Source organism: Brucella sp. NBRC 12950 (assembly GCF_030268145.1).
Taxonomy (GTDB): domain Bacteria; phylum Pseudomonadota; class Alphaproteobacteria; order Rhizobiales; family Rhizobiaceae; genus Brucella.
Map to the genome: position 1 here is coordinate 114,269 of NZ_BSQC01000002.1, position 115,343 is coordinate 229,611.

Here is a 115,343-nt window from a genome sequence, read left to right on the forward strand (position 1 = left end):
CGAATTAATGTTTTGCGTCGCCGTCTCAGCGAAAACAACATTGCAGCCTTGCTGCTTGGGTCGACGGAAAGCCTGCTTTACTATACCGGCCTTGCCTGGCATTCGAGCGAGCGCCTGCTTGGCGCAATCATTACGCAAAGCGAGCTTGTCTATATTGTGCCCGGTTTTGAGCAGAGTCGTGTGGAAAGCCTTCCGCATCTGGCGGGCGAAATGCGCATCTGGCAGGAAGAACAAAACAGTGCGGCCCTTGTCGCTTCTGTGCTGAAAGCCGGGGAAACGCTCGCCATTGACGATGCTGTCCCGCTTTTTGTCTATAATGCATTGCGCGCACAACTTGGGGCAGATCGTCTTGTTGACGCTGGCCCGATCATTCGCCAACAGCGAATTGTCAAATCTCAAACCGAAATAGACATCATCAAATATGCCATGGAGCTGACGCTGGAAGTACAACGCCGCGCGCATCAGTTCATTCGTCCGGGCATTGCGGCCTCCGATGTGGTACGCTTTATCGACGAGCAGCATCGTGAACTGACCGGTGCTGGAGGCTCAACCTTCTGCATCGTCTCTTTTGGTGTAGCAACCTCTTTGCCACACGGTGCGGATGGCGAGCAGTTCTATGAGAATGGTGATGTCATTCTCGTGGATACGGGTTGTCGCATCGACGGCTATCATTCCGATCTGACCCGCACCTATGCGCTGGATGAGCCGTCTGCTGATTTTGAGCGTGTCTGGTCGATTGAACGGCAGGCGCAGCAGGCCGTTTTTGATGCTGCAAAGATTGGTGCAGTATGTTCCAGCCTTGATGATGCTGCCCGCGCGGTGCTGGTAGAGCATGGGTTAGGTCCAGATTATCAGCTCCCTGGCCTTCCGCATCGCGCGGGGCACGGTCTGGGACTGGAAATTCATGAAGCGCCATATATTGTCCGCGACAATCGGTTGCTGCTTCAACCGGGCATGTGCTTCTCAAATGAGCCGATGATTGTCGTGCCGGGACAGTTTGGCGTTCGTTTGGAAGATCATATTTACATGAGTGCTGACGGCGCGCAGTGGTTTACAAAGCCCGCCAAGGGACCGACCGAGCCATTTGCCTGATATATACACTAGGAGTTTTTGATGAAGGAAAGCGATGATAACGCCATTCCTGAACGCAAGCGTGGTTCAGGCGGGAAAATGGTCTATGACTTGCTGCGAGATGAAATCCTCGACTTGGTGCTGCCTCCCGGCAGCCCGATCGATGAGGTCCAGCTTGCAGAGCGGTTCAAAATGTCACGTACGCCAATTCGTGAGGCTTTGCTGAGACTGGCAGGCGAGGGGCTCATCGACACGCTGCCAAATCGCTCGACTATGGTGTCGAATATCGATTTTCTTAACATGCATACCTATTTCGACGCTCTGACTTTGATGTATCGTGTCACGACCCAGCTTGCGGCCAAGAACCACCGGCAGGAAGACATGGACATCATCGCATTGCATCAGGCCGAGTTCACCAAGGCCGTGAATGCTCAGGATGCGCTATTGATGATTGCAACTAACGCAGCGCTTCATCTTGCCATCTCAGAAGCGGGGCGTAATCCATATTTTACAAGCCTCTTTAAGCGCTTGCTGGATGAAGGGCGACGCATTCTGAGGCTCTACTATCAATCCTATGATGATCAATTGCCTCGCCGTTTTGTGGAGGAGCATGAAGAAATGATTGCGGCAATTGCTGCACGGGACATGAAGTTGGCCGAACAGCTGGCCCATGAACATGCCGAGCAGATCGTGCGACAGGTGCAAAAACTGGTGATGCGCGATGACCGGCTGGAAATAAATCTGTAACGCAACATAATTTATGTCGACAAATAAAATACAGACTGATATATCAGTTGCGGAAGCCGGTAGACGGCATTGCGTCGCCGCGCTTCGATCGGCCTGGTTTTGTTTGCTGCATTTCCTGCTCCATGTCGCTTCGCGAAGGACGGAAATGCTCTGAGAGGAGTTTTAGATGGCTGCCAATATCTTTTCCGGCGTGATTCCGGCTCTGATGACGCCTTGCAAGGATGATCGCTCACCAGATTATGATGCGCTGGTGCGCAAGGGTAAGGAACTGATTGCAGCTGGTATGTCGGCTGTTGTTTATTGTGGTTCAATGGGCGACTGGCCCCTCCTTACCGACGAACAGCGCATGGAAGGCGTCGCTCGCCTGACTGCTGCTGGTATTCCTGTTATTGTTGGAACGGGGGCTGTGAACACGTCAGTTGCTGCAGCTCATGCTGCGCATGCACAGAAGGTTGGCGCCAAGGGTCTTATGGTCATCCCGCGCGTTCTGTCGCGTGGCTCGGTGATTGCAGCGCAGAAGGCACATTTCAAAGCCATTTTGTCGGCTGCACCTGATCTGCCAGCAGTTATCTATAACAGCCCTTATTACGGGTTTGCTACTCGTGCGGATCTGTTCTTCGCACTGCGTGCAGAGCATCCAAATCTCGTTGGCTTCAAGGAATTCGGTGGCCTTGCCGACATGCGTTATGCAGCCGAAAACATCACCAGCCGCGATGATGACGTCACGCTCATGATCGGTGTTGATACGGCCGTGTTCCACGGTTTCGTCAATTGCGGGGCAACCGGCGCAATCACCGGCATCGGCAATGTTCTGCCGAAGGAAGTGATCCAGCTTTGCAAGCTGTCGCAGGCTGCAGCTTTGGGTGATGCGGATGCACGCCAGCGTGCGCTTGAACTTGAACAGGCGCTTGCTGTGCTTTCATCCTTCGATGAAGGCCCGGATCTGGTGCTTTATTTCAAGCATATGATGGTGTTGAAGGGCGACAAGGAATACACGCTGCACTTCAACGAAACAGATGCTCTTTCCGATAGCCAGCGCGGTTATGTGGAAGCACAGTTCAAGCTGTTTAACAGCTGGTATGCGGAGTGGAGTAAGCTTCCTGGAGCGGTTCAGAAATACGCGGCTTGAATCTTGCTGTCGACAAAAAAGGCCCTCCGTCTGGAGGGCCTTTTGTTTAGTTTTTAACTAGCCTGGTTGCTGTTCCTGCTGCTCCGGGAACAGAAATCAGTTTGATCAACTGATTTCTGTTAGAAGTCGACCTTCAGGATTAAGAAATAGCTTCCAACCCCTTCTCCAACAACAGATCGAGCTGATCGATCTCTGATTTGGTGAGCTTTACGCCTTCGGCGTCTGATTCCGCGCGTGCCTTAAAGCGGCGTTGCGAAGGCAGGCGTGCGCCTTGTCCTACAATGGCTTCGAAGAACGCCTCCGCACGGATAAATGGATCTCCGGGACGACCCTTGGCAAAGGCTTCCGGTGAGAATGCAATGATGAGTTCGCCATGCACCGGCGACAATGTGGTGGTGCCAAGGAAATCGAGAACTTCGGGGCTGGTCAGATCGCCGATCATGATGGCCGCAAGCAGTTCAACCATCGTGCTGATAGCGGAGCCCTTATGGCCGCCAAACGGTAGCATGGCACCGGCAAGTGCAGTTTCAGGATCGGTGGTTGGGTTACCCTCTGCATCCAGCGCCCAACCTTCGGGCAATAGTTTGCCGGCGCGACGGTGGAGTTCGATTTCGCCACGCGCCGCAACAGATGTCGCAAAATCAAAGACATAAGGCGATGTTTCCTTCCGTGGCCAGCCGAATGCGAAAGGATTGGTGCCGAGCAACGGCTTGTTACCGCCGGTGGGGGCAACGGTTGCATAACTGGGGCACATGACAAGTGCAGCAAGACCTTCGTTTGTCAGCGCTTCGACTTCCGGCCAGAGTGCGGAAAAATGCGTGCAATCGTTGATGACAAGTGCTGCAATACCGTTTTTGCGTGCGCGCTCAGCAAGCAGTGGCAGGCCCAATTCGAAAGCAGGATTTGCAAAGCCGTAGTTCGCATTGACGCGCACGATGCTCGATGCTTCGTCCTTCACTATTTCAGGAATTGCGTCTGGTTTTACCTTCCCGGCCTTGACTGTGCGCAGCGCACCCTCGATACGGTATATGCCGTGAGATTTGCAGTGATCGCGTTCACCCGCAACAATCACACGAGCGACGGCCTGAGCCTGTATAGCGTTCAATCCTGCTTTACGAAAAATCGCTTCTACGCGTTCGTGAAGTGTGGGAATGCTCAGGATGGTGGTCTCGCTCATCATGCGTCTTTCATGGCTGCGCCTGGCGGGAGGCCCCTACAGGCAATTGATATTTGCGCACACACTGTATACAAACATTCGGGGTATACAATCGTTAGGCAAGTGCAATTTAGATGGAGCCGGATACTGGCTTAATTGTACTTCGATTTCTACAGGAGGATGAACGAATGGCATTTACGCCCAAAGGAAAACACCTTGTTGCTGGCGAATGGCTCGATGGAGCCGGCACTTTTCAATCTTCACCAGCAAGTGGGCCTGCGCATTCGTTTGCAGTCGGTACAGTCGATCTGGTGAACAGGGCGTGCGAAGCAGCCGAAGACGCTTTCTGGTCCTATGGCTATTCGACTCGCGCTGAGCGCGCCGCGTTCCTGCGTGCAATTGCCGATGAAATTGAAGCACGCATTGCTGATATCGTCATTATCGGCTCGCAGGAGACCGGCTTGCCGGAAGCGCGTCTACAGGGTGAAACCGGCCGCACCACAGGCCAACTGCGTCTGTTTGCTGACCACATCGAAAAGGGCGACTATCTTGATCGCCGTTTTGATGCAGCGCTGCCTGATCGCCAGCCTGCACCGCGCCCAGAGATCCGCCTGGTTCAGCGTCCGATTGGACCTGTTGCGGTTTTTGGTGCATCGAACTTCCCGATGGCGTTTTCGACTGCCGGTGGCGACACCGCAGCAGCCCTCGCAGCCGGTTGTCCTGTAGTTGTTAAGGGCCATTCTGCACATCCTGGAACGGGTGAAATTGTGGCTGAGGCTGTTGCAGCCGCTATTGACAAGACGGGCATTCACCCCGGTGTCTTCTCGCTCATTCAAGGCGGTCGCCGCGATGTAGGTCATGCGTTGGTTCAAAATCCAAACATCAAGGCTGTTGGCTTTACCGGCTCGCTGGCCGGCGGACGCGCACTGTTCGACCTTTGCGCAGCGCGCCCTGAGCCAATTCCATTCTTCGGTGAGCTTGGTTCGGTCAACCCGATGTTCCTGCTGCCAGAAGCCATGAAAGCGCGTGCAGAAACGCTTGGACAGGGCTGGGCCGGTTCGCTGACCATGGGCGCAGGCCAGTTCTGCACCAATCCCGGCATCGCCGTGGTTCTGGATGGTGCTGACGCTGATCGCTTTACATCAGCAGCCGTTGAAGGTCTCAAGAAGGTCGCTCCTCAGACTATGCTAACTGATGGTATTGCGCAGGCATATCATGAGGGTAAAGAGCGCTTTGATACGCGCAACGCGGTCAAGCCGCTTTATGAAACTGAGTCGTCCGGCCGTCAGGTTTCGCCGAACCTGTTTGAAACGACGGGTGAACGCTTCTTGTCGGATCATTCTCTGGGCGAAGAAGTATTTGGCCCTCTGGGGCTGGTCATCCGGGTCGGTTCGGTTGCTGAAATGGAAACGCTCGCACGCGGCTTCGAAGGTCAATTGACGACGACCATTCACATGGATGATGGCGATATTTCATCTGCCCAGCGGCTCCTGCCAGTTCTGGAGCGCAAGGCAGGCCGGGTTCTCGTTAACGGCTTTCCGACCGGTGTTGAAGTGGTCGATTCCATGGTACACGGTGGACCATACCCGGCCTCGACCAACTTTGGCGCAACTAGCGTTGGTACAATGTCGATCCGTCGCTTCCTGCGTCCAGTTTCCTATCAGAATTTTCCGAAGGAACTACTGCCAGACGATTTTGAGTAGTCACTTTCATCAATAAAAAAGGCCCCTCCAAAGGAGGGGCCTTTTTTGCTTCCGAACGTGCTTCCGATTTCTGGAGAGCGCACGATAAACCATTTTTTAGCGATGCCTAGTCGTAGAGTGCGGCGGCCAGTTTTCGGATTGCCTCTGCAGTGCGCGGTCCAAATCCGAGCATATATGGCCCTTCCAACACCACAAGAGACTGGTTTTTCGCGGCCGGGGTTTGCTGCAACGCTTTATGGGAGAAAACGTCTTGGCGGGATGGACCGCCGTTTCCGTCGGAAAGCATCAACACGACGTCCGGCTCGGCCTTGACGAGCCATTCTTCCGAGACTGGTTTATAACCGGAATAGACCGACAGCGGATTGATCCCGCCTGCATATCGAATGAAAGCGTCGGCGGCCGTGTCGCTACCCGCACCGCTCAGTCGCGCCAGGCCATGAAAGAAGACGACTTTCTTTTGTTTCTCCTGCGATAGCTCGCTTGCGTAAGCTGTGGCGGCGTCGAAGTCGTCGATGACTTTCTGGGTCAGAGTCTCACACTGCTTCTCAAGGTTGAGGCGTTTCGCAATAAGCTCGATTTTCTTAATCAAGCCTGAACGACTGTTATCGACTGGAATATAGAGGATCTCGACAGCTGATTGGTTAAGCACATCTGTCGTTTCCGGCGGACCAATGTCTTCGGATGCAATGATGAGATCGGTGTTGAGGGTCAAGATGCCTTCTGGCGACAAGCTGCGACGATAGCCAACATTTGTTTTATCAGCTGCTTCGCTCGGATATTTGCTGCTCCGATCAACGGCTATAATTTTGTCTCCTGCACCCAGCGCAAAAATGATCTCGGTTACGTCGGGGCCGAGTGAAACGATCCGTGTGGCTTCTTTGACTTGTGCAACAGCAGTTGGTTGTTGAAAAGCGCTAAAGGCTATTAAGGTGAGTAGAAATTTTATGGTGCCGGAGGGCACACGAATGGAAAAACACACGATGATTTCACCCGATTGATACAAAGATTTTGTTCAATCAAACCTATTTAAGATGAGTAAAAGTCCACTGAGTTGGTCAAATGAACGGCTCTGAGAAACGCGCAACACAACAGCGTTTGGATTGCTATAATAATCAAGTTAAATGAGGGGTCATGACGCGCTGCTAGAGTGCTTTACGTTTCACCCAATCGATGCTTTAGATTTGCGCCGAGAATACTTTTTCACCAGACGGAAGCTTTGCTTATGCGATCTTCTTCCAGAAGAGTCGACCAAGGCCGATAACGCTCGCGCGTAATCAAGCACGAGACCGGGCGTCCAGGCCATCGATTCCGCACGTTTGCGCATCAACCCTGCCGCCCACAATTCAGGGAATACAATTGCCTGCAAAGCTCTGAAAACGGGCCATCTATATTCGCGATAAACACCCTCAAGAGCTGCATCAAGCGCGTCTGCAACTGCGCTGGAGCAATTTCTGTTCGTGAGGTTATATGTGTCGTTGGCGCGATAGTGTTTCCAAAAAGTGCGAAGTCGAGCTGCATCAATGTTTTTAATTTCAACCTGGACCGTCGAGGGGCACCATTCGCCCGACTCAACCGCATAGCTGGGGAGAAAGCGACCGGGTACGTTATTGTCTGCAGTGGCCCGTAAAGTACGGGTGAATTCGTCGGGGTTGCGGTCAATCTCGGCGGCTGGATAGTGGCTGATATATAGATCAGGCGACATTTCCAAGGCAGCATGGCCGGTAGAAATTACACCGCTGCTATCGACAGCGGCGATATATCGGTTGATTGCTCGCTGTCGTAAAGACGTCATTGCGGTGCCGGTTGGCGTCCAGACGTGAACGGTAAGTTGCTTACGATTTCGCGCATTGCGCTTGCGATAGAGCTGAGCTGCACGCTGATTAAACGGATTTCTGCTCAATATGCTGGTAAGAGACGCGCCATCCTCTAGACGCTTGATCCGGAATGCAATGTTCAACAGCCCAATTCCGGTTAAGACCAGCACTGCTCCGACATTGGTGCCAACCGTGCCTTCATACCATGTCGGCCAGGGTTGAAGCGTGGCGATTGCCAGTAATACTTCGACGATACCGCCGATAAGGCCAACTTTCCAGCGTGGATAACGAACGACCCAAGCACTGCCAATTCGCACAATTCCGTCTATGAGAAAGCAAAGCCCGAACAACACGGCGAGCGCGAAATTACTCGCAGGAGTGGAGCTGATGATCAATACGCTAACACCGAGCAGGGCTACGCCCTGCACAATACGCATTCGGCGCGCAGTGCCGTAACTGGCGAAGGCTGCAAACAGGCACAGTGCGGCTTCGGGCAACAGAAAATAGCCAAAAAGCCGTGCAGAAATAACTGTTTTGCCGTCGAGTGCATCGATGATGATCAGTGCTCCGCCGATGATCCAAAGGATCGAGATCGCAAGCAATGTCCTCCAATGCCGTTGTATAATCTCCCGACCAAGCAGAAGAAACAGTATCCGTATCACCCCAGCACTCCGCAAACGGTATAAGCCATCTTTAATAGACGGAATGACTAACGCGTTTCAACGTAAAAGGCGTTTGAATTGTACTTATTCATCAAAGCGGAAAGGCGGATTGCGAAGGATGCCAAGTTAAATAAAAAAGCCCCATGCGGCGGGGCTTCCGAATTGCCTTCAAATCGTCAACTGACCGCCCGTCCCACCCATATAAGGATACAGGCCCCGACAAATCCTGCAACGAGATAACCGAGCCACCCGCCAAAAGAAACACCAAGAAAGCCGAAAATGAAGCTCGCAATAGCGGCGCCGACAATACCAAGAATGATATTCATCAAGATTCCGGTATCGCTGTTCATGAAATTAGATGCGATCCACCCGGCAAGGCCGCCAATAATAATTGCAGCAATCCAGCCTACCCCTGCGTCACCCATGTCTGTACTCCGTGTCTGATACGATGATGACTGATATGTATCAGACCCTTGTTTCGACAAGGGGTGTTTGAAACGCCAACCCCGTTTTCCGAATTGGCGTTAAAATTATTAATCAGGCTTGTTCAGACGACTGTTGAGCGCCTGCTGCAGCTGTTCGATCTCAACTGAAGAAAGCTCAAGACGCGCAAATTGATCGTCCAAGAGGATGGGCAAAGTGTCATAGGGGTGAGCCGCCACAAGACCATATGTTTCGTCGTTTTTCGCGTCATAATATAGATAAGGTGTCTCGGCTTTGCCAAAGCTTGAGAGTATCGTCCGCTTTTTGTGGGCTGCGAGTTGCGGGATGTAGCCAACTTTAGTGCGACCCCTGCTGTCTTTGCGCGACACGATCTTCGCCCAGTCAAGCGTTAGCTCTGATGCCTTCTTACTTGCAGATATGGCCCTCGAAATCTGCAGAAAACGATTTATGAACAGTATCGAACAGCCCAACATGATGCCAACAAGGGCGATGCCGACGCCGAGGCGGTTCCAGAATTCGTCGAGTGCCAATGTGAGTGTGGCATTGTTGGGGTTCGATTTCTCAACAACCACCTCGGTCTCATAATCACCGCTAGATAGGCTCACGAAGGAAAAGTCGACGGATTTAAGCTTGGTTTCGCCCTCGTAGCGATAGGAAAGCGTTGCCTTGCAGTCAGTGATCATTTTCTTGGAACGGCAGCTTCCATCAAAAATGGTGGAATCTTCAATTATAAGCGGGTCTTTTTTGATCAGGTAATCCGAGTAAAGTCCTGGTCCCCAGAGGACTGTTACGACAAGGGAGATGATTGCGAAGGTAATGGCAAGGAATAACAACTTCCATCTATCCGCAAAGCCATGCCTTTTCACCTGAACCGGTCGGATAGGGAGAACGCCGCTCAGATCCGGCAATGTGTATTTATCATTCATAGAATTAACATCATTGGTTATTGGAGGGGGGAGGAACATCTAGCGGAGTGCTGGTGGGTCGTTGAAGGGAATTATCGTTATTTCCAGTAACGTAAAGTTACCGCCTGTGTCTTTACGGGAGGTGTCATCCGATCCTGAACTGCTGGCTCTTGAGGGGGGCGTGGCGCAGATAAGTTTATGGCGAGAGCGTCCTTCATCTCATGGAACAAATGTCCCTTCGATTGCATTCTGACAGTAACAACAACACCATAATACTGTTCTGGAGAATGTTGATGCGTCGTATTATCCTGTCTGCTACTGCCGCTCTTGCAATGGTTGCATTTGCAAACGCGCAGACTGCCACAATGACAGAGGAAACTGATACCGAAGTGTTTGTCACGGCAAAGCCAACAGATGTTTTGAGCTATAATCTGATTGGTCTCAACATCTTGAATGGAGACAATACGAACATTGGCCAAATCAAGGATCTCATCCTCTCTGATGGTCAACTTTCAGGATATATAGTGTCGGTAGGAGGGTTTTTGGGAGTTGGTGAGAAATTTGTCGTCGTCCGTCCTGATGCAGTAGACATAACCTATTTTGATGACGAAAAAAAATGGTCAGCGGTAATGAATTCTACCAAAGAGGAAATCGAAAAAGCACCGGCTTTTATTTATGAAGGTCGATGGGCTAAGTAGCAGCTCTTGCTCAAAAAGCACTTTCATCCGAGTGTGGGGGCGTCGAGCGGGAGGGTGCGATTTTAGTTTCTTGCTATGTTTGGCGAAATGACCATCGATTTCAATCTCCGACCGACCGACGATCTCATACATCTCCAATACAGGGAAGGTTGTATAGTTGAGCTCTAAATGCTGACTAGCTAGTTTTCAGATCAATGATTGAGGTTTATTGGATACCACTTTGCTCGCCTGATTTACAGTGACTGCGATCATATGAAATATATCATCGGCGCTACATCCCCGGGAGAGATCGTTTGCGGGTCTGGCAAGGCCTTGAAGCACCGGACCAATGGCTTGTGCACCGCCAATGCGCTGGGCAATCTTATATCCAATGTTGGCAGACTCTAAGTTGGGAAACACGAAAACACTCGCATTGCCTTTTAGCGGCGAAGCCGGTGACTTGGTGTGGCTTATTGCTTCGACAAATGCAGTGTCAAATTGTATTTCCCCATCGATGCAAAGATCTGGTCTGCTGGCACGCACCCGATCTGTGGCCTGAACAACTTTCGAAACCCGTTCATGCGCAGCGCTCCCGCTTGTTGAGAAGGAGAGCATTGCAACTGCGGAGTCCTTTCCAGTCAACTGCTTATAAGAGTCTGCGGATTGTATTGCGATTTCGGCCAATTCTGTACAATCGGGTTCGATGACAAGACCACAATCAGCAAAAATGAAGGCACCTTTTTTCTGATGATGTGATTGGCAGAGCAGCATTAGAAAAAAACTCGATACCAGGCTCGCTCCCTCTGCCTTGCCGATAATCTGCAAAGCATGGCGGACGACTTCGGCTGTCGTCGCGACTGCACCGGCAAGTGTTCCATCCGCATCACCTGTACGTACCATCATAGCGGCGAAACCCAGCGGCGTCCTGACGATCGCCTCTGCTTGATGTTCTGTCATCCCTCTGGGTTGCCGCAACTGATAGAGTTGCTGTGCATAGGTGGCACTTTTATTCGAGGTGACCGGGTCAAGGACATTTATGCGTCCGCCACCGAGCTTTTCGATGATAATATCTTTAGAACCCAGCAGGGTAATACGCGCAATCCTCTCGTGTTCAGCACGCAATGCGGCTTCGATGATACGCGGGTCTTCGCCTTCCGCCAGCACAATGTGACCAGGCTTTAATCGGGCTTTTTCGAGAATATTTTCCAAAGGAAGCATGGCAAAATCTCATTGAAAAGCCGGGAGGAAGACCTCCCGGCAAGATCGCTAAACAGGCATTTGTGCTCGCATATCAGACTTATCAATCCCGGCGACGATAACGGGCTTTTTCATAGCGTCACGCCGGAAAGGCTCGCCCAATTCCTGATTTAGAATAACCTCGATAAAGGTCGTTATGCCGTTGGCCTGTGCGTCGATTGCTTTTTCCAATGCCTCGGTCAATGAATGTTGGGTATCGACCATGACACCTTTAAGACCGCAACCATCTGCAACTTTCGCGTAGCTTAGGTTTGGATTGAGCTCAGTCCCCACGAAGTTATTGTCGTACCAAAGCGTTGTATTGCGCTTTTCCGCACCCCATTGATAGTTGCGGAAGATGACCATTGTAATTGCCGGCCACCCAATGCGGCCGATGGACGTCATTTCGTTCATAGAGATTCCGAAAGCACCATCGCCCGCGAAACCCACAACAGGCGTATCGGGCTGTCCTATTTTGGCACCAACGATTGATGGAAAGCCATATCCACATGGCCCGAACATTCCCGGTGCCAGATATCTGCGTCCTTCTTCAAAAGTTGGGTAGGCATTGCCAATTGCGCAGTTGTTCCCGATATCTGTAGACATAATTGCATTCTTAGGCATTCCGGCCTGAATTGCGCGCCATGCCTGTCGCGGCGACATTCGTTGTTTCTCGCGCTCACGGGCATCCGAATTCCATTGCGTGCCTGGATCATCATCTTCATGATCCATCGACGATAGCTGTTGCAGCCACGCCGATTTGCGCTGGTGAATCATTTGCCTGCGTTCGTCGCGGCCGGCATTTCCAGCATTCGCTCCAAGCTGTTCAAAGATCTGTTGGGCGACCTGCTTTGCATCGCCGCAAATGCCGATCGTGATTTTTTTGGTGAGGCCAATACGGTCTGGATTAATATCGACCTGAATGATCTTGGCGTCCTTGGGCCAATAATCAATTCCGTATCCAGGTAGCGTTGAAAATGGATTGAGCCGGGTCCCAAGTGCCAGAACCACATCAGCCTTGGCAATCAGTTCCATAGCCGCTTTGGAACCATTATAGCCAAGTGGTCCAACCGAAAGCGGATGGCTACCGGGAAAAGCATCGTTATGCTGGTAACCACAACAAACCGGCGCATCGAGCTTTTCGGCCAGTGCTATGGATTCAGCGATCGCGTTGCCGATAACGACACCAGCACCGTTGAGAATAACTGGGAATTTTGCGCCTGTGAGAAGGTTTGCGGCTTCAGCGATGGCGTCGCGTCCACCACTTGGCCGCTCAAGCCGCACGATCTGGGGCAAATCAACGTCAATGACCTGGGTCCAGAAATCACGTGGAACGTTGATTTGTGCGGGCGCACAGCCGCGCCATGCCTTCTCGATAACACGATTAAGAACTTCCGGGATGCGTGATGGATCGCGGACCTCCTCCTGATAGCAAACCATATCTTCAAACAGCGCCATCTGTTCAACTTCTTGAAAGCCCCCCTGACCTATGGTCTTGTTGGCTGCCTGTGGTGTCACGAGCAGCATTGGAGTGTGGTTCCAGTAGGCAGTCTTGATGGCTGTGACGAAGCCGGTCACGCCCGGGCCGTTCTGGGCGATCGCCATGCCCATTTTACCGGTCACCCTTGTATAGCCGTCGCAGATCAGTGCGGCATTGGTCTCATGTGCACAATCCCAGAATGCAATGCCGGCCTTGGGAAATAGGTCAGAAACAGGCATCATTGCAGAGCCGATGATCCCGAATGCATGTTCAATCCCATGCATCTGCAAGACTTTTACGAACGCTTCTTCCGTCGTCATTTTCATGGCGCATACCTTTCGTTATAATTCAAAGGATCTCGTCTTTCAGCGCATACCAGCGGTACATGGCACGCTGACCTATGCGCCGAAATGGCGTCAACATGCCGTAGCTTGGCAGTTCTGATGTGAATATTGGCAGGTCCAGTTCTTGCCCGCGACCGACCATCAATTGGGCAACCCGGCGTCCCGCCTGTGCGGAATACATAACGCCATTCCCGCCATAGCCCATGGCATAGTAGATTTCCTGCTTCGGATCTGGGCGAACGATGCGGGGCATCATGTCATGACTGACGTCCACCCAGCCCCACCAGGAATAGTCGATCTTAATATCGGTCAAAGCCGGGAATTTTCGGTAAAGACCTGCAAGCAACAAGTCGTAGTGTTTGGAGTTGGGTGCGTCCGCCCCGGTTATGGCACTGCGACTGCCGATCTGCATTCGTCCATCTGGCAGAAAACGATAGTAGTGGCGAAGCGTTCGGGTGTCGGTTAGTGGGATTCCAGTCCTTAAACCACATGCTTCTCTCTCATCTGCGGTCAGTGGTCGGGTTACTACGGAATTAGACAGTATCGGCATCAATCGATGGCGTGTGAGCGAGTGAAGAGCAGGTGAAGTATAGCCCGCTGTCGCGAAGCAAACCTGCCGGGCTTTTACTGTGCCGTTTGGCGTTAGGAGGTGATAGAAATCTCCATCCTTTCGGCAGCTGAGAACAGGGCTTGCAGTATGGACCTTTGCGCCGAGCTTACGGGCCAGTCGGAGATAGCCGAAGGCAAGCTTGGCGGCATGAACTCCGATGCCATCGGGTTCGTACATCGCCCCACAGGCTTCCTGATCCCGGATAAAGCGGTCGTGGATTTCATCACGGCTCATCATCTGAGTTCGATAGCCGAACACTTCATTGAGTAAGCGGGATTCCTTGACCAGCGAAGGGACCACCTTCTCGCGGTGAGCAATATAAAGATGACCGCCATCCTGCGGTTCACATTCAATTTCTGGTTCGGCTATAAGCGCGCGAAATAGATCGAACCCTTCTGAAATTTCCCTATGCAGTTTCTTTGCGATATCCACGCCCCAACGCTCAATCCATTGCGACCGTTTAAGCCGGCCGGCAGAAATCTGGGCTTGACCGCCATTGCGTGTGCTGCATCCCCATGCAACTGCATTGGCCTCCAGTATCATTGCTTTAATGCCATGATCACGAGCAAGGTGGATAGCGGCTGACAGTCCTGTATATCCGGAACCGACAATCACAACATCGGCATCGATGTCTGAAGTAACAGGACCATCATCTTCGGGTGCCGTGCCAGCTGTCCCGATCCAGTATGTTGGCGCGTAATCACGTCCTTGTCCGGGCGTCTTCGCAACCACTGGATCATAAGCAGGATCGAAGGGTTGTCTGGCGGAATATGTGTTAGTCGTGTGAGTGTTCATCGGTCGGTCCTCCAAATCACCGACGGGCGCAAGCGAGGCTTATGCCGTCAGCAAAGGCCGGTTCTTGCGAAATGCCTGTTTACGGGTGATCTTGCCGCCTCTCTGAGTAAAGAGATCGCAACCTTCTGCTTCGACACGTGCACCGGTTGCATCCGTTCCGAAAAACGTCCACTCCGATACTGCGCGATTTCCACACACAAAATGCCTGTGTCCGTCCCAGCGGGCATCGGGCATGGCGCCCCATACCGCTGAGAATGCACTGGCGATTGCTTTTTTGCCTTGTAGGCGTGTGCCGTAAACCTCCTCGCCGGCCACGGTGTAGAACACGCAATCCTCGTCAAAAAATTCCATGATCGCTTCAATGTCATGGCGATTGAAAGCATCAAACAGGTTGGAAAATTGCTTCTCCGTAAGGTTTCCGGCAGACATTTCAGTGCTCCTTGATAAATTCCAACCTGCCCAGAAACAGGGCAAAGCTTTCCTGTGACGCGGTAATTCTGCCGCGTCGTTCCTTCAAAAACTTGGACCTTGTTGGTGGGGCTACCCGATATTCGCTGCCCTCAGATTTTACCCTTCCAGGGGATCAGCACTTTTTCCAGATGACGAATTAAAAGGTCAAAGGCGAAAGCAAATACTCCGATGACGATAATGCCCATGATGACCGTGTCACTGGCCAAGAACTGCGCGGCGTTCAGCACCATGAAGCCCAGACCGCGATGTGCCGCCACCATCTCTGCAGCAACCAGTGTCGTCCAGCCGACACCAATACCGATCCGCATGCCTGTGAAAATTTCCGGAAGGGCCGCTTTCATTATGACCTGGGTTATAACCTGTGTTCGCGAAGCACCCATCGCGTATGCAGCATGGACTTGTTCAGTCGAAACCGAGCGAACGCCTGCTCTGGCTGCTATGGCTAATGGAGCGAAGATCGCAAGGTAAATAAGGAACACTTTCGGAAATTCGCCGATTCCGAGCCAGATGATGATCAGGGGCAGGTAAGCAAGCGGAGGCAGCGGACGGTAGAATTCGATAATTGGGTCGAGCACGCCACGACAGAATCTGCTCATACCCATCATGATACCAATGGGGACTGCCGTAACACAGGCGATTGCGAAGGCACCAAGGACGCGACCAAGACTGGCGAGCGTGTGTTCAACCAATGTTGAGTTGGCGACGCCATCGGTCATGGCAAGTATAAATTTATCATAGACCGCGAAGGGAGAAGGTAGAAACAGGGGTTTCACCCAGCCCATGCCAGTCACCAAGAACCAAATTCCAAGCAATAGCAGTGCTGTGACCAGACTGATAAAGCCGCTATTTCCGTCACCGGGAGCGCCGTATACCTTCCCGGGTTTAACCGGCCGTGCCCGAGTAAGTAACTCAAGCATGGGCCAGTTCCGGGTTTCCTGATGCACGTTCATCGCCATAAATAATCCCCAGAATTGTCTCACGCATCTTGATGAAGTCGGGACTGGATTTAACGGCGCGCGCGTCACCGCTTTCCAGAAAACGCCGATTGAAGTCCAGATCGTACGTATGGGTGATCCGTCCTGGGCGCGGCGACATAACAATGAGCCGTGAGCCAAGAAACAGAGCTTCTTCGACGCTGTGAGTGATAAAGAAGAACATTTTATTCGTGACTTGCCACACGCGCAGAAGCAGTTCCTGAATAGTCTCACGCGTGAGGGCATCGAGCGCTGCCATAGGCTCATCCATAAGCAACATTGCAGGATCGCAGGTGAGAGCGCGGGCAATGCCCACACGTTGCTGCATGCCACCTGAAAGCTGATAAATCTTATGGTTGTGAAAATCTTGCAAGCCGACCAGTGCCAGATTTTGAGTAGCACGTTCTCGGCGTTGTGCTTTGGCGACACCCTGAAGTTTAAGTCCAAACTCAGTGTTTTCGACCACATTTAGCCATGGGAGTAGCGCGTGCTTTTGAAAAACGACGCCTCTGTCCGCGCCTGGTCCTCGCACAAGCCGCCCGCCAAGAGTAATTTCTCCCGCTGAGGGGATCATGAAACCTGCCATCAGATTGAGGAGGGTCGTCTTTCCGCAACCAGACGCACCAAGTGCTACAACGAAGTCGCCGCTGTCGATCCGCAGATTGACACCTTTGAGTGCAATGACTGCTTCTTCCACGTAAAGACCTGGATAGGTCAAACTGACATTTGATATGTTCAAGGTTTCCATAGCGTCGCCTTTCGGGAACGAAGGAGTGGTTCCGGCCATTTCGCTCGCTTGCAAAGTTGCATTCACAAGGAATGCGCGGAACCATCTCAGTACAACTGGGCTCAACGAGCCTACGTTGGCAGAGTCGCTTGATTTACTTCGCGTAATTACTTTGCTGCGGCTTCGGCAAAGCTGCCATTTACATAGCCGCTGTAATCATCCAGAGCCTTGTCGAGCTGTTTTTGGTCGACGAGAAATTTTGCGCTCTGAGTGATGGACTTTAGCGCGCCGCTTTCTTTGCCTCCACCGAGCCATGTTGGAGACGCTTGCTCCTCAGCGGATGGGAAAGACAGCAGTTTTAGCGCGTCCGGTATATCAGTCGCATTGCCACCGATTAGTTTCACCATTGCCTTAACTTGGTCGGAATCTGCTGTCCATTGGCCGCCATTTGCCTTGTAGTCGGCATAGGCATTCTTAAGCACTGTCGTGAAAGCGGCCATGAATTTCGGGTTGTCAGCCGCAAAGCTCTTGTCCACAACAAGTCCGTCAAACGTTGGTACGCTTTTTTTGCCGATCTCTTCGGAATTAGCGATTTCCGTGCCGGTTTTAAGAATTTCAGAGAGCGCCGGTGGCCAGACATAGGCGGCATCGATATCACCGCGCTGCCACGCAGCAACGACCTGCGGCGGGGTCATGTTCAGAATTTCTGCGTCGCGTGGATTGATCTTCCAGATGTCACTCATCCCTACAAGAAGATGAAAGTGCGCTGTGGAGACGAATGGTACACCGATCTTCTTACCCTTCAAATCCTCAGGTTTTTCGATGCCGGAGCCTTCGCGTGCGATGAGTGCTTCTGATTTGCCGATATTGTCCAGTATCCAGAACAGCTCGAGTTCGACACCACGTGTGGATGCTGCCGCGATACCTGTCGATCCGATCACGCCGATTGGCACATTGCCGGATGCGAGTGCGGTCGAAATATCGCCGCCCGATGCAAATTGTCGCCAGTCAATCTTATATCCGGCTTCTTTGGCTGCCGCATCGAATCTTCCGTCCGCGATAGCCGTGAGAAATGGACCAACGATTTGCTGGTAACCGACGACGACGGTCGTCTCCGCGTTAGCCGCTGATGTTGAAACAGCTGCGAGCGCTGAAAATAAAATCACCCGTTTCGTGCTTGTAAAATAGTTCATGGAGTTCCCCTTCCATTTATGAACCATGGCTGACTTCGGCATGCCCGTTGACGTTTTCCGCCAATCTTCAGTTCCGATCACGAACGATAGCCATCTCCATAGATTTGGCTTATAGCCAGTTAGAACAGACAATAAGTCCAGTTCTTCGGAGAAGGTGGTTTTGCCGGGAGGGCCAGTCTAAAAAATTCCCTTAGCGGCAAAATTTTGGATTTGGAGAATCTGAAAGAAAAACGCGACCATCAATTGTAAGCAACTGCAATGGAACAGGAGGTTCTGTATCGTTGCTGACTCATTAGGAGCAAGATTTGAGGGCAGTCTCACCAACTATTTTCTTCATAGACTGCAATCGAAATACAGGATTGCAGGCGCAAATTCGTGAGACAACCGTATCTGCTATTCTTTCCGGGGCGATTTTACCGGGAGCGCGCATGCCATCGACGCGAGGACTGGCAGATTATTTGAAAATATCTCGACTAACCGTGACATTGGCATATCAGGAGCTTGTCTCGCAGGGTTATCTCGAAGTTCACTCGCGTAGTGCATATCATGTTTCCGTAGCGCCTCCGATCAGTCGGCCGGACGAGAACTTCTTACAGTTATCCGCCAACGCGGTGGACTGGTCTTCCAAGCTGCGGCCCGGCTTCAATATCGCTAAAACCATTCGGAAGCCTCTCGATTGGCGCCGGTATCGCTACCCATTTCTTTACGGGCAAATGGATCATACGTTATTTGATCTTTCTGCGTGGCGCGATTGCGCCAGGCGTGCTCTGGCACGTGAAGACTTCGTTCTCATGGCGGGTGATTTCGCCGCGGCCGACGATATAGAACTCGTGAACTACATCCGGTCACGGACCCTGCCGAGCCGAGGTATTCGCGCAGAACCCGATGAGATACTGGTAACGGTTGGGGCGCAGAATGCGCTCTGGATTGTAAGTCATTTGCTTTTGACAAATCATTCGCATGTCGTCTGCGAAAATCCCGGACATCCCGATATTAGTGCCACACTTCATCTTACCGGTGCTCGAGTGACGGCACTTGACGTTGATGAAGGTGGTTTGCCACCTGAATTGCTTCCCCACGGGATAGATGCGGTGTTTGTTACACCAAGCCATCAGTCGCCCACAGCTGCAACGATGCCACGCGCAAGACGCATTGCACTTCTGGAAGCAGCAGCAGAGCGTGATTTTGTCATTGTGGAAGACGACTACGAGTTCGAGATGAGTTTTCTTCAGCCTCCAACCCCGGCACTGAAATCCCTCGATCAATATGGTCGTGTTCTTTATGTAGGGAGCTTTTCGAAGTCACTTTTCCCGGGTTTGAGGCTTGGTTACCTCGTAGCACCGGCAACTGTCATTCGGGAGGCGAGAGCGCTACGCGCGTTGATGTTGCGCCATCCCCCCGGCCATCTGCAACGAACCGCTGCCTATTTTCTTGCGCTCGGCCACTACGATGCAGTCATTCATCGCATGCGCCTTGAATACCACAAACGCCACATCGTTATGATTGACGCGTTAAAACAGGAAGGATTGAAGATTGCTGGCAAGTCAGGTTTTGGCGGGACTGCCTTCTGGATCGAGGGTCCTGAAGGCATGGATGCCGACAAACTTTCCCGTGATCTTCGTGATGATGGTGTGCTTATCGAATCTGGTGCGCCATTTTTCTGGAGCGATGACAGGCCCTGTCGTTACTTTCGTATTGCCTATTCATCCATTCCCATCACTCGCATTGCCGACGGTATCAGGCTTCTGGCAATTCGAATGCGCCAAAACTCCTAGAGGCGAATAGTATCACATTGAAGGCTTGACGAGCAACAACTGCGTCGCGTGTTGTGATCTCGGACCATAACACGAACTGTTAATTTCGTGACTTGCGCTTTAACACCTGAGGGCCGATGATCATGATCAAAGTGTTCACCAAACGAGGCTAGCAGATTATGACCATTTTCAAAGCATTGACATCTATCAGCACGGTCATAGTTCTATCAATCACATTGGCTGGCTGCGTCAGTGAGTCATATTCTTATGATGGCTACAGAGATTACGGCCCGGGATATGGCGGATACTATTCGGGCTCTGCCATCACTTATCGAAATAGCCCGAGATACGATTCACGCTATTATCGCGATCGCCGCGATTATCGTTCAGACCGATGGCGGAATGATTCACGCCGGACCGGGCGCGAGCGTAACGATGGTTATGCACGACCTCCTGTTCAACGACCAGTGCAGCGACCCGAGCAGGTCAGCAGGCCAAACCAGCGCCTTATCGTTGTTCCGAGAGTGAACCAAGACGGAAGCACTGAAAATTCTAACGGAATGCGTTTTATTAAAAGAGAGCCACATAATTGAATCGGGCCTGCTGATTACATAACAACAAGCAATGGGTTTCACGCCTTAGATTGCTCTGACAACAAGCCATCCGCCATAGCTGGAAATACGGATGGCTCTTTGTTTCCTCGTGCCTTGCGAGATGATGGCCAAGGCTGTTCTTTTCTCCGTGTTGGAACTGTTGGCAAATTCCCTACACTGGCGCTGGCAAGCGTCTGTCAGTAATCGTCGTTTTTCACCTCTGTCATTATATTGAGTTCAGGTGAAGTTATGCAATTTACGATGGGGTGCTGTGACAGATGATAGAAATGAGTTTGGATTTCCGCCCTAATTGTGAAAGCCGGGCGCATTTCGGTTAAAGGTCCCATGGGAAAGAGCTATTTCATTCCTTTTGGGCGTGTCGTTAACGAAAACTGGTCTGCAGTATTCCGCGAGGGGTTTGGAGCGTAACTGTTTGTTAGAGTGGGCGATCAGGAGAGAAGACAATTCCTGTAAGCGACCAGATTTACTTCGACTCGAAGCACATCATACGCTCATTTAAGCGCAGTGAGAATGCTAGTCTTGGCGAGTGTGCTCATTCTTTCGATTAGAAACTCGCGCGAGCGATGTCTACTAGCCATTATGACTGCGATTTATATAAGAATATGCAACTGTAAGATGTTTAATTTCGGGCGAGACAGGTATTAGTAGTGGCCTTGATCGAGATGGTCGTGATTGAAGCACTTTTCTTGCTGCTCTGGAGATCTGGTACGGCAAATCCTTGGCGATAGACTCGTGATACCCTCCGAAAATCTCATTATGCATACCAGAAACAGAATTTCTGAATAATAGAAATTCATCTTTTATATTTTCAGTATATAATTAAATTATCGAGTTTTTACTCCAAATCGCGCGTGATTAATCTCAATAAAAATATTTTAGAATATCGATATATTTGAATAAATACATTATATTTCATTTTGTTTATTTTTAAAAAAATATCAAATATTATCAATTAGATGATGTATATTTATTCTATATATAAAGAATCTGACAAACAAAAATCTATTATCATCATTTATGTCAAATAATTGAAGGTGATAATTACATCGCTATTACTTGCTAACAACTTACGATCTTGTTACATTAAAATTGCGGGTGATATCTGCGTTTCTCTCTTGAGTAGAAAATGCGGGGCGCTCGAGGGGAATTACATACAACTGATTCACGTCCATCGAGTGTAAATGCATCCTGTGCACATGACCTTCGTGTCTGAACTCGCGTGGATATTTGGGGACAGGACGGGGCGGCGTCATGACGGATCGCAAGCGCGAGCAAGTATCGAAAAAGCCTGTGCGCAAATCGGCGCGAATGGCCGCGTTATTAAGCATTCAGGTTGCAATTGGTATTCCCGCCGCGTTCGCCGAAGATCCGCCGCCACCTCAACCTTCGAAGACGTCATCCCTTGGGCAGACGGTTACAAATCCCATAACGGGTGCAACAACAACCGTTAGTGCGCTGCGGGTTGACCCGGCAGGGACTGCAACTGCTGGTACGACGGCATTCGTACAAACGGCCGATGGCTATACATTTCTCGTCAAGACGGTAGGGGAGCAATTTTATAACGCGGATACGCCTCCGATCGCTTTCGCGATCACTTCGTTAAATGGAAACTCCGCTGTTGTGACTAGTGCCGAGGCTAGTGGTAGTGCTTCATTCGATGTCGGCCAGACAACCACGTCCTTCAACACGAATTTTAATAGCTCTGGTTCTGAAGGAACGTTGACCCCACCCGTCGATGTGAGCGGGCCCAACGGTGTTAAACAGGTTTTCTACGGCAAGAACGGGAGCAACGGTCGCGCTGGCGCGTTGTTTGTGCCGCCATCTTCTGGCGGAAACGGAGCGGCTGGCCCGACGAACGTCCAGACGCTCAGTGGCAATGTTAATGCAACCTCTAATATTGGTTGGGAGATTGGCAGTGTCGGCGGAAATGGTGGAAAAGGGGGTAACTCTTACGCCAGCTTCTGGAGCGGACGTGACGGTGGTGACGGTGGTGCTGGCGGGCAAGTTAACGCAACACAGGCCTCCTCCAGTACAATCAAGACAACTGGTTCGGGCAACCACGGAATTTTTGCTTACAGCCGTAGCGGTGAGGCCGGTGATGGGGGTGGCGGTTTTGCTGCGCCTGGCGGCGGTACAGGCGGGCATTCATCAAATGGCGGTTACGTCACAGTCAATCAATATGGCGTGATTGCAACGAATGGGGAAGGTGCGCACGGCATCTATGCTTTGAGTGTCAGCAATAATGGGGGGAATGGCGGCGATCAATGGGGCCTTGTGGGCGAAGCGGGTAGCGGTGGTTACGGTGGCAGCGGTGGACGCGTCGACGTTAATACATTTGCCGGCGCGCAAATTCTGACCGAGCAAAATTATTCTCACGGCATATTTGCACAGTCGATCGGCGGATCTGGCGGATCTGCGGGGACGAGCGGCAATTTGCTGGTCTCACTTATTGGTAGCGCTGATAATGGTGGTGATGGCGGTGAGGTCCATGTTGATAATCGCGGTCAGATACAGACTAATGGCTTCGCATCACGCGGCATCATGGCCCAATCAATCGGCGGCGGCGGTGGAGCAGGTGGGACAGCTGCAGGTCTAGTCGCGCTGGCTTTGGGCGGCGTCGGATCGAACGGCGGCGATGGAAGCGCAGTTACTGTGATGAACGGTGAAAGTGGGTCAATCCTGACGAAGGGTGATCTTTCAGATGGTATTATGGCGCAATCCATTGGTGGTTCTGGCGGCCAAGGGGCGGATGCCTTTGGCCTGGTAAGCATCGGTGGCAATGGTTCCAAAGGTGGTCATGGTTCAGCAGTTACAGTTACCAATTACGGCCGTATAGCGACTGAAGGTGAAGGCGCGCGCGGGATTATTGCGCAGTCGATTGGCGGCGGTGGTGGTGATGGGGGCTCTAGCGGCGGCATGGTCGCGGTCGGTGGCAGCGGTTCCGGTGGTGGCGCTGGCGCCACGGTCAGTGTGACAAATGATGGTGTGATTACTACCAAGGGTAATGACGCCATGGGCATTCTTGCCCAATCGATTGGCGGCGGCGGCGGTAACGGTGGATCTTCGGGCGCTGTTGGGCTTTTTGCTGGCGTCGGGATCGGTGGTAAAGGTGGTGCGGGCGGTGCGGGCGGTGATGTCGATGTGACCCTGTCCAACACGGACTCGAACCAGCCTTCACAGATATTCACTACAGGCAATCGTTCGACTGGTGTTTTCGTCCAGTCGATTGGCGGCGGTGGCGGTAACGGCGGCGGTGCGGTCAACGTTGCAGTCGGTGCGTTCGGCGCAGCCTCCGTGTCTGTCGGCGGTTCTGGCGGTAGCGGCGGTGCAGGTGGCACGGCAATTTTGACCGGCAGTGGTGAGGCAAGCGTCCAAACTGAAGGCGCGGACGCAACCGGTGTGTTGCTCCAGTCGGTTGGCGGCGGTGGCGGCAACGGCGGTTATGCGATTTCGGCAGCAGCCTCTGCGGGTCCGGTTTCTGGCTCATTGGCTGTTGGAGTTGGCGGGTCGGCCGGATCGGGCGGCGCAGGCGGAGAAGTGCGTGTCGGCGTTGTTGATGGGAGCGGTAACCTTACAGCGCCTGGTTTTTCGGGTAGCGTTGTCACCACGGGTGAGCGTTCTGCCGGTATGATTTTTCAGTCAATTGGCGGCGGCGGCGGTAACGGGGGTCTCGCCGTTGCTGCAGCTGGAAGTGGCTCACTGATATTCTCGGGTAGTGTATCTGTTGGTGTCGGCGGTTCGGGTGGGGATGGCGGCCAGGGCGGTCTGGTTCGCGTTTATACGAATGCGGACATTACCACGCGTGGCAACAGCTCATCCGCCTTGTTGGCACAATCTGTCGGCGGTGGCGGCGGCAATGGTGGCGGCAGTATTGCTGCTGGCGTAGCCGCAAGCGGTGGAGGCTCCGGGACGATCAGTGCGGGCGTTGGTGGCAGTGGCTCGGGCGGCGGTGCCGGTGGCGATGTTAATCTTATCGCTGGCGGTGATGTCATTCGGACAACGGGTCAGTTTTCGACGGCAATTGTCGCCCAATCCGTTGGCGGTGGCGGTGGCAACGGCGGTTATACTGTTGCTGCGGGTGCTGCTGGCGCCGGTGCCGGCGCGGGTTCTATTAATGTGGGCGTGGGTGGTTCTGCTTCAAAGGGTGGATCTGGCGGTTCAGTCAGCGCTCAGGTCGATGCTGTCGTTGTCACGGAAAATGACGATGCGGGTGCTATCCTCATTCAGTCAATTGGCGGTGGTGGTGGTAACGGTGGCTTCGCGATCGCAGCTGGCGCTGCGGGTGGGGGCGCCGGCGCTGGTGCTGTTTCGGTCGGGCTGGGTGGATCCGCAGGCGAAGGTGGTGCCGGTGGCTCTGTCGTTGCGAAAGTGAATAATAACGTCGGAACGCAGGGCGATCGCGCGGCAGGTGTTGTCGCTCAATCGATAGGCGGCGGCGGCGGGAATGGCGGCTTTTCTGTTTCAGGCACTGTTTCGGGTGCGGGTGTAGGAAGCGGGTCGGTTTCAGTTGGACTTGGCGGGTCCGGGGGCAGTGGTGGTAACGGTTCTACGGTTACTGCAACTGTCACTGGTAACGTCACGACAGAAGGCACGGACTCTACGGCTGTCCTTGCTCAGTCGATTGGCGGCGGTGGCGGCAATGGCGGCTTCAATGTTTCAGGTGCGATTAGCGGATCTGGTGTTGGCAGTGGTGCTGTGAGTGTCGGCCTTGGTGGCGGAGGCGGTGCTGGAGCAACGGGTGGTGCGGTAACTCTCACCACCAATGGATATATCCAGACCCAAAGCGATCGTTCTTCGGGCTTCGTTGCTCAATCGATTGGCGGTGGCGGTGGCAATGGCGGCTTCAACGTGTCCGGTTCGATCGCAGGGTCCGGTACCGGCGCAGGAACCGTTAGTGTTGGACTTGGCGGATCAGGTGCTGGGGGTGGCAATGCCGGCTCGGTGAATGCAACCTCGAACGGAACAATTTTGACGAAAGGCTTTGCTTCAACAGGTTTTGTCGCCCAATCGATTGGCGGCGGCGGTGGTAATGGCGGCTTTAATGTCAGTGCGGGCGTGTCGGCGGCGGGTGTCGGGGCGGGCTCAGTAACTGTCGGGCTAGGAGGCAGCGGCGCAGGCGGTGGCGATGGTGCGGCGGTTATTGCGCAGACCAACGCCAATATCGAGACGCGCGGCGATGCTTCAAGCGGTATAGTTGCGCAGTCGATCGGCGGCGGCGGTGGCAATGGTGGCTTCAATATCGCGCCATCGCTATCGGGGGCTGGAACTGGATCAGGTGCGATATCAGTTGGCCTTGGCGGTAGCGGCTCTGGTGGTGGTAATGGCGGTCAAGTCGACTTAACGGTTAAAAATGACGTCCTGACGCAAGGCTCACAGTCCTCCGCAATCGTTGCCCAGTCCATTGGCGGCGGCGGTGGCAACGGCGGATTCAATGTGTCGGCTGCTGGAAGCGGTGCTGGCACTGGTTCCGGCGCGGTCAGCGTCGGACTTGGCGGGAGCAGTGGCGCAGGTGGTTCGGGTGGTGTGGTCAATAGCCAAGTTACTGGTAACCTTGGCACCAATAGTGATCAATCTACAGGCCTGCTTGTGCAGTCGCTTGGCGGCGGCGGCGGCAATGGAGGCATGAATATCTCTGCGACCGTTGCGGTTGCGGGTACGGGATCAGGTGGTGCGGCCGTAGGTCTCGGTGGTTCAGGCGGATCGGGTGGCGCTTCTGGTGCTGCAACCTCGATATTGACCGGTGATGTGACCACTAAAGGAGATAGTTCCTCTGCGGTTGTGGTCCAGTCTCTGGGTGGAGGTGGTGGTAATGGTGGCCTCAATGTATCGGGCACCGTGACAGTCGCCGGATCAGGATCGGGAGGCGTATCGGTCGGTATTGGTGGTAGTGGCGGCGATGGTGGCAATGCTGGAGTTGCCGATAGCACGATCGATGGAGACATTCAGACTGCGGGCAACGACGCGGCTGGCGTCGTTGTTCAATCTGCTGGTGGCGGTGGTGGCAATGGAGCGATCAATGTTTCAGGAGCCATCAGCATATCTGGAAACGGTTCTGGTTCAGCAAGCGTCGGTATCGGTGGTTCCGGAGGGTCCGGTGGTACAGGTGCTGGTGCTTCAAACATAATGAACGGTAATGTATTTACTCAGGGCGATCGTTCAGGCGGCGTTGTGGTGCAGTCGCTCGGCGGCGGCGGTGGCAATGGTGGCATAAATGTTTCAGGCGCCGTCAGCCTTGCTGCACAAAACAGTGGTGCTGTTGGCGTCGGTATCGGTGGCTTTGGCGGTTCAGGAGGCAGCGCCTCTACTGCGAACAACGATCTGACTGGCAATGTCTCCACGCAGGGCAATGACGCAACCGGGGTATTGGTGCAGTCGATTGGCGGCGGCGGCGGTAATGGTGGCATCAACGTTTCTGGAGCTCTTAGCCTTTCTGGAAATGGCTCCGGTAGTGCCGCGGTTGGCGTGGGTGGTTTTGGTGGTTCTGGTGGCTTCGCCGGTGACGTGACCGGTAAGTATGAAGGCATTGTTTTAACTGCTGGTGATCGCTCTGCCGGCCTCGTTGCGCAGAGCCTTGGCGGCGGCGGTGGCAATGGTGGGATTAATATTTCCGGTGCTTTGTCGGTCGCCCCACAATTTTCTGGTTCTGTTGGACTTGGTATTGGTGGTTTTGGTGGTGATGGCGGTGTAGCTGGTTCCGTCGATCAGACGGTAATTGGATATGTTGAAACCCAAGGTTTGGATGCCATCGGCATTCTGAGCCAGAGTCTAGGCGGCGGTGGTGGTAATGGAGGCCTGAATGTCAGCGGCGGTGTGTCGTTGTCTCGGCAGACAAGTGCTGCCGTCGCATTGGGTGTCGGTGGTTTTGGTGGTGGTGGTGCGAATGCTGGTGCGTTGACCGCATCCGATGTAACCGGTGGCGTATTGACGTTTGGCGACAGAAGTTCAGCCATCGTGACGCAGAGCCTGGGCGGCGGCGGTGGTAACGGCGGTATGAGTGTCTCGGGTGGCCTCAACCTCAGCCAGCAGAACGGTGGCTCCGCGTCACTCGGCCTGGGTGGTTTTGGCGGCGGCGGTGGTGATGGCGGGAACGTGACCAGCAAAGTGCGCGTCACAGATGCTTATGACAACATAACCACTATCGGAGATGATAGCATTGCGGTGATGGCACAGTCTGTTGGCGGCGGTGGTGGTACCGGCGGCCTCAATGTGTCCGGCGCAGTTAATTTGACAGGGCAATCTGGAGCTGCTGTAGCCCTTGGTCTGGGCGGCTTTGGCGGCGCTGGTGGAAATGCCGGGACGGTCGGGCTAGATGTCATTGGAACAGTAAATACTTTTGGTGATCGCTCGACAGGTCTTATGGCGCAGAGCCTCGGCGGCGGCGGTGGTGTCGGTGGCACCAATATCTCAGGATCGCTCGCTCTAACCAAACCATCGGGCTCAAGCACGATTTTTTCCGTTTCAGCAGGTGTGGGTGGTTTTGGCGGTGGGGGCGGAGATGCCAGCGCGGTCGAACTTTCCTATAGTGGTTTGCTCAGTGCACTACCACGAACCATCAACAGTGACGGAAGTGTGAGCTTTAATGAAACGCAGGGTGCTGACGGTGTGGTTGCGCAGTCGATCGGCGGCGGCGGCGGTCAAGGTGGATTGAACGTCAGCGGCGGCGTCGCCATTAGCGGCAAGCCAGGCCAAGGCCAGGCCGATGCAAGCAAATCCTATGGCGTGCTCATCGGTGTGGGTGGTTTCGGCGGCACCGGTGGCAATGCTGGCACGGTTGATGTTAATATTGGCTCTGGCAGCACCATTTTGTCACATGGCAGTGGCCGATCCGGCATTCTCGCGCAATCGGTCGGTGGCGGTGGCGGCAATGGCGGCGTGAATGTTAGTGGCGGCATTGTTTCTGATACCTCGTTGATCGTTGGAATTGGCGGCATGGGCGGCAATGCCGGCTCGGCTGATGATGTAAATGTTACCGCTCGGGCAGATATCCGAGTTACGACGGATCCTTCAGACTTTGATGAGCCGAGTGATCAGAGTTTTGAAACCAAACTCCGAGATGTCCTCGGAAACTCGATCGTGGATACCACGGAGGGATTAGTCGGCGACTTTGGGCTGAAGTCTCTGTTTGTTGATTTGGGCCTCTTCAAAAGCGATGAGACTTTGCCCGATACTAAGGGATCGGCTGGTATCATGGCTCAATCTATCGGCGGCGGTGGGGGCAATGGTGGTCTCAATGTATCTGGCGGCGTCGCCATCAGCAAGGATGGCAAGATTCCTTCCGTCACATTCGGAGTGGGCGGTTCTGGTGGCGTCGGCAATGTCTCAGGTGACGTTACTGTGGATCATGCTGGAACCATTGAAGTCGAAGGCAATTGGAAACACGGTATCCTGGCGCAGTCTATAGCAGGTGGCGGTGGTAATGGTGCGCTTAACGTTAGCGGTCAGCTAAACTGGGGCAGCTCCGACAGTTCGGGCGGCGCAACTGACCTCAGTATCGTTGCCGGTCTGGGTGGAAATGGCGGCACTGGTGCTGATGCAGGCAATGTTGAAGTAACATCAAACGGCGACATCGCAACGCGAGGCTATCACTCGCGCGGCATCTTTGCACAATCGATCGGCGGCGGTGGCGGTACGGGTGGTATCAATGTTACCGCGGTCGCAACCAAGGACAGCTCGCCTGTCGGTATCGGAATTGGTGGCAGTGGCAGTAATGGTGGTCATGCTGGGAGTGTGACAATCAATCGTGGAACGTTGCTGCAATCGGCTGGACTTATCATAACAGATGGATCTGGCGCACACGGCATTGAAGCAAGCAGCATTGGCGGCGGCGGCGGTGACGCAGGTATCAATGCGGTCCTCGGGATCAGCAAAACCACTGGGTCTGGTAGCAATAGTGGTTCAGGTGAGGATCGTAAGGAAACTGTGAATGATGGTGTGCAATCGTCTTCTGTTTCAGGCATCACCGACAAGATTGATACGGCTGATGCCGCCACCGGGAGCGGAGGTAGCGGTAGTAGCAAGACCGTCAATTCGGCCATTATTGCCATCGGTGGATCGGCGGGGAATGCTGGTAACGGCGGCGAAGTCGACGTCAAGCATTTTGGTGACATAGTAACCTTGCAAAAAGATAGCCATGGCGTGTTCGCGCAATCGCTAGGCGGCGGGGGAGGTAACGCGGCCTTCAACGCTGGTATGGTCTTCGAAACAGGCGATGCCTCAAAGAACAAAGGCTTTGGCATTGCGATTGGTGGTGGTACGGGGATTGGTGGCACTGGCGGTGACGTATCGGTGGACAACTCCGGCGTTATCTACACGCAAGGAGAAGGGTCCCACGGCATCTTTGCCCAGTCAGTGGGCGGCGGTGGTGGTAATGCTGGCTACAACATGCTCACGACAGGTGGCGAGGATGGCAATATTGGTATTACAATCGGCCGTACAGGTGGAACGGGCGGATCCGCAGGTGACGTCAGGATAAACAGCGACAGCGTGGTACTGACACAAGGCGCGCGTTCTCATGGCCTTTTTGCGCAGTCGATCGGTAATGGTGGGGGTAACTCGTCGTCGACGTCTGTTTCGCTCACAACACCCAAGGACGGCGATAAGGCTGGCAACAGTTTCTCTGCAAAAATTGGTCTCGAAGGCGGCCAGGGCGGTGCATCTGGGAATGTCGAGGTTGCGGCGGCGGGGCTAATCTATACGCTTGGCGAAGAGTCACACGGTATTTTCGCACAGTCTGTTGGCGGTGGCGGTGGCAATGGTGGAGGAACGACTGGGTCCGCAGGCAAAGCGACTTCCTATTCGATCAATGTTGGTGGCAATGGCGGCACAGGCGGCACATCAGGCAATGTCGATGTGACAAGCACAGCTCTTATTGCAACCGAGGGTGAAAACTCGGTTGGTATCCTCGCTCAATCCATCGGTGGAGCGGGTGGTACTGCGGGTTATGCCAAAGCAGGCACATCGATCCTGGATATTGTGAAGAATACCGTCAAGGGCACAGAAATCGGCACGACCACGTCAATCAATATTGGCGGAACAGGTGGCGATGGCATGACCTCGGGCGATGTGACTGTCGCCAATGCGCAAGTGGTGACAACGGTTGGCAATAATGCCCATGGTATCATGGCGCAGTCGGTCGGCGGTGGCGGTGGCAAGGGCGGACTGGTCGAAAATACCATTGTCAATCTGCGCTCGACAATTGCCAGCACATCGACACTTTCAATCGGTGGTTCCGGTGGTACAGGCGCGGTTTCAGGGAACGTCAGCGTGACCAACACCACCGATATTGGTACCCAGGGCAAGAAAGCGGCCGGCATATTTGCGCAGGCAGTCGGCGGCGGTGGCGGTGACGCGCAACATGTGCGCAATATCGTTGCAGGCAGTGATGCCGATAACAGCACGCGCAATGCGCTGTTGATAGGTGGCTCAGGCGGCAGCGGTGGTGCTGGCGGAAACGTTGTTATTGGCAATTCGACTGCAGCACGGATCATCACTGACGGTGAGGAGGGTCACGGTATCTTTGCACAATCCATCGGTGGTGGTGGCGGTAATGGTGCCGAGGTGCTCTCACTCACCGTGACAAAGCCCGCAAGTGTGTCCAATAGCGAACACGGTTTGCAATTGGGTATCGGGGGCTCTGGCGGCGACGGCGGTCGCGGTGGTACGGTCGATGTTGTCAATGACGGACTGATTATCACGCGCGGAGACAAGGCCCACGGCATTCTTGCGCAGTCTATCGGCGGCGGCGGCGGAAATGGTGGCTACTCCGTCACCGGTACACTCTCGCTGCAGAAAGGAACCGAGTCCAATCCATCAGTGGCACTGAACATCGGCGGTTCAGGTGGCAGCGGAAATGCGGCCGGCGCTGTAACTGTTACCAACACAGGCGAAATTAGTGTCGCTGGCAAGCAGTCTTATGGCGTGCTGGCACAGTCTGTTGGCGGCGGTGGTGGCAATGGCGGAATGGCCGTAGCGCTTTCTCTCAACGATCTTGTCAACCAGGCTCGCGGACAATCCTATTCAAAGATAGCGATCGGCGGAGCGGGCGGTGATGGAGCGGATGGCGGCGACGTTACTGTTAATCACAGCGGTACAATTCGAGTAAGCGGTGAGAATAGTTTTGGCATCTTTGCGCAGTCGGTCGGCGGAGGTGGCGGTAATGCAGCGCTTTCAATTTCAACGCCGGCCGTCATGGCGGCTGATTATCTCATCTCCACAACACTTGGTGCCCGTACTGGGACCAAGGGAAGCGCCGGTGTCGTCACAGTCAACAGCACAGGCGATATTATCGTCACGGGAGAAGGCAGTCAGGCGATCTTCAGTCAGTCGGTGAACGGCGGCGGTGGCAATGTCGACACATTCCTCGACTTTGCGTCGACCGTTGAAGATGGATCAGATAGTGGCGCTGCGGTCTCGCTAACGAGTAGTCTTTCCCTTGGCGGCAATGATGTCGATGGCAATAATGGCGCTGCCATACGTCAGTCGCATCAGGGAGATATTGCAACCACGGCCGATCGATCCGCCGGTATGCTCATCCAGAGCATTGGTGGTGGTGGTGGGCTATCGACTACCACAATGGCATCCAGCATCGCTGGTGATGTCACACTGAGTGCGCTACTGGGCGCGATCAACACTGACGATTCTTCTGGTGGCGAGGTGTTTGCAACGCGCCAGGGCGATGTATCGACGCGTGGTAACTTCTCCGCTGGTGGACTGGCACAGTCGATTGGCGGCGGCGGTGGTCGATTGATTGTTTCCGCTGAAGAACGCTCGCTGAATAATGGCCAGCGTACTGCGAATGTTACACTTGGTGCAGACCCTTCGCTGCGCAATGATGGCGGTGCAATCGCGCTGACTTTGAATGGCGCAGTCTCGACGCAGGGTGACAATTCCAGCGGTCAGATCGTGCAATCCATAGGTGCGGGTGGCGGTGAGGCTTATCTTGCAGGGATCGATCAGGCCAAGCTGACCCTTGGAGCCAGCGATGGATCAACCGGAGATGGCGGAAGCATCTCGGTTACCAATGTTGGTGATCTCAGCACGGCCGGCGTCCGTTCACACGGCTTCCTCATCCAAAGCATCGGGGGAGGCGGAGGCCTCATAGGAACTGACTTGGCGCCTGCGAATATTGATCTGCTTTTGTCGGCGGACAATGCTGGCAATGGTGGTGCAATCGAATTTAGAAGCGAGGGGAATCTTGTTGTCACAGGTGCCGATTCAATCGGCATCCTTGCACAGAGCCTTGGCGGCGGTGGCGGGAGTGTCGACGGACTGTTCCACGGTAGCGCAGGTGGCAGTGGGCATGGTGGCACTGTCGCACTCGATCTGTCGGGCAACGTCTTGGCGCTTGGCGAGCGGGGTATTGCCGTATTCGCTCAGTCTGAGGGAAAAGATGGAGCTGGCAATATTAATGTCGCGCTTGACGGTGTGATTATCGGTGGCAGCAACGGCGTGCCTGCATCTGTCGCAGCGGTGGAAACCGCCGCAGTGACCATCGATGGTGGTGCGTCCAACACGCTTTCTCTGTCTTCAGACAGCTTCCTAATGGCACTTAACAATCGCATTGTTGGTGGCAGCAGCGGTTCAGATCAAGTCACGCTCAACGGCCGTGCCGTGGGCAATATTGATCTTGGCGGAGGCATCAACTCGATGTCGGTCACTCAAGGGGCTTCGTTCTACGCGCAGGATGAGGTCAATCTTGGTGCAGCAGGCGAGATGCGCATCGATGGAGATCTCTACCTCGGTGGTGTGGCGTATTATACGCCAGCTACCGCTCTGAGTGCGCGTATGGGTAGTTCTGAATTTGCGGTGACGCAAAACGTTAGCCAGACAACTCTTCTCACTGGATCGTTAAATTTTGGGAGTACGGCACGCTACACCGCAGATGTCTATTTCCGTCAAGATCGAGCTTCGGGTGGCCAGAGTGATCTGATCAATGTCACTGGCGACGCCACGATTGCAGGTACAGTAATTCCAGTACTGCATCAGCTCGATCGGCTCCAGCCTCTGGTGCTGATCAATGCTGACGGCGTGACCGCGAATGATGGAACGACTGTAATAGGTTCGCCAGTTATGCGTTACGAGATCGGACTAAATGGTCCAACCGGTGATGGATCAACTATTGATCTTATTCCATATGCCGATTTCAGGATGGCAGGTATGAACCGCAATCAAACGCTGACCGCTGAGCACGCAGCACGTGTCCTGCAGGGGCAAGGATCAGTCAACATGGGGCCGATGTTTGCGTTGATCGCGAATATGCAGACAAGCGCTGAAGTTTTGAGTGCCATCGATAATCTGAGTTCACAAGACTACGCGACGACACAAATCGACGCTCTGCAATCGGGTTACCGTTTTGCCCGCACGATGGCCGATTGTGGTTACGACAATTTTGCCGCCCGCATGGGTGACAGCAAGAACTGTTACTGGATGAGCGCAAGCACTGGCAGACTGGATCGTGATGCGTCTTACCAGTATCGCAGCTTTGAAACGCAGAACTCCGGCATTTATGCCGGCGTGCGGATGCCACTGTCAGAAGATCTTTATCTCGGTTTTGGTACAGGTTTTGAAGATTTCAGTCTGACAAGCGGTGATCGCTTCTCATCTGAAGGCCAACGGGCACTGCTAGGCGTTTCGTTGTCAAAATTCAAAGGCCCGTGGGAGCTGTACGGCATCCTGAATGGCGGAACCGCTCAATATGATAGTACTCGTCTGATTGACATCTACGGCACATTGCCAGGTGGTGATCCTGTCATTGGCGGGACTGCCACAGTTAAACAACGTATCAGTCAGGCAAATTTCCGCGTCGGGTCGGCGTATCGTTACCAGCCAAGCGGTGGCGCCGCCTACTTGCGTCCAGCTCTCGACTTTGATGCGAGCTATCTCTATTCGGGGGGCGCTACGGAAGGCGGAACCGCCTACGGCCTTGAACTGGATAGTACTGGTCAATGGGTACTTTCCGCGACACCATCACTTGAGGTGGGTGTTGAAGCGTCAATCACCAGTTCGCTTATGATGCAGGCCTATCTGCGTGGGGAAGTGAGTTTCGCCAACAAGGATGATGTCTACATTAATGCAACATTTGCTGGTGCAAGCGGCGCGGACGGAACGTTCAGAAACTACAGCCAATTCGGTGATGTTACCGGGCGTTTGGATACGGGCTTAACTTTCTACGATACGGCCAATACCACTCGCTTGACGTTCGGCTATCAAGGACAATGGAGTGAAAAGACAGTTGGCCATACAGCGACTGTCAATCTTGGGCTACGGTTTTAAAGTGTGAATGAGAGAAGAGAAATTATGATCCGACAGATCACGACTATGATCATTCTCGCTGCAACCCTTGGGCTGGGCTTTAACGCCTATGCGCAAGATCAGGCAGCGAGCGCAAGCCCTGACCAACCAGCAGAGCAGAACGCCGCTCCTGCGGCACCGCTCTGGCTCACAAGTTGCTCGAACCAAGTGCAGACGGAAGAGCTGTTGTGTGAAGTATCTCAAAGTATTGTGCTGCGACAAGGCAACCAAACCCAGCGCGTAGCGACCGCTTCAATCAACCGAGTTGCCGGTAAATCAGAAACAAATGCCTTTTTTACGCTGCCATATGGTGTGAGCTTGCCCGATGCAGTCAAAATTCTGATCGATGATAAGCAGGTTGGAACGCTAGCGTGGCAAAGCTGTGATACTGGTGGCTGCTATGCAAGTGCCAAGGTTGATGCAGCATGGCTGAAGGCAATGCGGGATGGCAAGACGATGACGGCGAATTTGAAAAGCCGCGATAGCCGTGATCTCACGTTCTCTTTCCAGCTCGCAGGCATTTCAAAGGCTGAGTCTCTGTTACCAGCTGCCCACTGAAGTGAATTGACACCTTCCATGAAGCCGCGAATGCCTTGCGTTCGCGGCCTTTTTCGTCAGATAGAAAGCACGTAATACACAGCCAAATTGTTCTCCGATCTAAATCTCACCGCACAAAATCCGAAACTGGCTTATAAGTGTGCGTAGTTTGGCCTTCGCAGCCGCTCATCTAACAGGAGATTTGGATGATCAAACTCATTACGTTTACCTCTTTGGTCGCCGCCATGCTTTCGTCAACAGCTTTGGCTTCCGGGGCAGGATCGATTGATGAGATAACTCTGTCTTCTGGGGGCGTTGCGGAAATCTCCAGAAAACCTTTGGTCTCCAGTGACGGCTTGGTCGAGATCGAAGTTCCGCTTGGTCAGGTTGATGACGTACTCAAAAGCTTGGTGCTTAAAGGCGGTAGGGGCGTTATCAATAATATTTCTCTTGCGGGCCCAAGTCCGCTTGATGAGGTTTTCAGGCAACTTCCTTTTACGCCGTCAGACTTGTCTTCAATTTCAAGCTTGCTGTCGTCGATTCCGGGCACCTCAGTCACGGTTTCAAGCGGTGGGAAGACAGTCAAAGGCAAGATTTTGGGCATTGAGAATGCTGCCGGCACAGAAGACAACAAACTCTATCTACTTACCGTTCTTGATCAGGATGAGAAGATTCAGACGATAAAGCTTTCTGAGGATACGTCACTGGGTATTGACGATCCTGATATTAAAACCAAACTTGCAAATGCCACCCAGGCGATGGGGAAAGGCAGCAACGACAGCTCTCGATTAATTCGAATAGCGGCCAGCGACCTAGGGGACGAAGATGCCCGATTAGCTTATGTCGTTGCCGCCCCCATTTGGAAGGCAGCCTACCGCGTTCTGACACAACCCGAAGGCAAGGCACGCCTACAGGCATGGGCAGTGGTTGAGAATGCCAGCGGGGAAGATTGGAAGGATGTGAAGCTCACGCTCACCTCGGCTGACCCCGTGACCCTCAAACAGCGTTTGCACCAGATCTATTGGAAGGACAGGGTTGAGATTCCGGTAAACGTCGCCACTGCTAATTCCGTCGAAGCGGACACTGGTAACTTGAACAATAGAATTCGATCAAGTTCTTTGAGTAAAAAAGACACCGCATTTGAAAGCGATGAACCGGTGATGGAGGCAGCGCGTGCGCCGGCACCTGCCACCAGCGGTTACGGCGGAAGTTCCGCGAACGAGCCTCTGGATGGCGCAACTGCCACAGCCACTGAAAATGATATCAGCGCAAGCTTTGCACTGCCGGGCACTTTCAATCTGGCTAACGGGGACAGTTTGTCGGTGCCCATTGCGGATGCGCAAATTGATGCTGAGATGATATCTATTTATCGCAGCGCCAGCAGCAGCGCTCATCCTGTTGCCGCCCTTATGCTCAAAAACGTGACCGATACCAGCATGCCGGGTGGTATTCTGACAGTTTATGACAGCCGCACCGGTTATGTTGGGGACGCAGAACTTATAGGTTTGCCAAAGGGTGACACTAGAATTGCGGCGTTTGCCACCGATCGCAAGGTGACAATAACGCAAGAGCAGCAGCCCACCCGGCAGATCATCGACATCAAGGTGGTTGATGGGGTCGTGCGCATTTCCGAGAAGCTGCGTGAAACCACGACGTATCGAATTTCCGGTGCTCTCGACGCGGACAGGACGATTGTCATTGAACATCCTACTCGTGACGGCTGGTCGTTCTCGTCGGATGCCGAGGATGGTAGAACTCTCTCCTATCGACGATTAAAGACTTCGGTAAAGGCAGGCCAGGAAAAAGCTGTCGTCGCGGTCGACGAGCGCATTCAAGATGAACGCTATGGGCTCATTGATATTGATCCTGCGACGCTTGTGAGCTGGTCTTCAACGGCGTCCGATAAAGCTGTTGCAGACAAATTCGCTAAGCTCGCCGACGCGCAGCGCGTGAAAGCTGAAAAGGAGCGGGAACTGCAAAATTCGGAGGAAAAACTGCAGTTTCTTCAAGATGAACAAGAGCGCATTCGCCAAAACATCGCTGCCGTCCCAGAGAATAGTGACCTGAAATCCAAGTACCTCGCGATGCTGGACAAAAGCGAGACAACGATTGCAGATGTGTCAAAAAAGAGAGAAGCAGATAAGGCCGAAATCGATCATCTTGCCCAGCTTCTCAGAGAGCAGATCAGGAATTTTTAGACCGCTCAGATTTTCAGTGGATGTTTTGGTGGTAGATCGCAAAAAATGCAATTGTCGTAAATGACCCTATGGCGGTGAGCAAAAATGCTCGCCGCGCAGCCTGGCGGTCCTTGCTGAGCGAGCCAGTTACGGCAGCAGCCAATGTCCATAGGATAAGAAATGCCCAGAGCAGTAAAGTGTAGACGGGCTTTGACAGATCATAACCGCCTCCACCAATTGATGGAGATGTGGGCGGCGTTGGGTTCAAAAGCCAGTTAATTGCACCTGTTATGACGACCAGCAGGGCTATCCATAGATAAAAAATGCGTTGTGGCATCTTGTGAGCCTTAGTTCTGATGACGGGAAAAATTGGTAGAAGGAATGGGCTTGGTAGCAATGCAGTTTGAGATCACCTTCCGCAAGCCTTCTGCGCCGAAATCAAACTTTTTTGCATGTTCAAAGTAGCTGAAATAGCAACAACTTGGAGGGCAGAGCAAAATGGCGAGAAGCGATGACAGCATACGTTCAGCAGGCATTCTGCAGATCGAAATCGATTTTTGCCAAAGCCGATATGAAGCTGTGATGGAGCGAGAGCCCAGTAGAATTTTCAATTCGACGGAATTTAGTTAAGACGAATATCGAGCACTTTTTCGACCATTCCTGTTGCAAGGTTCACGAAAAGATCTGTGTTCGCGCGCGTCAAATCCAGACAAGCTTCGATCCAGATGCCATCCAATATCGCATGCACGCAAATGGCCGCGCGCTCAATTTCTAAAGAAGTAAACTCTCGCCCTTCTGCTGCGAAGACTTCTGCGAGGAGCGGTTCAGTCGCCTGTCGGAGATTGGCATAACTCTCATCGCGGACTGCCGTGATCATGGGGTCAATGCGGCTTTGGCTGATGAAGGTCGCCCACAGCGAGAGCATTCTATGATCTGATGCCTGGCCATCCAGCGTTGCCTTGATGAACTGCAACAGGCGCTGATGTGGTGTCCCTTCGCGTGCGTCCAATATCTCGATACTGGACGCAGTGATCAACTCCATCGTCCGACGATAGGCTTCAATAATAAGATTGGCTTTACTTTCAAAATGGTGACGGATTAAGCCATTCGTTACGCCAGCGCGTGCGGCGACGGCACGCACAGTTGTCGCCTGAATTCCAAGCTCAGATATGCATTCAAGGGTCGCTTCAATCAACTCGCGACGACGTTCGTTTTCCGGGGCTCGTTTAAACAGGCTCGCCATAAAATAAAGATTCTCCTTCACCCTTCCTTTGTTGCACGTCTCACTGCAAAGGCAAAGCGCGGATGTGTCATAATTATGCGCTTGCATAGTTATTATGCATCTGTATAATTAATAGCATAATGGACTGCCTAAGGAAAATTCCGACAAGGCAGCAGGGGAAATGCAATCAAGGCGAGGAGCATTTTCGAAAGTTGAGCAGCCGGCCAAAGCGCATGGAGATGTTTATGCGCTAACGATTAATCGCGACCGCGATTGCGGAGTGGACGCCGAGCCGTGTGGAACTCGACTTTTGAATATGAAGGATCAATGGCGGACACCAACAGCGCAATCGCAGTCAAGGATCTACACAAACGTTTTGGCACGCTGGACGTTTTGAAGGGCGTCTCACTTGAGGCTAATTCAGGCGATGTGGTTGCTATTATCGGCGGCAGTGGATCGGGCAAATCGACTCTGCTCCGCTGCATCAATCTGCTGGAAATTCCGAGTTCCGGTTCGATCGCCATTCACGGCGAGCAGATCAAAATGCGCAATCTGCGGGAAGGTATGGAACCCGCCGACGCGCGTCAGGTGCAGCGGATCCGTGCACGCCTTGGCATGGTCTTCCAAAGTTTCAATCTATGGCAGCATATGACGGTACTGGAAAACGTCATTGAAGCTCCGGTTCACGTGTTAGGAGTGCCGAGAAATCAGGCCATCGCCGAGGCGGAGATTATTTTACGCCGTGTCGGACTTTATGAAAAACGCGACGTCTATCCGGCATTTATGTCCGGTGGACAACAGCAACGTGCTGCAATTGCACGTGCTGTTGCTATTCAACCTTTAGCCATGCTTTTTGACGAACCAACCTCGGCACTTGATCCGGAACTGGTTGGAGAGGTGCTCTCGGTCATCAACGATCTCGCGAAAGAGCACCGCACCATGGTTCTTGTGACCCATGAAATGAAATTTGCGCGCAATGTCGCAACGAAAGTTGTGTTTCTGCACGCCGGAAGGATCGAAGAACAGGGAACACCAGAACAAATATTTGGCGATCCGAAATCGGAGCGTCTGCGAAAATTCATTAGTTCGACAAACGGCTGATGAGGGAACCGCAACATAAAGATTGCGCTCTCATAGGGAAAAGAAAACGGAGGAAGAGATGAAAACAACATTGAAGGCATTTGCGATAGCATTTTTAGCCGCTACAGCGATGGCGCCAGCCGCAAAGGCGGAAACATTAAAAGTCGCTTTTGGTGCGGAGCCTTATCCGCCGATGTATTACCCAGACGCTTCCGGCAAGTGGCAGGGTTTCGAAATCGAACTGGCGGATGTTGTGTGCGAAGCCGCGGGCCTTAAATGCGAAACTGTGCCCATTGCATGGGATGGCATTATCCCAGCACTGACGAGCGGCAAAGTAGATATGATCATGGGTTCGATGTCGATCACGGACGAACGCAAAAAGCGCGTCGATTTCTCTGATAAATACTACAAGATTCCGCCAATGATTATCGGTGGGAAAGACGCAAAATTTGATGTTACCCCGGAAGGTATGGCGGACAAGGCCATCGGCGTTCAGGTTTCAACAACCCATCAGGCCTATGTGGAAAAGTATTTTGTGCCCAAAGGCGCAACGCTGAAAGAATACCAAACACAGGATGAAGCCAATAACGACCTTGCCGCTGGACGTCTTGATGCTGTTATGGCCGATAGCAGTGCATTGATTGACTTCCTCAACACGGATGTTGGCAAGACCTGCTGCGAGAACAAAGGGACGCCCGCTGATGACGTGGGTATCCTTGGCCAGGGCGTTGGCGTTGCCGTACGCAAGGGTGAGGACGGTTTGCGGGATAAGCTCAACGTTGCGATCAAGAAAATTCGCGAAAATGGCGAATATGATCGCGTGGCGAAGAAGTATTTCACCTTTGATGTTTTTGGCCAGTAAGTCCCTTCCAAGGCTGTTGAAATGAACTCTGTCTTCCCCGCAATCGTCGATTGGAGCCTGCTCGCCTATGACCCGCCGGGGTGGGGGCGCGCGCTGCTCTTAGGATTACTGAATACTTTGCAAATAGCCGTTGGTGGTTACGTGCTTGGAATAATGATTGGCGTTTGCGGGGCAGCTGGAAAACTCTATGGCGGTCCAGTCGTAAAAGATCTGCTCGGGGTGTACACCACTGTCGTTCGCGGCATCCCCGAGCTGGTCTTGCTTCTGTTACTTTATTATGCCGGCACGCAATTTCTCAATTCGATCATGATCAAGCTCGGTTATGGTTCAGTTGATGTCAGCGGTCTTGTGGCTGGAATCATCGTGATAGGTCTGGTTCAGGGTGCCTATGCCACCGAAGTCATTCGGGGAGCCATACTTGCAATTGCGCCAGGCCAGATCGAAGCTGGACGTGCATTCGGCATGTCTCCCATCAAGATCATGCATCGCGTCACTTTTCCGGCGATGCTGCCCTTCGCCATACCTGGTCTATCTAATCTCTGGCTGATCGCCACCAAAGACACCGCACTGCTGGCTGTTGTGGGTTTTACAGAACTCACGCTTGTCACGCGTCAGGCGGCGGGCGCAACCAAATCCTACATGCTTTTTTTCCTGAGCGCCGGCGCAATTTATCTCACCATCACATTGGTTTCGACGGCTCTTCTTCGTGCTGTAGAGCGCCATTACAAACGCGGTTTTCCGGAGGCCCGCTGAGATGGACACAAGCACAACCACTCAATACCTACAAATTTTTCGCGACTGGCTTCGTCCGCATCGCGTCGTGTTATTAGCGTTGCTAGTGATCGCTCTCGGCTTCGTAGTTTACCTGGGTGAATGGGACTGGCTTCCACGCTATTTACCGCGCATTTTCTCGGGCATCGGCATTACAATTTCCATGCTTGCAGGAAGCGTTTTCATCGGTTTCCTTCTCGCTGTCCCGCTTGGCATTGTGCAAGTCACCGGTCCATGGTGGCTGAAAGCGCCAGCAACCATATTCTGCACAGTGTTTCGCGGTACACCGCTGCTGCTGCAACTCTGGTTGCTGTATTATGGTCTCGGTTCGCTATTCCCGATGATCCCGGGCATCCGCTCATCCTTCCTCTGGCCCTATCTGCGTGAGGCTTGGCCTTACGGTCTTTTCGCGTTGACCATGTCTTTTGCAGCATATGAAGGTGAGGTCATGCGCGGAGCCTTTGCCGGCGTCCCCTCGGGTGAATTACAAGCCGGACGTGCATTCGGGATGGGGCGCTTTAAAGTTTTCCACCGTATCTGGTTCCCACGTGCATTCTATCGTGCTCTGCCAACACTCGTTGGCGAAACCGTTCTGCATCTTAAGGCAACTCCACTTGTTGCAACAATCACTGTGATCGACATTTATGGTGTTATCACCAAGGTCCGGCAGGACACACTTCTGACCTATGAACCGCTTTTCCTGCTGGCTGCGATCTATCTGGTGCTGACATGCATTCTTGTGCTTGCCATGGGGCAGGTCGAGCGCCAGATACCTGTCAAAGGCGTCTGAGTTGCAATCAATCTTAACATACTGTGATCTCCAACACCAAAATCAAAACTAGCCGGTAAAGGCGTGCTCTGGCGCTCCCATTTCCCGGAATATTGGAATTAAGCCCATGCGCGACGCACGTTACGATATACTGTTTGAACCTGTTAAAATCGGCCCAGTCACTGCACCTAACCGGTTTTATCAGGTGCCACATTGCAGTGGCATGGGACATCGCTATCCGGACGCAGACCGTTACATGCGGCGGATGAAGGCGGAAGGCGGGTGGGGCGTCATCGCAACACAAGAAACAGAAATCCATCCAACTTCGGATATTACCCCATCCAATCAAGGCAGATTGTGGGACGATAAGGACATTCCACGTCTTGCCCAACTAACAGAGGCTGTCCATGCGCATGGCAGTCTTGCAGCCATTCAGTTGGTTCATAATGGCATTCACATTGCAAACAGGCTAACGCGATTGTCGCCGCTGGGACCATCCGACATTATGGTCGATGTGGAAGATCCGGTTCAGGCACGCGCTATGGACAAATCTGATATTGCGCAGTTTCGAAAATGGCATCGCGATGCAGCATTGCGCGCTAAACGCGCGGGCTTTGATATAGTCTATGTCTATGCCGGACATGATATGACGCTACTGCAGCATTTTTTACTTAAACGCTACAACAAACGTACAGATGAATATGGCGGCAGCTTTGAAAATCGTCTTCGCCTTTTCCGAGAAGTCATTGCAGACACCCGCGATGCAGTTGGTGATAGATGCGCAATTGCTGTGCGTTTCGCGGTCGAGGAATTTCTGGGAACAAATGGATTAACGTTCGATGGTGAAGGGAGGGACGTAGTTGCGGCTCTCGCCGACGAACCAGATCTCTGGGATGTAAATCTCTCCAGCTGGTCAAATGACAGCCAGACTTCGCGCTTTTCGCAGGAGGGGTTTCAGGAAGACTACGTCTCGTTTGTGAAGACTTTAACCTCAAAACCTGTTGTCGGTGTTGGACGCTATACTTCACCCGATGCCATGGTACGGGCAATCAGGAAAGGCGTTTTCGATATGATCGGCGCGGCTCGCCCGTCCATAGCCGATCCTTTCCTGCCCGCCAAAATCCGCGATGGCCGTATTGACGACATTCGGGAATGCATTGGCTGCAATATCTGCACTGCGAGTGACAACACGGTCGCTCCCATGCGCTGCACGCAGAATCCCACAATTGGCGAAGAATGGCGCAAAGGCTGGCATCCTGAGGTCATTCCTGCTCTTGAACCACAGCACTCGGTGCTCATCGTCGGGGGAGGGCCAACCGGGCTTGAAGCGGCGCGTGCCATGGCACAGCGCGGTGCCGATGTCATGTTGGCTGATGCGGCATTGGAATGGGGGGGGCGTGTTGCCAGGGAATGCCGGCTACCTGGCCTTGCAGCCTGGGGGCGTGTGCGCGATTGGCGCCTTGGCCAGCTGCAGCAGGCAAGCAACGCTGAGCTTTATCTTGATAGCCGATTGAGTGCAGAGGATATCTTGTCTTACGGTATTCCGCATGTGGCGATCGCTACGGGCGCGTATTGGCGTGATGATGGGGTCGGGCGTGTTCATCGGGACCCACTCGTCTATCTTGGTGAAGGTGTTACGATCAGTGTCAATGCACTGCTCGAAAAGGGAGCGAGTGTGATCAGCAACGATGGCCCGGTTGTGATATTTGATGATGATCGCTATTACATGGCAAGCGTTCTGGCCGAACTTATCGCATCCTCAGGGCGAGCTGTAACCTTCGTCACGCCAACTCCAATTGTTGCTCCGTGGACGGAACATACGCTTGAACAAAGCCGCGTGCAGCGTCGCTTGATCGAAAAGGGTATAGAGATTGTTCCGTTGCATGAGCTCGCTGGGCGCACGAATGATACTGTTGAGATCGCCTGTAGCTATTCTGGCAAAAGACGCACAATAGACTGCGCAACACTGGTACCTGTCACATCACGCATACCGAGTGACGCGCTATGGCGTGATCTCATCGCCATGAAGGATCAATGGGCTGATCATGGCTTGGTAACAGTTGAGCGCATTGGTGATTGCTTTTCTCCGGGTATCATTGCAGCCGCAACCTATGCCGGGCATTCTTATGCGCGCAGCCGCAATAGCCCTGCACTGGAAGACAATTTCGACATTTATCGATAGTCGAACTCGACATTACGAAAGTGGGGACGGGTCAAGATTTAAAGTCCTGCTCCGGCAGGGTTCTTCTTTGGCTTGCCCCCGTTTGATTGAGAGCGTTGAGGAAAGTAAATCGACAGCGTCATGAAGGCAGTTTCGGGAACCGTTATCGCGGCGACAAGTGATTGGAAGAAATGGCATTCACCCAAGATATCCGAAATCAATGGGACGGAAGCACGGGATACGATTGAGCATTTGATGCGGGCAAGTGAATGACACCGGCCTAAACTAAAAAATGATAGCTGGCATGACTACTGGGAAAGATGATAGCCCGCGTATTTTACGAAAAGCACACGCCGATCGCGACTGCATGTTTATAAATACCTTTACTGTCTCCAAGCCAGCCCGACTTGCGATCCGATTTTAAGGAAATGTTCCCTCGGCGTCATTCCATTCAGATCAAGGTCTGGATTGAGGTGCAAGTATTCGTCATCCACAAAGCCGCGTGGTAGTCGAGGACCGACGTCTTCGGGCCAAAATACCAAGTTGTCATCAGTTGAATAGCCGTCAAAGACGTGAAGTTTAAACGAATATTTCCATGCGAGATAACTTAATGCAACTTGATCTCTGTAAGAGTATTTCTGGATTTCGCGAAACCATAAGTCACCGAATTTTTTTACACCGCGATGGTTATGGTTTCTCAAAAGAATTGCACTGTGATAAAGTCCGGCATGTCTCGGAAGACCGTCTCGTTCGTAATTTTCAATCTGCAATTTAAGAATTCGGGGATCAGCGTATTTCGCTTCGATGACCGCGTCGGACTCCGTGTAAGCGCAATCCCATAGGTCGTGTCTGTATGTTACAAAAGGTACGATCGAGGATAAGTGAAAAAATATTTTATTGAGTGGCGAATTTATTCGAACCGTATTGTCTACATAAAGGCTCGTTTTATAGTCTGACAAAAACAGGTGCGGGCAAAGCTTGACGAGCTTTGATGTCTTCTGCGGCCCGTATAGCGTCGTGTCGACGACTACGAAGCGCCAGGTTTCCGACTCCAGGTTCCTATCGTCAGTGAAACATATATAATCTGTGTCAGCGTCTTCAGGATAGTTGCGGTCCTTGAAAGCCTCCGAAAATCCGAACATGCACGAATAGACGACCCGTTCTTTATAGGGTCGGCCAACAATCTGACGAATGAACTGGTTTAAGCTTTTCATGATACTGTTGAGTTTGCCAATTTGGTGTTGAGTTTCACTAAAACCAAAAATGCAGTGAGAAAAAACCCCGGCGACCGCAAAATCCACCGGGGTTACGCAGTTCACCATCCGCGGAACGCGATTGGCCCGCGCCCATCAAGGCTACACCGAGTTTGTGGCAAAGAAAACTCCGAAATGCAGAAGGCAGAAAGCCTCGAAGCGTCCTTGCGACATGGAAGGCTGCCTGGGGTGTTGACACGAATTGGAGGCTGCTCAGGAATGGAAGGTTATGAAGGCTCCTTTGGAGGGACTGCATCCTTAACGGATCTCGACCGTTGGCCCCTACACCCCCTCGCAACAGCATTCAGCGTATCTCTGCATGGAATTATAGGGAAACAAAGATGCCGCAATTTGATCAGAGTAAGACGGTCTGCGTGCCAGAGGTGTTGGACGCTCTGTGGTGTCGTTTTTTAGCACGCATCAAAGCGTCATCTTGGTACTTGATCATCTTGTGCGCCGATTGTCTGGTACTCAAGAAGCCTCACTAACAAGAGTTGGACAAGGTTCGTCCAAGCCTGATCGACTTCGGCTGCAGCTGCATAATATGAGGAAGTGAGGTTCGCTTCCCTTATTTCCGCAGAGAATGCATTGAAGCCGGCTTGACCGTCACGAACGATCTTTAAAACCATTTTTGCCCGATGTTCATCAAAGTCAAGTTGCTCTGTAATGCTGGAAACTTTTTCAGAAGCGAGTTGAAACGTCGCGGCATGATGTTTCAACTTCGCCAACCAGATTTTCTGCATCAAGATCCTTTAGGTATTTCAAATAATCAGAAGCCGGAGGACACGACTAGATGGCCACGCGGAGTCGGCAAGATATGACACGGACACCCTTTGCTGTGAAGAAGATTGGTGAAGAATAGTCATTGTAGCGTCAATTATGCATGACTAACCGCTAAGCTCGATCGGTATATGTTGGTAAGATGTGCCATCTGAAGCCATGAGGTGTCATAAGGTGCCATTTGGGGGGCTGATCGAATGAGCCGGCTTTTGGCCATACGATGTTCAACAGTATGCCCAACTGTCTTTTGATCGGTAGGAGTGATTCTGACAAACCGCAGCAGCGCCCGCAAGTTTCTCCAATAGCAGGCGCATCGACACCGGAGCAAATGGTAAAGTGAATATTCAGATTGCAATTGGCTCAGTATTCGGGACGGCTTTATGTGACGCTCCTTCAATCGCATTTTGAGAACTTCTACTTCTTCGGTGTCATTTTCAAAAATCTGTCGTTGACATGGTAACGGCCTTGCTGTGCGAACTCGTTTGTCGCCGGAGGCATAAAGTGTATGGTGAACAGGTCAAGCCTTATCCTCCTTCTTACTGAGCCGGGTCGCCCTAACGATTTTCGATGATTGGGCCGAATTTCAGCTTGATAGTTTTGACGATAGATCTGCACAAAATGGACATCGCCGCCCGAAGTCGGTCGCGCGTCACGTCGAGATGAACCTGCAATGTCGCAGTTCCCGCTCACCATTAAGGTGGCTTTTCATTCGGACAAGAAAAGCCCCGGCGAGATGGATCATGCCGGGGCCACGTCTAAACTGTTACTGCTTGTTTTAACGCACGAGCATTCTCTCACAGTCTCCGTAAAAGACAAGTGAACTCACCGGTACATTGCCGGGGCTTCTCGCTTCAAGCACTACATCCGAGTTGAGTTGTTCCTATGATGTTTGATCTTCTTCCAAGCCAGTGTCGTTACTACATAGGCCAGAGCCGCTATTATTGCTCCTTCGATGAATAGAAACCAAAGCATAGCCTGCTCCTATGCCTCAACTCGCCCGCCACCTGAATTATTACCCTTCATCCAGGGCAAGGCGGCTTCCGGCTCTTCGAGTATCCCACGCTTCTTAGCGAAGCCTCGAATGGCAATCTGCGCGACGTCGACCGGTTTAATACCGTCGTGGCTATCGCAGCAGGCTTTCCAAGCTGTCTCATAAATGAAATCCCGGTCGTGCTCGGGCCACTCATAGAGAAAATCCAACGCATCGCCGATGCTGGCAATCTCGCGTACGAGATATGGGCCGTCCTTTACAAAAACAGGACTGTCAAACAAACGGTCGCTCATCGAAACCTCCATTTGATCGAACGCGTAATGTCGGAATGACCGCTTTGATTTAGGCAGAAAATTTGCCCCTTCAAGAGGTCAGTTTATCACAATTTTTTAGCGAATTGACCAGGTGAAGCCGCTTAATGAGCTTGAACGATTGCAACGATGAACCTCGGGAGGAGGGCAGTGATTTAGGACGGTTCTGCGTCACCGCTGTGGAAAAGACCGCGGACGACTGCTCAAACTCGGCCGCCTTGAGCCGCCGGGTAAGATTTCAACATTTTAAGGCCACCTGCTGTTTGCCTCACGCAAGAAAACCCTGATTACTTCACGGACTGGCCGGAAGCGGTGCTGCAAGAGAGCTGGCAACAAGAAATATACAGGAGTTGCCAAATTAGCTTTTAATCGTGTTGGAGGGGCAAGGGCGACCGACGGTGAGCATATGACGAAAATTATTCTGCCATATGCTGATATCAAAATCGATGAGCAGGATTGGCGGAAAAGAAAAGCATACTCTTTCCAGCACTGATTGTGCATTTCTTACGAAATATTCTTGAGTGCTTCTGCTGCATCACCATCGATTATAAGACCGTTGACGATGCCGCTTTTAAGAAGTGCTTTAGCTGCCACGACCTTTTCTTGACCTGCAATGAGTAGGACGACTTGAATTTTCTGCAGCTCAGAAAAACCGAGGGCAATCGTACGTCGGTTCATTTCGTGGTCAATTTGATGTCCGTCCTTATCGAAGAAGATGCCGTTTGTATCACCGATTGCGCCGGCGGCCCTAAGGCTTTCGAGTTCTGCTCTGGTTAACATGTTCTGGCGACGCAACAGTGAATCTTCGGTCAACTCGCCAGCGCTGATAAAACACACAGAAGCCGTTCGTGCTATTTCCATGGCATGGGCAACAGAGCGCTGAGAAATCAAAACTTTTCGGTCCTCAGCAGAATCGGCGATAAACGGCACCGGTAGAAAAAAGCCCTGGCCGCCAGTGCGTCGTGCAAGCATATGCACAACTTCGAACGGGTTGTAAGCAGAGTTTGCTGTCAAAGATCCCATGACCGAAATGAAACGCGCTTGTGGCGATCTCACGCCTGCAAGTTGTAAAGTCATCTGCTCAATGGTTCGCCCCCAACCAGTTCCAATGGTCGCTTCCTGATTGTCTGCAAGAAAGTCTTTGAGGTAGGTCGCGGCCGCAACTCCAACGGCCCGAAAAGATACCTGCTTGCGGATTTCAGATGCCGTATCTTCGTCTGTGTCAAAGCCAAATGGCGGGGTCGAAATACAAAAATCGAGTTCATATCGCCGCATAAGCTCGTTTTCCAGAGGCAAAGTTCCAGCGTTTTGATGGTCTATCGATATGCTGACGAGACCACTTTCTCTCGCCTCTCCGAGGATTTTATTGACGCGCGCACGCGTTAAACCAAGTCTTAAGGCGGTCGCCTCCTGGTTGAATCCGCCGACGTAATAGAGCCATGCCACGCGTACCATCAGGCTGTCTTCAGATTCACTCATTGGTCCCTCACTTCAATAGCCATTCGAAAGTTACAAATGTATTTCCGTTTGACATTTGTAATTTGCCGACGCTTAATATCAATCATTCTGGCGGACAAGAGCGCGAAAGGGCGAACGGGTCAATTGGAATACGGAGCTGAAGCTTTTGCGGGATGAAAACATCTTTCTCTGGAGGAGCAGAGACCGATGGCGCGTATTGCGACAGTTCTGGAGGAAGTAGCAGGTCAGTGCGGGGCACGGCTTTTGTTCAGTCATGTGCCAAGTTCAACAAGTTGAAGCTGCGCAGTGGATACAACCACGCCGCTTCGGGGAGGAATAAATGGGATCCGGATTTATCAAGAGAACTGTTGCTGTTGCATCTATGGCCGTGCTGATGGGCACCGCTTGCGCGTCGGCGACAAATGTTGCCTGGGTGCATTCCAATGCAGCTGCGCAGTCCGAGCAACGCGCCAAGTCGGGTTTTGATGCCTGGCTAAAAGAAACCAACAAAGATTGGAATATCAGTGTGCTGGATAGCGGTGGTTCGGGTGAACGGACTGCTTCCAACATTCAGGATGCGGCGTCTCGCGGTGTCGACGCTATCATTGTAAGTATGTCTGACTTGCGCGCATCGCGTGCTGCTATCGATTCAGCTGTTGCCGCGAAAATTCCGGTCTTTGCGATAGACAGCGGACAGGTTGATGGCGTTCTGGTTGATGTCACCACCAACAATTGGGCAATGTCCGCGAGTGTGTCGCCTTATCTGCTTAATGAAATGGGCGGAAAGGGAAATCTCATCTTCTTGCGTATGGCGGAACATCACGGCACGCGTAAGCGTGGCGATGTCATGGCTACGGTCTTAAAAGAATATCCGGAAGTGAAAGTTCTCGCGGAGCACAACATCGACTACACCGCGTTCTTTGAAGACACCACCAGTTCTATGCAGGATTATGCATCGCGTTTTGGCGAAGAGATAAATGCAGTTTGGGCCCCTTGGGATGAACCAGCTCAAGCGGCAATCAATTCTCTGAATGCGGCGGGTCTGAAGAATGTCAAAGTGATCGGTATTGATGGCCATCCACAGGCAATCGAGGAAGTCTGCAAGCCGGATAGCCTTATGATTGCGACCGTTTCTCAGCCTTTCGAAAAGATGGGCGCGCAGACCGGTGAATGGATAGAAAGCATCGTCGTGAAGAAGGAAGATGCCGCAAAGGTCATTCCTTCCAAGACTGTCTACCTTGATGCACCCCTCGTTACTAAGCAAAACTGCAAGGAATTCCTCCCGAAGAAATAGCCCCCAAGCCTGCAACTGGCCGGAACGAGACCGTTCTGTGTTCCGGCCATTTTTAACGTGAGACTTTTATTAGCAGGAGTTCTTCGATGGCTGTGAGCCTTTCGCAGATCGTCATGTCCTATCCCGGAACGCTGGCACTAGATCAGGTCAGCACAGAGTTCCGCTTCAATGAGGTTCATGGGCTGATCGGGGAAAATGGTGCGGGAAAGACAACTCTTGTCAGCATTCTTGGCGGTAGTAAAAGCCCGACTTCTGGTAACATTACTATTGATGGCACTGAGGTTAAGCTGGCAAGTGCTGGTGATGCGCTTCGCAAAGGAATTGCGCATGTGTCGCAAGAAGGCAGCCTCGTTCCCGGATTGACTGGGGCGCAAAATATCCTTCTGGGCGACGAGCCAAGAATGATACTTGGCGTGATCGACAAACGAAAGCTTATAGTGCGTGCTGACGCGTTGCTTAAGCGCTGGTTTCCGCAGGTGTCTATCGATCTTGATCAGCAGGTCGATATGCTTCCGATGGCAGATCAGAAAATTATCGAAATTGTTCGGGCTCTTCGCGGAAACGTCCGATTACTTATTCTTGATGAACCAACGGCAACACTGCCTGCTCGGGAAAAAGAAAGTCTTTGGCAGATTATCAAAACTCTGCCGCACCAAGGCGTTGGCATTGTACTGATCAGCCATTTTCTCTCCGAGATCAAAGCGCTGAGTGACCGAATAACTGTGCTCCGTGATGGTCGACATATCGCAACGCTCGATGCAGAAAATTCAAGCGAAGCGCAGCTCATAGATCTTATGCTTCAGCGCACGGGCGGTAAGGGTCCTACAGAGCAGGATACCAGTCAAACACGCAATCTTGGCCCGGTGGTCATGGAAGTCAGTGACTGGCAGGCAGGTGGGGTGAGCGTTGATAATTTCGTCATCCGTTCGGGCGAGATTGTCGGGCTTATTGGTTTGACGGGGGCAGGGCATTTTGGTTTTGCACGCTCGCTTTACGCGGCAAGTGGGAAGACCGCCGGAACCTGCCGTCTTGATGGTGTGTCCATCGCCAGAATTGATGCGCGGACGATGCAAAAGAAGGGTGTGGCACTTGTGCCTGACCACCGCATGGAGAACGCACTGATCGGCGATTGGGATGTGCGCGAAAACCTTGCAATGGTCCACCCATCCTACGCGACTTTGGGCAGCACAGGTATATTGTCCATGCGCCGTGAAGCCCACGAAGCTGACCGGACGATGCAGTTGATGAACGTCAAGGCACATTCACGCAGCCAGTTTGTAAAAGACCTAAGCGGAGGCAACAAACAAAAGGTCTCGATTGGCAAGTGGCTTTATGGCGCTGACGATCATTACCGGTTGATGATTTTAATTGAACCGACAGAGGGCGTGGATATCGGTGCCAAGCGAGAGATTCATGCCCAGATGCGGAGACTTGCCAATAAAGGCATAGCCGTTCTCGTAACCTCTTCCGACCTTCTGGAAATAGCCGACGTGGCAGACCGCGTCATCCCATTCGTGAATGGCAAGCCTGGTCCACAGATTGAGCGTAGCGCATTCTCAGAAGCGAAATTTATTGCCGCGATGGCAGGAGCTACCCAATGAATGCCCGATCTTCAGCGGTCTCACCGCAATCATCACGCCATGCCCAGAGCTTTGGTAAAAAGCTCAAAGGCGAGTGGTTGTTGAAATATAGTACGCTTTTCGTGCTTTTCCTGTTGTTTGCAGGCTTTTCCTTGACTGTTGACCGCTTCCTTACGGCAAATAATCTGCTCAATATCATCCAGCAGATTTCGATGCTTACCATCGTTGGCGCAGGTCTGACATTTGGCTTTGCAGCGAGAGAAATGGACCTCTCGGTTGGCTATATGGTTGGTATGGCGGGCATTCTGGTGCCACTGATGCTAGTTGCCGGATTTCCTTTGCCAGTGGCTTTGCTTGCCGGTCTGTGCGCCGGCCTGGTGGTGGGTTCGGTCAACGCAGCACTGGTGACGCTAGTGGGGGTTCCGTCACTGATCGCCACGCTTGCTATAGGCTCCATTCTATACGGTATCAATTTTCTTATGACAGGTGGGCGAGCAATCTATGGCGGTCTTCCCGCCGGCTATCTCTGGCTTGGCCAGGGCCAGCTTTTTGGCATTCCCGTGCTTGCCTACGCCATGGTGATCGTTGTCTTCGTGGCCTGGTTCCTGATGGAGCGAACCGTTTTCGGTCGTTACATCTATGCGGTGGGGGGAAACCTCAAAGCCGCGGAGCTTTCTGGCGTGAATGGCCGCTTTTATCGTGCTGCTGCTCTTGTGGTATGCTCGATTTTTGCAGCCGTCGCAGGTGCACTTCTTGCAGCACGTTTAGGTTCCGGTCAGCCAAATGCTGGAGAACGTTATTTGCTTGATGGCCTCGCCACGGTTTTTATCGGGATGACTATGTTCCGTCCTGGTACTGCAACAATTGCTGGTACTTTCTTCGGCGCTCTTTTCATAGGCGTCATCAATAACGGCCTTAATCTGATTGGCATGGACACATACATCCAGAGCATCGTGAAGGGCCTTATCATTCTCGTGGCGGTTGCCGTTGTTTCGCGAACCACCAAACTGAAGCTCCTTTGAAGAACTGCGTTAGTTAGGCATTGAACCAAACATCATGAAAAACTTAAAACAGACAAGTCTGTCGGAGGCGCGCGTGCAAAATCCGAGTAACTCTAATCTTCTTGAACTATACCGGACGATGCGGCGAATCCGCACCTTTGAAGAGCGTGTTGGTGAATTGTTCGTACGTGGCCAGACGGCAGGTTCGATGCTTCACCTTTCCATTGGTGAAGAGGCGGCCGCTGCCGGTGTATGTGCTGCAATGCAGCCACAGGACACTTTCACGACCCATCATCGTGGTCATGGTATTTTTCTTGCCCGCGGTGCTGATCCCAAGCAGATGATGGCCGAAATCGGTGGGAAGGAAACTGGTTATTGCCATGGTAAGGGCGGTTCCATGCATATCGCCGACATGGCGCTTGGCCATCTTGGTGCTAATGCGATTGTTGGGGGCGGTATTCCATCGGTGGTTGGTGCGGGCCTATCCAGCAAATACCTCAAGAAAAACTCTGTTTCGATCGCCTTTTTTGGCGATGGAGCGATGCAGCAGGGTATCCTCTACGAGAGCATGAATATGGCAGCGCTTTGGCATCTGCCGGTTGTGTTTGTCTGCATCAACAATCAATATGGCATGGGTACGCGTGTTGATCAGGCGACCGCCAATACTGCGTTTGAACAGCGCGCGCACGCGTTTGGTCTAAACGGCGCTGTCGCTGATGGCATTGATGTTGAGGAAGTAAAAAGCGTTGCACAAGGCCTGATTGATGATGCGCGCCTTGGCAAACCAGGTTTCCTGTCAGTGACCTGCTACCGTTTCTTTGGTCATGCGCGCATGGACAAGAGCCCATATCGCGCGGAAGCGGAAGAGACCGAAGGTCGGAAGAAAGACCCGGTAAAGTTCACACGGGATCGGCTGATTTACGAAGGCTTGGCACCAGAAGCCGAACTCGACGCGATGGATAGCGGCATCACGGCGGAAATGGATGCGACGATTGATTTCTCCGTGGCATCCAAAGCGCCCCCACTCACTTCCATGTTCAGAGATGTCTATGCGGTTGGCGAACCAGAGCCAGAACCCGTCCACACCCGTATTGATCGCGTACTTTCCAGGGATGAAGCATAATGGTTGCCATGACTTACCGCGATGCGCTGCGTAAGGCGCTGGATGATGCCATGGCTGAAGACAACACCATCGTTGTGATCGGCGAAGAGGTGGGCCGTTATGGCGGTGCCTATGGAGTTACCAAAGACCTGATAGGTAAATATGGCGCTGACCGGCTTATCGATACCCCAATTTCTGAGCCAGCAATCATTGGCGCGGCTGTGGGTGCCGCAATGACCGGATTGCGCCCTGTTGCGGAACTTATGTATATTGACTTCCTTGGTATGACGATGGATCAGCTTGCCAATCAGGCTGCCAAAATCCGTTATATGTTTGGCGGCCAGATCGGCGTGCCGATGGTTCTCCGCACGCAAGGTGGTACCGGGCGTTCGGCAGGTGCGCAGCATTCGCAAAGTCTCGAAGCATGGATCATGCACACGCCGGGCTTGCGACTTGCGATGCCTGCGACTGTACAGGACGCCTATCATCTGCTGCGCCAGAGCCTCACGAAACCTGACCCGGTGGTCTTCATTGAACACAAGGCGCTTTATACCCGCAAGGAAGAGGTTAACCTTGATGCTGAGCCGCTGGAATGGGGCAAGGCAGCAGTGCGGCGTACCGGTAAGGATCTGGTGATCATCACTTATTCTCGCCAGTTGCACTACGCGATGGATGCAGCTGAAAAACTTGCGTCCAAGGGAATTGAGGTCACAGTTATCGATCTTCGTACGCTCAATCCGCTCGATTTTGACACCGTGCGCGAACACGTCGAGCGTGTCGGTAAAGCTATGGTTGTATCCGAGGGCGTGATGACTGCGGGTGTTGCAGCAGAGCTTTCTGCCCGGATCACGGAAGAGTGCTTTGATTATCTCGAACAGCCTGTCGTGCGTGTGGCAGGTGAAGACATTCCAATTTCAGTTTCGCAGGATCTGGAAGCTGGAAGCGTGCCGACAGCAGACCTGATCCGTTCAGTCGCAGAGAGAATGTTGTCATGACAGAACGTATTCTCAAAATGCCACGCCTGGGCGAAACGATGGAAGAGGGCAAAATTGTCGGCTTTCTTGTAAACCCCGGCGACAGTTTCAAACGTGGCGATTCCATAATCGAGATTGAAACAGACAAAACCGTTGCGGAGTTTCCAGCCCTTGGTGATGGTACACTTCATGAGTGGATCGGATCTATTGGAGACCATGTGGTAGTGGGAGCACCGCTGGCGCGTATCGACACAGGAGAGGGCCCTGACTGGACAGATGAAGGCGGTCAAAGCGCGACTGTTTCGGAGGAATTTGCTGGCGATTTTGTCGTAACCGAGCTCGATATGCCGCGTCTCGGTGAAACGATGGAAGAGGGGCGCATTGTCCGTTGGCTGAAGGACGCAGGCGATAGCTTCGAACGCGGCGAGGCTGTGCTGGAAATTGAGACAGACAAAACGGTTGCCGAATTTCCTGCGCTGGTCGGTGGCAAGCTCATAGAAATTCTGCGTCAGGAAGGCGATATGGTCGTCGTCGGCGACGCTATCGCTCGTATCGAGGTCGCGGCTGGCTCTGTCATCTTGAAGCCGGATGTCTCTGCAGTTCAAACCCTTGCAGCTCCAGCTGCGCCAATTGTTTCCAATGCAGCCGTTGCAAGACCGGCAGGAAGTGATCAGCGTGTGCGTGCGACACCGCTCGCTCGCAGGATAGCGCGTGAAAAAGGCATCGATATCCAGCTTCTCTCAGGAAGCGGTCGCAGGGGCCGAGTTGAGAAAGAGGACGTACTGGCTGCCTCGGGCAATGCTGTGTTAAAAGGCGACGTGCAATTTATCGAATTCGGACGGGGGCGCGTCGCCTATAGCGATCAGGGCTCCAAGGATTCGCCGACCTTTCTGCTTCTGCATGGGTTTTCGGGTGATCAAACCACATGGAATGGCATCGCTTCAGGTTTGCGCCGGGCAAATTTCCGCGTCATTGTTCCCGATCTTCCTGCACATGGTCTGACAACAATTGAAGCGGGGCAAATTGATCAGCTAAGCGATTTTCTTTCTGAGTTTCTCGATGCGTTGTCCGCCAAGAAAGTTCATGTGGTCGCTCATTCCCTTGGCGCTATTGCTGCAATAAAATTTGCACAGACTGATGCTGAAATCGTTTCGGGGCTGACGCTCATTGCGCCAGCTGGTCTGGGTTCAGAAATCGATGCAAGTTTCATCTCTGGCATGGCGAATGCCACAACAGCTGGTGAAGTGGTGCATTTGCTCAGGCGCGTTTCGGCCAAACCGGTTGAGCTTTCGTCAGAACTTGCCGCGGATATTGCGAGCACAATGAGCAAAGGCCGTCTTAAGGCGCTTGCTGACACGATCATTGGATCATCAGGCCAGCGCATCGATATCATAGCGTCACTGGATAAGCTTTCGCGATCAATGCCCGTGAGAGTTCTGGTTGGTCTTCACGACCGCATCATCCCATGGCAGCAGGTGACTTCGCTGCCGCCGTCAGTCAGCGTCCACTTCTTTGCTCAATCCGGTCACATGCCGCAATGGGATCAAACGAAGGGCGTTCTGGATCTCATCTTAAGCCACAAGGGAGGCTCCAATGACTGATTTAAAGGCAAAACTGAAAGAAGCTCAATCGCGGCTCGGAGCATTTGCCAAGGCAGCACCAGAGCTCATGTCAGGCTTCGCCAAGGTTAGCAAGACAGCGACTGCTGCTGGTAGCTTTTCCTCTGCTCAACGCGAGTTGATCGCTGTGAGTATAGCTGTCGTTAAAGGGTGCGAGGACTGCATTCTATATCATGTCGATGCTGCAATCCGCCATGGCGCTACAGAAGTGGAACTGATCGAAGCATTGGAAGTGGCCGTCGAAATGGGCGGCGGGCCAGCAGTGATGTATGCGGGCAAAGCACTCGAGGCATTTCGCAATTTAAGTTGAGTTTAGGGCATTGCATAGGTTGGAGGCGCCTTTGCATCTGCTCGGGAGGAATTGGATGGCTTATTTTCTCACTGCTGACGGCGGCACAGAAAGCATCCGCGCACGGGTTTACGATCTGTCGGGCGTGTGCCTTGCCAGTGTTGCGGTCCCATATGAAACTAAGTTTTACAGCGGTGCAAGAGCGGAACAAAATCCGGAAGACTGGTGGAGTTCCTTCGTTCAGGCCGCGTGCAAAGCGATATCAGAATCCGCGGTTGACCCGTCTGCGATCGAAGCGATAACGCTTGCCACAACAAGCTGCACGGTTGTTGCTCTCGACGCTAACGGCAAGCCTCTGCGTCCATCGATTATCTGGATGGACGTTCGCGCGACTTCAGAAGCGGCAGAGATATTGGCCACAAACGATGAAGCGCTCAAAGCCAATGGCGGTGGCCAAGGGCCCGTCTCGGCGGAGTGGATGATCCCAAAGGCACTCTGGATTGCCCGCAATGAGCCAGAGATTTTCGCGAAGGCCGAAACGATTTGCGAGTATCAGGATTTTATGACTTTGCGCCTGACCGGCGAAAAGGCTGCGAGTCTTAACAATACCTCTCTGCGCTGGCACTACTCAACAGATCGTGGTGGCTTCCCGACAACAATGCTGCAAAAACTGGGACTTGAATCCTTGTTGCATAAATGGCCATCGCGGGTGGTTGCGCCAGGCGATGTCGTCGGTACGCTTTGTGCATCGGCTGCCTCCGAACTTGGTCTCAGCAAGAAGGTGAAACTGGTTCAGGGCGGAGCTGATGCGCTGATTGGTATGATCGGTCTTGGCGTCGCGCAACCCGGTCAGCTTGCTCTGATAACCGGATCATCACATCTGCAGTTTGGTGTTTCGGACAAACCACTCCATGCCCCTGGGATTTGGGGCAGTTATCCGGATATGCTCTATCCGGGACGCTACGTGATCGAAGGTGGTCAAACATCCACCGGATCAATTATCGCATGGCTGGGCCGTATGATGAACGGCACGATGGATATGGAAGAATTGAACCGCAAGGCTGCAGCTCTTGAACCTGGCGCTGACGGACTTCTGGTGCAAGACCATTTTCAGGGAAATCGGACGCCTTATACTGATGCTCTGTCGCGTGGAGCAATCGTCGGTCTCACACTTGCTCATGAGCCGCATCATATTTTTCGGGCGATCATGGAAGGGATCAGTTTCGGTACCCGCGCTATTCTCGATGCCATGGCGGATGCGGGTTATCGCGGACAGGAAATCACCGTTGGCGGTGGGGCTAGTGCCTCTCCGCTCTGGTTGCAGATACATGCTGATACGGCTGGCTTGCCCGTTTGTGTGCCGCAGTCACGCGACGCCCCTTCGGTGGGGGCTGCGGTTCTGGCGGCCCATGGTGCTGGATATTTCGCCACCATCGATGACGGCATCGCTGCGATGGTAAAGCCGGGAACGCGCATAGAACCCCGCGCCCGCGAGGCAGCAATGTATGATGAGATTTACCAGCAGTATCGTGCTTTGTATCCAGCGCTAAAATCTGTTCGCGCTGTCTGAAATCAATTTGGGAGAGACTATTGCTCAAGGATTTTGAACTTACAGAGAAGTATGCAGTTATTACCGGTGGCGCCAAGGGAATCGGCCGAGCGATTGCGCAGTTGTTCGTTGAAGCGGGAGCAACTGTTATCATTACGGATCGTGATGAAGCGTCAGGTCAGGTGGCTGTTGCGGAGCTGAACGCACTAAGAGCTTCCTCGGCAAGTCTTTATATTTTTGACGTAACGGACAGCGAGGCAGTCGAACGCGCCGCAGAAGCTATTTTCCGCCAACATGGTTGCCCGCATATATTGGTCAACAATGCTGGGATCGTCAGAAATGCGCCAGTTGCCGAAACTAAGGAAGCTGACTGGCGGGCGGTTATCGATGTCAATTTGAATGGAGTATTCTTCTGTGCGCAGGCTTTCGGAAAGCGCATGGCTTCAGCTGGCCGTGGTGCGATCGTCAATATTTCATCGATGTGTGGTGAGATTGTTGTCTATCCACAGCCCCAGGTCGCATACAATGCAGCTAAGGCAGGCGTCAATCTCATCACCAAATCGCTTGCGGTCGAATGGGCAAAGCGGGGCGTGCGCGTAAACGCGGTAGCTCCTGGCTATACGGCGACCGAGCTCACTCTTGCTGGCCGTAGCAACGGGGAGTGGTTTTCGAATTGGTTGGCCATGACCCCGCAAGGGCGGCTCGGCGAACCCCGTGAGATCGCAAATGCTGTTTTGTTTCTCGCATCCGATGCGGCGAGTTTTGTAACCGGCACTGTGTTGACCGTTGATGGTGGCTATACGGCCCTTTAGTTTCTGGAGGATGAAATGACTGAAAAGACAAAAACAGTACTCGTTACAGGCGCCAGCCGTGGAATTGGTCGTGCGATTGCTGTTGGTATGGCCAAACGCGGCTTTAATGTAGCCATCAACGATATTGAACGCCAGAAGGATGCGCTGCAGGACGTTGCAAAAGAAATAGAAGCAGGTGGTCGCCGTGCATTAACTGTCTATGCCGATGTGAGTAACAAAGCTGACGTTGAGACGATGGTACATAAGACGGTCGAAAGTTTTGGCCGCGTTGATGCTGTCGTTAACAATGCAGGTATCCTGATTGCCAGCGATGTCGAACACCTTAAAGAAGAACATTGGGATAGTGTGCTTGATGTAAACGCAAAGGGCACATTTCTGGTCGTTCAAGCTGTGTTGCCTTTTATGAAGAAACAGAATTACGGTCGCATCGTGAATATTGCATCGATTGGCGGCAAACATGGCGCTCCGGAGCAGGCTCATTATTCGGCCTCGAAGGCTGCTGTCATGGGGTTCACACGTGTATTGGCACAAGAGGTCGGAATTTTCGGCATCACTGCGAATTGCATTTGCCCAGGCATTATTCTCACCGATATGGGTCGCGTAAATCTTGATGACATTGCGGTGCGGGAGGCATGGCAGGAAAAAACGGCCATGCGACGGATCGGTGACCCTGAAGATGTAGTAGGACCGGTTGCATTCCTCGCTTCCGATGATGCAGCATTCGTGACCGGGCAAAGCCTCAATGTTGATGGCGGGATCGTGCTGAGCTAGCGGAGCCGCTGAAAACGCTGATTAATGGCTGTCTGAGACGTAATAGTAAGGAAATCAGTGGCGATTTTTCTTCTTTGCAGCGCCATATCAGTGCAAACAAGATGACTACAAAAGCATTTACAATCGCTAGTGAAGCTCAGGATTCTGCAGCCATATGAGCCTCCTAAGGTCCTAATGAAACTTAGCGCAATTCTGTAGAATTTGACCATAAAAAAACCCCGGCCGGCAAGAAGCCGTAAACCGGGGTCTGCGCTCGGAAGGTCTGAAATTCACCAACGCAATAAAAAGATAGCATCGTTTTAAAAAGCAGAAAAGCCCCGGCTCACGGGTAATCGTTCCGAGTCGGGGCTTGCGCTTGGAGTCCCAGCAGACCTTTCTCGCGCTCAATCATCATCGCAGAAATATACTTGAAAGTAAGGGTCGATACCGTACCGAGCCCGGGTCCGACGCAAAATGAAAACCCCGGATAGCGGGGGCTAATCCGGGGTTGCGCTTCGACTGTTACTGCTCGTCTCAGCGCAAAGTCATAATCTCACAATCTCCGTAGAAGACAATAAATCACGCGCTTTTTAACGGTGTCTTAGACGTTAAATTTCAAAGGCAATTGGGCAAACCCAACAGTTTTCTCGTATATGTAATCCGCGCGTCTTTTCGGCGGGAGCGATTTCACAAGCCCATGTCAGTGGGACGGAAGCCATTCTTAAATAAGAACAGCGCTGTAGTCTGCTGGATTAACAGACTGCTTATGACAACGTGCATCTAATAAAGGATAGGACAGTTCAGACTATTATGGTGAGTAGTGGTAGTACTGCTTTCGGCCCACGGTCATTCTGACGTTTACTCTTGTGCTCGCATACGCGGAAATTGATTTTGCTTTCGTCGGTTGTTCGACCAACTTTCGAAAAATTGTCTGCAGAACTGTTTCCGCTTACCAGCGGTTGTTACGCCAATTATCCTTCGCGCTTAATAGCGGCGGCGAATAAAAAGCCCTGCGAGTACCGATATCGTGACTGTGACAGAAAGCAGAACAAAGGCAAGTGCTGCTCCGAGGGGCCAGTTTGCCTTATTCAGTATTTCTGTGACGATCATCGGAGCCATCATGCGGAACGATGGGCCGCCCAGAATTACAGGCGTGGCATAAGCATTCATCGTCAGGATGAAGGAGAGTACCGAGGCTGCAAGAAGGCCAGGCATAATTTGTGGCATACGAACGAGGATGAAGCTTTGCAATGGTGAAGCACCGAGGCTAGCTGCTGCGTAATCTATATTTTCGTCCAAACCTTCAAACACACTTTGTAACGTGAGGACTACATAGGGAAGATTGACGGCCGTTATGCCAATGAACACGGCAACTGGTGTCTGCATGATCGCTAGAGGCGTGGAGATGACGCCGACTTTCATAAGCAGAAAATTCAGAACGCCGGTCTGGCCAAAAGCGACCATCCAGCCGGCAGCGCGAACAGCGTTCGAGATAAACAGCGGTAGGATAATTGCCATAAGAAGAATGGTTTTAAGACTGCCGCTCTGTTTTGAAATCCAGTTTGCTAGCGGTAGGCTGAGTATAACGCAGACTGCGGTAACAGAGGCTGCAGAGATCTCAACAAATGAACGGCTCAGTAAAATCAATCAGGGCTCAGAATTCGGCGCAGTCGCGCAGGAAAACTCAGGCTGAACGCTCGTCAACGACACGGTCAAGAGTTTGCCAAGCAACCCTTGAAGCGCTTGCTGAGGTCGGTCATGGGCTTATTTCAACAGCCATTATTGCTCAAAAAGCAAAGGTCTCGCGTGGCGCGCTGACGCATCACTTTCCCTCGCGTAATGATCTACTGGTTGCAGCTTTGCGACAGCTTCATGAGGACTGGGAAGTCGCTGATCCCTTTGGAGCTGATGCTGATGAAACCAAGTATACGCTGCCAGAACTGACCGAAGCTCTTTGGTTGACGATCTTCTCGGATAGCCGGTACATCGCCGCAATTGAACTGATGCTGGCAGCTCGCTTAGACAATGAGCTTGGTCAACGATTAAGGGACGAGATGGGTCGTTGGGTGGATATCCGTGATTTAAGCATATCAAAACTGGTGGGTTTTTGAGCCTGACAATGAGACCGATACCTTAAAGCTTCACCTAATTCTGTCGGTGTTACGTGGTATAGCGGTGCGCCAGAGCTTTGATCCGGAAATTACAACCGGGCGCAAATTGGTTGATCTGTGGAAAAAAATGCTAAATCAAATAATGGAAGCGCCTAACTGAAATCCAGTATTTCAGAAAAGTATGACTATATATAAGTTACTAGAAAATAGTAATATATTATATTATATTTAATTTCTGATCGATGTTTTTATTTGTGCTGTTATTATTCGTCATAAGTATAAAGCGATCGGAATATGATATTTTCCTTATGGGTTGTTTATTTTAGAAATCCGGCACATATGGCAGAAGTGAAGGTTTGCCATATGTGCCGGACTTATCTCTGTTTATTGAGAGCGTGTTAAATATGTTATTATCAACGAAAGAACATCTGATAGCAGTTAAAATCGAATATAGATTTACAGAGAAAGACAATTCGTGAACACTTACTCACTTTTCTTGGAGATTTCCGCTCTGACATAAAAGTCAATGAGCATTATAAATCAATTTCCTTCCGCATGGTCTCTAGTCGTTCCATAGCAATAACGCCGTCTGTGATGTTTGGTGCGGCTGTCTCGGCACCCATGAGAGCGGGAAGGACATCAGCCAGCAACGAATGATAGCCCTTTGGATCTTCATTAGCAGCGGCGGTGAAGTTGGGTCTCCAAGTGAGGGTATCGCTCGCTTCTGAAAGCATTGCTTTCGGATCGTCTATTTTGAATGCAGGATTTCGATGCCAGCGAACATCGATGACATTATCCACTTCAATACGCTGATGATCTCCCATCAATTCGATGCGCTCGACTGGTGTTCCACGCGATTGAATCGTACCCATGGCAATGGTGCCAATAGCGCCACATTCAAAATCGATTGCTGCATGAATCAGCAGCTTGCCTGGTTCTTTTTCGACTTTTTTTGCCGTAAGTTTTCGCACAGGCGAGACGAGGTGGGAAACAAGATCCATGTAGTGGACGCAATGATGCAGAAAGAAGCCGGTGTAGTCGACATTGCCGACGAAATAGCCGGGAGCCGTCATATAGTAGCCGGTTAGCCCCAATACGTCGCCAAATTGACCCGACTTTATGATGTTGGCCGCAACTTTGTTGCCGACCGAGTAACGTTTCATGAAGCCCAGCAGTAGAGGCTTCTTCGCTTTTTCGGACGCTTTCAGAAGCTCACGTGCTCCTTCTGATGATCCTGATGGAGGCTTCTCCATGAAAACAGGAAGGCCGCGTTGCAATGCCGCTTTGCCAAAGGCAAGGTGCTGATCAGGGCCCACGGCCATACCAATGGCGTCAATACCCGGTGTGCTTAGCAACGTTTCAACATCACCTGTTAGTGTGTGCACACCAAACTGCCGCCCCGCATTTTTTAGGCGTTCGGGGTCGATATCGCAAAGAGCGGCAATTTCGACATCATAACGAACAAGCTGAGGCAGCAGCATTTGAGTTGCGTGGATACCGCAACCAATCCAACCAATTTTTAGGGTCATCGACGATATTCCGTAAGAAGGAGGTGGCTTTTCATAAACGCAGTGCTGGCGGCCAAACGATCACCTTCGTCTTCGTGCGGTGCGCGCCATTGCGCAAAAGGCACACCAAACCGATCGTCCTGACGGCGGAAAGGTTCAAGCGAAATTGGACCAGTGTAGCCAATCTCGTGTAAAGCCCGGCAAACCGATACCCAATCTGTGGCGCCTGTGCCTGGAAAGCCGCGATGGTTTTCGTTGGCTTGAAAATGCACCACGAGATCGCCTGCGAGCTTGATCGCTTCGGGGATTGAGCTTTCTTCCATATGCATATGGAATGTGTCGAGCATCAGCTTTATCGCTGGCTGATCAACTGCATCTAACAGTTCGATTGCTTGTTGGGTTGTACACAACACGTCGCTTTCAAAGCGATTGAGTGGTTCAACGGCCAGTAGTACCTCGCTGCCCTGAGCATAGTCTCCGGCGACTTGCAGGGCATGCACGCAACAATCCTTACGGCGCAGACGTTCGTCTTCTGAAACCGGTTGTGGTGGGCGACCAGCAAAGACGAGTGGATTTCCGGTCAAAGGACCTCCGACTACCTGCGCGCCAAGTGCATTCGCGCAATCGACAGTGTATTTGAGATAATCAATGCCGCATTGGTAGGCCTTGCGGTCAGCGGACGAAATATTCCGTTCAAGATTAACGCGTGCTGCAAGTACGATGCTCAAACCTGCATCATCAAGCGCTTTGCGTGTTTCCTTTAGATCAAGTTCGCCCACTTCAGGCACTAGCAGTTCAATGAAATCATATCCGTGATCGCGTATTTTATGGAAAAGCGGAAAATGTTCGGCCGTGAAAGGCCGCGCATATTGCATTGAAATCAACCCTATGGGGTTCATGATATTTCCTCGATAGCTTCAATAATTGATGGAAACAGTGTGTCAGCCTTTGACCGCACCTTGAGTGAGACCGCCTATGAGGCGCTTTTGAACGAGAAGGAACAGAATGGTTGCCGGCATTGCACCGACGACGGCACCAGCTGCCAAAAGTCCCCATTCGATCTGATATTCCCCGATTAGCGTCTGGATTGCGACGGTAACCGGACGAACATTTCTACCGCCTAGGGTGAGGGCATAGAGATATTCATTCCAAGCCGTGATGAAGATGTAGATGCCCGTTGAAATGATGCCGGGCATCATCAGAGGAATGATCACGCGTCGAAGAGCGGTAAGACGCGAACAACCATCCATCATCGCGGCTTCGTCCAGGCTTTTGGGAATGGCCGCGACATAACTCGTCAGCATCCAGACCGAGAAGGGAATAGCGACCGTAGAGTTTGCTAGAATAAGACCGAAATAGGTATCCAAAACGCCATATTTTCGCATGAGGATAAAAAGCGGGAGGATCAACAGCACAATCGGGAACATGTTGATGAGCAGAAATTGCATCATAAACAATTTGCGCCCAACAAAGCGAAACCGCGACAGCGCATAAGCCGCCGTAACGGAGACCGCGAGTCCAAGCACCACTGTACCGACCGCGATAACAAGGCTGTCGAGCATGTTTTTGTAGAATTGTGCTTTGTTAAAAAGGCGCTCGTAATTGGCGAGACTCCAGCTCGACGGTGACATTGAAACACCGCTGGCCGATAATTGCTCGGTTGGTGTGAGTGAAGTTAAGACCATCCATGCGAATGGGGCTAAGGCGAAGAGCACGATGCATGCAACCGGAAGGTCGGTCGTCAATATGCGCTTAATGGTGCTTTGACGTTTCATTTTTCGACCTCACGCATTGTGCGGGCAAGATAGAGGACAACCAGAACACCAAGCAGCAATGTAAAGGTTACAGCGATTGCTGTGCCATAGCCAAAATCCAGATTTTGCCTGGCTTTCACGAATGCATAGAGTGGCAAAGTGTAGGTTGAGTAGCCGGGGCCACCGCCCGTCATCACGAAGATCACGTCCATGGAGTTCGCCACCCAGATCACGCGGAGTAGACCTGCTGTTGCAAGAACTGGCGCTATGCCGGGCAGTGTCACATTTACAAACTGGCGCCAGGGCGAAGCTCCATCTATGGAAGCTGCCTCATATTGGCTTTTGGGAATGCCCTGCAAACCCGCGAGAATCATGATTGCAAAGAATGGGAAGCCCTGCCATGTCAGCGTCGCGATGATTGCATAAAGTGCGATGTTTGGATCGGCCAGCCACGGAACTGCATGACTTACAATTGACAGATTGAGCAATATGTCGTTGAGAACGCCTGTATTGGGGTCGTAAATCCAGCGCCACATCAGCGCTATAACCACACTCGGCAGCGCCCATGGTATAATGACCAGTGCTCGGGCCAAACCGCGCCAAGGAAACTCCCTGTTGAGCAAGAGGGCGGTTATAAGCCCAAGCCCCATCTGGAGTGGCACAGTCAGACCTATCCAGATACACGTGTTCCAGAACGCGGCCCAGAATACGGGGTCCTGTAACAACTTGATATAGTTGCCGATGCCAACAAATGCCGTTGCTTTGGGTTTGAACAACACCAGATCGTAGAAGCTTGTCCAGACCGCCTGCATCATTGGCAAAAATACGATAGCCAGCGTGACAATTACAGCAGGGCTCAGCAACCAGTAAGGCAGCAGTTTTTTGCTCCGGCGTCGGAGGCGGGCTGGTGATTGGGAGACAGAAGGTAACGCGGACATAGGCTATCTATCCAGACTGAGGAATGGATTGGCTTGCGACGACGTTCTATAAGGAGAGGTATGGTGGCTTTTGTGGATGCCACCATGAAGGTCCCATACGTCGGAGGCTTAGTTCTGGAATAGGCTTTCCAGTTCCTGCATCATCTGCTCAGATGTGATTTGGCCTGCAAGTGCACGTTGCATGGCAGTTTGCCACGCGGTATTCACGAATTCTGATGTACCTTCATTTTGTGGGAGCACATGTGCAAAGGGCAGGGAATCGACTGTCGCATCAACAAAGCGACGATCATGCAGTTTCCAGTCTTTTGAGCCGCTTTTTGTGACTGTCATCTGGCCGGTTGCGCTGTTGAAGGAGACGTTGTTTTCACCCTCTGCGAGGAAGGAAATCCATTTCCATGCAGCATCTTTCACTTCGGAAGACGAGAAAATCGCAAGCGATTCATCACCATAAGATGTCCAGCGGCTGCCGCCGCATTCAGGAACGGGAACTGCTGATACCTTATCGCCAAGTGCTGCCACGAGATCCTTAGACGAGCCAATATGGTGGATCGTCATTGCAGTCTTACCGGTTTTGAATGCTGAAATGATCTCCTGAAACCCATCGTTTGGTGCTGATGGAGGAATGACTTTGTCCTTCTGGAAAAGATCGATCGCCCATTGATTGGCCGCAACAGCTGACGGCGTTGTCAAGCCGCCTGGCTTGATTTCGCCGCCTTGTGAAAGAACGAATGCGCCCCACTGGTCCCATCCACCCTTACCGCCGCGCAGGCCAAAGCCATAGCGTTTTGGTGCGTCGGTAAGCTTGATTGCAGCATTGCGGAAATCGTCACAGGTTTTAGGGGCCTCAAGGCCTGCCTCCTTGAAAAGATCGGCACGATAATAGAGATACAGAACGACATACTGAATTGGCAGGTAATATTGGTTGCCATCAGCTGCTTTGTTTAGCTCCAGCAAATTATCGAGCAGGTCATCTTTGCCTGCCCAGCCATTGATCCGGTCGCCGAGCGGTTCAAGGGCTTCCATTTCCGTTAATCGTGGTTGTGCAAACAGCTTCACCATCGCAGCGTCTGGTGCGCTGCCACCAATGATCGAAGTGTAGAGATTATCGTAATAGCTGTTCCATGGAATGTTCTCTGCTTCGATTTTAATGTCCGGATTGGCTTTTTCAAATTTGGCGACCAGTTCCGACATCGGATTTTCCGGATTGTCGAAGTGGTACCAGAAGCGTACCGTTTCAGCAGACTGCGCGGAAAATGTGAGCGCAACCGTAAATGCTGCACCGAGCATAAGAGATTTCAACATGTCAACTCCTCCCAGTTGTTTACGAAGGCCTCTTGTTCAGGCCATTCGGCTTAATGCCTTCGCCGCGTCCTCCAACGCCGCTTCAGCTGCCGTCAGTTCATTCGTGTATTGAAGAAAGCCGTGTACGACGCCTTCTGTGATAACTAATTCGTCCTTGCGACCAATCTTTGAAAGCCGCTCGTGCAGCAAAATCGTATCGGAAAGCAGGGGGTCAATGCCTGCTGCTGTCAGATATAGCGGGGGCATTTTTTTGAGTGTTCCATCGCTGGCGTGAAGCGGGCAGGCGAGTGCATTTGAAGCGATGTTCTGTCCACTCGCATACCAGTTCCAGTAACGCTTCATTCTGTCGGTGGTCAGTCCGGGGCCATTGATGAAAGCCTGATATGACGGAGTTTCAAAATCCATGGCATAGTTGCCATAAAATAGCAGAGCGCCTTTTGGCAGCAATTGGCTATTTTCTGCCTCATGCAACATCGCTGAGAGAGCAAGATTTGCGCCGGCAGAATCGCCAGCGATATAGACGGGGTCGTCCAGTCCTTCCAACCGTCCATCAACCAATGCCCGCATAGTGCCGATGACATCGTTTAGGCCTGCGGGAAAAGGGTTTTCCGGTGCTAGACGGTAATCGGGTAGAACCACAGTTAAGCTGGTCTTTTCGGCAAGCACCCGTGCGCACCGCTCATGCGTTTTAGGGCTGCAAAACGCAAAGCCGCCACCATGAACGAAAAGAATGATGCCGCGTTTTTTGTTGATCGGTTCCAGAACAAGGAGTGGTGTTTGCTGCGAGCCAATACTCGGGTTTGCGTCAATTTGCATTGAACGCACATTCTGCATTTCAGGAAGATTGATATTCCAGCGCTGATTGTTCTTTTCTGCAAGCGCCCGCCCGGCTGCCGGTAGAAGCGTCGTTGGATCGGGTAAGCCTGCAAACTCAACGGTAATTTTTTCGAGAAGAGCCTGCATTTCTGCTTGTAAATCATGGTTGATACAGCGCGACATCAGCTGCGACCTTCTTCGGGGAATACCGCGGGTCCGAAATCGACGATGGTTGCAATGTGATGTCGCATAGCTGTTTGCGCAGCCTCAAGGTCAGCAGCTTCTATGGCATCAATGATTGAGCAATGACGCAGCGCGGTACCACGCAAGTCGCGTGCGCTGCGGCTTTGTGAAATTTTGAAGCGATGATTATGTACAAGGCAACGATGTAAAATAGGATTCAGCGCCGGCAGGTCAGCTTCGTCGAAGATACGCCTGTGAAAGTCGCGATCTATTGCAGCAAGACGATATTCATCTTCGTCATCGGCTGCTTGCAGCATCCCTTCGAGCATGCTCTTGAGATCATCAGTTAGTTTCATGGTCCGTCGCATCATCACGCGAGGGATCCCGTTGCATTCAATGGAGTTGCGCAGACGAAACATTTCAACAGCTTCATCTGGTGTGCATAGAGACACTTGAGTACCCCTATGACCCTGTCTCAGCACGAGCCCTTCTTCCTGCAATTGAAGGAGAGCTTCACGAACTGGCCCCTGGCTGCACTGAAAATGCGCTGCGATTTCCAGTTCGGTCAAATTGGCGCCCGCAGGTAATGTACCGAGCATGATGTCTCGCTTTAGCGCCTCAAATACGGCTGCTGCCTTTGGAGGTTTGCTCTGAACGAGTTTGGATGAAAAATATGCCACGCCGCTGCCTGAGCCTTCTTGCTTAACACGTCAATTATCATTATTGATAATAATATCGATAATTGACGTCAAGCGAAAACTCTGGGAGGAGAATGCATGATCGCCATCGCATTGGAGCGTATCCAAAAGACCTATGGCAACCATAAAGTTATCCATGCTCTGGACTTTCGGATCGAGAGCGGGGAGTTTGTCGTTTTGGTCGGTCCTTCCGGTTGCGGAAAATCAACCTTGCTCAGAATGATCGCGGGTCTGGAGGATATATCTGGCGGTGAGTTGAAATTTGGCGATGCTGTCGTCAATGAGCTGTCGCCTTCAGAGCGTAACATCGCGATGGTTTTTCAGGACTACGCGCTCTATCCGCACATGAGTGTGGAGGAGAATATGGCTTTTGGGCTAAAGATGCGTGGATCGAATGACAATGATGTGCAGTCACGCATTGGCGCTGTCGCCGAGACGCTAAAGATTGGTGAGTTTCTCGAACGACGTCCAGCCCAACTTTCAGGTGGTCAACGTCAGCGCGTCGCGATGGGTCGCGCAATTGTCCGCGAACCCAATGCATTTTTGTTTGATGAGCCACTGTCTAATCTTGATGCAGCTTTGCGGGTCGAGATGCGGTTGGAAATTGCAAAACTGCACCGCAAGATCAAGGCGACTACGGTTTATGTTACGCATGATCAGGTTGAAGCTATGACTCTCGCTGATCGTATTGTGGTTATGAACAAGGGTAATGTCGAACAGATTGGCAAGCCGCTTGATATTTATCGCAAGCCCGCCAGTCTTTTTGTTGCACAGTTTATTGGCAGTCCGACGATGAATGCACTTCCTGCCGAGGTTGGACAAATCGGTGGAAAAACGCTGACGCTCTCCTGCATGGGTACAGATATACCACTCAATTCTAATGCAGCACCGCTTAGTGTTCAGGATCGTATCGTGCTCGGTGTTCGGCCTGAAGATCTAGCCGTCTGTTCGGAACAGGAAGCATGGTTTAGCGGTGAACTTGCAGTGGTTGAACGATTGGGCAGTCAGATGTTTGGTTATATCGAGATTGGCCAACCTAAAATGCTGACTGTCGAGTTTCCCCGCGACAGTGAGGTCGAACTCGGACATCAAATACACATCAAAGGAGATGAAAGCCGTGTTCATCTGTTTGATAGCAAATCAGGTAGAAGAATTTGAGCACCGGCGCTGGTGTATCACTCATGAAAAGCGAAGTGATTGGTACATTTGGCAAAATGCGTCTTGTATCTTAATTGCAATCTGTCACGACCGCTCTCAGGCAGGCGCGGCGCGAGGGCACCGGCCGCCCTCTCGTGATTTTGTTGCGCCATAAGGTGGCGACGACGACACCGAAACAGGAAATGTCTCGCTCCAGGCGAACCATTCGCGGGACGAAGGTTGAGTCCATTGCACCAGAGTTTACCCGGCGCAACAATCCGACGAGACGGGCCTTCTGAAAGACATTTGAGAGGCGTATGTGGGTTGCGCCGTACCATCATATATTCTTAATGTCTGACGCGCTTGCCTTCGTCCGAGGGTGGATCACCAGTTCGAGCTTTAGAGCAGACCACCCAGCCATCAGGGTACGCGGCTGGCAGCTTGCTCCCCTGCCTGAAGGCGAGAGATCATGCCCTGGCGCATATGGAACAGATCACCGAGAGCCCCTGGAGTGAGGCTGGATTGCCTGCGAGCGCGACGGATGATGGCACCTAACTGTCTTTCTGTACGGGCGATGGAATCGGTCATGTGCGCCTCCTGCTTGAATATGAGGCAATATAAGACTTCGCTATACAAGTTCGCGTCTATTAGCGGGTGGTCCTGGCGGGTCGGGTTAGCGTGAGTGTTTCGGCAAAAAACCCCGGCAGCACGGGCTTGCCGAGGTTCTGCGCTAAGACTGATTCGCATTTATCTCACCGCACCACTATGATACTCGAGCTCTTGTTAGATAGGAACGGCGTCTAACGAAAAGTTTAACGCGGTGAAGCGCACGGGGTTGAAAGTTTTCGGGTTTGGGACGGCGCTAATTGATCATCGCATAATGTCTATAAAAGAAGAGAAATCGAGCGCGATGTAACGACGTTCTCAACGCTACCTTTTAAGGTCAATCAGATGGAAAAGAAGACGTTCTCCGGGGAAGGGCGGCACCTTTTGGTGGGCTTCCTCCGCAGGCAGAGGTTAGTTGCAGGAGAGCCATTTTTTAATAATGCGCAGCGCCGTAATCTGTCGGATAAGCGGATCGCATGTCCTTGCGAATGTCATTTATGAAACAGGCGGCACGATGCTGCCGATTGTTGAGAATCTGAGTTGCTCGCTGACGGTAAGCAGGAATGTCGGTGGTATGGTGTCGAGTGGCGCTGCCATTTCATCGTCCGAACCAGTTGCAATTGATCCACGCGTCAATCAAATCAGCCAGCGTCAGTTTTTCAAAAATTGGCAATGCTGGCAATAAATCCGAAGAATGAGGTTAAAGCAGCATCGCAGGATAGGGCTATACCGGCCGCATTGCAGTCTTGCGTACAATTTTTGCAGTTCTTGCGCAGGATTCGCATTCTGTTTAGCCGAACAGAGTTACAGCACAAAGATTCTTGGAAGGCCGCCGATGAGCTATAAAATAAGCTTTCTTGATTTTAATTACTTCAGCATAATACGTAGAAGCGCTTCGGCAACCGAGTGTCGGTATCTGATATAGAACCGCGGAATTCCATATGTGTCATCATCAGGCTTGGCACTCTTACTGACGGTTGTAAAAGCGCTTTCATAACCAGCATCGCGCACCATGTCGCGATGCCGCTGATTGTTCCCGCCATACGGATAACAAAAACTTGGTACGGACCAACCAAGCATATCCTCCAACATACTTTTAGATTGAGTGATTTGGCGGCGAGCCTCATGATCGTCAGTATCGGGTAACAGGACATGGTCAAGCGTATGAGCGCCCACTTCATGGCCCAGCGCGTGCCATTCTCGCATTTGTGACAGGCTCATGCAGGGGGTGTCCGGTAACCCCTCCTTTTGATCCCACACATTGCTTCCGCCAATCTGATTGGCTACGAAATAATTTGTGGCGGTGAATCCACAATCCGCGAGGACAGGTGCAGCGTTTTCGAATGTGTTCCGAAAACCATCATCAAACGTAATCACCACGACCTTGCCTTGCTTTTCTCCACGCAAGTATGGCCAAGCATCACGAACGGAAAGCCCTTTATAGCCTAAATATTTCAGGGATCGCATTTGCCGACGAAAACTATCGGGGTGAACAAATAGTCCTTGGTAAGGCACATTTCTTTGAGGCAAAGCAGCTATTTGGTGATAGAGAAGCACGGGAACGGCCATAGAACCTCAATTGCATAAAATTTTGATGCGCGACACGAAGGTGTAACAGGTTAAATCATTATGAAGTGTTATATTGTCAATCTTGATCGCGCCCCAGAACGTATGGCGCGGATGTCGCAAATTTTGCAATCTCAATCAATTGATTTTGAACGACTACCGGCGGTTGATGGTAAATTATTTTCTGACAATGACATTAAAGTATACCGAGCTCAACGCCAACAGGGAAAACCGATGACGGTGGGCGAAATCGCCTGTGCTGAGTCCCACATCGCCATATTTCGGAAAATAGTGGCAGGCGTGGATGACTACGCTGTCGTGATGGAAGATGACCTGCATTTATCTGATGATGCGGGTGCATTTATAAACTCGGTTGATTGGATTCCATCTGGGGCAGAAATAGTTAAGCTGGAAACTGTCAACGAGCCAACAATCATTGCGACAAAGCACGTTGGTCTTATAAATGATCGGAAGCTGGTCCAACTTGCTTTCAAGCATTGGGGATCAGGTGCTTATGTGATTAGCAAAAGCGCTGCTCGCAAGGCGCTCATGAACTATGTGGCCGGTTTAACTCCGATCGATGACTATCTGTTCGATCCAACCGTCAACGATTTCTCACTTTGGCAAATGCAACCCGCTATCGCTGTTCAAGACATAATATTGAACAATGGATCCGCACCACAAAGTGGATACTTGGCCAGTGGTATCGAAGATGGTCGGAAAGTAGCGTCAATTGCAAAAAGCAAGAAGGTAGGCGTGCTTACCAAATTGAAACGAGAGGCATTGCGTTTCGTGAGAAAAACGCGGCGCAGAACAGTTATGTTTTGGGGCATCCGCGTATCGAAAACCATTGAACGAGCGACTATAAACTACAGGCCATAGTAATCGTAACAGCAAGCCCGCCCCGCCATTTTCTATGACGCTATAGTGACCTGCCTTTTCCTAGAGGATAGTCACGCCCCGTCAGCTCCATGCAAGGATCGGCGCTTGGTGCGCCCGCGGTGCGAAACACCCTCGCACTCCGTTGACGCTTTGTCTCAGTAATGTTTCACAGTTAAACTATCTATTTCCAGTCGCGATAAACGTATCTGTATAAACGGTTACTTTATTTGTATTGAAGACAATCCTTGCCTTGTTGGTTCTAATCTCTGATCCTCCCAACCGGATTACCGCATTGCCGTTGAGCTGAGTTGTCGTTTTTGAAACTTGCTCCATTCGGTCTGCATTCATCTCAAATTTAGGCTTCTTCGTTTCTGCATTCGCGCTGGAAACCGAAGATATGGCGAAACCGATCAAAATTAACATTATTCTGGAATGCATGTTTATCTCCTTTTCTCTTCGAAGAAGTAAACCACACACATTATAAAATAAAAGCCCTATAAATTAGTCACAACATGTTAGGTTTACTGCTTGGCCCTGCCGCACGCGACAGGTCTAAGGCGCGAATACTTTACGTTTTTGCTATCTCTTTCGGGGCGGCACATCAGGGTTCCGAAAGACGCTAGCAAATCCAAGGCCCGATGTGTCCAGCATAAGGTCTTTTTGAGTTCGAGGCAAAGCCACAAAGGAATACGAGGCGGCGAAAGCCGTGAAGGATGGATAGAAGTAAGTGAGATAGCAGGATTTGAACCTGCGAGGACATATGATGTAAAACCACGGTCCGGGCGAAATCCTTTCGGAGAAATCGCCCCCTTCGGGGAAACTCAATCATGCTTCACTCACATTACCGAATATGACTTCAGAGTGATACTTTACAAAAACAATACCCGCCACGTTTCGGAGCACCCAGGCGGGCTACAAATCAGAACGGCGGCGCTGAAGCTAAGGTGCAACGTGTGCTTGTTTCAACAGTTGACGGAAGTGTCAGTACACTGGCTAGGAATGTTGATAGCCTGAAACGTCCAGCCTTTTCTGATCTTAGGCCTAATGTTGTCGTGATCGGAAAGCCGAACACAATGCAAGCAAGAGAAATACTACTGCGAATAAACCCCATAGTTGGCCGCCACTGGTCAGATTACTTCCGTCTCCAGTCACGCAGCTTGAAGACGCTTCACCGATGCAGTCTCGCCAACGCCAATACCGCTCGTAGTAAAGGCAAGTGAAGGCAGCGCTGGCCAGAAAAAGGCAAGTTGTTTTCATGTGGACGATATTGCTCAAACAAACTGCTTAGTAAACAAAATAATATGGCCAATTCACCCGTCGCCTTTTGGCCGCCTCACCAGCTGCCACCTTGTGTGGAAAACTTTGCCACACGAGCCGACACGAGGAACCAGCGGCCGCCAACTGTTGGTTTATCAAACACGAGGATAAAAAAAGCCTCGTCTGAGCAAGTGCCGGGCGGGACTGACCTGATGACGTAATGCGTTTCTCTTTGCTTCTCAACTGATGGCTACCAGCATTCAAGAGACACGAATCCGTAGGGGAGATTAAATCCTATCCAAATGAATTTTCAATGAAAAGTGGTGCCGCATCGCAGACTCGAACTGCTGATCCCATCCTTGCGAAGGATGTGTCTAGAAACAACACGATACAACATTGAAAACGTTAAGTTTTTGAGATCTTGTTGTCTCTAAAAGTGTATATAGAGTTATGCTGTTTAACAGAAATGGTGCTGCGATGAAGCGCTTTTGGCGATAGTGCTGCACCCGCTCAGCACTATCCTTTGTTCTAGGGCAAGGCGTCTATCGCCAAATAGCCCACTCCGGCCTCGCCTAACATCGTCTTGGCCGCTTCAAATTCTTCCGTTGGCATAGACGTGGTGCCGTCACCAAAGACAACGCCGATGATGCCTGCCTGAATGAGCGTACGGGCGCAACTAGCACAAGGGGCGTGTGTGATATACACAAGGCAGCCTTTAGTCTGGATGCCTGCACGTGCTGCAAAGGCGATAAGGTTTGCTTCGGCGTGGCTTGCGAAGAGATATTTAGCTGGTCGCTGGAAACGATCTGGCGTGTCATTTACGCCCTTTGGCGGGCCGTTAAAAGCAGTGAGCCGGACTTCACCGTCCGGCCCAATCAAAGCTGCACCCACTTTGGTAGTGTCTTTGGATTTACGTGCAGCAAGGCGCGCATGCTCCATAAAGAACTCATCCCACTTCATCTTCAATTTCCTTCAGACTTTCGCGCGCTAGGGCTTCGCGCCACTCAGGATAGCGTGCGGGCTGCTTAAGAAGAGAAAGCAACAGACCTTCACAGGCTGTTACAATTAGACGTTTAGCTTTTACAGCCTTACGCAGATCACGTGCATATCGCAACACACTGCAACGGCGATTTTCATAGTGCTTTGAGATCGATTAAACCTTTGAAGGTTTTTGAATCGAGAAGGCTTCGCCCTCCTTTGCGCCCAATTTTTCAATTACGATCTGAGATATGAAATATTTGCCGTGACCGATAGCTGTTACCGTTCCCGCAATGTCGCTGCCAAGGCCGTATAAGCCGACCGAGATTGATAAAACTCGTCATAGATGTGCAGCCAGCAGACCGGACCAGTTTGCGGTGAAGTACCTGCGCCAACTGAAGACGAAGCCAATGCCACGCCGCAGATTGTTGGATATGAAAAAAATCCTGATTGTATAATACCTGCTGATGCGATTGAAATAACAGAAGGTCAATGGTCTGAATTTCTTGAAAACTAGGGACTGCGTAAATGGGAAAATGGCAAAGTGGTGGAATACACTCCTCTGCACGTTCAGCCTGTAACCGTATTGCCCGCCGTTACACTTTGTGGGCGACTGACAGAAGCCAAGCCGATCAGGTGAATGAGGCCATGGCAACGCAGCCTGTGCGCACATAGCGCCTATTCACCACGGCAAATACCTTTCGTTCCGATCACGAGCTTTGACGGCTACTTGAGCAGATTGCGACACAGCTCTTCGGAGAGGAAAGAGCGGCCGAGTTGCTGGCTCCATAATCCTCTTTTCAGAACTTAACGCGACGGTGTTGAGCGACTAGGATCAATATCCCAACAGCCACAATTGGCGTCGCCCCGCCGATAATCATCTGTCCGATATCTGACGTAATAAATTCTCGTAATTGGCTCATCAGTCCTCACTTCCTGAAACAAACCCCGGCAAGAACAGCGCGCGACCTTGCCGAGGTTATACGTTTAAGTGGTCTGATATTCACCAACGCATGGACAGATTATCACCGATCGCCGAAAATAAAACCCCGGACGACGGTAGGTCAAATCCGGGGTTACTCACTTAGCATTCGAGCGGCAGCTAATCCGAGGAATGAAAGGAAACAAAAACCCCGGCGCGTTGCCGGTGCTTTTCGGTCTTAGTGATTGCGGCTGGTGAGGATGGTTCCTATGGTACTTAATCTCTTTCCAAGCCAGTGTCGTCGTTACTTAGCCGAGAGCCGCTATTATTGCTGCTAGGATAAACAGACACCAAATGACCCACTCCTATGCCTGAACCCGTCCGCCAGCTGAGTTTTTCACCTGCGTCCAAGGGATTGCGACCTCCGGCTCTTCGAGCATCCCGCTCTTCTTGGCGAAACCTCGAATGGCGCTTTCTGCTGCTTCAACTGGTCTAATACAGTCGTGAGCATCACAGCACGCTTTACAAGCTGCCTCACAAATCAAACCTGGGTCGTGCAAGGACCGCTCATCGAGAAAATCCAAGGCATCTCCGATGCTGACAATTTCGCCGGTTAAGTTAGGTCTATCCTTCACGAAAACAGGACTGTCAAACAAACGGTCGCTCATCGAAACCACCATTTGATCGAACGCGTTTTGTCGGAATGATCGCGTCGATTTAGTCATAAATTACGCCCTTTCAAGAGGGCGATTTATCAAAATATGAGGGAAGATTTCAATTTGCACGTTGGCGATACCCGCCTCATTTTTCGATAGAGTTGGCCGTGGCTAACCGCGCTCAATTAGCCACACGACCGTGAGTAAGAGTACTAATGTGATCAGACCCACCGCGGGGACCCAGCCAAGCCACTCCATTTTTCGTCCCATCAATAGGATCAGGGCAATCGACCTGAACCGCCTTCGTCGTGTCGCTCGCTATATTTTCGGCTGAGGCCATCGAGAGCTTCATTGGCATCTGATTCCGTCAATCCAACTTGCAGATGTCCTTTGATTGCTACAGGTTCACCTTTGAAGACGTCAATCACCGTCCATGTTCCATCCGTTTCGCGACGAATGTCGTAGCCGTTGTTAATCATGGAAATTTCCTCCATGCGGGGATAACGAACCAAGTCCGGCTTGGTTCAACGCCGGCCAACCTATTGATCACCCTTAAGGCGGTTTTTTTATGCCGAAAGGAAAGCCCCGGCCTGTGGTATGAAGGATAGCACGGGCCGGGGGTACGCAGATCGCTAGTGGCGTCTCAAAGATGACCTGCGCTAGTCGAATTTTAACTGGCTCCAGAAATAAGAAAACCCTGGCAGCGGGGACTAAACCGGGGTTCTGCGCCTTGGGGTTGGTTGCGGGCCCGCAGCACAAATAAAATATCTCACACTCTCAGGAAGTCACACTGTCACGGCCCATCACATGCTGGCGCTCTGGCGTATCCAAATTTGGAAAGACAATGAATATGCACCTTGGCGATACCTGCAATCCTTGATGCAATCCTATCCTCTGCCGTCCGCACCGGATCGGGAATTGTGAAAGATATCGTTTCCGCCCAGCTTGGCCCGACTATCGGCGGGCTGGCGGGAGCGGTCGTTGACACCATCGCAGATACCCTTGGTGTTGATCCTGTCGTCATCCCGACTTTGCCAGCTGATCAGATCCACACCGCGGTCGTGGCAGCAGAAGACAATCCCGAAATTCTGCGTCTTTATGTTGAGCAGCAGCGGCTTACCAACGATCTTTTCAAAGCTGAAATGGATAAGTCTGAGGCTCTCTGGACGTGGGCTTGGCGTCCGGCTTGGATGTGGTTCCTGATGCTGGCTTGGTTTTATGCCTTGATGGCTGCTCCGATTGTCAGCGGCATGACTGGCGTCACCTTCGCAATCCCTGATCTCAGTGTACTTGTCAGCCTGACGATCACATTTCTTGCGCTCTACATGGGCGGTCATACAGTGAAAGACGTTTGGGGGAAGAAGTGAGCAATCAAATGCCAGATGAAGCCGATCTTCGCTCGCGCCTGAATGCTCTTGAGCATCTGGTCACATCAATATTATCCCGAATTACGTCATTAGAGGCATGGCAGCGTCAGTCTGAAATCGCAGACGCCAGAACCGATGAGAAATGGAAAAACGTGGACCGTAGATTTGATGACCTTGCAAACCAGATAAAGAATGTCAGCGGCGTGCTTACGCGCATCATGTGGATTGTCGTAGGCGGCATCCTTGCCGCCGCTGTCACTTTCATCGTCAGCGGCGGTTTGAAGTCGCTTTGACGTCCAAGAACAATCAACAAGATGTTTTCTCGTACGCTGCTTCTTTAACAACCTTAAACGGATTTTCCGGCCAACTGAATGCGTCTCTTTGTGATTGTTTCGATGAAGAACTCAACATCTGTCTTCTCATAACCAAGAAGGGCTCCATCAATCCGATGTAGATCATTTTCATCAAACAGTTTACGGAAGTATGGATCATCACCCTTTTCAAGCATCAATACGCATAATTTTGCGCGCCACTCCTCTCCCGGCAGACAGTAAATCCTCCACTCTACAAATCCATCAAATTTCTGCACAGTGAACTGTTTAATACGGCCAGACTTTACGTAGGGAGCAAAATCTGCGTCCCCGAGCTGCTCCGCGGTAATCCCGTTATCAGCTGCAAACTTTGCCAGAGGTTTTTTTCCCTCAAGCATAAGTTTCAGCTCAATGCCTTGATGTGGTCCGATTTTACCGTTGGCTTCCATTACTTCCACTCTATTCATGACACCCTGAACAAGCGGTATTGCTTGACCCGCCTCCGCCAGCCCCTGAGCCGGCAGGTGCCCCGTGACCATTTGGAACAATAACCCCCTGACTAGGGTTCAACCTGCCTCCCTCTGGGAAAAGTTTTCCAAAACAGTCTGGGCAAAGTATATTCCCGTTCCCGTCACCATGAGAGCCTCCGTTGGGAGCCGTACAATTTGTGCATGAGGGTTGTGGCGCTCTGGTTCCCTGTGCGTTGGCATTATAGGCGACCAATAAGCTTAGCACAGCGCTTAAAAATGCGGTTTTCATAGAATTTCCCCGTCGAAACATGAGACAAAAAATCTAGTATTCGATTAGGTGTCGAGCAAACCTAATAAATGGGGAAAACTTATTGGGGTACGGCTTTGCGTTATCTTGGTACGGAATGAGCCGTTCAGAGGTGTGAAATTCGGCGAGTTCTGACAGAAAACTGGTTCATTCACTACGTCGCGGTACTATGGCAAGTTGGTCAGTTACAATTTTGTCCAAAAATAAGTTATTGAAAGAAATGTGAAATCTAAAACCGTGGACGTTAAAATCGTCAAAAATTCAAATAGACTGTCGTGGAAGCCAAACACCAGTAATACGATTGCTGTGCCTGAAATCAGAGATACGATATATCTTAATATTGCCTCATTATTTGCATAATCCTCCCAATAGCTGTGCAGTATGAAATCCAAATATTGTCTCATTTGTGAATGCTCCAGCCTTTGGTGCGACCTGAAAACTATTAAATTCAATACATATGAAAAATCAGCCAAAGTTCTCGTCGCAGCCGTTGCCCCAATTTTTCAAAACTTTGGAAAATTAGGTAGGTATCGCCGCTTCATTTTCCAACCCGACGCCGTGTCGCTTTTCAAACCGACGAACATCATCCCTTTCAAACACGTCAGCCTGACGCTCTTCAAATCTGTAAGCTGTGCATTGAAGCGGTCTATGGCGTTCCCCGCCTGATTAAGTCAGCGCGTGCGGTAATTGCTCAATGGGCGCGGTTAAAGCTTGCAGAAGAGGCTGGACGGCTTCATGTTGCCATGTCCGATGCTTCGATTGATACGGAGCAGGTCATCAAGGAATTTACCCGAAACTCGGATGAAATCGCCGCGCAGATGCGCGCAGGCCCACGTGGGAAAACCCTTGTCACTATTGGCGAGGCAGCAGAAGCAGCGCTGGTTGAGGCCGAAGAGGCTATGCAGCGCGGCACTGGTATTACCGGCACGACATGGGGTCTGACTGATATCAACCATTTGACGGGCGGCATGCACCCCGGCGAATTGATCATTGTTGGCGCTCGGCCTTCCATGGGTAAAACCGTTGTAGGCGTTGCGGTCGGCGTGAACGCTGCAAAATCTGGCGCTGGTGTTGGTGTTATCTCGCTGGAAATGTCGTCAACGCGCCTTGGTGTCCGTGCAGCTACTGACTTGGCTTATGACTGGAACGTCAAGGTTCCATACAATGACCTCATCGCCGGTCGCGCAACCAAAGAGCAGCTTGACGCAATCCGATCCGCGAACCGAGAGGTTTCAAGACTTCCCCTGTTTATCGAAGTCCGGTTGCTGCTGGCGAACAATGGCAAGTACGAAGCTGGCGATACAGTTGCAATCAGCGCGGTGTCAGCGGTCGTGAAGAAATATACCGCGATGAATGCCCGCAAGATGCTTGAGGTTCTGGCAAAGGCAAATCTCGCACCGATCAGCACACCGCACATTCGGGCGGTTGAGCACCTAATGACAGACCCAGATTACGCCGACACGTTCGAGCCAGAAGATTTAACCGCGGCGATTGTTGGGCTCGGTGCGAAAGCCGATGCGGACGCCAAGCTTCTCGCGATTTCCCACAAGGTGCCTCACTGGAAAGCTCTGGCGGTTACTTGGTTCAAAGGCACAAAGAAGCGGAGGAAGGCTGCATGAGGTTTCTTGCCCGCATGCGTGGCCTGTGGTGGCTGTTTCGAGTGAAGCGCCATATTGCCAGATCCAAGAAAGCACCGGGCCGCGCACATCGTGTTTGGCTCCAGAAACGGACTGTCCTATGAGCGGTCAGTCTATGCAACGGTCAGTATTTGCCGGCTCTGAAACCATTGCAGAGCGCAAGGCGCGGCTTGCTCATGATCGGGCCAATCCTTGGACGCCTGTTTCTCAGGCCGTGATCGACGGTACAGTCTGCGAACTGCTTTTCAATGACATGGCGGGAAATTTCGACGGCGGAGACCGCCGATTTGTCTTCGTGAAGGAAAACCGTTGGGGCTTTCAAAGGTGGGTGTGCATCAATGATCGGTACACCCCTTCGTGTCGCCCTTGTGGTTTCAGGCCGACAGATCACGTTTTAAGCAAGCCGGAATTGATAAAATATGCGCGCAGGGCAGGTGTTTAATATGGCAACAGTGAGCAAGAAGCTGGAAGCAAGCCGGAAACTGCCGTCAGCTGGTTGCGAGGGCGCAAGGGTGGCAACGATTGATATTCGTGTGACTGGTAAGCGCAAGGATAAGCGCACGATCAGGGCGCGCCCAGGTACATTCGAGTGGGTCTTTGGACGAAGGACCGCTGATATTGCGCTGTATCATGCAGGATCACATTTCGCTCGTCTATGGGAGGTGGCAGGTACGGCAGATGCACGTTCGCCCAACTATGAAGGTGCCAGTGGCGGCGGATCGATAAAGGGCATTTCTGATAGACGCTGTGAGGCATTGTCAGAATTAAACGCAGCGGTTCGGAAGCTGGGCGAGCCGCTGACGCAGCGCCTTACGCATTACTGTGTTTACGGGAAATCAGCTGCAGAAATCGCCAGCATGCTCGGGGTGGGGGATCGAGAATTGGCCTTGGTATTGAAACAAGATTTACGGGACTGCGCTGTGTATTTTCGTTTCCTTTCCGTTCCCGGTGGGGATAAACGTTCTCAGGCTTCATAACGGGTACGAAACGAGTTGACATTCGTAACGAAGCATGTAAGGTTTATTACATGATGGGAATTGTATCTAAGGCGGCTTAGGTCGCTTTCTGCTTATTGATAAACTATCGCTAAAAGTGCAAAAAACGATGCTGCTGCACTTATTACAGCGGCGAATGCGTTTCGCTTCGCACTTGCAGAAAAATAGGCGTCGAATTTTTTGAAACTTGGATTTAGCATTCCACCAAGGCTCAATCCTCCGTTCGGTCCATCTCTTACTATCAAAGCGTTCTCATACCCATGTGGGTCTTTAACAATTGGCGGTTTAACGGTCGCAGCCCAGAGCCAAGCTCCACTTGATACGCCCCAAAGTACTGCTGATATTATTGCAAACCAGTTCATATAATCTCCGTTATATAAGAAAATGTTCTCTCCCATGAAGATCATAGGCGTAGGTGGAAAGAAACTTAAAGTATTGAATCTTTATTTGAACCAATTCGTCAGCCAGTCAGTGCCGTAGCGACCAACGAACCAACCTAGTGCAGCGGGAGTAATAAACCTAAATGTGCCAGTAAATGCGCCTGAAAATGCCATTCCTAGGAGCTTCCGAATAGCTACTTTCCGTGGCGAATATTGGTGTTTTCCATCCACGTTCTTTTCATTTGCAAAACGCAACCATTTGATACGAAATTTCTGGCTGAAGGTTGGATAAAGATCGATACTTGTTTCGTAGGCATAGGCAATTAGATCTTTTACGTCTTGGCGAACACCTTGCCGTAGTTCCCATTGATCGAAAAAGCCAATTCTCAGAAATAGTGTATCTTCGTTAGCCGATGCAATTTCTGAACTAATTGGGAATAACATAACGATCATTTGGCCATTCGGTCCGCGACTGTAAACGAGTGAAGGGCCTTGTTCGCGGGCATGGTTACCTTTCACGTCGACGCGGCCAAGTAAGCGGTCAGAAAATTTTACTGCTAACCAACCGGGAATTTTGGGGTTTGTAACAATATCATATCGCACAACCTTGTTGAATTCTTCAAATCCTTCTGTCTCATGTAGTGCGCGCTTAATTACATGAGAGGCTGTTTCTAAAAATGCATCCGACTCTTTATTTCTGATACGTATATTTTCGAAAGATTTAGAGAAAATGCTACTTTTGTTTTCATTTTCCATGCTGGTCTCTATAGTGTATTTTTCAAATTTTTAGTTATTTTAAAACGATAACCTAATTAAAATACGCAATAATTTTATCAATTATTTGAATGGAAGGTTTTAATGCGGCTAGAACGATAAGCAGTCCCGTTGGAACTATAATTAACGACGCATACCTGTCAAAAATATCGTGTGTAGACTTAACATCTTCGCGTGCTTTTTCGGTTTCAGCCTGTGGAAAGTTTTCGAACTCATCAGGATGATCAAGGCGATATTTTTCATAATCGACCTCTTCATGGTTGATGTTGTAACGCTGTAAGATACCGTCAAATCTGGTAGAATATTCTTGTGTGTTTTTAAGTGAGAAATTCTGTGTTGATCGGAACTCACGACGCAAAGAATTTATTTCGAGTGCGCACCGTTGAAATTGATCGGCTTTCACGGGATCTGCGTCTGCTGTCTGTAACAAAGACGATGCAAGAATAAAGATCGATAAGGCAATCGTCACCAGAGAAATTGCTTTCTCTATTGGCTCGAAGACGTCGAAGAATGCTGGTATAAGGGTTAAGCAAACGACGCTGGCTGATGCATATGCTGTGTTTCTCGTCCGTTTGCGTGCACGTTCTTCTAGGCGCATCGAAGCATTAAAACGTGAACCTTTGGTACGTTTCATTTCTTTGAGTAGTGATGAGCTCGCATTCTTCGCTTCATTATTGCCAATAATCGCCACATCTGGCCCACCAGTCGCCTGATCCATCAGAAATCCCCCATTTAGAGATTTTTACAAGCTCTGAGTCGTGTAAATTTTCAAGAGAAGATGTTCTGGCTGAACGATAATTAAAAGGCACAGCGACATAATTTTTGATGTTTTGGATTCATACTTTAGTCGCAGTGGGCTAATAAGTAAGAATATTCATTTCGACCGCGCAAACCGGCGAAAGGAAACAATATGGCCGATATAGAGCAGAAGGGCTTTTTCAATCAGGAAATGGCAGACGCGATTTGTGAGCGTATTGCTGATGGCGATAGCTTACGGACCATCTGCGCAGAAGAAAGCTTCCCTGCTCGGTCTACTGTTTTCAAGTGGCTTTCACAGCACACAGCCTTTGCGGACCAATACGCACGCGCACGCGAGGCTCAGGCTGACGCTATATTCGATGACATTCTCGAAATTGCCGACGATGGCAGCAACGATTGGATGGAGCGTCATAACAGTGATGGCGAGGCGATAGGCTGGCGCGAGAACGGCGAGGCTCTACGCCGCTCACAAGCTTCGCGTCGATGCACGTAAGTGGATGGCTGGCAAACTTCGCCCGAAGAAATACAGCGATAAGCTTGACCTGAACGTATCTGGCTCTCTCCAGACCACGCCAGAGGAGCAGTTGAATGCTCGAATTACTGAATTACTCGGAACAGCAGGAGTTGCAATCGCTGCTGGCGGAACTGGAGCGCCGGAAGAAGACGAATAAGCTCAAGAGCTACGCGCCCTATGCCAAGCAGAAAGAGTTCCACACGGCAGGCGCAACGAAGTCAGAGCGCCTGTTTATGGCAGGCAACCAGTTGGGCAAGACGATTGCTGGCGGTGCGGAGTGGGCTATTCATCTAACTGGTCGTTATCCTGATTGGTGGAATGGCGCAACATTCGACAAAGCACCAGTCATGTGGGCTGGATCTGTTACAGGTGAAAGCACTCGCGATAACCCACAGCGCATTCTCGTCGGACCGCCAGCGATAGAAGATCAGTGGGGAACTGACTTCATCCCGGCTGATTGTATTGTATCGCGAACGAGAGCTATGGGCGTTCCCAATCTGCTCGACAGCGTGGTGGTTCGGTGGGGCGGCGGTGGCGATGTGCAGGCCGATGAGGCGCTATTGTCGTTCAAGGCTTATGAAAAGGGCCGTGAGAAATGGCAGGGTCCGACTGTCGATGCCGTCTGGTACGACGAAGAACCGCCAGGTTGTCAAAGAACGTGACGATACAATTTCAGCGTCGCGTTACGCGATGATGATGTTGCGATTTGCGACCGTTTATAAGCCTGCCACCAATTGGAAATTCACCCCTCGCAAGGTGGTATAATCTATGCCGAATATGACAGATGAAGAGCTAGCCGGTATCGTCGGCGGGCTGCTGGATGACTGCGACAATTATTACGACAGCCAGTTGAAGCCCGAACTCCAGCGTGCGCAGGAATACTATGACGGGGTGATGAGAGACACGCCGTCTGATGACGGTCGATCGGTCGCAATCTCCAAAGATGTGCGATCAACAATCAAGAAAATGCTGCCTTCGGTTTATCGCGTTTTCTTCGGTTCCGATAAGATCGTGGAGTATGCACCAGTAGCTGAAGGTGACGAAGGCAGTGCAGATCAGGCTACTGACTATGTAAACTACATTGTTTTGCCAGAAAGCGGCGGTCAGCGAGCGATTTATGACGCTATACATGATGCGCTGCTAAAGCGAAACGGTGTTCTCAAGTGGTTCGTGGAAACACACCGTGAGACCCAAACTAGCACGATGGACGGACTCGACGTTCAGGGCGCGCAGATCCTTGTCTCTGATCCTTCCATTGAAATACTTGGTGCCGCTCAGGACGAGCTAGGGTTTTACACGATCCAGATCAAAAGGCAGTACGACCAGAAGAATGTGAAGCTTGAATGCGTGCCGCGCAGTGAGTTTCGTATTCATCCTGATGCTAAGAATATCGATGATAGTCCGATTGTTGCTCAAGTCACGACAAAGCGCCGTGGTGAGCTGATCGCAGCTGGATATGACAAGGCCACCATTGAAGCGCTATCGGCTGCTGATGGGGCTGATTTGCTTAATCTTGATGATGGTGCCGAAAGTAAGCGCGCCATCGGAACGACTGCGCAGGGTCATCACACGTCAATTGATGAAATCGAAGTCGCTGAATGCTTTGTCCGCGTCGATTTCGACGGTGATGGCATTGCAGAGCTTCGCCGGGTTATCATGGCCGGCGGTCGTGGTGTCGATCATATCATTTCCAACGAACCATGGGATGATATGGTGCCATTCGGTGATTTGGTCGCGGAAAGCGAGCCGCACCAGTGGGAGGGCCGGTCGATCCCAGACGATATCGAGGAAGTGCAGCGTATTAAAACCGTGTTGCTGCGGAACACCCTCGACAACATCTATTGGCAAAACAACCTTCAGCCGATTGTGCAGGGTGACACCGTTGAAAAATCCAGAAAGTATTACCAACCCAAGGTTTGGCGAGCCGATCCGCGTAAAGAGCGGCAAAAGCGTGATGGATGCTGTTGGTTATACCTCAGTGCCTTTCGTCGCGGCTCAGTCATTTCAGATGCTCGGATATATGGATGGGGTTCTTGGCGCAGCATGATGGGGTTGACGATTAACACAGGCGGCGCGGTTCTAGCAATGAGGGTAGCTTAATGGACGTTCTTGAAGACTTTAAAAATAGAACCGTCAAAAGTGTTCGAAACCTTCGGTGGGAAAACGCCGATAAAACTTGTTTTACGGCTGACGTGGTGTTCGTTGAGTTGGAAACGATCCTAGGAGAAATCCCTTTTTCAACTACCGATAACGCGGATACACGACACGGTGTTGAGGTTTGGGAAAAAGGCATTTCGGGAGAATATGGGTCGATTGCCGAATACACCAAACCGGAAACACCGAACGGTCCGATCCCAGACGACATAAGTCGTCGCCAGTTCTTCCAGCAACTGTTCGTTCTGGAAATTATCACTAAGGCAGAAGCGCTTACTGCTATTCCGGGCCTAAATATCCCGTCTCCGTTGCAAGCTATTATCGATCAGCTGCCAACCCAAAGCGACAGGGACAGCGCCGAAATGCTTGTCTTAGGTGCGCAGAACTTCAATCGCCTGCATCCGTTAAGCGAGACGGTTCGGCTCTCGTTAGGCTGGTCTGTCGAACAAAAAGACGACTTCTGGCGAGAGGCAGTAAAGCTCTAAGCCTTCTCACCGTCTGATCGACCGCACCGCCCTTGAGGCGGTTTTTTTTATAGCAAAGAGAGAACACTATGCATGTATCTGATTGCAGTATCTGGGAAGACGGAAAGTGTGATTGTGGTGATCTAGACTTCGCAAGCTATCCGGCTCATCGCTTTGTCACCGCGTGTATACCCTCGGCGGGGTGCTTCGGACTTTTCGTCAATCATATGGGCCGAGAATGCTTCATCGAGCCTGAGCAGCTTCCAACCGACACGCTCATTGCTATTGCTGCCGCCTCGGACTTGCCAAACGCGGGCTATTGCATTGCCCTCTCTAGTGTATCCGACAGCGTGAACCTCAACAATTCGCGTGAAGTCGTCATATCGAACTTCAAGGCATTTTTGCGCTCGGATTGTATCGCACCAAACTGACATATCACTTCCCCCATTCTTAATCCCACCCCAATCAATCCGAGTCTTCAACATCTGTCCAGTCGCCCCAAGGGCGGCTTTTCATTTGCCGAAAGGAAACACAATGGCACGACGCATCAACGCGGCGGGGCTTTCGCTCATCAAGCAGTGGGAAGGCCGCAAGACAACGGCTTATAAGGATGTCGCAGGCATTTGGACGATTGGATACGGCCATACGTCAGCGGCTGGCGCTCCGACTGTCACTCCCGGTATGACGACCTCCAAGGTGGAAGCATCGCGCATACTCCTCAGGGATCTGGCAAAATTTGAAGCGCGGGTCGAGAAGCTAGTCAAGGTCCCGCTGACAGACAACCAGTTCGCAGTTCTTTCGTCTTTTGACTTCAACACAGGCGAATTGCATTCATCGACGTTGCTCAAGAAATTGAACAAGGGTGATTATAATGCGGTGCCTGGTGAGCTTGCCCGATGGGTGAAGGCCACGGATCCCAAAACTGGAAAGAAAGTCACCGTGCAAGGCCTTGTGAACCGACGCGCTGCCGAGGCTGGCCTATGGGCTAAGGGTGCGTTCGTATCTTCAAACACTGTAACGGCCACCACAAAGGCGAACAAAACAGATGTGGCAACAATCGGCGGCGCGGGTGCTATCGGTATAGATGAGGAAGTTATCAACATGGATGCTGTTGCTTTGTGCAAGCAGCTTGGCGGGTTGCGCGAGCAATGCGACGAACTGCGCGGGCTGGAAGCCGATCAGCGTTAAGCCAGACACAGCGGTCTATCTGGCGAGCAATGATACCAAGGCGGGGCAGGGCATTGTCTCACATAATCAATTCGGCAAGTCGAGGAAGTGCTGGTAAATGGGTGAGGACATTAAATGGCTGATTGGTCTTACTGCAGGATTGGGCGGCACCTTCACCGTGGCGCTTATTGCCACGTTTCGCTCATTGTCAGCATCGATCAAACTTGGTGATGACCAATTGCATGACCGCGTGAACCGTGTCCGGGATGAATACGTCAGGCGTGTTGATCTTGACGATCATGTGAAGCAGTTGCGGGACAGCGTGCGGGAACTTCGCGACGAGACACGAGAGGCCTCACGAGGGACGAATACCCGGCTCGATCAGGTGCTTGCCGTGCTGGCGCAGGATAAGAAGTGAAGGATTTTGAGGGAGGCCACGTAATGGCCCCCAAAATGTCGGTGAGGATTAAAACTCGCCCGGCTTCATATCTCGAAGGAGTTCATTGTGAATTGAGATGATTTGTTTCGCGACGTCGTACAACTCATCTTCGCTCATGGTGTCGAGGGTAGCTTGGAGTGTGCCTTGCCCCTCAAATTGTTCGGGAGTGGAGTTAACGCGAGCCAAAAGCTCGCGGTATTGCTCACCAAGCGCTTCGTTAGTGAACTTCGCTGGGTCTACCGTTATCATTGACACAAAGGCGTTAAGTACCCGTTTGTTCAGGTTTTCTGGCGAAGCGAAACAGTAAACAGCATTATTGAATTTTTCACGATAATAGCTATCAATAGACATTTTTGGGTAACCTGTTTGGTCAGAGTCATTTGTACTTAACAGAACGTGTCAGGCGCTGGGTGAGTCGTCAATATGATGCTTTAGTAGGAATGTATTTTATGCGTGACTGATTTGCCTTCGCCGGTTTCGAACGGACTCCTGCCTAAAACATCAAATAAACCGGATATTTAGACCAAGATTTAATATGATTTTCTCTCAGTGAATAAGCATCGCCTTTTAGCCATTCGCTAACGTACAGATTTCAGTCTGGCAGCTTTCACTATTCCTCCTGCGAAAATAGTGACGATGTGATGAATAGGATCATCTCTTAACTACTATGCAGAAAGGTTTTCTTGCTCTTTTAGCTTATCAATAACTGCCGATTTCAACTGGAATTGATCCTCGTTTAATTTTGGGCATTTATCGCTGATCTGTTTGATAAAGTCTTGTCCGTCTATAGCTTTCGTTTCAAGCAGGATATTTGCAATTAGTTTTACTATTTCCCATCTCTGAGGTTCCGACAAAAGACTTGCTGCCATCGTGCCGTAGAATTTCGCAAAGCCTCGCTCACCGATGTTTGCAAGTAAGTCTTCCGAACTTTTGATATCTGATTGTAGCCCGCGGATGATTTCATTATCGTTCTTGTCAAAAATGTCAGATTCTTGCCGATGTGAATAGTCAGCCCCTAAACCTGCCATTTTCACGAAAACTACTTTTCTTATTGTGTCTTTATCGTTTAGCGGCGGTGCTCCCCAGCTTACTAAGCCGTTAAAACCATCCTGTGGAACAATTGTGATTGAGTACACGGGAAAGCCAAAGCTCATAGCCATCACAGCATGTCCAGCCTCATGATACGCGACTACTTCACGAGAATCACGATTAACGTGTTGGTTCATGGTAAGCCCTTAAAAATTAGGTTTTAAGCGTAATGTGTCATCGTATTGCGCACTGGATTTTTTATGCTGCGCTGGAGCTACGCCAGCGTCTAACTTCGAAGAAACCTTGTGTAAACTCGGAGGTGTATTGCTTCGGGAGTTCTTCTGGTCGGTGACCTTTGGAATACACACCCATTCGTGTTCCATTAAAATGCAGAGAACCTGTTATTGTGATCCCGCCGTCTGTGGTAAACTCAATAACCTCACCTGTCGGGGGGTCATCTGTTCGCCCATTCGTCATGTACACTGGCCTCCCTTCAACTGTCCAACGAAGGCTGGCAGGAGATTGACGACTCGTCAACTGACAGATGTATTTCACCAAAGAAAACAGGTGTCACGAGCAGCTCAAACTACAGTGACACTATGGTGACACCGATAATTCTGATTGATGACTGATGGCGCTAAGTGCTTGATTTTATGGTGCCGCTTAGCAGACTCGAACTGCTGACCCCATCATTACGAATGATGTGCTCTACCAACTGAGCTAAAGCGGCCTGGAACATAAGTTCCTATTCCCAAGGAATATCGATCAATTTTGACCGAACGCTGCGCTGATACCCAAAAGCATCGGGGAAAGCAAGGTCCAAAACAAATATTCTGCATCTTTGTTATGGACATTCTCAACCGTCCCGTTGTTCCTCCTGAAACAGCGTGTCTTAATCGCGGAGACGTCTGCGCGCATCAAGATATTCGGTTTGAAGCCGATCAACGAGTTGGTTCACAGGTGTAACTTCTTTTACGGCTCCAATCCCCTGTCCGCAGCCCCAAATGTCCTTCCATGCCTTGGCGCCGTCCTGATGCGCTTTATCAAAATCCATTTTTGATGGATCGGCTTGTGGGAGATTGTCCGGATCGAGACCGGAATTAGCAATCGAAGGCTTGAGGTAGTTGCCTGCAATGCCCGTGAAATAATTGGAATAGACGATATCGGACGAGGTGGAATCCACAATCATCTGTTTGTAGCCCTCAGATGCGCGGGCTTCTGAAGTCGCGATAAACGGAGAGCCGATATAGGCGAGGTCCGCTCCCATGGCCTGTGCCGCAAGAATCGCTCCACCATTGGCAATTGCTCCGGAAAGCAGAAGTGGGCCATCGAACCATTCGCGTATTTCCTGAATAAGCGCGAAAGGAGAAAGTGATCCCGCGTGACCACCGGCGCCCGCCGCGACAGCAATCAGACCGTCGGCGCCTTTTCGGATCGCAGAGTTGGCGTGACGATTATTGATTACGTCGTGAAGCACGATGCCGCCATAGGAGTGGATGGCGGCGTTCACTTCTGGCACTGCACCGAGTGAAGATATGACGATTGGAACTTTGTATTTTACGCAAAGCCCCATATCGTGTTCAAGCCGTTTGTTCGAGCGATGAACGATCTGGTTGACCGCGAAAGGTGCGGCGGGACGATCCGGATTCTTAGCATTATGGGTAGACAGCTCTTCAGTGATCTCAGCGAGCCAATCATCGAGCTGCGCTTCTGGACGTGCGTTCAATGCCGGAAACGAGCCAACAATACCTGCTTTACATTGGGCAAGCACTAGAGCCGGATTTGAAATGATAAACAGAGGCGCTCCGACGACGGGAACGCGTAGATTGTTCTTCAAAATATCCGGCAGTGCCATATCGTCCTCCAAAATTGACGTTTCCGTAAACGTAATAGCTTTAGCATGGCTGTGTCGGACGGCAACATCAAAATTCAGAAAAGAATCGGATTGGAAATGCAGCCGGTGGAGAAGCCGGTACCTCAAAGGATTGGGGAAAATTACCCTAAAGGTTAAGATTTGGTAGCTGTTGGAGTTCTACCGCTAGCCAAAATGCGGTTGAAACAGCTAAATGCCTTGATTCAGACGTTAAATTCGCTGAGGCTCATGTAGGCATCTGTGCTCACGGAGCAAGGCAGTATACAGAAACCAAGGAAGAGCGGCCCTTTGGAAAGTATCGAACGCGCAATAAGAAATGCATTTGCAAAGGCAGATGCACATAATCCATCGACCCGCCAGCGTATCTACGAGGCTGCGTGGGGGGCGCATGAACGCGCGCTGACGGCAAATACTGCGCTTAGTGAAGAACAGAAAAAGCAGCGTCGCCAGAAAATCAAAGACGCGATTTCCGATATTGAAGCTGAATTTAAAACGCAGTCCTCGTCTCGGCCGGAACCCGGTCTAGACGCGCCGTCCTCGTCTGATCCGCTTCTGGGCGACGACGTCTATCAAGCAGGGCCTGCGCTCGATTCCGCTGATATCCGAACTTCTTCCAAAAAGGGCAAGCGAGCTTCAGCTGATCTCGGCTATGAAGCGGGCGTTTCGCGCAAGGATCGAAAGAAGAAGAAGCGTTCGCTGCTTGTGAGCGTTGGTATCCCGGTTATGGTTCTCGTCATTCTGGGGCTGATCGGCTTTTCGCTCTACAACAGCTTTGCAGATTTCACTCGGGGCAACGGCTCGAGCCCGCTTTTGACGGACAACACCATGGCGCCGATCAAGGAAGGCGAAGACCCGGAAGGGCGCACCTGGATCAACATTTTCTCGCCTACGGATGCGACGCGCATGTCTGTTCAGGGCCGCGCAACAGCTGAGATCAAACGCGAGGGCACCAACAGTTTTGCGCGAGTTCAGACTTCGGGGGTTAACGACAGTGTGACCTTTGATGTCGGTGAGGGCGTCCTTAATCAGCTTGCTGGCAAGAAGGCGACTTTTGATATTGTTGCGCGCAGCGATGACGGCAAGACAACGCAGATGACGGTCAATTGCAATTTTGCGGGTCTCGGAGATTGTGGCCGCAGGCGCTATGATGTCCGCGACTCTGTCAGTGATTTCCTGTTCGATCAGGAGTTTCAGGCAGGTCAATCGGCAGGAGGTGGAGGCAAGATCTCGATCAACTCCGATCTGAGCGGTTCGGGCAAGGCCGTGGATATTTATGCAATCCGCGTCACGACTGCGGTAGCTGAATAATCAACTCAGCAGCTTTTCCAGCGTTTCAAGCCGGTCCGCTTCGCGGGGCGGTTTGTCCCAGCGCAGTCTCGAAAAGCGGGGAAAGCGCATTGCGACACCGGATTTGTGTCGGGTCGAGCGGTTGAGCCCTTCAAATGCAACTTCAACGACTAATCCATGATCCGGCTCCGCTCGAACGGAACGAACCGGGCCAAAACGCTCAATCGTGTTTTCGCGTACGAATTTGTCGAGAAGCTTCAATTCCTCGTCAGTGAAGCCGAAATAGGCTTTTCCGACGGGAACGAGAATGGGGTCTTCTTCCGGGCCGGTCCAGACCGCGAAAGTAAAGTCCGAATAGTAGCTTGATCGTTTGCCGTGACCACGCTGCGCATAGACTACCACTGCATCCACTGTAAACGGATCGCGCTTCCATTTGAACCATGGCCCCTTCGGTCGCCCCGGAACATAGGCGCTATCATGCCGTTTGAGCATAAGGCCTTCTATTACCGGATAGGGTGGGTTAATGCGCAACTTTGCAAGTTCATCGAAGTCCGAAAACTGAAGGACGGGCGACAGATCAAACCGGCGTTTGTCGAGCTTTTCGACAAATTGAGCGAGCCGCGCGCGTCGGTCTGAGAAAGGCAGCGCGCGCAGATCTTCGCCCGAGTGCTGCGTGCCATCCTGCAATAGATCATAGGCCCGGATGAAGGCAGGATACTCACGCAACTGTTTGGCAGTTACTGTTTTGCGATTAAGTCTTTGCTGTAAATCCGAGAAACTTGCGATTTCAATGCCCGTTTCGCCGTGATGTCCCACCAGCAACTCGCCATCGATCGAGCCTTCGAAGTCCATCGCCTCCAGCACATCGGGGAAGGCGAACGAGATATCGTCGCCCGTGCGCGAATAAAGCCTTCGCACACCATTTTCTGCGACGGCTTGAACACGAATACCGTCCCATTTCCATTCTGCACTGTAGGCAGTTGGATCAAGTGCGGGAATCTCGGCCTCATCTAGTGCCGTAGCAAGCATGACGGGTCGAAATGGCGCGTCCGCGGTCGCTGCAGGCTTTGGGCCGTGGCGCTCAAGCCATGCAAAAAGCGCGGTGAAAGGGGGCGTCTGTCCGTGCCAGAGTTCTTCGATTTCAACCACGTCCACGTTGCCAAAATCTGCCAGTGCCTGTTTGGCCAGACGAGCAGAAACGCCGATACGCAAGCCGCCCGTGACAAGTTTCAAAAGCGCATAGCGCTCTGATATCCCAAGCAGATCGAGCCAAGCGGACACGAGCAGGGGCCCTTCGCGGCGCGATGCGCCTTGCAATTCATGCACGACGACGCTGAGCGGCAGGTTGGTACCGGCGGGAGTTTCGCTCGGACCTGGCCATATCAGCGAAATCGTTTCGGCGAGATCGCCGACATAGTCATAGGAATATGCAAAAAGTGTTGGGTCGCTGCGCTCCGCAATCAGGGCCCGCAGCATGGCAGGTTTGACGCTCTGCAATTCCAGGTCGCGGGTGATGGCGGCGAGGGCGAGGCCGCGGTCAGGATCAGGTGTGGTGCGGAAGTAATCGACCAGCAGCCGCAATTTACCATTGCGCTGTGGCGTGAGAACAAGGCGGTCGAGGAGTTCAGCGAATGCCCGCATCAATCGCCCTCATCTTCGTAGCCAACAAGATGAAGCGGGCGGGCAGGAATGTTTTGCAACTCGCACCACCGCACCAGCGCTTCTTCACGGCCATGAGTTACCCAGACTTCCGCAGGTTTTATTTCGCCTATGGTTGTTGTCAGCTCGTCCCAGTCACAGTGATCGGAAATGATCAGTGGTAGCTCGACACCGCGTTGTTTTGCGCGCTGGCGGATACGCATCCAACCGGACGCAAAGGCGGGCAATGGATCGGGAAAACGTCGTGCCCAGCGGTCGGAAAAAGCAGAGGGGGGACCAACCACGATCTTTCCTGCAAAATCGGGCGAGGCTTCGCCACGCTCAAGCGTTGCAGGTTCAAGCTTACCAAGCTCGATACCTTGGGTCTGATAGTAATCGCAGAGTTTTTGCAGGCCACCATGAATGTAAATCGGCGCATCATAGCCCGCATCGCGAATGAGCTTGATCACCCGCTGGGCTTTGCCAAGTGAGTAAGCTCCGACCAGATGCGCACGTTCAGGAAATTGGGCAAGCGATTTCAGCAGTGTTTCGATTTCATGGGCCGCTTCGGGATGGCGAAATACCGGAAGCGCAAAGGTCGCTTCAGTGATGAAGACATCGCAAGCAACAAGCTCAAAGGGTGTGCAGGTTGGATCGATAGCGCGTTTATAATCTCCGGACGCGACAATCCGCGTGGCGTCTTTTTCGACAGCGATTTGCGCTGAACCAAGTACATGTCCTGCCGGGTGAAAGCTGACTTTGACACCGTTTACGTTCACGGATGCACCTAAATCAGCAGTTTGTGTACTAGCCGCAAAATCTGCACCATAGCGGATAGCCATGATGTCGAGCGTCTGTTGTGTCGCAAGAACATGACCATGTCCCGCACGTGCATGATCGGAATGTCCGTGCGTGATTAGGGCGCGATCAACAGGCCGCACCGGATCAATGTAAAAATCGCCGGGCGGACAGTAAAGGCCCTTGGGTGTGGAACGCAGCAACTCGTCAAAACGCATGGCTTATTAGATAGGTCAGCAGCTTCCCGCTGGAAAGAGCGCGCAAGGTGAACTCCTGACAAAATGAGAACAAAAGTGAACAAACATCTTGGCGATGAGAGTTGCCCGCACTAGATTGAGTGCGTGACTCTGAACCTGACACCCACTCTCGAGACTGACGCCTTTCATTTGCCAGACCGTTTTGTAAAATGGTTTGAAGGTAAGGGATGGTCGCCACGCGCCCATCAGCTGGAGTTGCTATCGCGCGCCGAACAGGGACAGTCCACGCTGCTGATTGCGCCCACTGGTGCTGGTAAAACGCTGGCAGGCTTTCTGCCTGCGTTGGTCGATCTGGAGCGAAGAGGAAATAAATCACTTCCAGGAAAAGTGAGCACCGATCTTTCATCCGCGATTGCGTCTAAAAAACAAGGTGTGCACACGCTCTATATTTCGCCGCTGAAGGCACTTGCGGTTGATATTCATCGCAATTTGACTATTCCGGTCGAGGAAATGAGGCTCGACATTACGATTGAGACCCGGACTGGCGACACACCTGCACATAAGCGCCAGCGCCAGAAGCTAATCCCGCCTGACATTCTTCTGACAACGCCTGAACAGCTCGCGCTGCTCATTGCCTCCAAAGGGGCCGAGCAGTTTTTCAAAGGTCTGCGTTATGTGGTGCTTGATGAGCTGCACTCGCTGGTCATTTCCAAACGTGGCCATTTGCTTGCGCTCGGGCTTGCACGTTTGCGCCGTCTGCAACCGCAACTGCAAACAATTGGACTTTCTGCAACTGTTGCACAGCCAGATGAGTTGCGTCGCTGGCTCGTCGAACAGGACGGTACCGATCCACAGTCTGGTCTTGTCACAGTTGATGGCGGTGCCAAGCCTGAAATTACGATTTTAGAATCTGAGCAGCGGGTTCCCTGGGCAGGGCATTCTTCGCGCTACGCTATCCCGGACATTTATGCGGCTATCCGTGCCCACCGCACGACGCTGCTGTTCGTCAATACCCGAAGCCAAGCCGAAATGCTCTTTCAAGAACTTTGGCGTGTCAACGAAGATACATTGCCAATTGCGCTGCATCACGGCTCGCTTGACGCCAGTCAGCGCCGCAAGGTGGAACATGCAATGGCTGCCAATACGTTGCGGGCGGTCGTCGCAACCTCGACACTTGATCTTGGGATCGACTGGGGGGACGTGGATCTTGTCATTCATGTTGGAGCGCCAAAGGGAGCAAGCCGTCTTGCTCAACGCATTGGTCGTGCCAACCATCGTATGGATGAGCCAAGCCGCGCTATTCTTGTGCCTGCCAATCGTTTTGAAGTGATGGAGTGCCGCGCTGCGCTCGACGCCAATTATCTAGGTGCGCAGGATACGCCAACGCTGATTGATGGAGCGCTGGATGTTCTCGCGCAGCATGTGCTGGGAATGGCCTGTGCTGAGCCTTTTAGCGCTGATGCGCTCTACAGGGAAGTGCAGAGTGCGGCGCCTTATGCAAACCTTACACGCAATACGTTTGATAAAATCCTCGATTTCGTTGCGACTGGTGGCTATGCGCTCAAAACCTATGAACGCTTTGCCAAGATCCGCAAGACTGTCGATGGTACGTGGCGGGTTTCAAATCCCCGTATCGCTCAGCAGTATCGCCTGAACATTGGCACGATCGTCGAAGCGCCTGAATTGAATGTCCGGCTCACCCGTAGCGGCAAAGGAGCCAATGCGAGAGGTGGTCGCGTTCTCGGACGCATCGAGGAATACTTCCTTGAAACGCTGACGCTTGGAGACACATTTTTGTTTGCAGGTAAGGTGTTGCGGTTTGAAGGCATTCGCGAGAACGAATGTATGGCTTCCAATGCTGCGGGACAGGATGCAAAAATCCCCATCTATGCCGGTGGGAAATTCCCGCTTTCCACTTATCTGGCGTCGCAGGTGCGCGCGATGTTGGCGGATCGTACACGCTGGCAGTTTCTGCCAGAACAGGTGCGTGAATGGCTGGACGTGCAAGCGGTCAAGTCCGTTTTACCCCGAACAGACGAGTTGTTGATTGAAACGTTCCCTAAAGGCGGTCGATTTTATATGGTCGCCTATCCTTTTGAGGGCAGACTTGCCCATCAGACACTCGGTATGTTGCTAACCCGTCGTCTCGAACGCATGGGCGCGCATCCGCTTGGTTTTGTTGCCACCGACTACTCGTTGGGGCTTTGGGGTCTCAAAGACATGGGAGCGATGATAAGCTCCGGCAGATTAAGTCTGACGCGGCTTTTTGATGAAGATATGCTTGGCGATGATCTCGAGGCATGGCTTGATGAAAGCTATCTTTTGAAGCGTACCTTCCGCAATTGTGCCGTGATCTCGGGGCTAATTGAACGTCGACATCCGGGGCAGGAGAAAACCGGTCGCCAGGTTACGGTTTCGACTGATCTCATTTATGACGTCCTGAGGACCCATGAGCCGGACCACATTTTGCTACAGGCGACACGCGCTGATGCTGCGACCGGACTTTTGGACATCAAGCGTCTTGGGGACATGCTGGCGCGTGTAAAAGGGCATTTGCTGCATAAGCCGTTGGCGCGTATTTCTCCCCTGGCATTGCCTGTCATGCTTGAAATTGGTCGCGAACGTGTGGCAGGTGAGGGTGACGATATGCTGCTTGAAGAAGCAGCCGACGATCTGATCAGAGAAGCGATAGGATGAGCACAGCAGTTTGGGGAAATGGCGAGGCTTACAGCTTGGCGCATGCCGAATTGCGTGGTGTTGCGACAGTTTATGATCCTTCCGGTGCGCTTTTTCTACCGGATTTACATATGCTGGTCGTTTCTGATCTACACCTTGAGAAAGGTTCGTCATTCGCTCGGCGTGGTCAGTTGATACCGCCTTATGATACCGCCGCCACGCTTGACATGCTGGCCGCGGTCATTGCGCGCTATCAACCGCGAACCGTTGTTAGTCTGGGTGACAGCTTCCACGATGCAAAGGCAAGCGATCGGCTGCCCTCGCTTTATAAGATCCGTCTCACATCACTAATGGAGCAGCGGGACTGGTTTTGGATTACCGGCAATCACGATCCTGATCGGCCAGGTGATTTGCCCGGTGAGTGTATTGCCCAACTGGCAATCGGTCCGTTAACATTTCGGCACATACCATCAAGAGACCAGTCACAGGGTGAGGTGGCAGGCCATCTTCATCCCGCCGCCCGGATTGTCCGCAAAGGGCGTTCAGTGCGCCGACCCTGTTTTGCGAGCGATGGTGATAGATTAATTATGCCGGCATTTGGCGCGTATACAGGTGCGCTCAATGTGCTGGATAGGGCGTTTCGCGGTCTATTCGTTGATGCGCGCATGCGCGCTTATATGCTGGGCCAGGGCAAAGTTTACCCGATTGCGCATGGCACGCTGGTTGCTGGGTAGGTCTTTGAGCATCCTCGCACAAAGATAGATTGTGGCATTTGAATATGCGCTAATCCTTCTTAAACAGAATACGGCCCGCCCATCCCGTGAAGACCGCCAGGAACACCGCAAACAAGCCGTAGTAAAAACTGTATTTATGGGCAGCATCGTAGATGCTCTGTTCGACACCAGCCTTCACAATTTCAAGACTTGCATTAGCTTCGCGCAGGAAAACACCGTTCCGGAATAGAAGCGCCCGCGCCCGGTGACGTCCGACCGGTACATTTGCGGAGAGGTTGAGCGTTGCGCGAAACAATGTACGGGAGAGAAACTCAACCCCGCCCACACGCTGGCTATAGAGCCCCTGGCGCATTTTCATCGCGCGCAACTCGTCGCCGAACTTGGGAATGTTGCCTGAAAGGCTCGCCGGGTCTTCTGGTCTGAGATAAAAATTACGTACGCCAACTGACAACTGGCGGTAGAGCCTGTCATCTGCGATGTCTTGGAGATTGCGCGTGGAAGCAAGTGAATAAGACAGTGGCACGCCGAGGAAGGTTTCGGAATCTGCGTTAATCCAGACACCGAGGTAACGTTGTTTCTTGCGAACAACCAAATCGCGCGAAGGTCCCTGCAGGACAACAATAATGTCGTAGCGACCCTGTCGTTGGATTAATGGATCAGCATTATCAAGCGCGCCGAAAATGGTCAGGTCTGTGCCGCCGAAGTTGGAGGTTATCGCGATCGTTTCGGTCGAAAGGCCTATCTCGATGGTTTCTTCTGAGGGGTTTTGAAGCTGCGGAACGCTATTTCCGTCTCCGCCAGAGTTAATTTGTGCAGTTGCGTTTGCTGAAGCAAATCCAAGCAAAATTGCGGCTGTGAGCGTGAGTTTCCTCATGTCATATATCCGCAATGGAGATCGAGAACAAATTGTCTGGTCGCACGAAAAGGCCAAAAGCGAGGCGCAGGCCGACCGCCAATACCAGCAAAGCAAGCAATAGTCGCAGCTGTTCGCCACGAAGTTTCCGTCCAGCGCGCGCACCATATTGTGCACCGATTACCCCACCAAGCATCAGCAGGAAAGCAAGCACGATATCGATGGATTGGTTGGTCGTTGCCTGCATGACCGTGGTAAAAGCAGTCACGAAAGTGATCTGAAAAAGCGATGTGCCGACAACGACATTGGTTGGCACATGCAGCAGATAGATCAGCGCAGGCACCATGATGAACCCGCCACCCACACCCATCACCGATGACAGTAAGCCGATAAAGAAACCAATGCCAAGCACTGGAATGATGCTGACATAGATGGTTGATGCGCGGAACCGCATCTTAAATGGCAGCTTATGTATCCACGTATGCTGGCCCGGACGCCGTATCGCACCTGCCTGGCCCTTTTTCACACGGCGCAAAGCACGTACGCTTTCGATGAGCATCAATCCTCCGACCGTGCCAAGAAAGAAGACGTAGAGGATCGAAACAATAAGATCGAGCTGACCCAGATCGCGCAGCCATGAGAATACGAAGATACCGAGTAGCGACCCGACGATGCCGCCAGCGACCAGAAACAATCCGAGCTTGATATCAAGCGTTCGTCTTTTGAAGTGTGCCAGCGCGCCAGAGACCGAAGAAGCGATCACCTGATTGGCGCCAGTGGCAACAGCGATGGCCGGAGGGATGTTATAAAAGATCAAGAGCGGTGTGATGAGGAAGCCGCCGCCAACCCCAAACAGTCCCGAAAGAAAGCCAACAGCAGCGCCCATGCCGAGAAGAACCAGCATGTTGACCGACAATTCCGCAATGGGAAGATAAATACCCAATTCCGAACCCGGTGTTCACAACGCACTACAACCAGCCCTTTTGCGGTTGCGCTTTGCCGCAAGGCCCGTTTAAATTCTGCTAGACTATGCCGTGATTAAGTTTGATCAGGTCATGGCTCTAACAGCTTGATTTACCGCGCATCTGGATCAAGATCCGACTTACTTATTTTGAAATGCGCTTCAAATGGTCTTGCTCTTTCAAAGCGGGGAAGTCAAACGCCGATTGAGATTAGAGTTACTTTGACAAATGATGTGAGACGAAAATGGCACATTATTGTTTGCGAACAACAATGTTGTCACCAGACTTGCCACAAATGTTTCACATGAGGCCAATGAGGTTAGGTAATCGGCGACCCTTGGTACTTTACGAGAATGCTCAAACAGTGATCAATTCGGGTTGCCATCATTGTAGTGGGTGACCGATAGATTTGGACCTCCTCAGCATGGCTTCGACATGCGGTATAGAAAAGGCGTGCATAAGAGTTATAAGACCTGCGTAATCGTTACTTGGCGGAGACCATAAAAAATGCGCCAGGAAATTATCCTGACGCGTTGGTGCAAGTGACGCGATTTCGCGCGCAATTTACTTGTTCTTCTCAAGGAGCAACTGAACAAGTTGCTGGTTCACTTCTCCTGTCGGCTCCTGGCCATTTGCCTTTTGAATCTCAGCAATGGCATTGCGGGTTTTGTTTCCCATTACGCCATCGGCACTACCCACATCATATCCACTCTTCTGAAGGATGAGCTGAATGTTACGAACTGCCTTTTTCATATCGACGGGAGCTTGAGCGACTGGTTCGCTATCCGACCAGTTTTGCGGAATGGTGAGCGCGTTGGCAGCCTCATTTATTGGCTTGGCTTTCCAGAGTTCGACTGAGCCCTTCGCACGTTCAAGCTGATCCGGCTTAAGAGCTGCACCAATCTGATCGCGCTTGTCGGCCGCATCCTTGTCGCCAGACTTGGCAGCAAGTGCAAACCACTTATAGCTTTCTTCCAGATTAACCGGCGTCCCAAGACCCTGAGCTGCGAGAATACCAAGATTGTATTGGCTATCCTTCACACCGAGTTCTGCTGCTTCGTTAAACCAACGAACGGCAGACGTATTTTCAGGTTTGCCGTTGGCACCGGAGGCAAAAAGGACGGCGAGGTTATGCATCGCATTTGCGTTGCCCTGTTTTGCCGCCTTTTGATACCAGTCGATTGCCTTGTTGAGATCGCGGGGCATACCAAGCCCCTTCTCATTCATGTTGCCCATGCGGTAAAGTGCAGGTGCGAAATCTTTGCGAGCTGATTGCTCATACCACTTTGCAGCTTCAGCATAGTCTTCGTTAACGCCGCGGCCTTCCATGTACCGATTGCCGATTTCAAACAATGCGCGGGCATCTCCCGTCATTGCTGCTTCGCGCAAGGGGGCTGGGCCAGCGGCGTCAGGCACATCGATTGCTGGTGCTTCTGCTTCCTGTGCAGGTGCGGTATCGGAGATAGTCTCTTCGTGCGGCTCAATCGCAGGCTGCGGAGCCGTCAGGCTGCTTTGCTGCTGTGGCTTAGAAATTGCGGTTTCAGGCACCACAACTTCAGGCATTGGTTGCATTACAGGCGCCGGTGTCTCAGTTTTTGCGGGTGCGATTGAAGCTGTTGTGCCCTTGTCGATTGCCGGTGTCTCAGTCTTTGCCGATAACTCTGTCTGCGAGATTTCCTCATAGATTCTGGGGCCAAGCTGCAGGCCGGCGATGGCAAGCAGGATTGCGCCCATTCCCAGCAATATAGGCTTGCGCTGACGGTTGAAGAGACTGCTGATCGCCCCCTTCTTTCTGTCGGTATCGCTTTCCTGCTGTGCTTCAAGTTTGCTGGATTCTTCGGCCGCTTGCTGAGCCGCACGACGAGCCACGCTGATCAAATCCGCCTTTCGGCTGATTTCTGTCTTGGCTGTGTCCTGCAGGTTTCGCTCTTCACGAACACGCTTCATAATCGTGTTCAGATCAAGCACGCTGTCATTGTCGGGCTGCACGGAGTCAAGCGAAGCGCTGAGTTCTGGTTCCTGGCGTGCTTTTGGCGTAAGCTTTGCAAGCTTTTCGCTTGCCGCGGGCGCATTGATTTCCGGGCTGGCTGGCTTGTCTACCTTCTCTACTGACGCCGATGGGAAAGACTGTGGCGCCGCTGAAAACGGATTATTAAACGGCTTTGTCTTGGTCGCTGCTGGCTGAGGAAGAGGGGGTTGAGTTTCGATCTGTTGCTCCAGATTGGAGAGGCGATCAACGACTTTAACCAGCGTTTCATGGACAGCTTCAAAAGTCTTACCGTTACGCTCATCGGCATTGCGGGCAAGCGCTTCGAGTGATTTTATATCATTGGCAAGTTGCGCGGCGATAGCCGTGTCATTCTGAGAGCCATGCTTGAGCACATGTGCAACGGCTGTTTCTGCCGCTTCGCGTGCTGCATCAAGAACGGTTTCACGATTCTCAGCAATGGAGCGCTCAATAGAATCCAGACGCGGCTTCAATTCGGCCAGTTCGGCCGAAGGCTTGTTGAGCTGGCGCGCAATATTTGCAATCTGGTTTTCCAGACCACGAATGGCCTCGCGCTCAGCATGCGCAACCTCCTCAGTCTGTGGGGTCTGAAGGAGGCTCAACGAAATTTGCTGCGAGATGTCGTCAAGACGACCTTCAATCGCATGAAGCATACCGCCTTCGGCATAATGGCTCGCGTATTGCGCATCAAGCCGCTTGGTCAATTCCTTGAAGCGATTGTCGATCTTATCAACAACAGCTGGATTTGATTCATGCGCGTGCTTTTCTGCTGCTGCCAGCTTCTGATCGATAGCGGACAGACGGGATTCAATGCGGTGATAATCCGGTTGGCTCACATTCTCCATAACTTTGCCGACCTGATGGGCAAGAAGGTTGACCTGCTGTGCGAGCTGATCAATTGCCTGATCTGGTAACTTCGATCCCTCGCTCAGTGCATCGATGCGCTGCGAGAGTTCTCCAAGGCGGCGAAACAGTGTGTCCGCATTCTGTTCTGCGACCGAACTGTCCAGTTGATGCGTCAGTTCGCTCAGGTGTTGTTCGATACGCTCAAGGCGCAATGCTCCTTCTTGATCTGAATGCGGATGACGATTGGCAGCGATTACAGCCCGGCTTATCTCATCAAGACGGCTGTCGATCTGGCGCAATGTATTGTTTTCCGGCCGCGGCGCGCGTTGCTCTTCGCGCATTTCAGCGAAACGGGTAGCGAGAGGCTGGGAGGAAGGGGCATCGTATCGTTCAGTCTGGTTCTGCTGATCTGTCAGACGACGCAAATGCTCTGCAATCTCAGCAAGGCCAGTGATGTGTTTTTCAGCCTTTGGCTCAGGCGAGCGTGATCGAGGGGCATCGTTTCCAATATGACCGAGACGTTTTTCCAGTTCCGCCAAAGTGTTGTGCAATTCGTTCATGGCGCTCGACTTAGGCGCGATAGGTGTATGCCGCTCGCGCAAGGCGTTAAGTTCATCGATGATAGAACGTGAACCGGATGCCTGGTGATTGTTTGCCATGTGAAATCACTTTTCCAAAAATAGAAACAGCCGAGAGCCGAATTCACCAATGAGTCGAAGCCATATTTGCTGAGGCTATATTCTTACGAACGTGGTAAACAAGTTATTAAAATCTATTATCAATTGCATAAAATCAGCCTCCTGTGGGGAGGCTGCGATTGTTTTAAGTCGCAGAAAAATAGGGATTATCCTGTGACAGGGCCGGTGCGCGGGCGCAAAGTAAGTGCAAGTGCCAGAAACAGCAGGCAGGCAAGCGTGACGAAGACTGGCAGCCCGTGTGTCAGATATTGCTGCGCGATGCCCGCAAAGAGCGGACCGATCAGTGCGCCGACGCCCCACATGAGGCCCATACAGGCATAAATGCCGACAAGCTGCGCGCCTTTGAACTGACTGCCAACAACGCTTAGCATAATTGTGTAAATGCCGACGAATGCCCCGCCCCACACAAACAGCAACGTATAGGTGAGCCATGGTAAGGTGAGGGCCCATGGCCAGATCGCGGCCCCCAAAGCAGACAAGCCTGCAAGGATGATGAGAAGTGTCTGGCGGCTCATGCGGTCGCCCAGAAAGCCGATTGGAATCTGCAGTACAATCGCGCCGAACATCATCACCGACATAAGCTGTGTCGCCTGATTTTCGCTCCAGCCAAGATCAACTGCATAAAGGGGAAGAAACGACAATCCAGCCGATTCAATTGCTGCATTGAGTACTGTGGCTGCAAGCGCGACCGGTGCAAGTGCCAGATAATGCAGCGGGCTTCCGTGTGGCTTGTCGGTAATCGGAGGCGCATTAACCTTTGGGTTGGCAATCAATAGCGCCGCAAGAAGGGCAAGGACTGAACCAACGAGATAAGGGAGGAAACCATTTGAGCCCACTATCGAGAGAATGAGCGGTCCAAGGGCAAAGCCAAGCGACAATGCCGCTGTATAGATACCCATAGTCTTCGAGCGGTTCTCATCTGTGCTTAGCGAGTTGAGCCAGGTTTCAGAAACCACGAACAGGGTTTCAGATGCTGCACCCAACAGAATACGCAGAGGAAACCACAGCCAGATCAACGGAACTGCGGGAAATAGACCGAGCAGGACTGCGGCTGCAGCAAGCGCGACAATCACCAGCGACCGCATTCCAAGCCATGCGCTCAATCGCGGCAATAGGAATGCCATGCACAGTACGCCGACGGCGTGCATGGCCGCGTTGGCGCCAATGATTGCTTCGCTGAAGCCCATTTCATCGAGATCAAGGGCAATCAGTGCAGCGCTGAGGCTGTAGGTCAGCCCGAAGATCATCGCAGTGCTGGTGACTGCAGTGCGAGAGAGCATAACGTTGGAAGGAGCGTGTTCTGTGGTCACTGTGATGATCCGGACGAGCTTGATACAGAAATTACTTAGATATCAAGAAAAGTGGGAACTCAACTACTTAGGCAAAATCTTTCAGCATCATCATGTATATTGTTTAAGCACTCGCTCTTGCGCTAAGGCTTATGTGTATTTTCAGAGGAGATAAATGTGAGCCAGCTAGCCTATACAACTGTGGCCCGCCGCCCATCGGTGGAGGAATATTTGTATCTTCGTGCAGTGGCGAGCCTTAGTCCTTTTACCGAAGCTGCCGCTGCTAAAGGGCTTGAAGGCACGGTATTTTCAGTGGTTGTTTTGCACGCAGGCTCTGCAATTGGAATGGGCCGGCTGATCGGGGACGGCGGCTGCTTTTTTCAGGTGGTTGATATCGCAGTTGAGCCCCAACATCAGGGGCGTGGCTTGGGCAAAATCATCATGAGCGCCATCATGAACTATGTTAATACTGAACTTCCGCCCTCTGCCTATGTAAGCCTGATCGCTGATGTGCCCGCGAATAAGCTTTATGAGCAATTCGGCTTTAATGAAACTGCGCCACGATCCCTGGGAATGGCTTATCGCGTGAACTCCGGGCGGTAATCGTCTGTTTGCTGACCAAGGGAGTGGTCCGAAAACAACATGATTGTTTGATCCTTTTCAATCGTTTATGCCTCACTTATTCGGAGGCTGTCATGAAATCTTTATTCACGTCTGCATTTGTATCGGTTTTGGTTCTCGCATCCAGCTCGGCCTATGCTCTGGATGCTCAGAAAGATTGCTCCACATTGAAGCATGTCATCAAAGAATCGAAAATAAACTTCAAGAATGTCGCAGCCGATGCGTCTCCCCAGGATGTGGATGTTTATCCATCAAAGGTCAGATTAACAGGCAGCAATTCTTGCCGCGTTGTTCTGCGGACGAGTGTATCTTCGGTCAGTTGGTCGTGCGTGGTTGAAGATACGAGCGTGAAAGCGGTTGCAGCATTCGTTTCGAAATGCGTGGGCAAGCGTGAAACGCCTGATCCGGCTTATCAGAGGTCTGGCGCTAAAATCTTCCGTCTAAAGCCTCAGTTCCCTGCCGAGATAATTGTCTCTGAATTGAATAGCGGTAATATTGCTTTGCAAGTTAAGTCTCTTCAAAAGAAGTAGCGTCGGCGGGCCGTGCGAACCGACGCTCAGGTTTTTCGCGTTCAGAGCTGCATTGATGCTTGTCGTGACGTCGCAAGGAATCCGGCGGCAAAATCGATAGTTTCTTCACCGCTTTTCAAGCCGAGATGAAAGCTTTTCAGAATTCCCGTTTTGCCGATCCGGACGGGATGAACCGAGGGTCGTTGCTTCTTGCCGCACCAGCCAGTTTGGAATGGCGCTGACGCCACGGTCTGCCGCAACAAGTTGGAGCATCATTTTCGTTGTATCGATATTTTGATGCTGCGGCGGTCGGCAATTGGCTGATACAAGAAATTGCGTAAAGACATCAAGCCATTCGGGTGGCACGTGATAAGTGAATAAGGTCTCTTGCAGCAAGTTGACGGGCTCAGGGTTGCCCAGGCGCGATAGAGGGTGACCGTCAGGAAAGGCAAGCTCGAGCTCGTAATCGAACGCTGGCACATCACGGGTGCCTGGCGCCTCAATCGGATCTGGCGTGATCAAAATATCGATTTCGTATCCCCAATGCTGCAATGCCGCGCGATGCAAACGACGCCGTTACTTTCTGATCAACATCCGGCCAGTCGACCAGGAATGGTTTTGTTACACCCATGAGCCATTGATAGCAGGGCTGACATTTCATCCCAATCCTCAGGAAGCCTCGCCGCCCGCAGCTATTGTCCGATTAAATATCCTCCGCCCTCCCAATCGGCGACAGAGGGCGATGTCCGGGCGTCAAAACATAGTGTCCGGCCTCACTGAGGCGAAGATTGCGGCCATCCTTCTCCCGCATGACTACGACATTGCATTTTTCCAGCTTACGGATTGTGTGATTGAGCGCCAATTGTGTCACATGAAGCTTTTCCGCCGCCGTTAGGCTTTGCATGCGTTCAACTTCGCGTAGGATTGACAGATATTGACTGTGCAGCAGGGCTATTTCCGCCCTCAATCATCTGTAGTTTTCACCAGCACGAAGGCAACGGTTCTGGACCAAGACTAGGCGCCCAACTTGGCAGAACAATTACAATAAATGGCCCCTCACAGCGGAAGGGTAAACCGATAACGAGACTAAAATTCTCTGAAAAAACATGGTGCACGAATAAGTGTATTTTTTGACGTTTACGGAAACGTCAAAGTGCGCTAGTTTCGCATCAGAATTGGAGTCTCGTCATCAATTTCGAAGCAGCGAGACTTTCAAAAGTGGCAAAAATGGCTGGTTTTTTGAATTTTTAACCCCATTTCTGTTGCGAACGGCACGATGTCACGCATTTAGCTTTCCCTGTGACAATCATGCTGAATGCATATCTTACTCGGAAGGGAAGCCGTCCGGGTATCAAGATATGCGGAAGAATAAAACTAAAGCGCCCGGCGCTTTAGACGCAGGTGGGAGCCTGCTCCGCTTCATGCGGAGCCGAGCGGGTAATTGATTTGGAGGATTTCGATGCCGAGCTATCGCGCGCCAGTTGAGGATACAAATTTCGTTCTCAATGACGTTTTGAATTATCAGCGTTACAACAATCTGCCGGGCTTTGCCGATGCATCGCCCGATGTCGTCGATGCGATCCTGTCCGAAGGCGCGAAGCTTGCCGAAGGCACGCTGTTTCCGGTCAATCATACCGGTGATCAGGAGGGCTGCGCCCGCGCATCCGATGGTTCTGTGAAGACGCCAAAGGGTTTCAAGGCAGCTTATGACCAGTATCGTGAGGGCGGCTGGCTTGGTCTTGCCGTGCCTGAGCAATATGGCGGGCAGGGTCTTCCTTATCTCCTTCATACGGCGGTTGGCGAATATATGTCGTCTGCCAATATGGCGCTCACCATGTATCCGGGTCTGACACAGGGCGCGATTGCAGCGATCCTGACCCACGGAACGGATGAGCAGAAAAACACTTATCTGCCAAAGATGGTGGAAGGCACCTGGACTGGCACGATGAATTTGACTGAGCCGCATTGTGGCACCGATCTGGGCTTGCTGCGTTCGAGTGCAGCACCGCAGGGTGATGGATCCTATAAGATTTCTGGCCAAAAGATTTTCATCTCGGCCGGCGAACATGACATGTCGGAAAACATTATCCATCTGGTGCTGGCTCGTATCGACGGCGCACCGGAAGGCGTCAAAGGCATTTCGCTTTTCATCGTGCCAAAGTTCATCCTGGATGCAGATGGCAATCCGGGCGAGCGCAATGGCGTGTCGTGTGGCTCCATTGAAGAGAAGATGGGCATCCATGGCAATGCAACTTGCGTAATGAACTATGATGACGCGACCGGTTTCTTGATTGGTGAGGCACACAAAGGCCTGCGTGCCATGTTCACCATGATGAATGAGGCGCGTCTTGGCGTGGCTTTGCAGGGACTGTCGATCGCGGAAACTGCTTATCAGAATGCCGCGATCTATGCGCGCGAGCGCATTCAGGGCAGAGCACTTTCGGGTGCGCAAGCGCCTGACAAGAAGGCTGATCCGATCATCGTGCATCCGGATATCCGCCGCAATCTGATGAATATCCGCGCTTTCAACGAAGCCGGTCGAGCGCTTATTTTGTGGACGGCGCTGAACTCCGATATTGCCCATCGTTCTGGTGATGAAGCAGAGCGTCAGGCGGCAGACGATCTTGTTGGCCTGCTTACACCCGTGTTGAAGGGAGTTCTGACCGACAAGGGTTTTGAACATGCTGTCATGGCGCAACAGGTGTTCGGCGGTCACGGCTATATCGAAGAACATGGCATGAGCCAGTATGTGCGCGATGCACGCATCGCCATGATCTATGAAGGTGCCAACGGCATTCAAGCGCTTGATCTGGTTGGCCGCAAGCTGGCTCTGAATGGTGGCCGTGCGATCACTGCTTTCTTCAAGGAAGTTGGTGAATTTTGCGAAACCAACCGCGAAAATGAAAAGCTCTCATTCTTCACCAAGCATCTGAAGAAGGGTGTCAACGATCTTCAGGCCGCAACTATGTGGCTGATGCAGAATGCGATGGCAAAACCAGATAATGCGGGTGCAGCATCAAACGATTATATGCATCTGTTTGGTCTGGTAGCGCTTGGTTACATGTGGGCACGTATGGCGAAGGTTGCCGAAGAAAAGCTGGCATCGGGCGAAGGCAACAAGGCTTATCTTGAAGCAAAGCTTGTCACCGCTCGCTATTATTTCGAGCGGATCATGCCGGAAAGTGTTGCCCATCTCGCGCGCATCCAGTCGGGTGCAGACAGCATGATGGCACTTAACGCAGACTCTTTTTGAGTTAGAGATCAGGCTAAGTTTTCGAACTTAGCGGGAAGGAGCAAAAATGGCTGAGGCTTATATTTACGATCACGTCCGCACCCCACGCGGACGTGGCAAGAAAGACGGTAGCCTGCATGAAGTGCCTGCCGTTCGTCTGGGCGCGAAGGTTCTGGAATCCTTGCGCGACCGCAACGGCATCGACACGGCTAAGGTCGATGACATTATTTTCGGCTGCGTGGATCCTGTCGGCGAAGCGGGTGCTGTCATTCCGCGCTCATCGGCTTTTGAAGCAGGCTACGACTTCAAGGCTCCAGGGATGCAGATTTCACGTTTCTGCGCATCTGGTCTTGATGCCATCAATCTGGCTGCTGCAAAGGTCGCCTTTGGTGCGGACGATCTGGTGATTGCCGGTGGCGTTGAAAGCATGTCCCGCGTCGGCATGGGCATGTCGGGCGGTGCCTGGTACATGGACCCATCGGTCGGTTTTCCGGGCTTTTTCATGCCACAGGGCGTCTCTGCCGATCTGATTGCAACAAAATACGGCTTCTCGCGCGATGACGTGGATGCCTATGCAGTAGAAAGCCAGAAGCGCGCCGCCAAATCCTGGGAAAAGGGGTACTTCAAGAATTCCGTCATTCCGATCAAAGATCAGAACGGCCTCACCATTCTCGACCATGACGAGCATATGCGCCCAGGCACTGATATGCAGGCGCTCGGTCAGCTTAACCCATCCTTCGTGATGCCCGGAGAAATGGGCGGCTTCAATGCTGTTGGCATTCAGGCCCATCCAGAAGTCGAAACCATCAATCACGTTCATCATGCCGGTAACTCATCTGGTATCGTTGATGGTGCAGCAGGCGTTCTGGTTGGCTCGAAGAAGGCTGGTAAAGCTTTCAATATCAAGCCCCGCGCGCGTATCCGTGCTTTTGCCAATATTGGTTCTGAACCAGCGCTTATGCTGACAGGTCCGGTTGATGTGACGGAAAAGCTGCTCAAACAGGCAAAGATGAAGCTCTCGGACATTGATTTGTTTGAGTTGAACGAAGCCTTCGCTGCAGTGGTTCTGCGATACATGCAGGCTTTTGACATTCCGCACGACAAGATCAATGTCAATGGCGGCGCGATTGCGCTTGGCCACCCGCTGGGGGCAACTGGTGCGATGATTCTCGGCACGGTGCTGGATGAACTTGAACGCCGCGATCTCAACACTGCATTGGTCACTTTGTGCATCGGTGCTGGCATGGGTACGGCAACGATCATCGAGCGCGTGTAAGGGGAGGTTTGACACAATGGCTTATGTAAATTTCAAAGTTGAAACCGACGTCGATGGCATTGCGCTTGTCACATGGGACATGCCGGAAAAATCGATGAATGTGTTTACCGTCGATGCGATGCAGGAATTGAACGCGATTATCGACGCGACGACTGCTGACGAGAATGTCAAAGGTGTCGTGATCACTTCGGGCAAAGACACGTTCTCCGGCGGTGCAGACCTGACCATGCTCGAAGGCCTGTTCAAGGAATTCCAGAAGCAAAAGGCAAAGGATAAGCAGGCTGCGGTGCAGTCACTGTTCGACAATGTAGGTCGTATGGGTGGGCTGTTTCGAAAGCTTGAGACCTCCGGCAAGCCATGGGTTTCGGCAATCAATGGCACCTGTATGGGTGGCGCGTTTGAAATGTCGCTTGCTTGCCATGCCCGTGTTGCATCTGATGCCCCGGGCGTGAAGATGGGTCTACCGGAAGTGAAAGTCGGCCTGTTTCCGGGTGCTGGCGGCACACAGCGCGTTCCGCGCCTTGCCAATCAGCAGGACGCTTTGCAGATGATGACGACTGGCTCAAGCCTGACGGCGCAGCGCGCCAAGGGGATGGGACTTGTTACTGAAGTAGTACCTGCCAAGAAGCTCGTTGAAGCCGCAAAGAAGCTCATCAAGGGCGGTCTCAAGCCGGTTCAGCCTTGGGATGAAAAGGGCTTCAAGCTGCCGGGCGGCGCGATCTATTCGGCCGCTGGTGCAAATCTTTGGCCTGCTGCAACGGCTATTCTCCGCCGGGAAACCTCAGGCAATTATCCGGCGGCACTCGCTATTCTGAAGTCTGTTTATGAAGGCCTTTTGGTGCCGTTCGATACGGGGCTTAAGATCGAGCAGCGCTATTTCACCGAGATCCTCCAGACAACCGAAGCGGGCATGATGATCCGCTCGCTATTCGTCTCGCTACAGGAGTTGAACAAGGGTGCGCGTCGTCCTGTCGATGAAAAGCCAAACAAACTTAAGAAAATCGGCGTCATTGGCGCAGGTTTCATGGGAGCAGGTATTGCCTATGTGACAGCCAAGGCTGGCATTCCGGTGGTGCTGATCGATCGCGATCAGGAATCTGCCGACAAGGGCAAGGCGCATACGGCTGACCTTATTACCAAGGAAATGCAGAAGGGCCGTGCGACGGAAGCCGACAAGGAAAAGCTCTTGTCACTCATCACGGCAACGCCTGATTATGCACTGCTTGAAGGTGCCGATCTGGTGATTGAAGCCGTGTTTGAGGATCGTGAAGTTAAACGCATCGCGACTGAAAAGGCTGAGGAAGTGTTGAAAACTTCTGCAGTCTTTGCGTCTAATACCTCAACCCTGCCAATCACTGGCCTTGCGAAAGTCTCCAAGCGTCCGAAGAACTTCATCGGCATTCACTTCTTCTCGCCGGTCGACAAGATGATGCTGGTGGAAGTGATCCTGGGCAAAAAGACATCCGATAAGGCATTGGCTGTAGCCCTTGATTATGTTCGTGCGATCAAGAAGACGCCGATTGTTGTCAATGACACACGCGGTTTCTACGTCAATCGCTGCGTGCTGCGCTATATGTCGGAAGCCTACAACATGCTCGTTGAAGGTGTGCCTGCTGCAATGATCGAAAATGCTGCCCGAATGGCCGGTATGCCGGTTGGTCCGCTTGCTCTCAATGATGAGACTGCAATCGACCTCTCGCAGAAGATCCTCAAGGCAACGCTTGCAGATCTTGGTGAAAAGGCTGTCGATCCGCGCCATGTGGAACTGGTGGACAAGCTCGTTAACGAGTTCGACCGCAAGGGCCGCAAGAATGGCAAGGGCTTCTACGAATACCCAGCCAAACCTGCCAAGAAGCATCTCTGGGCCGGTCTGAAAGATCTCTATCCACAGCAGAATCCGGATAAAATTGACGTGAAGGAGCTGAAAGAACGCTTCCTCGTGACAATCGCTTTGGAAGCTGCGCGCGTGATGGAAGAAGGCATTGTAACTGATCCGCGTGAAGCCGATGTCGGCTCCATTCTAGCCTTTGGTTTCGCTCCTTATACTGGCGGTACGCTTTCCTACATCGATGGCATGGGAGCGAAGAAATTCGTCAAGCTCGCTAAAGAGTTGCAGCGCAAATACGGTCAGCAATTCAAGGCGCCGAAGTTGCTTGTCGATATGGCAGAAAATGGCGAGAGCTTTTATCAGCGCTTCAATCCCTATAAGGGCGAAGCGAAAAAGGCAGCATAAATTTTTATCGTAAGCTATTAGAGAACGCGCGGCTTTGATGTCGCGCGTTTTTTTCGTTAATAAGAACATTTTCCCTGCAAGCATGCACATCTTGCGGAAAATCTCGCTTTCAGCTAGGATTTTGTGGAGTATGGATTGGATAATTAGGTTTAAAATCCTCTTTTGTGGGTTAAGGCAATGTTTTCTCATGATAGCGTGTGGGCTGCGATTGATGCCTTGGCGGAACGCAATTCTTTAAGTGCGTCTGGTCTTGCGCGCCGTGCAGGACTTGATCCGACTACCTTCAACAAGTCCAAGCGTTATGCCTCTGATGGACGCGCACGCTGGCCGTCGACAGAGTCTTTGGCCAAAGTTATGGAAGCAACCGGCGCGTCACTGGATGAATTTACTCGGCTCATTCGCGGTGATGTCTCGACACCCGGTGGCGGCTATTTGCACGAGCCGAGTGCTATTCCGCTGCTTGGCATGGCAGAAGCAGGTGGAGGTGGCTATTTCGATGATGCTGGTTTCCCTGCAGGTCAGGGCTGGGATGTCGTCCAGTTTCCGGCTGCGCCCACCGATAATGTTTATGCGCTGGAAATTTCTGGCGACTCCATGTTGCCGCTTTACCGTGATGGCGATACGCTGATTGTAGCACCCAATGCATCGGTTCGCCGCGGCGACCGCGTGGTTGTTCGTACCAAAGACGGAGAGGTTATGGCTAAAATCCTGCATCGCCAGACACCACGTACGATTGAACTTCACTCGTTCAATCCAGAATTCCCAAACCGTTCCTTTGAGACCAAGGATGTCGAGTGGATCGCCCGTATTTTGTGGGCGAGTCAATAATGGCAAAACAGCAGACAAAGAGCCATGCACGCATTGTTTTTGGTGTTTTTGCGGGCATAACCGGGGCCATTCTTGTGGCCGCATTTGTCGCGCCGTTTTATGGCGCGCTTGATCGGCCAGTCACTGTTGTCGAAAGCGACGACGGTCAAAGCAAATCGGACGCGGGTTCGGGCAATGGAATTGTTGTCGAGCAGTTCGACTATAACGAGCCTGATAAGGATACAGAAGCAGATAATCCTGCGGCGCCAGAGACACCAGCTCAAGAAGCTGCGCCAAACACGAGTGAGCAGAACTCTATCAGTCAGACCGGTCAAAGCGGATCGCAGCAGGATGGACTAGAGCGCGAACCTGCGCGCCCACCTCTGAGTGATCTGGGGCTAGCCTCAACACCAAAACCATCGGAGCCGCCAGCACCTGCCACACCGGTAGATGAGGGCGAGCCGATGCAACTTTTGCAGCGTCCTGTTGCGATTGCTGCGGGTAAGCTCGAGAGTCAGGGCCGAACCGTAGATCTGCAGGGTATAGAACCAATGCCGATTGAACAAACCTGTCAGTCGCCATCTGGCG

97 protein-coding genes, 1 tRNA gene and 2 pseudogenes (2 of these 100 running past the window's edge) are annotated in these 115,343 nt (G+C 51.9%); 52 read left to right on the top strand and 48 right to left on the bottom strand.

The features are described from left to right. The 3 genes from QSJ70_RS03550 to QSJ70_RS03560 form a co-directional block, all read left to right on the top strand. Window positions 1-1,092, top strand: the 3' portion of a protein-coding gene (locus QSJ70_RS03550; RefSeq protein WP_285534824.1) for a M24 family metallopeptidase. 54 nt of this gene lie to the left of the window's left edge; 1,092 of the gene's 1,146 nt are visible here — the last part of the coding sequence; its start codon lies off the left edge, out of view; it ends in the stop codon at window positions 1,090-1,092. Window positions 1,093-1,113: 21 nt separating this feature from the next. Then, a complete protein-coding gene (locus QSJ70_RS03555; protein WP_215777262.1) occupies window positions 1,114-1,818 on the top strand; it encodes a GntR family transcriptional regulator in 705 nt (234 codons plus the stop codon). A gap of 166 nt (window positions 1,819-1,984) precedes the next feature. After that, window positions 1,985-2,947: a dihydrodipicolinate synthase family protein gene (locus QSJ70_RS03560; RefSeq protein ID WP_215777260.1), complete on the top strand. Its 963-nt coding sequence runs from the start codon at window positions 1,985-1,987 to the stop codon at window positions 2,945-2,947. Between the two features lie 139 nt (window positions 2,948-3,086). Here the strand turns inward: QSJ70_RS03560 and QSJ70_RS03565 are convergent, their stop codons facing one another. Continuing rightward, window positions 3,087-4,124 carry an Ldh family oxidoreductase gene (locus tag QSJ70_RS03565; protein ID WP_285535093.1) on the bottom strand — a complete coding sequence of 346 codons (1,038 nt, stop codon included), beginning with the start codon at window positions 4,122-4,124 and terminating at the stop codon, window positions 3,087-3,089. Between the two features lie 167 nt (window positions 4,125-4,291). On the opposite strand from QSJ70_RS03565, the gene QSJ70_RS03570 reads away from it, so the two are divergent. Continuing rightward, window positions 4,292-5,806, top strand: a complete 1,515-nt coding sequence (locus tag QSJ70_RS03570; RefSeq protein WP_285534825.1) for an aldehyde dehydrogenase (NADP(+)) — start codon at window positions 4,292-4,294, stop codon at window positions 5,804-5,806. Window positions 5,807-5,912: 106 nt separating this feature from the next. On the opposite strand, the gene QSJ70_RS03575 is transcribed toward QSJ70_RS03570, so the two are convergent. The 4 genes from QSJ70_RS03575 to QSJ70_RS03590 all read right to left on the bottom strand — a co-directional run bounded on the left by QSJ70_RS03575 (window position 5,913) and on the right by QSJ70_RS03590 (window position 9,652). Further along, the gene (locus QSJ70_RS03575; RefSeq protein ID WP_285534826.1) at window positions 5,913-6,785 is read right to left on the bottom strand and encodes a heme/hemin ABC transporter substrate-binding protein; all 873 of its coding nucleotides are present in this window, start codon (window positions 6,783-6,785) and stop codon (window positions 5,913-5,915) included. Window positions 6,786-6,965: 180 nt separating this feature from the next. Further along, window positions 6,966-8,282, bottom strand: coding sequence for an HdeD family acid-resistance protein (locus QSJ70_RS03580; protein ID WP_285534827.1), 1,317 nt, complete (start codon window positions 8,280-8,282; stop codon window positions 6,966-6,968). Window positions 8,283-8,458: 176 nt separating this feature from the next. Beyond that, entirely contained in the window at window positions 8,459-8,707 is a 249-nt protein-coding gene (locus tag QSJ70_RS03585) for a GlsB/YeaQ/YmgE family stress response membrane protein (protein WP_285534828.1), read from the bottom strand. Between the two features lie 108 nt (window positions 8,708-8,815). Further along, complete coding sequence (locus tag QSJ70_RS03590; protein ID WP_285534830.1) at window positions 8,816-9,652, bottom strand: hypothetical protein; 837 nt, start codon at window positions 9,650-9,652, stop codon at window positions 8,816-8,818. 272 nt (window positions 9,653-9,924) lie between these two features. Here QSJ70_RS03590 and QSJ70_RS03595 point away from each other — a divergent pair, with 272 nt between their 5' ends. After that, on the top strand, window positions 9,925-10,329 hold the full coding sequence (locus tag QSJ70_RS03595) for a PRC-barrel domain-containing protein (RefSeq protein ID WP_215777252.1): 405 nt from the start codon (window positions 9,925-9,927) through the stop codon (window positions 10,327-10,329). A gap of 186 nt (window positions 10,330-10,515) precedes the next feature. On the opposite strand, the gene pta is transcribed toward QSJ70_RS03595, so the two are convergent. The 7 genes from pta to tauA all read right to left on the bottom strand — a co-directional run bounded on the left by pta (window position 10,516) and on the right by tauA (window position 18,138). Then, a complete protein-coding gene (pta, locus tag QSJ70_RS03600; protein WP_285534831.1) occupies window positions 10,516-11,526 on the bottom strand; it encodes a phosphate acetyltransferase in 1,011 nt (336 codons plus the stop codon). 48 nt (window positions 11,527-11,574) lie between these two features. Then, on the bottom strand, window positions 11,575-13,350 hold the full coding sequence (gene xsc / locus QSJ70_RS03605) for a sulfoacetaldehyde acetyltransferase (RefSeq protein ID WP_285534833.1): 1,776 nt from the start codon (window positions 13,348-13,350) through the stop codon (window positions 11,575-11,577). Between the two features lie 22 nt (window positions 13,351-13,372). Then, a complete protein-coding gene (locus QSJ70_RS03610) occupies window positions 13,373-14,773 on the bottom strand; it encodes an NAD(P)/FAD-dependent oxidoreductase (protein ID WP_285534834.1) in 1,401 nt (466 codons plus the stop codon). Between the two features lie 39 nt (window positions 14,774-14,812). Next, a complete protein-coding gene (locus tag QSJ70_RS03615) occupies window positions 14,813-15,202 on the bottom strand; it encodes a nuclear transport factor 2 family protein (RefSeq protein ID WP_215777246.1) in 390 nt (129 codons plus the stop codon). Window positions 15,203-15,333: 131 nt separating this feature from the next. Continuing rightward, entirely contained in the window at window positions 15,334-16,161 is an 828-nt protein-coding gene (locus QSJ70_RS03620; RefSeq protein WP_285535094.1) for an ABC transporter permease subunit, read from the bottom strand. After that, entirely contained in the window at window positions 16,154-16,966 is an 813-nt protein-coding gene (locus tag QSJ70_RS03625) for a taurine ABC transporter ATP-binding protein (RefSeq protein WP_285535095.1), read from the bottom strand. The genes QSJ70_RS03620 and QSJ70_RS03625 overlap by 8 nt, the downstream gene beginning before the upstream one ends. Before the next feature lie 146 nt (window positions 16,967-17,112). After that, window positions 17,113-18,138 carry a taurine ABC transporter substrate-binding protein gene (tauA, locus tag QSJ70_RS03630; protein ID WP_285534836.1) on the bottom strand — a complete coding sequence of 342 codons (1,026 nt, stop codon included), beginning with the start codon at window positions 18,136-18,138 and terminating at the stop codon, window positions 17,113-17,115. A gap of 305 nt (window positions 18,139-18,443) precedes the next feature. On the opposite strand from tauA, the gene pdxR reads away from it, so the two are divergent. The 4 genes from pdxR (at window position 18,444) to QSJ70_RS03650 (ending at window position 37,530) form a co-directional block, all read left to right on the top strand. Beyond that, window positions 18,444-19,913 carry a MocR-like pyridoxine biosynthesis transcription factor PdxR gene (pdxR, locus tag QSJ70_RS03635; RefSeq protein ID WP_285534837.1) on the top strand — a complete coding sequence of 490 codons (1,470 nt, stop codon included), beginning with the start codon at window positions 18,444-18,446 and terminating at the stop codon, window positions 19,911-19,913. A gap of 1,844 nt (window positions 19,914-21,757) precedes the next feature. Next, window positions 21,758-34,777, top strand: coding sequence for an autotransporter outer membrane beta-barrel domain-containing protein (locus tag QSJ70_RS03640; protein WP_285534838.1), 13,020 nt, complete (start codon window positions 21,758-21,760; stop codon window positions 34,775-34,777). 24 nt (window positions 34,778-34,801) lie between these two features. Further along, a complete protein-coding gene (locus QSJ70_RS03645) occupies window positions 34,802-35,353 on the top strand; it encodes an invasion associated locus B family protein (RefSeq protein ID WP_285534839.1) in 552 nt (183 codons plus the stop codon). 185 nt (window positions 35,354-35,538) lie between these two features. Further along, window positions 35,539-37,530, top strand: coding sequence for a DUF4139 domain-containing protein (locus QSJ70_RS03650; protein ID WP_285534840.1), 1,992 nt, complete (start codon window positions 35,539-35,541; stop codon window positions 37,528-37,530). Between the two features lie 13 nt (window positions 37,531-37,543). On the opposite strand, the gene QSJ70_RS03655 is transcribed toward QSJ70_RS03650, so the two are convergent. Both QSJ70_RS03655 and QSJ70_RS03660 read right to left on the bottom strand, forming a co-directional pair. Further along, entirely contained in the window at window positions 37,544-37,846 is a 303-nt protein-coding gene (locus QSJ70_RS03655) for a hypothetical protein (RefSeq protein WP_285534841.1), read from the bottom strand. A 285-nt stretch (window positions 37,847-38,131) separates the two neighbouring features. Next, window positions 38,132-38,752: a TetR/AcrR family transcriptional regulator gene (locus QSJ70_RS03660; RefSeq protein WP_215777234.1), complete on the bottom strand. Its 621-nt coding sequence runs from the start codon at window positions 38,750-38,752 to the stop codon at window positions 38,132-38,134. 306 nt (window positions 38,753-39,058) lie between these two features. Here QSJ70_RS03660 and QSJ70_RS03665 point away from each other — a divergent pair, with 306 nt between their 5' ends. From QSJ70_RS03665 to QSJ70_RS03685, 5 genes are all read left to right on the top strand, one after another. Further along, window positions 39,059-39,832 (top strand): ABC transporter ATP-binding protein, encoded by a 774-nt coding sequence (locus QSJ70_RS03665; RefSeq protein ID WP_215777233.1) that lies wholly within the window; start codon window positions 39,059-39,061, stop codon window positions 39,830-39,832. Between the two features lie 58 nt (window positions 39,833-39,890). Further along, window positions 39,891-40,673, top strand: coding sequence for a transporter substrate-binding domain-containing protein (locus tag QSJ70_RS03670; RefSeq protein WP_285534842.1), 783 nt, complete (start codon window positions 39,891-39,893; stop codon window positions 40,671-40,673). Window positions 40,674-40,694: 21 nt separating this feature from the next. Further along, the gene (locus QSJ70_RS03675) at window positions 40,695-41,426 is read left to right on the top strand and encodes an ABC transporter permease (protein ID WP_285534843.1); all 732 of its coding nucleotides are present in this window, start codon (window positions 40,695-40,697) and stop codon (window positions 41,424-41,426) included. Between the two features lies 1 nt (window position 41,427). Then, window positions 41,428-42,234: an ABC transporter permease gene (locus QSJ70_RS03680; protein WP_215777228.1), complete on the top strand. Its 807-nt coding sequence runs from the start codon at window positions 41,428-41,430 to the stop codon at window positions 42,232-42,234. Window positions 42,235-42,340: 106 nt separating this feature from the next. Continuing rightward, window positions 42,341-44,395: an oxidoreductase gene (locus QSJ70_RS03685; RefSeq protein WP_285534844.1), complete on the top strand. Its 2,055-nt coding sequence runs from the start codon at window positions 42,341-42,343 to the stop codon at window positions 44,393-44,395. Window positions 44,396-44,757: 362 nt separating this feature from the next. Here QSJ70_RS03685 and QSJ70_RS03690 read toward each other — a convergent pair whose 3' ends face one another. From QSJ70_RS03690 to QSJ70_RS03705, 4 genes are all read right to left on the bottom strand, one after another. Then, the gene (locus tag QSJ70_RS03690; RefSeq protein WP_285534845.1) at window positions 44,758-45,675 is read right to left on the bottom strand and encodes a glycosyltransferase domain-containing protein; all 918 of its coding nucleotides are present in this window, start codon (window positions 45,673-45,675) and stop codon (window positions 44,758-44,760) included. A 380-nt stretch (window positions 45,676-46,055) separates the two neighbouring features. Further along, the gene (locus QSJ70_RS03695) at window positions 46,056-46,370 is read right to left on the bottom strand and encodes a hypothetical protein (protein ID WP_285534846.1); all 315 of its coding nucleotides are present in this window, start codon (window positions 46,368-46,370) and stop codon (window positions 46,056-46,058) included. A 1,018-nt stretch (window positions 46,371-47,388) separates the two neighbouring features. Next, window positions 47,389-47,691 (bottom strand): DUF982 domain-containing protein, encoded by a 303-nt coding sequence (locus tag QSJ70_RS03700; protein WP_285534847.1) that lies wholly within the window; start codon window positions 47,689-47,691, stop codon window positions 47,389-47,391. Between the two features lie 522 nt (window positions 47,692-48,213). Next, window positions 48,214-49,188 carry a sugar-binding transcriptional regulator gene (locus tag QSJ70_RS03705; protein WP_215777217.1) on the bottom strand — a complete coding sequence of 325 codons (975 nt, stop codon included), beginning with the start codon at window positions 49,186-49,188 and terminating at the stop codon, window positions 48,214-48,216. 319 nt (window positions 49,189-49,507) lie between these two features. Between QSJ70_RS03705 and QSJ70_RS03710 the strand changes: the two genes are divergently transcribed. The 10 genes from QSJ70_RS03710 (at window position 49,508) to QSJ70_RS03755 (ending at window position 60,158) form a co-directional block, all read left to right on the top strand. Continuing rightward, window positions 49,508-50,461 (top strand): sugar ABC transporter substrate-binding protein, encoded by a 954-nt coding sequence (locus QSJ70_RS03710; RefSeq protein WP_285534849.1) that lies wholly within the window; start codon window positions 49,508-49,510, stop codon window positions 50,459-50,461. Window positions 50,462-50,547: 86 nt separating this feature from the next. Next, complete coding sequence (locus tag QSJ70_RS03715) at window positions 50,548-52,062, top strand: sugar ABC transporter ATP-binding protein (protein ID WP_285534850.1); 1,515 nt, start codon at window positions 50,548-50,550, stop codon at window positions 52,060-52,062. After that, window positions 52,059-53,063 (top strand): ABC transporter permease, encoded by a 1,005-nt coding sequence (locus tag QSJ70_RS03720; RefSeq protein WP_285534851.1) that lies wholly within the window; start codon window positions 52,059-52,061, stop codon window positions 53,061-53,063. The genes QSJ70_RS03715 and QSJ70_RS03720 overlap by 4 nt, the downstream gene beginning before the upstream one ends. Before the next feature lie 34 nt (window positions 53,064-53,097). Then, window positions 53,098-54,165, top strand: coding sequence for a thiamine pyrophosphate-dependent dehydrogenase E1 component subunit alpha (locus QSJ70_RS03725; RefSeq protein WP_215777208.1), 1,068 nt, complete (start codon window positions 53,098-53,100; stop codon window positions 54,163-54,165). Further along, window positions 54,165-55,139, top strand: coding sequence for an alpha-ketoacid dehydrogenase subunit beta (locus QSJ70_RS03730; RefSeq protein ID WP_215777206.1), 975 nt, complete (start codon window positions 54,165-54,167; stop codon window positions 55,137-55,139). The genes QSJ70_RS03725 and QSJ70_RS03730 overlap by 1 nt, the downstream gene beginning before the upstream one ends. Beyond that, window positions 55,136-56,719 carry an acetoin dehydrogenase dihydrolipoyllysine-residue acetyltransferase subunit gene (locus QSJ70_RS03735; protein WP_285534853.1) on the top strand — a complete coding sequence of 528 codons (1,584 nt, stop codon included), beginning with the start codon at window positions 55,136-55,138 and terminating at the stop codon, window positions 56,717-56,719. Before QSJ70_RS03730 ends, QSJ70_RS03735 begins: the two co-directional genes overlap by 4 nt. Beyond that, a complete protein-coding gene (locus QSJ70_RS03740; RefSeq protein WP_285534854.1) occupies window positions 56,712-57,047 on the top strand; it encodes a carboxymuconolactone decarboxylase family protein in 336 nt (111 codons plus the stop codon). The genes QSJ70_RS03735 and QSJ70_RS03740 overlap by 8 nt, the downstream gene beginning before the upstream one ends. Window positions 57,048-57,102: 55 nt before the next feature. Then, window positions 57,103-58,596, top strand: a complete 1,494-nt coding sequence (locus tag QSJ70_RS03745; RefSeq protein ID WP_215777199.1) for an FGGY-family carbohydrate kinase — start codon at window positions 57,103-57,105, stop codon at window positions 58,594-58,596. Window positions 58,597-58,616: 20 nt separating this feature from the next. Beyond that, window positions 58,617-59,387, top strand: a complete 771-nt coding sequence (locus QSJ70_RS03750) for an SDR family NAD(P)-dependent oxidoreductase (protein ID WP_215777197.1) — start codon at window positions 58,617-58,619, stop codon at window positions 59,385-59,387. A 15-nt stretch (window positions 59,388-59,402) separates the two neighbouring features. Continuing rightward, a complete protein-coding gene (locus QSJ70_RS03755) occupies window positions 59,403-60,158 on the top strand; it encodes an SDR family NAD(P)-dependent oxidoreductase (RefSeq protein WP_215777195.1) in 756 nt (251 codons plus the stop codon). 963 nt (window positions 60,159-61,121) lie between these two features. Here the strand turns inward: QSJ70_RS03755 and QSJ70_RS03760 are convergent. After that, window positions 61,122-61,784, bottom strand: coding sequence for an ABC transporter permease (locus tag QSJ70_RS03760; RefSeq protein WP_285534857.1), 663 nt, complete (start codon window positions 61,782-61,784; stop codon window positions 61,122-61,124). Here QSJ70_RS03760 and QSJ70_RS03765 point away from each other — a divergent pair. Continuing rightward, window positions 61,763-62,248 (top strand): TetR/AcrR family transcriptional regulator, encoded by a 486-nt coding sequence (locus QSJ70_RS03765; protein ID WP_285534859.1) that lies wholly within the window; start codon window positions 61,763-61,765, stop codon window positions 62,246-62,248. The two genes, QSJ70_RS03760 and QSJ70_RS03765, sit on opposite strands and share 22 nt — an antisense overlap. Window positions 62,249-62,781: 533 nt before the next feature. Here QSJ70_RS03765 and QSJ70_RS03770 read toward each other — a convergent pair. The 7 genes from QSJ70_RS03770 to QSJ70_RS03800 form a co-directional block, all read right to left on the bottom strand. Further along, a complete protein-coding gene (locus QSJ70_RS03770) occupies window positions 62,782-63,777 on the bottom strand; it encodes a Gfo/Idh/MocA family protein (RefSeq protein WP_285534860.1) in 996 nt (331 codons plus the stop codon). Then, window positions 63,774-64,655: a sugar phosphate isomerase/epimerase family protein gene (locus QSJ70_RS03775; RefSeq protein ID WP_285534862.1), complete on the bottom strand. Its 882-nt coding sequence runs from the start codon at window positions 64,653-64,655 to the stop codon at window positions 63,774-63,776. Before QSJ70_RS03775 ends, QSJ70_RS03770 begins: the two co-directional genes overlap by 4 nt. Window positions 64,656-64,697: 42 nt before the next feature. Further along, the gene (locus QSJ70_RS03780; protein ID WP_215777186.1) at window positions 64,698-65,531 is read right to left on the bottom strand and encodes a carbohydrate ABC transporter permease; all 834 of its coding nucleotides are present in this window, start codon (window positions 65,529-65,531) and stop codon (window positions 64,698-64,700) included. Continuing rightward, the gene (locus tag QSJ70_RS03785) at window positions 65,528-66,448 is read right to left on the bottom strand and encodes a carbohydrate ABC transporter permease (RefSeq protein ID WP_215777184.1); all 921 of its coding nucleotides are present in this window, start codon (window positions 66,446-66,448) and stop codon (window positions 65,528-65,530) included. The genes QSJ70_RS03780 and QSJ70_RS03785 overlap by 4 nt, the downstream gene beginning before the upstream one ends. Before the next feature lie 108 nt (window positions 66,449-66,556). Beyond that, a complete protein-coding gene (locus QSJ70_RS03790) occupies window positions 66,557-67,750 on the bottom strand; it encodes an ABC transporter substrate-binding protein (RefSeq protein WP_285534864.1) in 1,194 nt (397 codons plus the stop codon). A 36-nt stretch (window positions 67,751-67,786) separates the two neighbouring features. Beyond that, window positions 67,787-68,749 carry an alpha/beta hydrolase gene (locus QSJ70_RS03795; RefSeq protein ID WP_215777180.1) on the bottom strand — a complete coding sequence of 321 codons (963 nt, stop codon included), beginning with the start codon at window positions 68,747-68,749 and terminating at the stop codon, window positions 67,787-67,789. Then, window positions 68,749-69,429: a GntR family transcriptional regulator gene (locus QSJ70_RS03800; protein WP_285534868.1), complete on the bottom strand. Its 681-nt coding sequence runs from the start codon at window positions 69,427-69,429 to the stop codon at window positions 68,749-68,751. Before QSJ70_RS03800 ends, QSJ70_RS03795 begins: the two co-directional genes overlap by 1 nt. Window positions 69,430-69,525: 96 nt before the next feature. Here QSJ70_RS03800 and QSJ70_RS03805 point away from each other — a divergent pair, with 96 nt between their 5' ends. Next, complete coding sequence (locus QSJ70_RS03805) at window positions 69,526-70,605, top strand: ABC transporter ATP-binding protein (protein WP_285534870.1); 1,080 nt, start codon at window positions 69,526-69,528, stop codon at window positions 70,603-70,605. A gap of 399 nt (window positions 70,606-71,004) precedes the next feature. Here the strand turns inward: QSJ70_RS03805 and QSJ70_RS03810 are convergent, their stop codons facing one another. Further along, entirely contained in the window at window positions 71,005-71,172 is a 168-nt protein-coding gene (locus QSJ70_RS03810; RefSeq protein ID WP_352230984.1) for a hypothetical protein, read from the bottom strand. A gap of 457 nt (window positions 71,173-71,629) precedes the next feature. Between QSJ70_RS03810 and QSJ70_RS03815 the strand changes: the two genes are divergently transcribed. After that, window positions 71,630-71,875, top strand: coding sequence for a hypothetical protein (locus QSJ70_RS03815; RefSeq protein ID WP_285534871.1), 246 nt, complete (start codon window positions 71,630-71,632; stop codon window positions 71,873-71,875). A gap of 182 nt (window positions 71,876-72,057) precedes the next feature. Here QSJ70_RS03815 and QSJ70_RS03820 read toward each other — a convergent pair whose 3' ends face one another. Next, window positions 72,058-72,759 (bottom strand): polysaccharide deacetylase family protein, encoded by a 702-nt coding sequence (locus QSJ70_RS03820; RefSeq protein WP_215777172.1) that lies wholly within the window; start codon window positions 72,757-72,759, stop codon window positions 72,058-72,060. Between the two features lie 60 nt (window positions 72,760-72,819). Between QSJ70_RS03820 and QSJ70_RS03825 the strand changes: the two genes are divergently transcribed. Beyond that, entirely contained in the window at window positions 72,820-73,638 is an 819-nt protein-coding gene (locus tag QSJ70_RS03825) for a glycosyltransferase family 25 protein (protein ID WP_215777170.1), read from the top strand. A gap of 177 nt (window positions 73,639-73,815) precedes the next feature. Here QSJ70_RS03825 and QSJ70_RS03830 read toward each other — a convergent pair whose 3' ends face one another. The 4 genes from QSJ70_RS03830 to QSJ70_RS03845 all read right to left on the bottom strand — a co-directional run bounded on the left by QSJ70_RS03830 (window position 73,816) and on the right by QSJ70_RS03845 (window position 77,930). Then, window positions 73,816-74,076, bottom strand: a complete 261-nt coding sequence (locus QSJ70_RS03830) for a hypothetical protein (RefSeq protein ID WP_285534873.1) — start codon at window positions 74,074-74,076, stop codon at window positions 73,816-73,818. 1,347 nt (window positions 74,077-75,423) lie between these two features. Then, a complete protein-coding gene (locus tag QSJ70_RS03835) occupies window positions 75,424-75,855 on the bottom strand; it encodes a deoxycytidylate deaminase (RefSeq protein WP_285534874.1) in 432 nt (143 codons plus the stop codon). Between the two features lie 1,305 nt (window positions 75,856-77,160). Then, on the bottom strand, window positions 77,161-77,520 hold the full coding sequence (locus tag QSJ70_RS03840; RefSeq protein WP_285534876.1) for a DUF982 domain-containing protein: 360 nt from the start codon (window positions 77,518-77,520) through the stop codon (window positions 77,161-77,163). 209 nt (window positions 77,521-77,729) lie between these two features. Continuing rightward, entirely contained in the window at window positions 77,730-77,930 is a 201-nt protein-coding gene (locus QSJ70_RS03845) for a hypothetical protein (RefSeq protein WP_285534877.1), read from the bottom strand. A gap of 378 nt (window positions 77,931-78,308) precedes the next feature. On the opposite strand from QSJ70_RS03845, the gene QSJ70_RS03850 reads away from it, so the two are divergent. Together QSJ70_RS03850 and QSJ70_RS03855 are read left to right on the top strand one after the other, a co-directional pair. Then, window positions 78,309-78,818 (top strand): hypothetical protein, encoded by a 510-nt coding sequence (locus tag QSJ70_RS03850; RefSeq protein ID WP_285534878.1) that lies wholly within the window; start codon window positions 78,309-78,311, stop codon window positions 78,816-78,818. Further along, window positions 78,815-79,111, top strand: a complete 297-nt coding sequence (locus QSJ70_RS03855; RefSeq protein WP_285534879.1) for a hypothetical protein — start codon at window positions 78,815-78,817, stop codon at window positions 79,109-79,111. The genes QSJ70_RS03850 and QSJ70_RS03855 overlap by 4 nt, the downstream gene beginning before the upstream one ends. A gap of 53 nt (window positions 79,112-79,164) precedes the next feature. Here the strand turns inward: QSJ70_RS03855 and QSJ70_RS03860 are convergent, their stop codons facing one another. Then, window positions 79,165-79,668, bottom strand: coding sequence for a hypothetical protein (locus tag QSJ70_RS03860; protein WP_285534880.1), 504 nt, complete (start codon window positions 79,666-79,668; stop codon window positions 79,165-79,167). A 981-nt stretch (window positions 79,669-80,649) separates the two neighbouring features. Between QSJ70_RS03860 and QSJ70_RS03865 the strand changes: the two genes are divergently transcribed. From QSJ70_RS03865 to QSJ70_RS03875, 3 genes are all read left to right on the top strand, one after another. Next, window positions 80,650-81,525, top strand: coding sequence for a DnaB-like helicase C-terminal domain-containing protein (locus QSJ70_RS03865; protein WP_285534881.1), 876 nt, complete (start codon window positions 80,650-80,652; stop codon window positions 81,523-81,525). A gap of 118 nt (window positions 81,526-81,643) precedes the next feature. After that, a complete protein-coding gene (locus tag QSJ70_RS03870) occupies window positions 81,644-81,985 on the top strand; it encodes a hypothetical protein (RefSeq protein WP_285534882.1) in 342 nt (113 codons plus the stop codon). 1 nt (window position 81,986) lies between these two features. After that, window positions 81,987-82,520 (top strand): hypothetical protein, encoded by a 534-nt coding sequence (locus tag QSJ70_RS03875; RefSeq protein WP_285534883.1) that lies wholly within the window; start codon window positions 81,987-81,989, stop codon window positions 82,518-82,520. A gap of 92 nt (window positions 82,521-82,612) precedes the next feature. Here QSJ70_RS03875 and QSJ70_RS03880 read toward each other — a convergent pair whose 3' ends face one another. The 3 genes from QSJ70_RS03880 to QSJ70_RS03890 form a co-directional block, all read right to left on the bottom strand. Next, the gene (locus QSJ70_RS03880) at window positions 82,613-82,900 is read right to left on the bottom strand and encodes a hypothetical protein (protein ID WP_285534884.1); all 288 of its coding nucleotides are present in this window, start codon (window positions 82,898-82,900) and stop codon (window positions 82,613-82,615) included. A gap of 81 nt (window positions 82,901-82,981) precedes the next feature. Beyond that, window positions 82,982-83,674, bottom strand: a complete 693-nt coding sequence (locus QSJ70_RS03885) for a hypothetical protein (protein WP_285534885.1) — start codon at window positions 83,672-83,674, stop codon at window positions 82,982-82,984. Between the two features lie 52 nt (window positions 83,675-83,726). Beyond that, window positions 83,727-84,410, bottom strand: a complete 684-nt coding sequence (locus tag QSJ70_RS03890; RefSeq protein ID WP_285534886.1) for an SLATT domain-containing protein — start codon at window positions 84,408-84,410, stop codon at window positions 83,727-83,729. 192 nt (window positions 84,411-84,602) lie between these two features. On the opposite strand from QSJ70_RS03890, the gene QSJ70_RS03895 reads away from it, so the two are divergent. From QSJ70_RS03895 to QSJ70_RS03925, 9 genes and pseudogenes are all read left to right on the top strand, one after another. Continuing rightward, the gene (locus QSJ70_RS03895; RefSeq protein ID WP_285534887.1) at window positions 84,603-84,944 is read left to right on the top strand and encodes a terminase small subunit-like protein; all 342 of its coding nucleotides are present in this window, start codon (window positions 84,603-84,605) and stop codon (window positions 84,942-84,944) included. 4 nt (window positions 84,945-84,948) lie between these two features. Further along, window positions 84,949-85,122 carry a hypothetical protein gene (locus QSJ70_RS27655; RefSeq protein ID WP_352230985.1) on the top strand — a complete coding sequence of 58 codons (174 nt, stop codon included), beginning with the start codon at window positions 84,949-84,951 and terminating at the stop codon, window positions 85,120-85,122. After that, window positions 85,040-85,609 (top strand): annotated as a pseudogene (locus QSJ70_RS03900) (terminase large subunit domain-containing protein); the annotation flags it as partial. The gene QSJ70_RS27655 and the pseudogene QSJ70_RS03900, both read left to right, overlap by 83 nt. 133 nt (window positions 85,610-85,742) lie before the next feature. Beyond that, a pseudogene (locus QSJ70_RS03905) lies at window positions 85,743-86,834 on the top strand (portal protein); the annotation flags it as partial. A 4-nt stretch (window positions 86,835-86,838) separates the two neighbouring features. Then, window positions 86,839-87,012, top strand: a complete 174-nt coding sequence (locus QSJ70_RS27740) for a portal protein (RefSeq protein WP_502871661.1) — start codon at window positions 86,839-86,841, stop codon at window positions 87,010-87,012. A gap of 52 nt (window positions 87,013-87,064) precedes the next feature. Further along, window positions 87,065-87,604: a hypothetical protein gene (locus tag QSJ70_RS03910; protein WP_285534891.1), complete on the top strand. Its 540-nt coding sequence runs from the start codon at window positions 87,065-87,067 to the stop codon at window positions 87,602-87,604. 68 nt (window positions 87,605-87,672) lie between these two features. Beyond that, the gene (locus QSJ70_RS03915) at window positions 87,673-88,014 is read left to right on the top strand and encodes a hypothetical protein (protein WP_285534892.1); all 342 of its coding nucleotides are present in this window, start codon (window positions 87,673-87,675) and stop codon (window positions 88,012-88,014) included. Window positions 88,015-88,117: 103 nt separating this feature from the next. Beyond that, window positions 88,118-88,771 carry a lysozyme gene (locus QSJ70_RS03920; protein ID WP_285534893.1) on the top strand — a complete coding sequence of 218 codons (654 nt, stop codon included), beginning with the start codon at window positions 88,118-88,120 and terminating at the stop codon, window positions 88,769-88,771. Between the two features lie 97 nt (window positions 88,772-88,868). Beyond that, the gene (locus QSJ70_RS03925; RefSeq protein WP_285534894.1) at window positions 88,869-89,168 is read left to right on the top strand and encodes a hypothetical protein; all 300 of its coding nucleotides are present in this window, start codon (window positions 88,869-88,871) and stop codon (window positions 89,166-89,168) included. Between the two features lie 48 nt (window positions 89,169-89,216). Here the strand turns inward: QSJ70_RS03925 and QSJ70_RS03930 are convergent, their stop codons facing one another. The 4 genes from QSJ70_RS03930 to QSJ70_RS03945 all read right to left on the bottom strand — a co-directional run bounded on the left by QSJ70_RS03930 (window position 89,217) and on the right by QSJ70_RS03945 (window position 92,073). Further along, the gene (locus QSJ70_RS03930; protein WP_285534895.1) at window positions 89,217-89,540 is read right to left on the bottom strand and encodes a hypothetical protein; all 324 of its coding nucleotides are present in this window, start codon (window positions 89,538-89,540) and stop codon (window positions 89,217-89,219) included. A 314-nt stretch (window positions 89,541-89,854) separates the two neighbouring features. Then, a complete protein-coding gene (locus QSJ70_RS03935; RefSeq protein ID WP_285534896.1) occupies window positions 89,855-90,415 on the bottom strand; it encodes a M41 family metallopeptidase in 561 nt (186 codons plus the stop codon). Window positions 90,416-90,872: 457 nt separating this feature from the next. Further along, window positions 90,873-90,948 (bottom strand) — tRNA-Thr (locus tag QSJ70_RS03940). A gap of 162 nt (window positions 90,949-91,110) precedes the next feature. After that, window positions 91,111-92,073, bottom strand: coding sequence for an NAD(P)H-dependent flavin oxidoreductase (locus tag QSJ70_RS03945; protein ID WP_215777011.1), 963 nt, complete (start codon window positions 92,071-92,073; stop codon window positions 91,111-91,113). 306 nt (window positions 92,074-92,379) lie between these two features. Here QSJ70_RS03945 and QSJ70_RS03950 point away from each other — a divergent pair, with 306 nt between their 5' ends. Then, window positions 92,380-93,399, top strand: coding sequence for a hypothetical protein (locus QSJ70_RS03950; RefSeq protein WP_285534898.1), 1,020 nt, complete (start codon window positions 92,380-92,382; stop codon window positions 93,397-93,399). Here the strand turns inward: QSJ70_RS03950 and QSJ70_RS03955 are convergent, their stop codons facing one another. Then, on the bottom strand, window positions 93,400-95,019 hold the full coding sequence (locus QSJ70_RS03955; protein ID WP_285534899.1) for a cisplatin damage response ATP-dependent DNA ligase: 1,620 nt from the start codon (window positions 95,017-95,019) through the stop codon (window positions 93,400-93,402). Next, window positions 95,019-96,032: a ligase-associated DNA damage response exonuclease gene (locus QSJ70_RS03960; RefSeq protein ID WP_285534900.1), complete on the bottom strand. Its 1,014-nt coding sequence runs from the start codon at window positions 96,030-96,032 to the stop codon at window positions 95,019-95,021. The genes QSJ70_RS03955 and QSJ70_RS03960 overlap by 1 nt, the downstream gene beginning before the upstream one ends. Before the next feature lie 123 nt (window positions 96,033-96,155). On the opposite strand from QSJ70_RS03960, the gene QSJ70_RS03965 reads away from it, so the two are divergent. Next, on the top strand, window positions 96,156-98,708 hold the full coding sequence (locus tag QSJ70_RS03965; RefSeq protein WP_285534901.1) for a ligase-associated DNA damage response DEXH box helicase: 2,553 nt from the start codon (window positions 96,156-96,158) through the stop codon (window positions 98,706-98,708). Further along, on the top strand, window positions 98,705-99,421 hold the full coding sequence (gene pdeM, locus QSJ70_RS03970) for a ligase-associated DNA damage response endonuclease PdeM (protein WP_285534902.1): 717 nt from the start codon (window positions 98,705-98,707) through the stop codon (window positions 99,419-99,421). Before QSJ70_RS03965 ends, pdeM begins: the two co-directional genes overlap by 4 nt. Window positions 99,422-99,470: 49 nt before the next feature. On the opposite strand, the gene QSJ70_RS03975 is transcribed toward pdeM, so the two are convergent. From QSJ70_RS03975 to QSJ70_RS03990, 4 genes are all read right to left on the bottom strand, one after another. After that, the gene (locus QSJ70_RS03975; protein ID WP_215777000.1) at window positions 99,471-100,295 is read right to left on the bottom strand and encodes a TIGR02186 family protein; all 825 of its coding nucleotides are present in this window, start codon (window positions 100,293-100,295) and stop codon (window positions 99,471-99,473) included. Between the two features lies 1 nt (window position 100,296). Further along, entirely contained in the window at window positions 100,297-101,178 is an 882-nt protein-coding gene (locus QSJ70_RS03980; RefSeq protein ID WP_252349120.1) for a sulfite exporter TauE/SafE family protein, read from the bottom strand. Between the two features lie 622 nt (window positions 101,179-101,800). Further along, window positions 101,801-104,749: a peptidoglycan-binding protein gene (locus tag QSJ70_RS03985; RefSeq protein WP_285534904.1), complete on the bottom strand. Its 2,949-nt coding sequence runs from the start codon at window positions 104,747-104,749 to the stop codon at window positions 101,801-101,803. A 185-nt stretch (window positions 104,750-104,934) separates the two neighbouring features. Next, complete coding sequence (locus QSJ70_RS03990; RefSeq protein WP_285535096.1) at window positions 104,935-106,068, bottom strand: MFS transporter; 1,134 nt, start codon at window positions 106,066-106,068, stop codon at window positions 104,935-104,937. A 180-nt stretch (window positions 106,069-106,248) separates the two neighbouring features. On the opposite strand from QSJ70_RS03990, the gene QSJ70_RS03995 reads away from it, so the two are divergent. Together QSJ70_RS03995 and QSJ70_RS04000 are read left to right on the top strand one after the other, a co-directional pair. Further along, window positions 106,249-106,680, top strand: a complete 432-nt coding sequence (locus tag QSJ70_RS03995) for a GNAT family N-acetyltransferase (RefSeq protein ID WP_502871662.1) — start codon at window positions 106,249-106,251, stop codon at window positions 106,678-106,680. Window positions 106,681-106,688: 8 nt separating this feature from the next. Further along, a complete protein-coding gene (locus tag QSJ70_RS04000; protein ID WP_252349060.1) occupies window positions 106,689-107,228 on the top strand; it encodes a hypothetical protein in 540 nt (179 codons plus the stop codon). A 105-nt stretch (window positions 107,229-107,333) separates the two neighbouring features. On the opposite strand, the gene QSJ70_RS04005 is transcribed toward QSJ70_RS04000, so the two are convergent. Both QSJ70_RS04005 and QSJ70_RS04010 read right to left on the bottom strand, forming a co-directional pair. Further along, the gene (locus tag QSJ70_RS04005; RefSeq protein ID WP_285534906.1) at window positions 107,334-107,729 is read right to left on the bottom strand and encodes a LysR substrate-binding domain-containing protein; all 396 of its coding nucleotides are present in this window, start codon (window positions 107,727-107,729) and stop codon (window positions 107,334-107,336) included. 181 nt (window positions 107,730-107,910) lie between these two features. Further along, window positions 107,911-108,111, bottom strand: coding sequence for a helix-turn-helix domain-containing protein (locus QSJ70_RS04010; RefSeq protein ID WP_285534907.1), 201 nt, complete (start codon window positions 108,109-108,111; stop codon window positions 107,911-107,913). Between the two features lie 555 nt (window positions 108,112-108,666). On the opposite strand from QSJ70_RS04010, the gene QSJ70_RS04015 reads away from it, so the two are divergent. The 5 genes from QSJ70_RS04015 to QSJ70_RS04035 form a co-directional block, all read left to right on the top strand. Next, window positions 108,667-110,460 (top strand): acyl-CoA dehydrogenase C-terminal domain-containing protein, encoded by a 1,794-nt coding sequence (locus tag QSJ70_RS04015; protein ID WP_285534908.1) that lies wholly within the window; start codon window positions 108,667-108,669, stop codon window positions 110,458-110,460. Between the two features lie 46 nt (window positions 110,461-110,506). After that, window positions 110,507-111,715, top strand: a complete 1,209-nt coding sequence (locus QSJ70_RS04020; RefSeq protein ID WP_285534910.1) for an acetyl-CoA C-acetyltransferase — start codon at window positions 110,507-110,509, stop codon at window positions 111,713-111,715. Between the two features lie 16 nt (window positions 111,716-111,731). Continuing rightward, entirely contained in the window at window positions 111,732-113,948 is a 2,217-nt protein-coding gene (locus tag QSJ70_RS04025; protein WP_285534912.1) for a 3-hydroxyacyl-CoA dehydrogenase NAD-binding domain-containing protein, read from the top strand. 177 nt (window positions 113,949-114,125) lie between these two features. Next, window positions 114,126-114,776, top strand: a complete 651-nt coding sequence (locus QSJ70_RS04030; protein WP_215776990.1) for a S24 family peptidase — start codon at window positions 114,126-114,128, stop codon at window positions 114,774-114,776. Beyond that, window positions 114,776-115,343 carry the 5' portion of a thermonuclease family protein gene (locus tag QSJ70_RS04035; RefSeq protein ID WP_215776988.1) on the top strand. 401 nt of this gene lie beyond the right edge of the window, so the window shows 568 of its 969 coding nt (coding positions 1-568); the start codon lies at window positions 114,776-114,778; its stop codon lies off the right edge, out of view. The genes QSJ70_RS04030 and QSJ70_RS04035 overlap by 1 nt, the downstream gene beginning before the upstream one ends.

Excerpts from the sequence above, each read along its gene's own strand:
- QSJ70_RS03555 (WP_215777262.1), top strand. The coding sequence starts at position 1,114 with ATGAAGGAAAGCGATGATAACGCCATTCCTGAACGCAAGCGTGGTTCA.
- QSJ70_RS03560 (WP_215777260.1), top strand. The coding sequence starts at position 1,985 with ATGGCTGCCAATATCTTTTCCGGCGTGATTCCGGCTCTGATGACGCCT.
- QSJ70_RS03565 (WP_285535093.1), bottom strand. The coding sequence starts at position 4,124 with ATGAGCGAGACCACCATCCTGAGCATTCCCACACTTCACGAACGCGTA.
- QSJ70_RS03570 (WP_285534825.1), top strand. The coding sequence starts at position 4,292 with ATGGCATTTACGCCCAAAGGAAAACACCTTGTTGCTGGCGAATGGCTC.
- QSJ70_RS03585 (WP_285534828.1), bottom strand. The coding sequence starts at position 8,707 with ATGGGTGACGCAGGGGTAGGCTGGATTGCTGCAATTATTATTGGCGGC.
- QSJ70_RS03590 (WP_285534830.1), bottom strand. The coding sequence starts at position 9,652 with ATGAATGATAAATACACATTGCCGGATCTGAGCGGCGTTCTCCCTATC.
- QSJ70_RS03595 (WP_215777252.1), top strand. The coding sequence starts at position 9,925 with ATGCGTCGTATTATCCTGTCTGCTACTGCCGCTCTTGCAATGGTTGCA.
- pta (WP_285534831.1), bottom strand. The coding sequence starts at position 11,526 with ATGCTTCCTTTGGAAAATATTCTCGAAAAAGCCCGATTAAAGCCTGGT.
- xsc (WP_285534833.1), bottom strand. The coding sequence starts at position 13,350 with ATGAAAATGACGACGGAAGAAGCGTTCGTAAAAGTCTTGCAGATGCAT.
- QSJ70_RS03610 (WP_285534834.1), bottom strand. The coding sequence starts at position 14,773 with ATGAACACTCACACGACTAACACATATTCCGCCAGACAACCCTTCGAT.
- QSJ70_RS03615 (WP_215777246.1), bottom strand. The coding sequence starts at position 15,202 with ATGTCTGCCGGAAACCTTACGGAGAAGCAATTTTCCAACCTGTTTGAT.
- QSJ70_RS03620 (WP_285535094.1), bottom strand. The coding sequence starts at position 16,161 with ATGCTTGAGTTACTTACTCGGGCACGGCCGGTTAAACCCGGGAAGGTA.
- QSJ70_RS03625 (WP_285535095.1), bottom strand. The coding sequence starts at position 16,966 with ATGGAAACCTTGAACATATCAAATGTCAGTTTGACCTATCCAGGTCTT.
- tauA (WP_285534836.1), bottom strand. The coding sequence starts at position 18,138 with ATGAACTATTTTACAAGCACGAAACGGGTGATTTTATTTTCAGCGCTC.
- QSJ70_RS03640 (WP_285534838.1), top strand. The coding sequence starts at position 21,758 with ATGACGGATCGCAAGCGCGAGCAAGTATCGAAAAAGCCTGTGCGCAAA.
- QSJ70_RS03645 (WP_285534839.1), top strand. The coding sequence starts at position 34,802 with ATGATCCGACAGATCACGACTATGATCATTCTCGCTGCAACCCTTGGG.
- QSJ70_RS03650 (WP_285534840.1), top strand. The coding sequence starts at position 35,539 with ATGATCAAACTCATTACGTTTACCTCTTTGGTCGCCGCCATGCTTTCG.
- QSJ70_RS03655 (WP_285534841.1), bottom strand. The coding sequence starts at position 37,846 with ATGCCACAACGCATTTTTTATCTATGGATAGCCCTGCTGGTCGTCATA.
- QSJ70_RS03660 (WP_215777234.1), bottom strand. The coding sequence starts at position 38,752 with ATGGCGAGCCTGTTTAAACGAGCCCCGGAAAACGAACGTCGTCGCGAG.
- QSJ70_RS03665 (WP_215777233.1), top strand. The coding sequence starts at position 39,059 with ATGGCGGACACCAACAGCGCAATCGCAGTCAAGGATCTACACAAACGT.
- QSJ70_RS03670 (WP_285534842.1), top strand. The coding sequence starts at position 39,891 with ATGAAAACAACATTGAAGGCATTTGCGATAGCATTTTTAGCCGCTACA.
- QSJ70_RS03675 (WP_285534843.1), top strand. The coding sequence starts at position 40,695 with ATGAACTCTGTCTTCCCCGCAATCGTCGATTGGAGCCTGCTCGCCTAT.
- QSJ70_RS03680 (WP_215777228.1), top strand. The coding sequence starts at position 41,428 with ATGGACACAAGCACAACCACTCAATACCTACAAATTTTTCGCGACTGG.
- QSJ70_RS03685 (WP_285534844.1), top strand. The coding sequence starts at position 42,341 with ATGCGCGACGCACGTTACGATATACTGTTTGAACCTGTTAAAATCGGC.
- QSJ70_RS03695 (WP_285534846.1), bottom strand. The coding sequence starts at position 46,370 with ATGCAGAAAATCTGGTTGGCGAAGTTGAAACATCATGCCGCGACGTTT.
- QSJ70_RS03700 (WP_285534847.1), bottom strand. The coding sequence starts at position 47,691 with ATGAGCGACCGTTTGTTTGACAGTCCTGTTTTTGTAAAGGACGGCCCA.
- QSJ70_RS03705 (WP_215777217.1), bottom strand. The coding sequence starts at position 49,188 with ATGAGTGAATCTGAAGACAGCCTGATGGTACGCGTGGCATGGCTCTAT.
- QSJ70_RS03710 (WP_285534849.1), top strand. The coding sequence starts at position 49,508 with ATGGGATCCGGATTTATCAAGAGAACTGTTGCTGTTGCATCTATGGCC.
- QSJ70_RS03715 (WP_285534850.1), top strand. The coding sequence starts at position 50,548 with ATGGCTGTGAGCCTTTCGCAGATCGTCATGTCCTATCCCGGAACGCTG.
- QSJ70_RS03720 (WP_285534851.1), top strand. The coding sequence starts at position 52,059 with ATGAATGCCCGATCTTCAGCGGTCTCACCGCAATCATCACGCCATGCC.
- QSJ70_RS03725 (WP_215777208.1), top strand. The coding sequence starts at position 53,098 with ATGAAAAACTTAAAACAGACAAGTCTGTCGGAGGCGCGCGTGCAAAAT.
- QSJ70_RS03730 (WP_215777206.1), top strand. The coding sequence starts at position 54,165 with ATGGTTGCCATGACTTACCGCGATGCGCTGCGTAAGGCGCTGGATGAT.
- QSJ70_RS03735 (WP_285534853.1), top strand. The coding sequence starts at position 55,136 with ATGACAGAACGTATTCTCAAAATGCCACGCCTGGGCGAAACGATGGAA.
- QSJ70_RS03740 (WP_285534854.1), top strand. The coding sequence starts at position 56,712 with ATGACTGATTTAAAGGCAAAACTGAAAGAAGCTCAATCGCGGCTCGGA.
- QSJ70_RS03745 (WP_215777199.1), top strand. The coding sequence starts at position 57,103 with ATGGCTTATTTTCTCACTGCTGACGGCGGCACAGAAAGCATCCGCGCA.
- QSJ70_RS03755 (WP_215777195.1), top strand. The coding sequence starts at position 59,403 with ATGACTGAAAAGACAAAAACAGTACTCGTTACAGGCGCCAGCCGTGGA.
- QSJ70_RS03765 (WP_285534859.1), top strand. The coding sequence starts at position 61,763 with ATGAACGGCTCAGTAAAATCAATCAGGGCTCAGAATTCGGCGCAGTCG.
- QSJ70_RS03770 (WP_285534860.1), bottom strand. The coding sequence starts at position 63,777 with ATGACCCTAAAAATTGGTTGGATTGGTTGCGGTATCCACGCAACTCAA.
- QSJ70_RS03775 (WP_285534862.1), bottom strand. The coding sequence starts at position 64,655 with ATGAACCCCATAGGGTTGATTTCAATGCAATATGCGCGGCCTTTCACG.
- QSJ70_RS03780 (WP_215777186.1), bottom strand. The coding sequence starts at position 65,531 with ATGAAACGTCAAAGCACCATTAAGCGCATATTGACGACCGACCTTCCG.
- QSJ70_RS03785 (WP_215777184.1), bottom strand. The coding sequence starts at position 66,448 with ATGTCCGCGTTACCTTCTGTCTCCCAATCACCAGCCCGCCTCCGACGC.
- QSJ70_RS03790 (WP_285534864.1), bottom strand. The coding sequence starts at position 67,750 with ATGTTGAAATCTCTTATGCTCGGTGCAGCATTTACGGTTGCGCTCACA.
- QSJ70_RS03795 (WP_215777180.1), bottom strand. The coding sequence starts at position 68,749 with ATGTCGCGCTGTATCAACCATGATTTACAAGCAGAAATGCAGGCTCTT.
- QSJ70_RS03805 (WP_285534870.1), top strand. The coding sequence starts at position 69,526 with ATGATCGCCATCGCATTGGAGCGTATCCAAAAGACCTATGGCAACCAT.
- QSJ70_RS03810 (WP_352230984.1), bottom strand. The coding sequence starts at position 71,172 with ATGACCGATTCCATCGCCCGTACAGAAAGACAGTTAGGTGCCATCATC.
- QSJ70_RS03815 (WP_285534871.1), top strand. The coding sequence starts at position 71,630 with ATGCGCAGCGCCGTAATCTGTCGGATAAGCGGATCGCATGTCCTTGCG.
- QSJ70_RS03820 (WP_215777172.1), bottom strand. The coding sequence starts at position 72,759 with ATGGCCGTTCCCGTGCTTCTCTATCACCAAATAGCTGCTTTGCCTCAA.
- QSJ70_RS03825 (WP_215777170.1), top strand. The coding sequence starts at position 72,820 with ATGAAGTGTTATATTGTCAATCTTGATCGCGCCCCAGAACGTATGGCG.
- QSJ70_RS03830 (WP_285534873.1), bottom strand. The coding sequence starts at position 74,076 with ATGCATTCCAGAATAATGTTAATTTTGATCGGTTTCGCCATATCTTCG.
- QSJ70_RS03835 (WP_285534874.1), bottom strand. The coding sequence starts at position 75,855 with ATGAAGTGGGATGAGTTCTTTATGGAGCATGCGCGCCTTGCTGCACGT.
- QSJ70_RS03840 (WP_285534876.1), bottom strand. The coding sequence starts at position 77,520 with ATGACTAAATCGACGCGATCATTCCGACAAAACGCGTTCGATCAAATG.
- QSJ70_RS03845 (WP_285534877.1), bottom strand. The coding sequence starts at position 77,930 with ATGATTAACAACGGCTACGACATTCGTCGCGAAACGGATGGAACATGG.
- QSJ70_RS03860 (WP_285534880.1), bottom strand. The coding sequence starts at position 79,668 with ATGGTCACGGGGCACCTGCCGGCTCAGGGGCTGGCGGAGGCGGGTCAA.
- QSJ70_RS03865 (WP_285534881.1), top strand. The coding sequence starts at position 80,650 with ATGTCCGATGCTTCGATTGATACGGAGCAGGTCATCAAGGAATTTACC.
- QSJ70_RS03870 (WP_285534882.1), top strand. The coding sequence starts at position 81,644 with ATGAGCGGTCAGTCTATGCAACGGTCAGTATTTGCCGGCTCTGAAACC.
- QSJ70_RS03875 (WP_285534883.1), top strand. The coding sequence starts at position 81,987 with ATGGCAACAGTGAGCAAGAAGCTGGAAGCAAGCCGGAAACTGCCGTCA.
- QSJ70_RS03880 (WP_285534884.1), bottom strand. The coding sequence starts at position 82,900 with ATGAACTGGTTTGCAATAATATCAGCAGTACTTTGGGGCGTATCAAGT.
- QSJ70_RS03885 (WP_285534885.1), bottom strand. The coding sequence starts at position 83,674 with ATGGAAAATGAAAACAAAAGTAGCATTTTCTCTAAATCTTTCGAAAAT.
- QSJ70_RS03890 (WP_285534886.1), bottom strand. The coding sequence starts at position 84,410 with ATGGATCAGGCGACTGGTGGGCCAGATGTGGCGATTATTGGCAATAAT.
- QSJ70_RS03895 (WP_285534887.1), top strand. The coding sequence starts at position 84,603 with ATGGCCGATATAGAGCAGAAGGGCTTTTTCAATCAGGAAATGGCAGAC.
- QSJ70_RS27655 (WP_352230985.1), top strand. The coding sequence starts at position 84,949 with ATGGCTGGCAAACTTCGCCCGAAGAAATACAGCGATAAGCTTGACCTG.
- QSJ70_RS03910 (WP_285534891.1), top strand. The coding sequence starts at position 87,065 with ATGGACGTTCTTGAAGACTTTAAAAATAGAACCGTCAAAAGTGTTCGA.
- QSJ70_RS03915 (WP_285534892.1), top strand. The coding sequence starts at position 87,673 with ATGCATGTATCTGATTGCAGTATCTGGGAAGACGGAAAGTGTGATTGT.
- QSJ70_RS03920 (WP_285534893.1), top strand. The coding sequence starts at position 88,118 with ATGGCACGACGCATCAACGCGGCGGGGCTTTCGCTCATCAAGCAGTGG.
- QSJ70_RS03925 (WP_285534894.1), top strand. The coding sequence starts at position 88,869 with ATGGGTGAGGACATTAAATGGCTGATTGGTCTTACTGCAGGATTGGGC.
- QSJ70_RS03930 (WP_285534895.1), bottom strand. The coding sequence starts at position 89,540 with ATGTCTATTGATAGCTATTATCGTGAAAAATTCAATAATGCTGTTTAC.
- QSJ70_RS03935 (WP_285534896.1), bottom strand. The coding sequence starts at position 90,415 with ATGAACCAACACGTTAATCGTGATTCTCGTGAAGTAGTCGCGTATCAT.
- QSJ70_RS03945 (WP_215777011.1), bottom strand. The coding sequence starts at position 92,073 with ATGGCACTGCCGGATATTTTGAAGAACAATCTACGCGTTCCCGTCGTC.
- QSJ70_RS03955 (WP_285534899.1), bottom strand. The coding sequence starts at position 95,019 with ATGCGGGCATTCGCTGAACTCCTCGACCGCCTTGTTCTCACGCCACAG.
- QSJ70_RS03960 (WP_285534900.1), bottom strand. The coding sequence starts at position 96,032 with ATGCGTTTTGACGAGTTGCTGCGTTCCACACCCAAGGGCCTTTACTGT.
- pdeM (WP_285534902.1), top strand. The coding sequence starts at position 98,705 with ATGAGCACAGCAGTTTGGGGAAATGGCGAGGCTTACAGCTTGGCGCAT.
- QSJ70_RS03975 (WP_215777000.1), bottom strand. The coding sequence starts at position 100,295 with ATGAGGAAACTCACGCTCACAGCCGCAATTTTGCTTGGATTTGCTTCA.
- QSJ70_RS03980 (WP_252349120.1), bottom strand. The coding sequence starts at position 101,178 with ATGCTGGTTCTTCTCGGCATGGGCGCTGCTGTTGGCTTTCTTTCGGGA.
- QSJ70_RS03985 (WP_285534904.1), bottom strand. The coding sequence starts at position 104,749 with ATGGCAAACAATCACCAGGCATCCGGTTCACGTTCTATCATCGATGAA.
- QSJ70_RS03990 (WP_285535096.1), bottom strand. The coding sequence starts at position 106,068 with ATGCTCTCTCGCACTGCAGTCACCAGCACTGCGATGATCTTCGGGCTG.
- QSJ70_RS04010 (WP_285534907.1), bottom strand. The coding sequence starts at position 108,111 with ATGCAAAGCCTAACGGCGGCGGAAAAGCTTCATGTGACACAATTGGCG.
- QSJ70_RS04015 (WP_285534908.1), top strand. The coding sequence starts at position 108,667 with ATGCCGAGCTATCGCGCGCCAGTTGAGGATACAAATTTCGTTCTCAAT.
- QSJ70_RS04020 (WP_285534910.1), top strand. The coding sequence starts at position 110,507 with ATGGCTGAGGCTTATATTTACGATCACGTCCGCACCCCACGCGGACGT.
- QSJ70_RS04025 (WP_285534912.1), top strand. The coding sequence starts at position 111,732 with ATGGCTTATGTAAATTTCAAAGTTGAAACCGACGTCGATGGCATTGCG.
- QSJ70_RS04030 (WP_215776990.1), top strand. The coding sequence starts at position 114,126 with ATGTTTTCTCATGATAGCGTGTGGGCTGCGATTGATGCCTTGGCGGAA.